86 protein-coding genes and 1 pseudogene are annotated in these 87,740 nt (G+C 39.1%); 61 read left to right on the top strand and 26 right to left on the bottom strand.

Annotation, left to right across the window (positions count from 1 at the left end):
* Positions 1-541: pseudogene (locus JWR23_RS02125) on the bottom strand (hypothetical protein); the annotation flags it as partial.
* A gap of 28 nt (positions 542-569) precedes the next feature.
* Complete coding sequence (locus tag JWR23_RS02120) at positions 570-1,076, bottom strand: hypothetical protein (RefSeq protein ID WP_299512341.1); 507 nt, start codon at positions 1,074-1,076, stop codon at positions 570-572.
* A 165-nt stretch (positions 1,077-1,241) separates the two neighbouring features.
* Here JWR23_RS02120 and JWR23_RS02115 point away from each other — a divergent pair, with 165 nt between their 5' ends.
* Both JWR23_RS02115 and JWR23_RS17735 read left to right on the top strand, forming a co-directional pair.
* Positions 1,242-3,005 (top strand): ABC transporter ATP-binding protein, encoded by a 1,764-nt coding sequence (locus tag JWR23_RS02115; protein WP_299512337.1) that lies wholly within the window; start codon positions 1,242-1,244, stop codon positions 3,003-3,005.
* Positions 3,006-3,016: 11 nt separating this feature from the next.
* Positions 3,017-3,229 carry a PLDc N-terminal domain-containing protein gene (locus JWR23_RS17735; RefSeq protein ID WP_367277506.1) on the top strand — a complete coding sequence of 71 codons (213 nt, stop codon included), beginning with the start codon at positions 3,017-3,019 and terminating at the stop codon, positions 3,227-3,229.
* 205 nt (positions 3,230-3,434) lie between these two features.
* Here the strand turns inward: JWR23_RS17735 and JWR23_RS02110 are convergent, their stop codons facing one another.
* From JWR23_RS02110 to JWR23_RS02090, 5 genes are all read right to left on the bottom strand, one after another.
* A complete protein-coding gene (locus tag JWR23_RS02110) occupies positions 3,435-4,733 on the bottom strand; it encodes an MFS transporter (protein ID WP_299512335.1) in 1,299 nt (432 codons plus the stop codon).
* Positions 4,734-4,807: 74 nt separating this feature from the next.
* Complete coding sequence (gene recG / locus JWR23_RS02105) at positions 4,808-6,916, bottom strand: ATP-dependent DNA helicase RecG (protein WP_299512332.1); 2,109 nt, start codon at positions 6,914-6,916, stop codon at positions 4,808-4,810.
* A gap of 8 nt (positions 6,917-6,924) precedes the next feature.
* Positions 6,925-7,305, bottom strand: coding sequence for a RidA family protein (locus JWR23_RS02100; RefSeq protein WP_299512330.1), 381 nt, complete (start codon positions 7,303-7,305; stop codon positions 6,925-6,927).
* A 46-nt stretch (positions 7,306-7,351) separates the two neighbouring features.
* Positions 7,352-7,495 (bottom strand): DUF6728 family protein, encoded by a 144-nt coding sequence (locus tag JWR23_RS02095; protein WP_299512328.1) that lies wholly within the window; start codon positions 7,493-7,495, stop codon positions 7,352-7,354.
* A gap of 100 nt (positions 7,496-7,595) precedes the next feature.
* Positions 7,596-8,945, bottom strand: coding sequence for an OmpA family protein (locus JWR23_RS02090; protein ID WP_299512326.1), 1,350 nt, complete (start codon positions 8,943-8,945; stop codon positions 7,596-7,598).
* 151 nt (positions 8,946-9,096) lie between these two features.
* Here JWR23_RS02090 and JWR23_RS02085 point away from each other — a divergent pair, with 151 nt between their 5' ends.
* Positions 9,097-10,386 (top strand): aminopeptidase P family protein, encoded by a 1,290-nt coding sequence (locus JWR23_RS02085; RefSeq protein WP_299512323.1) that lies wholly within the window; start codon positions 9,097-9,099, stop codon positions 10,384-10,386.
* Here the strand turns inward: JWR23_RS02085 and meaB are convergent.
* Positions 10,383-11,282, bottom strand: coding sequence for a methylmalonyl Co-A mutase-associated GTPase MeaB (meaB, locus tag JWR23_RS02080; RefSeq protein ID WP_299512320.1), 900 nt, complete (start codon positions 11,280-11,282; stop codon positions 10,383-10,385). The two genes, JWR23_RS02085 and meaB, sit on opposite strands and share 4 nt — an antisense overlap.
* 513 nt (positions 11,283-11,795) lie before the next feature.
* Here meaB and JWR23_RS02075 point away from each other — a divergent pair.
* From JWR23_RS02075 to JWR23_RS02040, 8 genes are all read left to right on the top strand, one after another.
* A complete protein-coding gene (locus tag JWR23_RS02075) occupies positions 11,796-12,683 on the top strand; it encodes a glycosyltransferase family 2 protein (protein WP_299512318.1) in 888 nt (295 codons plus the stop codon).
* Positions 12,684-12,686: 3 nt separating this feature from the next.
* The gene (locus tag JWR23_RS02070; RefSeq protein WP_299512316.1) at positions 12,687-13,682 is read left to right on the top strand and encodes a glycosyltransferase family 2 protein; all 996 of its coding nucleotides are present in this window, start codon (positions 12,687-12,689) and stop codon (positions 13,680-13,682) included.
* The gene (locus JWR23_RS02065; protein WP_299512314.1) at positions 13,683-14,618 is read left to right on the top strand and encodes a glycosyltransferase; all 936 of its coding nucleotides are present in this window, start codon (positions 13,683-13,685) and stop codon (positions 14,616-14,618) included. It abuts the gene before it with no gap.
* Between the two features lie 66 nt (positions 14,619-14,684).
* Positions 14,685-15,260: a hypothetical protein gene (locus JWR23_RS02060; protein ID WP_299512312.1), complete on the top strand. Its 576-nt coding sequence runs from the start codon at positions 14,685-14,687 to the stop codon at positions 15,258-15,260.
* A gap of 39 nt (positions 15,261-15,299) precedes the next feature.
* Positions 15,300-16,244: a hypothetical protein gene (locus JWR23_RS02055; RefSeq protein WP_299512310.1), complete on the top strand. Its 945-nt coding sequence runs from the start codon at positions 15,300-15,302 to the stop codon at positions 16,242-16,244.
* A 10-nt stretch (positions 16,245-16,254) separates the two neighbouring features.
* Entirely contained in the window at positions 16,255-17,199 is a 945-nt protein-coding gene (locus JWR23_RS02050; protein WP_299512304.1) for a hypothetical protein, read from the top strand.
* Between the two features lie 272 nt (positions 17,200-17,471).
* Positions 17,472-19,298, top strand: coding sequence for an ABC transporter ATP-binding protein (locus JWR23_RS02045; RefSeq protein WP_299512300.1), 1,827 nt, complete (start codon positions 17,472-17,474; stop codon positions 19,296-19,298).
* Between the two features lie 3 nt (positions 19,299-19,301).
* Entirely contained in the window at positions 19,302-20,120 is an 819-nt protein-coding gene (locus tag JWR23_RS02040; protein WP_299512298.1) for a DUF5672 family protein, read from the top strand.
* A gap of 70 nt (positions 20,121-20,190) precedes the next feature.
* On the opposite strand, the gene JWR23_RS02035 is transcribed toward JWR23_RS02040, so the two are convergent.
* Both JWR23_RS02035 and JWR23_RS02030 read right to left on the bottom strand, forming a co-directional pair.
* Positions 20,191-21,276: an acyltransferase gene (locus JWR23_RS02035; RefSeq protein WP_299512296.1), complete on the bottom strand. Its 1,086-nt coding sequence runs from the start codon at positions 21,274-21,276 to the stop codon at positions 20,191-20,193.
* Between the two features lie 131 nt (positions 21,277-21,407).
* A complete protein-coding gene (locus tag JWR23_RS02030; protein ID WP_299512294.1) occupies positions 21,408-22,043 on the bottom strand; it encodes an outer membrane beta-barrel protein in 636 nt (211 codons plus the stop codon).
* A 154-nt stretch (positions 22,044-22,197) separates the two neighbouring features.
* On the opposite strand from JWR23_RS02030, the gene JWR23_RS02025 reads away from it, so the two are divergent.
* The gene (locus tag JWR23_RS02025) at positions 22,198-23,916 is read left to right on the top strand and encodes a glycoside hydrolase family 3 N-terminal domain-containing protein (protein ID WP_299512292.1); all 1,719 of its coding nucleotides are present in this window, start codon (positions 22,198-22,200) and stop codon (positions 23,914-23,916) included.
* An 88-nt stretch (positions 23,917-24,004) separates the two neighbouring features.
* Here JWR23_RS02025 and JWR23_RS02020 read toward each other — a convergent pair whose 3' ends face one another.
* Positions 24,005-24,235 carry a hypothetical protein gene (locus tag JWR23_RS02020; RefSeq protein ID WP_299498755.1) on the bottom strand — a complete coding sequence of 77 codons (231 nt, stop codon included), beginning with the start codon at positions 24,233-24,235 and terminating at the stop codon, positions 24,005-24,007.
* Between the two features lie 399 nt (positions 24,236-24,634).
* Complete coding sequence (locus JWR23_RS02015; protein WP_299512290.1) at positions 24,635-24,877, bottom strand: hypothetical protein; 243 nt, start codon at positions 24,875-24,877, stop codon at positions 24,635-24,637.
* A gap of 118 nt (positions 24,878-24,995) precedes the next feature.
* Between JWR23_RS02015 and JWR23_RS02010 the strand changes: the two genes are divergently transcribed.
* Entirely contained in the window at positions 24,996-28,166 is a 3,171-nt protein-coding gene (locus JWR23_RS02010; protein ID WP_299512288.1) for an ATP-dependent DNA helicase, read from the top strand.
* A 170-nt stretch (positions 28,167-28,336) separates the two neighbouring features.
* On the opposite strand, the gene JWR23_RS02005 is transcribed toward JWR23_RS02010, so the two are convergent.
* From JWR23_RS02005 to JWR23_RS01995, 3 genes are read right to left on the bottom strand one after another with little or no spacing between them, the layout of a single operon-like run.
* Positions 28,337-29,137 carry an ABC transporter permease gene (locus JWR23_RS02005; RefSeq protein ID WP_299512286.1) on the bottom strand — a complete coding sequence of 267 codons (801 nt, stop codon included), beginning with the start codon at positions 29,135-29,137 and terminating at the stop codon, positions 28,337-28,339.
* Positions 29,137-30,039: an ABC transporter ATP-binding protein gene (locus JWR23_RS02000; protein ID WP_299512283.1), complete on the bottom strand. Its 903-nt coding sequence runs from the start codon at positions 30,037-30,039 to the stop codon at positions 29,137-29,139. The genes JWR23_RS02005 and JWR23_RS02000 overlap by 1 nt, the downstream gene beginning before the upstream one ends.
* Positions 30,033-30,239 carry a hypothetical protein gene (locus tag JWR23_RS01995; RefSeq protein ID WP_299512280.1) on the bottom strand — a complete coding sequence of 69 codons (207 nt, stop codon included), beginning with the start codon at positions 30,237-30,239 and terminating at the stop codon, positions 30,033-30,035. The genes JWR23_RS02000 and JWR23_RS01995 overlap by 7 nt, the downstream gene beginning before the upstream one ends.
* A gap of 202 nt (positions 30,240-30,441) precedes the next feature.
* Between JWR23_RS01995 and JWR23_RS01990 the strand changes: the two genes are divergently transcribed.
* Together JWR23_RS01990 and JWR23_RS01985 are read left to right on the top strand one after the other, a co-directional pair.
* The gene (locus tag JWR23_RS01990) at positions 30,442-31,449 is read left to right on the top strand and encodes a sensor histidine kinase (RefSeq protein ID WP_299512278.1); all 1,008 of its coding nucleotides are present in this window, start codon (positions 30,442-30,444) and stop codon (positions 31,447-31,449) included.
* Between the two features lies 1 nt (position 31,450).
* Positions 31,451-32,179, top strand: a complete 729-nt coding sequence (locus JWR23_RS01985; protein WP_299512276.1) for a LytTR family DNA-binding domain-containing protein — start codon at positions 31,451-31,453, stop codon at positions 32,177-32,179.
* 49 nt (positions 32,180-32,228) lie between these two features.
* Here the strand turns inward: JWR23_RS01985 and JWR23_RS01980 are convergent, their stop codons facing one another.
* The 3 genes from JWR23_RS01980 to metK all read right to left on the bottom strand — a co-directional run bounded on the left by JWR23_RS01980 (position 32,229) and on the right by metK (position 34,965).
* A complete protein-coding gene (locus JWR23_RS01980; protein ID WP_299512273.1) occupies positions 32,229-32,999 on the bottom strand; it encodes a 1-acyl-sn-glycerol-3-phosphate acyltransferase in 771 nt (256 codons plus the stop codon).
* Between the two features lie 39 nt (positions 33,000-33,038).
* Complete coding sequence (locus JWR23_RS01975; RefSeq protein WP_299512348.1) at positions 33,039-33,605, bottom strand: NUDIX hydrolase; 567 nt, start codon at positions 33,603-33,605, stop codon at positions 33,039-33,041.
* Between the two features lie 109 nt (positions 33,606-33,714).
* Positions 33,715-34,965 (bottom strand): methionine adenosyltransferase, encoded by a 1,251-nt coding sequence (metK, locus tag JWR23_RS01970; protein WP_299512269.1) that lies wholly within the window; start codon positions 34,963-34,965, stop codon positions 33,715-33,717.
* 225 nt (positions 34,966-35,190) lie between these two features.
* Here metK and JWR23_RS01965 point away from each other — a divergent pair, with 225 nt between their 5' ends.
* The 32 genes from JWR23_RS01965 (at position 35,191) to JWR23_RS01810 (ending at position 61,375) form a co-directional block, all read left to right on the top strand.
* A complete protein-coding gene (locus JWR23_RS01965; RefSeq protein WP_299512265.1) occupies positions 35,191-36,066 on the top strand; it encodes a diacylglycerol kinase family protein in 876 nt (291 codons plus the stop codon).
* A 69-nt stretch (positions 36,067-36,135) separates the two neighbouring features.
* A complete protein-coding gene (locus JWR23_RS01960; RefSeq protein ID WP_299512262.1) occupies positions 36,136-36,477 on the top strand; it encodes a translation initiation factor in 342 nt (113 codons plus the stop codon).
* A gap of 641 nt (positions 36,478-37,118) precedes the next feature.
* Complete coding sequence (locus JWR23_RS01955) at positions 37,119-37,949, top strand: MotA/TolQ/ExbB proton channel family protein (RefSeq protein ID WP_299512257.1); 831 nt, start codon at positions 37,119-37,121, stop codon at positions 37,947-37,949.
* Positions 37,950-38,033: 84 nt separating this feature from the next.
* Positions 38,034-38,648 (top strand): biopolymer transporter ExbD, encoded by a 615-nt coding sequence (locus tag JWR23_RS01950; protein WP_299512253.1) that lies wholly within the window; start codon positions 38,034-38,036, stop codon positions 38,646-38,648.
* A 6-nt stretch (positions 38,649-38,654) separates the two neighbouring features.
* Positions 38,655-39,194: a biopolymer transporter ExbD gene (locus JWR23_RS01945; protein WP_299512248.1), complete on the top strand. Its 540-nt coding sequence runs from the start codon at positions 38,655-38,657 to the stop codon at positions 39,192-39,194.
* A 31-nt stretch (positions 39,195-39,225) separates the two neighbouring features.
* Complete coding sequence (locus JWR23_RS01940) at positions 39,226-40,044, top strand: energy transducer TonB (RefSeq protein WP_299512245.1); 819 nt, start codon at positions 39,226-39,228, stop codon at positions 40,042-40,044.
* Positions 40,045-40,046: 2 nt separating this feature from the next.
* On the top strand, positions 40,047-40,283 hold the full coding sequence (locus tag JWR23_RS01935; RefSeq protein WP_299512241.1) for a hypothetical protein: 237 nt from the start codon (positions 40,047-40,049) through the stop codon (positions 40,281-40,283).
* The gene (locus tag JWR23_RS01930; protein WP_299512238.1) at positions 40,273-41,193 is read left to right on the top strand and encodes a PstS family phosphate ABC transporter substrate-binding protein; all 921 of its coding nucleotides are present in this window, start codon (positions 40,273-40,275) and stop codon (positions 41,191-41,193) included. The genes JWR23_RS01935 and JWR23_RS01930 overlap by 11 nt, the downstream gene beginning before the upstream one ends.
* 38 nt (positions 41,194-41,231) lie before the next feature.
* Positions 41,232-42,980 (top strand): tetratricopeptide repeat protein, encoded by a 1,749-nt coding sequence (locus JWR23_RS01925; RefSeq protein WP_299512233.1) that lies wholly within the window; start codon positions 41,232-41,234, stop codon positions 42,978-42,980.
* 71 nt (positions 42,981-43,051) lie between these two features.
* On the top strand, positions 43,052-43,423 hold the full coding sequence (locus JWR23_RS01920) for an NADH-quinone oxidoreductase subunit A (protein WP_299512230.1): 372 nt from the start codon (positions 43,052-43,054) through the stop codon (positions 43,421-43,423).
* 225 nt (positions 43,424-43,648) lie between these two features.
* The gene (locus JWR23_RS01915) at positions 43,649-44,191 is read left to right on the top strand and encodes an NADH-quinone oxidoreductase subunit B (protein ID WP_299512226.1); all 543 of its coding nucleotides are present in this window, start codon (positions 43,649-43,651) and stop codon (positions 44,189-44,191) included.
* Entirely contained in the window at positions 44,191-44,694 is a 504-nt protein-coding gene (locus tag JWR23_RS01910; RefSeq protein WP_299512222.1) for an NADH-quinone oxidoreductase subunit C, read from the top strand. Before JWR23_RS01915 ends, JWR23_RS01910 begins: the two co-directional genes overlap by 1 nt.
* 2 nt (positions 44,695-44,696) lie before the next feature.
* On the top strand, positions 44,697-45,908 hold the full coding sequence (locus JWR23_RS01905; RefSeq protein ID WP_299512218.1) for an NADH-quinone oxidoreductase subunit D: 1,212 nt from the start codon (positions 44,697-44,699) through the stop codon (positions 45,906-45,908).
* Complete coding sequence (gene nuoE, locus JWR23_RS01900; protein ID WP_299512215.1) at positions 45,901-46,425, top strand: NAD(P)H-dependent oxidoreductase subunit E; 525 nt, start codon at positions 45,901-45,903, stop codon at positions 46,423-46,425. Before JWR23_RS01905 ends, nuoE begins: the two co-directional genes overlap by 8 nt.
* Before the next feature lie 11 nt (positions 46,426-46,436).
* Complete coding sequence (locus JWR23_RS01895; protein WP_299497118.1) at positions 46,437-46,616, top strand: hypothetical protein; 180 nt, start codon at positions 46,437-46,439, stop codon at positions 46,614-46,616.
* A 5-nt stretch (positions 46,617-46,621) separates the two neighbouring features.
* Positions 46,622-46,807 carry a hypothetical protein gene (locus tag JWR23_RS01890; RefSeq protein ID WP_299512213.1) on the top strand — a complete coding sequence of 62 codons (186 nt, stop codon included), beginning with the start codon at positions 46,622-46,624 and terminating at the stop codon, positions 46,805-46,807.
* Between the two features lies 1 nt (position 46,808).
* Positions 46,809-48,170 carry an NADH-quinone oxidoreductase subunit NuoF gene (gene nuoF / locus JWR23_RS01885; protein ID WP_299512211.1) on the top strand — a complete coding sequence of 454 codons (1,362 nt, stop codon included), beginning with the start codon at positions 46,809-46,811 and terminating at the stop codon, positions 48,168-48,170.
* Positions 48,171-48,202: 32 nt separating this feature from the next.
* Positions 48,203-48,568 (top strand): four helix bundle protein, encoded by a 366-nt coding sequence (locus tag JWR23_RS01880; protein WP_299512210.1) that lies wholly within the window; start codon positions 48,203-48,205, stop codon positions 48,566-48,568.
* A 50-nt stretch (positions 48,569-48,618) separates the two neighbouring features.
* On the top strand, positions 48,619-49,614 hold the full coding sequence (locus JWR23_RS01875; protein WP_299512208.1) for a 2Fe-2S iron-sulfur cluster-binding protein: 996 nt from the start codon (positions 48,619-48,621) through the stop codon (positions 49,612-49,614).
* Complete coding sequence (gene nuoH / locus JWR23_RS01870; RefSeq protein WP_299512206.1) at positions 49,614-50,648, top strand: NADH-quinone oxidoreductase subunit NuoH; 1,035 nt, start codon at positions 49,614-49,616, stop codon at positions 50,646-50,648. Before JWR23_RS01875 ends, nuoH begins: the two co-directional genes overlap by 1 nt.
* A gap of 1 nt (position 50,649) precedes the next feature.
* The gene (locus JWR23_RS01865) at positions 50,650-51,147 is read left to right on the top strand and encodes an NADH-quinone oxidoreductase subunit I (protein WP_299512203.1); all 498 of its coding nucleotides are present in this window, start codon (positions 50,650-50,652) and stop codon (positions 51,145-51,147) included.
* 61 nt (positions 51,148-51,208) lie between these two features.
* Positions 51,209-51,706, top strand: coding sequence for an NADH-quinone oxidoreductase subunit J (locus tag JWR23_RS01860; protein WP_299512200.1), 498 nt, complete (start codon positions 51,209-51,211; stop codon positions 51,704-51,706).
* Positions 51,706-52,035, top strand: coding sequence for an NADH-quinone oxidoreductase subunit NuoK (nuoK, locus tag JWR23_RS01855; protein ID WP_299512198.1), 330 nt, complete (start codon positions 51,706-51,708; stop codon positions 52,033-52,035). Before JWR23_RS01860 ends, nuoK begins: the two co-directional genes overlap by 1 nt.
* A 113-nt stretch (positions 52,036-52,148) precedes the next feature.
* Positions 52,149-54,059, top strand: coding sequence for an NADH-quinone oxidoreductase subunit L (gene nuoL, locus JWR23_RS01850; protein WP_299512196.1), 1,911 nt, complete (start codon positions 52,149-52,151; stop codon positions 54,057-54,059).
* Between the two features lies 1 nt (position 54,060).
* Positions 54,061-55,509, top strand: coding sequence for a NuoM family protein (locus tag JWR23_RS01845; protein ID WP_299512194.1), 1,449 nt, complete (start codon positions 54,061-54,063; stop codon positions 55,507-55,509).
* A gap of 9 nt (positions 55,510-55,518) precedes the next feature.
* The gene (locus tag JWR23_RS01840; protein WP_299512192.1) at positions 55,519-56,898 is read left to right on the top strand and encodes an NADH-quinone oxidoreductase subunit N; all 1,380 of its coding nucleotides are present in this window, start codon (positions 55,519-55,521) and stop codon (positions 56,896-56,898) included.
* 47 nt (positions 56,899-56,945) lie between these two features.
* On the top strand, positions 56,946-57,596 hold the full coding sequence (locus tag JWR23_RS01835) for a VTT domain-containing protein (protein ID WP_299512191.1): 651 nt from the start codon (positions 56,946-56,948) through the stop codon (positions 57,594-57,596).
* A gap of 5 nt (positions 57,597-57,601) precedes the next feature.
* Positions 57,602-58,147, top strand: coding sequence for an inorganic diphosphatase (locus JWR23_RS01830; protein ID WP_299512189.1), 546 nt, complete (start codon positions 57,602-57,604; stop codon positions 58,145-58,147).
* Positions 58,148-58,154: 7 nt separating this feature from the next.
* Entirely contained in the window at positions 58,155-59,492 is a 1,338-nt protein-coding gene (locus tag JWR23_RS01825; protein ID WP_299512186.1) for a hemolysin family protein, read from the top strand.
* A gap of 12 nt (positions 59,493-59,504) precedes the next feature.
* The gene (locus tag JWR23_RS01820; RefSeq protein WP_299512184.1) at positions 59,505-60,212 is read left to right on the top strand and encodes a 16S rRNA (uracil(1498)-N(3))-methyltransferase; all 708 of its coding nucleotides are present in this window, start codon (positions 59,505-59,507) and stop codon (positions 60,210-60,212) included.
* A complete protein-coding gene (locus JWR23_RS01815; protein WP_299512182.1) occupies positions 60,213-60,872 on the top strand; it encodes a DUF4159 domain-containing protein in 660 nt (219 codons plus the stop codon). It begins immediately after the preceding gene.
* 2 nt (positions 60,873-60,874) lie between these two features.
* Positions 60,875-61,375: an acetyl-CoA carboxylase biotin carboxyl carrier protein subunit gene (locus tag JWR23_RS01810; RefSeq protein WP_299512180.1), complete on the top strand. Its 501-nt coding sequence runs from the start codon at positions 60,875-60,877 to the stop codon at positions 61,373-61,375.
* Between the two features lie 51 nt (positions 61,376-61,426).
* Here JWR23_RS01810 and JWR23_RS01805 read toward each other — a convergent pair whose 3' ends face one another.
* Positions 61,427-62,995 (bottom strand): SUMF1/EgtB/PvdO family nonheme iron enzyme, encoded by a 1,569-nt coding sequence (locus JWR23_RS01805; protein ID WP_299512178.1) that lies wholly within the window; start codon positions 62,993-62,995, stop codon positions 61,427-61,429.
* Between the two features lie 223 nt (positions 62,996-63,218).
* Here JWR23_RS01805 and porV point away from each other — a divergent pair, with 223 nt between their 5' ends.
* The 3 genes from porV to JWR23_RS01790 all read left to right on the top strand — a co-directional run bounded on the left by porV (position 63,219) and on the right by JWR23_RS01790 (position 66,166).
* Positions 63,219-64,391 carry a type IX secretion system outer membrane channel protein PorV gene (gene porV, locus JWR23_RS01800; RefSeq protein ID WP_299512176.1) on the top strand — a complete coding sequence of 391 codons (1,173 nt, stop codon included), beginning with the start codon at positions 63,219-63,221 and terminating at the stop codon, positions 64,389-64,391.
* A 1-nt stretch (position 64,392) separates the two neighbouring features.
* Positions 64,393-64,875, top strand: a complete 483-nt coding sequence (ispF, locus tag JWR23_RS01795; RefSeq protein ID WP_299512173.1) for a 2-C-methyl-D-erythritol 2,4-cyclodiphosphate synthase — start codon at positions 64,393-64,395, stop codon at positions 64,873-64,875.
* 196 nt (positions 64,876-65,071) lie between these two features.
* Complete coding sequence (locus JWR23_RS01790; RefSeq protein WP_299512171.1) at positions 65,072-66,166, top strand: AAA family ATPase; 1,095 nt, start codon at positions 65,072-65,074, stop codon at positions 66,164-66,166.
* A 426-nt stretch (positions 66,167-66,592) separates the two neighbouring features.
* Here JWR23_RS01790 and JWR23_RS01785 read toward each other — a convergent pair whose 3' ends face one another.
* Together JWR23_RS01785 and JWR23_RS01780 are read right to left on the bottom strand one after the other, a co-directional pair.
* A complete protein-coding gene (locus JWR23_RS01785; protein ID WP_299512169.1) occupies positions 66,593-69,967 on the bottom strand; it encodes a glycosyltransferase in 3,375 nt (1,124 codons plus the stop codon).
* A 53-nt stretch (positions 69,968-70,020) separates the two neighbouring features.
* Positions 70,021-70,182: a FeoB-associated Cys-rich membrane protein gene (locus JWR23_RS01780; RefSeq protein WP_299512167.1), complete on the bottom strand. Its 162-nt coding sequence runs from the start codon at positions 70,180-70,182 to the stop codon at positions 70,021-70,023.
* A 166-nt stretch (positions 70,183-70,348) separates the two neighbouring features.
* Here JWR23_RS01780 and typA point away from each other — a divergent pair, with 166 nt between their 5' ends.
* From typA to JWR23_RS01735, 9 genes are all read left to right on the top strand, one after another.
* Entirely contained in the window at positions 70,349-72,157 is a 1,809-nt protein-coding gene (gene typA, locus JWR23_RS01775; protein WP_299512165.1) for a translational GTPase TypA, read from the top strand.
* A 101-nt stretch (positions 72,158-72,258) separates the two neighbouring features.
* The gene (locus tag JWR23_RS01770) at positions 72,259-73,017 is read left to right on the top strand and encodes a hypothetical protein (protein ID WP_299512162.1); all 759 of its coding nucleotides are present in this window, start codon (positions 72,259-72,261) and stop codon (positions 73,015-73,017) included.
* A 70-nt stretch (positions 73,018-73,087) separates the two neighbouring features.
* Positions 73,088-73,771, top strand: coding sequence for a class I SAM-dependent methyltransferase (locus JWR23_RS01765; RefSeq protein WP_299512160.1), 684 nt, complete (start codon positions 73,088-73,090; stop codon positions 73,769-73,771).
* 58 nt (positions 73,772-73,829) lie between these two features.
* Positions 73,830-74,600, top strand: coding sequence for a bifunctional 2-polyprenyl-6-hydroxyphenol methylase/3-demethylubiquinol 3-O-methyltransferase UbiG (locus tag JWR23_RS01760; protein ID WP_299512158.1), 771 nt, complete (start codon positions 73,830-73,832; stop codon positions 74,598-74,600).
* Between the two features lie 2 nt (positions 74,601-74,602).
* Complete coding sequence (locus JWR23_RS01755) at positions 74,603-75,724, top strand: glycosyltransferase (RefSeq protein ID WP_299512156.1); 1,122 nt, start codon at positions 74,603-74,605, stop codon at positions 75,722-75,724.
* Positions 75,721-77,214, top strand: coding sequence for a lipopolysaccharide biosynthesis protein (locus tag JWR23_RS01750; protein ID WP_299512154.1), 1,494 nt, complete (start codon positions 75,721-75,723; stop codon positions 77,212-77,214). The genes JWR23_RS01755 and JWR23_RS01750 overlap by 4 nt, the downstream gene beginning before the upstream one ends.
* Before the next feature lie 179 nt (positions 77,215-77,393).
* Complete coding sequence (locus tag JWR23_RS01745; protein WP_299512151.1) at positions 77,394-80,444, top strand: gliding motility-associated C-terminal domain-containing protein; 3,051 nt, start codon at positions 77,394-77,396, stop codon at positions 80,442-80,444.
* A 69-nt stretch (positions 80,445-80,513) separates the two neighbouring features.
* Entirely contained in the window at positions 80,514-81,287 is a 774-nt protein-coding gene (locus JWR23_RS01740; RefSeq protein WP_299512149.1) for a class I SAM-dependent methyltransferase, read from the top strand.
* Positions 81,288-82,205, top strand: a complete 918-nt coding sequence (locus JWR23_RS01735) for a glycosyltransferase (RefSeq protein WP_299512146.1) — start codon at positions 81,288-81,290, stop codon at positions 82,203-82,205.
* Here the strand turns inward: JWR23_RS01735 and JWR23_RS01730 are convergent, their stop codons facing one another.
* Positions 82,206-82,952: a bifunctional 2-polyprenyl-6-hydroxyphenol methylase/3-demethylubiquinol 3-O-methyltransferase UbiG gene (locus JWR23_RS01730; RefSeq protein ID WP_299512143.1), complete on the bottom strand. Its 747-nt coding sequence runs from the start codon at positions 82,950-82,952 to the stop codon at positions 82,206-82,208.
* A gap of 21 nt (positions 82,953-82,973) precedes the next feature.
* Positions 82,974-83,486, bottom strand: coding sequence for a serine acetyltransferase (locus JWR23_RS01725; RefSeq protein WP_299512140.1), 513 nt, complete (start codon positions 83,484-83,486; stop codon positions 82,974-82,976).
* A gap of 129 nt (positions 83,487-83,615) precedes the next feature.
* On the opposite strand from JWR23_RS01725, the gene JWR23_RS01720 reads away from it, so the two are divergent.
* Together JWR23_RS01720 and JWR23_RS01715 are read left to right on the top strand one after the other, a co-directional pair.
* Positions 83,616-84,881 carry a glycosyltransferase family 4 protein gene (locus JWR23_RS01720; RefSeq protein WP_299512138.1) on the top strand — a complete coding sequence of 422 codons (1,266 nt, stop codon included), beginning with the start codon at positions 83,616-83,618 and terminating at the stop codon, positions 84,879-84,881.
* Positions 84,881-85,639, top strand: coding sequence for a glycosyltransferase family 2 protein (locus JWR23_RS01715; protein ID WP_299512137.1), 759 nt, complete (start codon positions 84,881-84,883; stop codon positions 85,637-85,639). The genes JWR23_RS01720 and JWR23_RS01715 overlap by 1 nt, the downstream gene beginning before the upstream one ends.
* On the opposite strand, the gene JWR23_RS01710 is transcribed toward JWR23_RS01715, so the two are convergent.
* From JWR23_RS01710 to JWR23_RS01700, 3 genes are all read right to left on the bottom strand, one after another.
* Positions 85,636-85,995 (bottom strand): DUF5615 family PIN-like protein, encoded by a 360-nt coding sequence (locus tag JWR23_RS01710; RefSeq protein WP_299512135.1) that lies wholly within the window; start codon positions 85,993-85,995, stop codon positions 85,636-85,638. The genes JWR23_RS01715 and JWR23_RS01710 overlap by 4 nt on opposite strands.
* Positions 85,996-86,226 (bottom strand): DUF433 domain-containing protein, encoded by a 231-nt coding sequence (locus tag JWR23_RS01705; protein ID WP_299512133.1) that lies wholly within the window; start codon positions 86,224-86,226, stop codon positions 85,996-85,998.
* Between the two features lie 188 nt (positions 86,227-86,414).
* Positions 86,415-87,422 (bottom strand): IS110 family transposase, encoded by a 1,008-nt coding sequence (locus JWR23_RS01700; RefSeq protein WP_299512130.1) that lies wholly within the window; start codon positions 87,420-87,422, stop codon positions 86,415-86,417.
* Positions 87,423-87,740 lie beyond the last annotated feature (318 nt).

Here is an 87,740-nt window from a genome sequence, read left to right as displayed (position 1 = left end):
CGGCTGTATAATTAATGACCATGGCGGTGGTAACTACTATTTGCGTACCGCCACAACCACTGCCAGGATCAACCTGCTGGATTGATTGCCGGTTTACACTGTAAGTGTTGCAGGGATTACTGGGGCTATTAGCCCAACCGCCTCCATCAGCATAATAGGCCGACCAATCTCCTGAACCAGGAAAACCATCATAGCCGGGTATAAATGCACTAAAAATAACATCATATGATGCCGGTGGCGTTGAGCCGCTACCTATATCGCCGCCGCTGCCGCCACCGCCGCCACCGCCATCACAACTGCCAAACAAGCCCCACAAAAAACCGCACCAGTCTACAGTTTCAGTAGAAGGGGCGAAAAGATAACCATAAGTACCCGGCACCTGGAATACCCAGCCAATTGCTTCCGTGATCGTTCTGACAACGCTTATGATGCTACCCCAAACAGATTTATTTGTTTTAAGTGTACTGTTGATACTTATCTTGGCAGCGTTGTTGCTTTGGGCGTCAGCGTCCAGGTTTACCAGGTATTTTTTTGTGATCATGCTTTTGGTAAGATGCTGGCAAAAAATGCTATCGCCCCTGCATATCCCATTCACTTAAGGTTCCGGTCCAAATCTTTTTGGCTCCATTTTCCTTTTTTGGATCGTCCGGGGAAAAATTCATTAAAAGGGCTTTTACGCTATCGGGGTTTGCGCGCGTTTTATCCTGGAAAAAGTACAAAGACGGCGGGTGATAAGGATCGAATGTTGTAAGCACAGCGTTACCCGACGAGCCAACATCGTTTACCTTTTTGTCAGAGGATGATAGTGCTGCCAATAAGGAGGGTAACGATATATGCGTAACCGGAACGGTTACTACTGCAACATTGCCTATTGTAATTTGTTTGGCCTTTTTCCAATCGACGCTTAAATACTTTCCCATCGGGTTTTTAACAAACCAGTTCTCTAAGGCTGAATTAGAAATGGAGGGTGATGCATCGATAGATTTAGATGGCTGAGCGTTCGGAATCTTTATATCTTTATGACAAGATGCCATTAAAATTATTGCAAGCGGCAATAGTGCAAGTGCATTTTTCATTGTGATAAGGTTTGGTTTGTTAGACTAAACATATAAAATAATATTTGTATTACTTATTATTATGTCATAATGAACAAAATGAACAAGATGGATAAATCGGTATAATGTCAAATTAAAGGGAATGAGCTACTTAGCCGTTCCCTTTTTTTATTTTTGTTGCATTATATGAAAATACTCTTATCATACTTATCAAAACATCGCTGGACAGTTGTTCTGGCACTGGTACTTGCCGGTTTTAATATTGGCTTTTCGCTGGTTGATCCAATGATCACCGGTACTATTATGGATAGGTACATTGTACCTAAGGACCATATAGCCCGTAGCTTTGATTACCGTTTTTATGGTGCCCTGGGTTTGGTTGGCTTAGCAATTGGCGCGGCCATGGTATCGCGTATAGCAAAGAACTTCCAGGATTATTTTACCAATATCATAGTACAAAAAACAGGGGCAGCAATGTATGCTGATGGTTTAAAGCACTCGCTCGAGCTGCCTTACCAGGTTTTTGAAGATCAGCGCAGCGGCGAAACATTAGGCATATTGCAAAAGGTTAGGATAGATAGCGAAAAGTTTATTACTTCTTTTATCAGTGTGCTGTTTGTGAGTTTGGTGGGGATGATATTTGTAATAGTGTATTCGCTTAAGGTAAATTACCAGGTAACGCTGGTTTATTTTTGCGCTATACCAATTATAACGTTTGTAAGCATGGCGCTAAGCAAGCGTATTAAAATCATACAGAAAAAGATAGTAACAGAAACTACCGCTTTAGCCGGATCGACTACTGAGTCATTACGCAATATTGAACTGGTAAAAAGTTTGGGTCTTGCTAAACAGGAAATTGAAAGGTTAAATAAAACTACCTATAAGATACTGGACCTTGAATTAAGGAAGGTAAAATTTGTACGTAGCATGAGTTTTATACAGGGTACTGTGGTAAACCTGGTGCGCAGCTGTATGGTGTTGGTACTACTTGTGCTGATATTTAAAGATGAGTTAACAGCAGGTGATTATTTAAAATTTCTGTTTTATTCATTCTTCCTGTTTAATCCTTTACAGGAGTTAGGTAATGTAATACAATCATGGCGCGAGGCAGAGGTATCATTAGGTAATTTTAAAAGCATTTTAGATACCCCAATTGATATTAAACCCGAAAAACCGGTACTGGTAGAAAAAATTAAAACACTAACATTTAACGATGTAAGTTTTAAGCATTTAACCGCAAACCGTAATGCGCTAAACCACATCAGCTTTGAAACCAATACCGGCGAAACCATTGCATTTGTAGGTCCATCGGGGTCAGGTAAAACAACATTGGTTAAATTATTGGTTGGCTTATACCAGCCTTTAGAGGGCGATATCTTATATAATAATATTTTAAGCAAAGAAATTGACCTCGATCAGCTGCGCGAAAAAATCGGATTTGTAACACAAGATACCCAGCTTTTCTCTGGCACCATACGCGAAAATTTATTGTTTGTTCGCCCTGAAGCTACAGATGAGGAATGTATGGAAGTACTGCATCGTGCGGCTTGCCAAACGTTACTTGCCCGTGCTACAAATGGCCTGGATACCGTAATTGGTGAAGGTGGTGTAAAAGTATCTGGTGGCGAGAAGCAACGTTTATCAATAGCGCGCGCCCTATTACGCAGACCAGATCTGTTGGTGTTTGATGAAGCAACCTCATCATTAGATTCGTTGACCGAGGAAGAGATAACAGAAACTATCAGGGATGTATCTGTGTTCGGAGATCAAATAACTATTTTGATAGCTCACCGTTTATCAACCATAATGCATGCCGATAGAGTATATGTATTGGAAAAAGGCAGAATCATAGAATCGGGCGGACATGCTGAGCTGTTATTGCAAAAAGGCCTGTATTATGCTATGTGGAGACAACAAATTGGCGAAAAAGATACCGTTGAGGTAGATTAAATAATAAGCCTATGTATATTATAACTTCAGCTATCAGTGGTACTGTGGGATTTATCTTTTTGATAATGTGGGCATTATTGGTGGTTTTTGCTTTGATCAGTATCTTTAGTAACTCCAACGTAAACCGGGATAATAAATTTTTATGGTTTATTATAGTTGTTATAGTGCCGATAGTTGGTCCGCTTACTTATTGGTTCTGGCACAGTGTAAGGCAGCCTGGATAATATATATAGGTGCTATCATGTGTTATACATGACATAAAACTATGTGAGGGCGTCATCCTGAGCCCCGTCGAAGGGTGAGCGCAAAGGCCTCCCGCGTATATTTCGACGAGCTCAGGATGACAACGCTCTTTTTGTCATTTCTCCTTCAGAATTTCACGAAATTTTATAACTCAGGATGACTCCGGCGCATTCATTAGTGAATACACTATATAGCTATTTCCTTCTTTACTTTAGGCGCTGATATCTCATTCAATGATAATGGTATCAGCTTTTTAGTTTTAAAGTAGGTGATACTTACTATTATTAATGTCATACTTCCCCCAAAAAGCACGGATGGGACCGTGCCCATTAGCTTAGCTGCAGTGCCTGATTCAAATGCGCCTATCTCGTTTGATGATCCAATAAACATTTGATTTACTGCCGATACCCGTCCACGCATACTATCAGGAGTAAGTAGCTGCATAATAGTACCACGAATTAATACGCTGATGCTATCGAACCCACCCTCCGTAAACAAAAACAACAACGATAAATAAAAATTGCGCGATAAAGCAAAGCAGATAATAGATAAGCCAAAGCCGGTTACCGCTATTAATAAATTGCGCCACGGCTTACCCATTGGCGATATACGTGCCATAGCTAACATAACCAACACCGCCCCTAATGATGAAGTAGCACGCATAATGCCTAATCCTTGCGGGCCTACATGTAATATCTCATTAGCAAATACGGGTAGCAAAGCAACCGCGCCACCAAAAAATACAGAGAACAGGTCAAGGCTCATAGCGCCAATCATCATCTTGTTATGGAACACAAAATGAATACCTTCTGACAGGCTCTTCCAGATACTTTCTTTAGGTATGTATACCGGTGGATATCTTTTTAAGAAAAACACACATATCAATGCTATTAGCAGGAATATAATAATAATGATAAATGTTACTGTAATACCATAAAATCCATAAGCCAAACCACCAACCAACGGACCTAAAATGGATGCTATTTGCCAGCTGGAGCTGTTCCAACTACTGGAGTTTGGGTAAATTTCTTTTGGTACACTATGTGCCATAATGGTAAAAGCAGCCGGGTTGTAAAACGCGCGTGCCACGCCATTACAAAACACCATCATATATAAAATGGGTATTATCCACCCTGCATGTATGTAGGCTTCCATGCTTTTTAGGGTAATGGTAAACATTACTATTGATGAGAGTAATACTGCAAAAAAGACAAACAGCAGCATTTTCTTTTTTTCGGATTTATCAGCTATGTAGCCACCATATAAAGCAATGCCTATGGATGGAATAGCTTCACTTAACCCTATTAGCCCCAAAGCAAAAGCGCTTTTAGTTAATTGGTAAACGTAAAAGCCTAAAATTACGGCCTGCATTTGGTAAGCGAAAGTGAAGAAAAACTTCATGCCCAGGTATGAGCGAAAATCTTTATAACGTAAAGCTATGAAAGAATCATTTTTTGGTAAGGGTTGATTATCTGCTTCTGGCATCTAAGCAAATTTACAATTCAAAATTTAAGATTGCAGATTATTTGAAATAAATGTAAAATGACGACACACTTTTGTTACGATATTTTATCCCAACTTAACCCCGCGTTCTTTACCTGGAAGGCCAGGTTAAGTATTTGGTTTTCCGGTGCTGCCAGTTGAGGGTCTGCGGCAAAAATATCTTCGACACATTTACGTGCATGTAATAGTAGTTCCTGGTCTGTGGTAAGATCGGCAACTTTTAGGTCGAGCAGGCCGCTTTGCTGGGTGCCTTCAATATTACCCGGGCCACGCAGCTGCAGGTCGGTTTCCGCAATCTCAAAACCATTATTGGTTTTAACCATGGTGTTTAAGCGTATGCGGCCCTCATGACTCAATTTTTCCTTGCTCATTAATATACAATAGGATTGCTCTGCCCCGCGCCCCACACGGCCCCTAAGCTGGTGCAATTGTGATAATCCAAATCGTTCCGCATTCTCAATAATCATTACCGAAGCGTTGGGAATATTAACACCCACTTCAATTACAGTAGTAGCTACCATAATTTGCGTTTCGCCTTTAACAAAGCGTTGCATTTCAAATTCTTTTTCGGCAGCCTTTATTTTGCCGTATACCACGCTTAATCTATAATTGGGTAAAGGAAACTCGCGGGATATTATATCAAAACCTTCCATTAAATTCTTAAGATCAAGCTTTTCACTCTCCTGTATCAGCGGATATACAATATAAATTTGTCTGCCTTTAGCTATTTCATCTTTCATAAAGCCAAACATTCGCAAGCGGCTGTTCTCATAAAAGTGAACAGTCTTTATAGGCTTTCGTCCCGCAGGTAACTCATCTATTACAGAAATATCCAAATCGCCATATAGCGTCATGGCTAATGTGCGCGGAATAGGGGTAGCCGTCATTACCAAAATATGCGGTGGAACAGCATTCTTTCGCCATAATTTAGCGCGTTGCTCAACACCAAAACGATGCTGCTCATCAATTACTACCAAACCCAGGTTTTTGTATTGTACCTTATCTTCAATAAGCGCGTGTGTGCCTATTAATATTTTAAGGTCGCCATTCTCTAATTTTTCGTGCAATATTTTGCGATCTTTTTGTTTGGTAGAGCCGGTTAACAGGGCCACTTCAATAAAATCATCGCCAACCAAACTTTTTATAGTTTGATAATGCTGATTTGCCAATATCTCCGTAGGCGCCATAATGCAGGTTTGGAAACCGTTATCAATAGCTATCAACATACTCATTAAAGCAACAACGGTTTTACCACTGCCAACATCGCCTTGTAACAGACGGTTCATTTGCACACCTCGCTGGGTATCCTGCCTTATTTCTTTTAAAACTTTTTTTTGTGAGTTGGTTAGTTCAAAAGGTAATTTATGATGATAAAATTCATTAAAATAATGGCCCACTTTATCAAATATATTACCCTTAAATTTTTGTATGCGCAGCAGCTTGTTTTTTAAAAGTTTAAGTTGTAAAAAGAAAAGCTCTTCAAATTTTAAACGATGCCGGGCCTCGGCCAGTTTGTTGGCATCTTCAGGGAAATGAATATTGCGGTAAGCATCCGCACGGCCCATCAGCTTAAATTTGTTTAGAATGTAAAGCGGTAAATTTTCATGAATATCTTTCGCGTGCTGTTCCAGCAAGCCCGCTATAAGCTTTTGGATGCCTTTGCTATCTAAGGTAAATTGCTTTAACTTTTCTGTGGAGCTATATACAGGCTGCAAGGTCATATTTCCCTTGCGCTGAATAACTTCGGGCGAGTATAGATCAAATTCGGGATGCGACATTTGGGCCTTGCCGTTAAAAGACCCGGGTTTACCAAACAAGATGTAGGCTTTACCTAAAATAAGATTCTTTTCGGCCCATTTTATTCCCTGGAACCATACCAGCTCCATTGTACCGGTTTCGTCCTGTACCTGGGCAACTAACCGTTTAGTATGTTTTTCGCCAAGAATTTCTCTATGTGTCAATCGCACTATAACCTGCACATAAGGCAAATCCTGCTGGATGTCTTTTATTTTATAAAAACGGGTACGATCAATATGCCTGAATGGAAAATGCTGCAGCAGGTCTTCAAAATTACGGACGGACAGCTCTTTTTTAAGTACCTCGGCACGTGCACTGCCAACGCCTTTTAAATACTCCACAGGAGTTTGAAATGGCTGACCGCTCAATGATTACCTTAGGATTTTACAGCAATTACAGAAATTTCAACACTTACACCTTTTGGCAAAGCAGATACCTGTACAGTTTCCCGGGCCGGATGTTTATCAGTAAAATAAGTTCCATAAACCTCGTTTACTTCGGCAAAATCGGCAAGGTCTGTTAAAAATATGGTTGTTTTCACAATATCATTAAAATGAGCCTTGGCTTCATTCAAAATAGCGCCAATATTTTCCATTACTAAGTTTGTAGCAATGGTAATATCATCTGTAACTAATTCGCCGGTAAACGGGTGCAGGGGTATCTGGCCCGAAACGAATATAAATTTATCGGCAACTATGGCCTGGTTGTATGGCCCGATAGGGGCGGGTGCATCGGCAGTATTAATTACTTTTTTCATTTATTAATTGATAATGGTGTTTTTAAATTGTATTTATCGGGCTTACCTATTTTTTTAATATAAACCAATAGATGAGTTTCCAGATGATGCCGGCCAGGAACATAATTATGGCAATAGCATTAATAATATGCATTACCCTAAGGTTAAAGTTTGTTGGCCTGTTAGGATCTTTTTTGCGAAAGAAATACATGCAACAAATTTACATAAATTTTCGCTGTACGAATGAAGGTAAACAAAAAAAGGCTCCCCGATATGCGGAGAGCCTTTAATTTTATTTAACTGAATTCAAATTATTTTTTCTTGAATTGAACACGACGGTTTAATACACGTCCTTCTTCAGTTGAATTGTCAGCAATTGGATGAGTTTCACCGAAAGCTTTAATTTTTACTTTCTTAGCATCAACACCAGAGTTAACCAGGTAAGTTTTTACAGAAGTAGCACGATCTTTAGATAAAGCCATATTGTGAGCAGCAGTACCTTCAGATGAAGCGTAACCATCTAATTCAACACCAGCACCTGTAGCTCTAAGATCAGCTGAAGATGCATCTAATACAGGGTAAGATGAAGTTCTTAATACTGAGCTATCAAACTCAAACTGGATGTTACTGTATGCAGCAACAGCAGCGCCACCTATTGGTTTTCTTACAAATAAAGAAGTATCAATTTTAGGGAATACAATAGCGCAACCAGAGCCATCAACTACAGTACCTGCAGGAGTGCCCGGGCATTTGTCAAATTGATCGGCAACACCGTCACCATCAGAATCTTTTTTCAGATCATTAACAGCGTTTTCTACGTTAGTTACACGGCCTTTTAAGGCTGCAACTTCCTGACGTAATGCTTCATCATATAATTCATCATACATCATAGCTACCGGGTTAACCCACTCTAAGCTTGGTTTTGATTTTGAACCTAAAGTAAATTCTAAACCTGCATAACCGTATGAGTAACGATCTTTAGTAGGATAGCTTTTACGTACACCATCAAAGTTATCACCATCGATAAAGTTTTCAGTGTAACCTAAGTTTAACGCAATTTGATCAGTTAAACGGAATTTAGCACCAATACCAACCGGAATAACAAATTCCATAACGTGTTTAGGCCATTTTAAAGTTTCGCCATTTGTACCGTTTGTGCCATAACCAACAATAGTTGGCGTATAAGATGCTAAACCAACACCACCTGTAAAGAAGAAGTTGATAGCATTTTTACGACGCAAATAATCAATTGTAGCTACGTTTACAACACCACTTAAGCTTCCTTGAACAAAAGTAGTTGAATAGCTTACGTAGTTGTTGAAAGTTATACCGTCAGTAACAAAAGGTGCACTACCGCTGTTGCCGGCTACTTTGCCACCGCGTACATCCAATTGTAAACCAAATGAGTGTGCCAATTGGTCTTTAATAGAAACGCCATAACCTAAGTTAACAACGTTACCGTTAAAATCGCTTGAACCGCCGCTTGCAAGCATAGGTGATGTTGCACCAACGTTAACGCCAAGGCTCCAGGTATTGTACTGTCCGCTACCGCCAAATACCTTGGCCGTAGGTGTAGTCGCTGTCTGGGCTTTAACGGCACCAACTGCCATCAACGACACCAAGGAAAGAGCGACTGATTTTTTTAATGTAGAATAGTTCATAGTTTTAAGATTAAACAATGTTTTAATTGTGATTTTTTTCAAAAATAGTAATTATGTTTGAAACGATTACCAAATACTGTTCCAAAAATTATAACATTAACACAAAGAAATGAAAAATGTTCTATAGTTAATACAAATTATAATAAATACTATGAAATATTTACCTGTTCAAAATAATTTATTTACAATTAATAGAAAAAATTTCGTTTCGCGCATAAAGTCAGCATCGTTAGCTATATTTCATGCTAACGACGAGTTTCCCAGAAGCGGAGATCAGACGTTTATTTTTAAGCAAAATCCCGATTTCTTTTACCTGACAGGCATTGATCAGGAGCAAAGTATCCTTTTATTGTTTCCTGATTGTCCTAATCCACTATACAAAGAAGTCCTCTTTTTAAGACAAACAAATGAACATATCGCTGTTTGGGAAGGGCATAAGTATACAAAGGAAGAAGCAAAGGAAGCATCGGGCATTGAAACAATATATTGGTTGAGTGAATTTGATAACATATTACATAGTGTAATAAACTATGCAGCCAATATTTATATTAATACCAACGAGAATGACCGCTTTAGTTTTTCTGTCCCATACCGTGATTTGAGGATGCTTGAAGCACTACGCGTAAAATATCCTTTGCATCATTATGAGCGATCGGCAGTAATTATGCGCGACCTGCGCGCGGTGAAATCTCAAACGGAGATTGATCTTACTAAAAAAGCCTGTGCCATTACTAAGGATGCTTTTGAGCGTGTTTTAAAATTTACTAAACCCGGCGTTACCGAGTATGAAATAGAAGCAGAGATAATTCATGAATTTATTAAGCAACGCGCAACCGGACATGCTTATAACCCTATTATCGCATCCGGCAAGAACGCCATTGTACTACATTATATAGATAACAACCAGGTTTGTAAGGATGGCGATGTGATTTTGTTTGATTTTGGTGCTGAATATGCCAATTACAATGCCGATATGAGCCGTTCCATACCGGTTAACGGTCGTTTTACCAAACGCCAGCGCGATATGTATGATGCTGTTTTGCGTGTAATGCGTGCCGCAACCAAAATGTTGTTAGAAGGTACAGTATGGAACGAGTACCATGATGAGGTTGGTAAAATAATGACCGGCGAACTAATAGATTTAGGCTTATTAACCAAGCATGATGTAGAAAAGCAGGATCCCAAAATGCCTGCTTATAAAAAATACTTCATGCATGGCACATCGCACCATTTAGGTTTGGATGTGCATGATTTTGCCAGCCGTTATAAACCATTTGAGGCAGGTAATATATTAACGTGCGAGCCGGGTATTTATATCCCTGCGGAAGGTTTAGGGATAAGGATAGAGAATAATATCCTGATAACTAAAGGCGGTAATATTGATCTGATGGCTGATATTCCGGTTGAGGCTGAGGAGATTGAGGAGATAATGAATAGTTAGATTTCGGAGTTATAGTTCTTGTCTATAAAAGAATATAAATTAAATTCCGAATTGCCTAAAGCTGCTGCAATACCTTGCTGAAGCTTTTTTTTGTCTACACCAGCCATACGTTTTTGCTGGATGATCTTATAGGCTTTTTCTGCCAATAGAAATTCTTTGCGGGTGTTTTTTATATCTTTTGCTGATAAAATAAAATCTGCTATTTCACTTATACCTGTTCCTGTAGTGGCTACGGTTTTAAAAACAGGTATCTCTTCGCCCGGATTTTGATGGATTATCTTTTTAAGATTATTGGCAAACAGGTCGGCATCATCACGGTCGGCTTTGTTGATGATAAATGCATCAGCGATCTCCATCAGGCCCGATTTAATATTTTGTATCTCATCGCCCGATTCCGGAACTAATACCACAAAAGTTATATCCGCCAACCCTGCAATTTCAATTTCTGATTGGCCCACACCAACGGTTTCTATCAGCACATAATCAAAACCCGCGGCACGCAATACATCGGCCATTTCAATGGTTTTTGCGGATAGGCCACCTAATGAGCCACGGGTAGCCAATGATCTTATAAAAACATTGGGGCTATTAAAATGCTTGCTCATGCGTATCCTGTCGCCTAATAAAGAGCCAAAATTAAATGGTGAGGTAGGGTCTATAGCTAACACCGCTATCTTGTTCCCTTTGCTTATCAATTGTTCGATAAGCATATTTACCAATGTGCTTTTACCTGCCCCTGGCGGCCCGGTTATACCTATAATAGGTGTGTTTTTGGTAAAGCGAAGATTTTTTAGAAGTTTATCAGCGCCCGGCAAGTCATTCTCAACAACCGTAAGTGTGCGGGCAACTGATTTAAAATCGGTGTAGTTGGATGATATGTTATTAACGCCCGGCATATTAATATATAAAGGAACAAAAATAATAAGGAAAAGCCACAACGCAGCATTTGTTGGCGGCGCATACAAACGGTATGCCCGTACTCTATTGATGACAACGCTAAAAAAAGGATATAGTGTTTCACAAAATAATGAAACACATGAAACACTCTTTTAGGTTAATTTATTGATAATTAATGATTTGACAAAATGAGTGAAACACTTTGAAACAGTACAAAAGCTTTAAGTAAAATAGTATAAATAGCTTATAATTAATAATTTATGCTATTTTATCGATTTTTGCAAAAATGGGGTGAAACACCTGATGTGAAACACTTTATTTCGCCTTAAAGTCTGCGAGCGACCCCATCAGACAATACTATTGATGTAAGTTTGTATGCTGTTTTCTCATGGGCTACTACGCTCTTGAGAGGGAATTGCACAATCCGCCGCCCAATCTGCCTGTGAGGACACAGACAGCGGAAAAAAGATAACTATATTTGTCACTCAACTTTAAACCAAACTAAAGTTTTAATGAAAGTAGCCGGGTTCACCTTTATCCGTAATGCCGTAAAAAACGATTATCCCATTGTGGAGGCCATAACTTCTATATTGCCTTTATGTGATGAATTTGTGGTGGCCCTGGGTAACTGCGGGGATGATACCGAACAATTAGTAAGAGGTATCAATTCGCCCAAAATAAAAATCATTAATACGGTTTGGGACGATTCCATTCGGGAAGGCGGGGCAGTATTTGCTGCCGAAACAGACAAGGCTTTTGCTGCTATATCGCCCGATGCCGATTGGGCATTTTATATACAAGGAGATGAGTGCGTACACGAAAAATATCATTCATTAATTAAAAAGGAGATGGAGGATAATTTAAACGATGCCAATATTGAGGGCCTGCTGTTTAAATACCTGCATTTTTATGGGTCGTATGATTATTATGGGCACTCGCGCAGGTGGTACCGCAGGGAAATACGTATTGTAAGAAATAATAAAGCTATACACTCGTATCGTGATGCGCAAGGTTTTAGGTGGGATAACCGAAAGATAAATGTAAAATTGATAGATGCTTATATATATCATTATGGTTGGGTAAAGCCGCCATCAGGATTGGCAAATAAGCTGCGTAACTTCAATCAATTTTATCATGATGATGAATGGATGGCCCAAAACCTGCCCGATAGCTTTACGTTTGATTATAGCCATAAAAACCCCGACAGGCTGGTGCATTTTGCGGGCAGCCACCCTGCAGTAATGCAAAACCGGATAGCGGCCACTAACTGGAAACTGGATATCGACCTGAAAAATTTAAATAAAAAAATGACTTTCCGCCGTAAACTTTTGCAAAAGGTAGAAGATATTACCGGCTGGCGCATAAGTGAGTACCGCAATTATAAAATAGTTAAGAAATAGCAGGTGGATAAAAAAAGCATCAGCATAGTTATACCTAATTATAATGGCAGGCAGCTGCTAGCAGAATACCTGCCCTATACTTTTGCCGCTATTGAAAATGCCGGCGTAGCTTATGAGGTTATTGTGGTGGATGATGCCTCGGCAGATACATCTGTTGAATATATTAAACAAGCGTATCCGCAGGTAAAGTTATTGGTCAACGCACAAAATAGTGGTTTCTCCTACTCCTGTAACAAGGGAATTGCTGCCGCGCAATATGAGTTAATATTACTGTTGAACTCGGACGTTAAACTTGCGCCCGATTATTTTGAGCAGCAGTTTAAATATTTTGAGGCTGATGATACCTTTGGCGTGATGGGGCGCATAATTGATATGGAGGGCGATAACATACAAGATGCCGCGCGCTCGCCAAAATTTAACGGACTAAAATTAAAAACCGAGTACTTTTATTATACTAATGATGAAAACGACCGCCTATATACCTTTTATTTATCGGGCGCAAACGCGTTAATAGATGCCGCCAAATTGAAAGAGATAGGCGGATTTTATGAATTATTTTCGCCGTTTTATTGCGAGGATATGGAGTTGAGTATACGCGCCTGGAAGTTGGGGTGGAAATGTTATTATGAGCATCAGTCGGTATGCCGGCACCAAATATCAGCCAGTACTAAAAACTACCAAAAGCCCAAATGGATAAAAAGCACCTATTACCGTAACCGGTTTTATTTACATGTGTTGCACCTGAATGGCTTAGCGCTATTTGGCTGGTACGTGCAAATTACATTGATAGACCTGTTACCCAAATTACTGATGGGCCAAACCTGGATATGGAAAAGCTATAAAGAATTGTTTAAAAACAGCGACTTGATTGATCAATATAAAGAGCGTTTAAATATATTGTTAACTCAACACAGCAGTAAACGCAGTATATTTAATGTGGTTGACACCATAAGGTTATCTGTAAAAAATAAAAAGATAATAAAAGTTAAGTTATCATAAATGAAAAGCGGGCCATTTGTTTCTGTCGCGTTGTGCGCCTATAATGGGGCAGCCTATTTGGCGCAGCAGCTGGATACGCTTGTTGATCAAACTTATAAAAATTTGGAGATTATTGTGATTGACGATTGTTCTACCGATAATACCTATGCTATATTAACAAATTACGCATCCCGTTATCCGCAATTTAAGCTATACCAAAACGAAAGCAATCTCGGCTTTGTAAAGAATTTTGAACGCGCGGCAACTTTATGCACCGGTGAACTGATTGCCCTTTGCGACCAGGATGATATTTGGGACTTGCAGAAAATTGAAAAGCAGGTTAATGCCATAAAGGATAATGTACTGATATATCACGATTCGGAATTTATACATGAGGATGGCAGCTTAATGAATAAAAAGGTATCAGATGTAATGAACCTTTACCGCGGCGATGAGCCGGAAGTGTTTTTGTTTTTCAATTGTGTATCGGGCCATTCCATATTAATGAAGCGGGCGCTGCTGGATGAAGCCCTGCCATTAAAAGAAACCTATTTCCACGATTGGTGGCTGGCCTATGTGGCAACCAATATGGGCACTATAGATTTTATGCCCGAATGCCTGGTTAAATACCGCCAGCACGATAAAAGCGACACCAATATTTTGCGGACAAAACGGGATAAGGAAGTACATAAACATACTTCTATACAAAAACTGGAGCGGATACAAACATGGCTGGGCCATTGCGCGGCTTATCCAAAAAATAAAAATGATATCGCCTTGCAATTTTATAAAGCATTTACCAAACGGATGGGTAGTTATATATCATTTGGGTTAAGCAGGTTATTAATAAAATACCGGAGTACTATTTTCCTTATCCGCAAAAAGAGCAAGCTAAACCGCGCCAATTATATTTATAGCCAAATATGGGGGGCAAAAACAAAGAAATTATTTAGTTAATTTTGAAATAAACCTTAATATCAATTTGAAAAGTAAACTAATATTTTTTTCATTATCATTTCCTAAATGACACCTACAAGCATTGAAAGTATTTTAGAACAGTTAAATTTAATTGAGAAAAAAATAAATACAAGAGATAGTCTTGTTATTCGAGGTCAAATTCTCTTACTTGAACGTATAGTTAGTCGGTTTTTCGAAAAATCATCATACATAGATTATATCGATGATGCCGATGAAAGTAATGAAGAAATAATTGAAGCGGGTGGTGAGATAGAAGGGCATACCTATAAACATATAAGGAACATTCTACATATGGTTATTGAGAATTTGGCTATAGAGCTAACATCATTTGGCTTTGAATCTAAGAATGATCCCAAAATTGATAAATCAATCAATATAAATAATCAGCATACAATTAATCAATCACAATCTATAAGTGTTGAGTTTTTAAAGGAAATATTTAAAGATTCCCTTACAGGAAAACAACTAAAAGAACTGTCTGAAATAGTAAAAGAAGAGAAGGATGTTAATAAGGCAACATCAAAGCTATTCGATAAAATAAAGGGTTTTGGCAGTGATGTAGCAAGTAATATTGTTGCAGGAATATTAACAAACCCACATTTATACACCAGCTTATTCTAAAGCTAATTTGCATGAAATTATTTAATTAATTTTGGAAGGATGACGTTTAAGAAAAAGAATCTCCTGGGTAAGTTGCTGTTAAAATATTCTGACAGGGATAAATATAAAGAGTACAAGTGGGAGATAACCAACTATAATAAAGAGGAATTTCAAAATTACTTTACCGGTAAGCAGCGCTTAAATACTGTAGAGAAAATAAAGGCATTCTGCACATCAAACTCCGAACTTAATGTACACCATAGCGGCAACGCAGGCGATATTATTTATGCCCTTGCAACACTTAAAGAAATACATGGGCTAACCGGCGTAAAAATAAATCTGTATTTAAAGCTAAGCAAACCGCGCAATATGCCTAAGCATATGACACACCCGCTGGGTAGCGTTATGCTTAACCAAAAAATGGTGGATATGTTGGCTCCGTTGGTGTTATCGCAAAATTATATTGATAAATGCGAAGCCTATGATGGTCAGCAAATACACATTGACCTTGATTTTTTCCGGTCGAAATTGATACCTATAGATCATGGAAATATCGCGAGATGGTGCGGCTATTTAACCGGCGTAACCCCGCAATTATGGAAAAGCTGGCTAACAGTTAATGCTGATAAAGCTTACGCAAATACCATAGCTATTGCCCGCAGCGAACGTTACCGTAATACAGCTATTGATTACTCGTTTTTGCAAAAATATAATGAGGTGGTTTTTGTGGGCGTAGCATCAGAGTATGAAGATATGCGCCAATCAATACCCAACCTTAAATGGGTGCAGGTGGACGATTTTTTAAAACTGGCGCAGATAATTGCAGGCTGCAAGGTTTTTATTGGTAACCAATCGTTCCCGTTCGCTATTGCCGAAGGGCTTAAAGTGCCGCGTATATTAGAGCTTTATTACCAGATAGCTAATGTAATTCCCGAAGGTGAGAACGCGCACGACTTTTTCTTTCAGGAACATTTGGAATCGTTAGTAAAACAGTTGGCCGTTTAATAATTATAATATGAAGAAGAAAGGTCTTTTAAATAAGCTTTGGCTAAAACATACCGATAAGAGAGGTTACAAAGAATATAAATGGCAACTGGTAAATTATAAAGATGTTGAGTTTAAACGCTTCATTACCGGCAACCAGCGGTTAAGCAACTTTCCGCAAATTAAAGAACATGCCCTTGCTAACGGAAAACTAAACCTGAACCATAGCGGCAACGCAGGCGATATTATTTATGCGCTGCCAACCATCCGCGAAATACATGAGCTTACAGGGGTGCCTGTAAATTTATATTTCACGCTAAACCGCCCCATGATATTTGCCGAGGGTGTAACGCATTCGCATGCGCTGGGTGGTGTAATGCTTAACCAGAAGATGATAGATATGCTGGTGCCGCTGATAAAAAGCCAGCCGTATATTAATGAGTGCGAGGCAAGCAGCGATAAACCAATTGATATTGATCTGGATTATTTCCGATCAGGCTTTGTACCGCAGGATAAGGGGAACATTGCCCATTGGTGCGCTTATATTACGGGCGTTAATCCGCCGCTTTGGAAAAAATGGCTGACGGTTGAACCCGACCATACTTATAAAGATACCATCATCCTGGCCCGCAGCGAACGCTACCGAAACATTATGATCGATCATAAATTTTTGAATAAGTATGATAACATGATATTCATAGGTGTGGAATCAGAATATAATGACATCATTAAAACCATGCCCAATATTAAATGGGTAAAGGTGGACGACTTTTTACAAATGGCAAAAATGATAGCGGGGTGTAAGTTGTTTATCGGCAATCAATCGTTCCCATTTTCTATAGCCGAGGCATTGAAAGTGCCACGCATTTTAGAGGTTTCGTTCGATGTAATAAACGTGGTGCCCGAAGGCGAAGGCGGTTACGACTTTTTCTTCCAGGATCATTTTGAAACGTTGGTAGAAAAGTTGGCGCGATAGTTAGGCGGCGATTACTCACCCCGACTACGCTACGCTGGTCGACCCTCTCTTCACCTTCGGCGGAAAGAGGGTTTTTCAAATAGTCCAAAGATTTGTCAACTTTTAAAAAGTTGACAAATCTACACCTGGTTACCCTCTTTACGGCTTGCCGAAGAGAGGGTCGCGCACGAAGTGCCGCGGGGTGAGTCAACGGCGTGCGTTCTGCCATCGTTTAAATTCCCATACTAATATTCGCTAAATACCGTTAGCTTTGCACTCTTTAAATATTTTTAATGAAGACTTATTTCCGGCTACTATCCTTTGCCAAGCCAATTGAAAAATTTGCTATTCCTTATATAATCACAACCATATTTTCTGTAATATTTAGTACACTAAATCTGGCACTGCTTGCCCCATTACTGCAAACATTGTTTTCTGATAAACAGACTGGTATTGTGGCATTGGGCCCAAGACCATCCGCGTTTAACATAATGGATACATTTAATTATTATGTACAGTATATGCTTAATAATTACGGCAAGTGGGGTACTTTACAATTTGTTTGTGCAACAATAATAGTATCTGCTTTGCTGGCGAATCTTTTTCGATATCTATCGCAACGTACTATGGAAAATTTACGGGTGCATACGTTATTAAATTTCCGGAGAGCGGTATTTAATAATGTTATGAACCTGCATCTGGGTTTTTTCAGTAATGAGCGTAAGGGAGATATTATTTCAAAGATCGCGTCGGATGTTCAGGTGGTCCAATTTTCGGTAACAAGCACCTTACAAGTTGTATTTAAAGAACCCTTAACATTAATAGCCTACATGGCATGGTTGTTTGCCATATCAACCAATCTTACTCTTTATTCTTTATTGATAATTCCGGTTTCTGCTTTTGTAATATCTAAAATTGTAAAGCGCCTAAAAGCCCAGGCAATTGCATCACAACAAACATATGGTAACATGATCAGCTACCTGGATGAAGCCTTATCCGGTATAAAAATTATTAAAGCCTTTAATGCAACAGAATTTATAAAAAAACGGTTTGATCAAGAAAACGTAACCTATTCAAAAATTACTAAATCAATGGCCAGGCGCCAGCAATTGGCATCGCCTGTTTCTGAGTTTTTTGGTATAGCTATGGTTTCGGGTATTGTTTTATACGGCGGCCATCTCATATTTACAAAAGACAGCTCTTCTTTAAAGCCCGAAGAGTTTATCACATACATAGCTTTGTTCTCACAGGTTATGCGCCCGGCCAAAGCCATATCCGACTCATTCAGCAATATTCACTCGGGCATTGCGGCAGGCGAACGTGTTTTAGCTTTAATAGATGAAAAACCTTTAATAAAAGATACGCCGAATGCAACTGCCATAACCGAATTTAACGAAGGCATATACTTTAAAAATGTATCGTTCGCTTACCAGGAAAAGGTTGTTTTGTCTGATATCAATTTGAATATTCCTAAAGGTAAAACCGTAGCATTGGTTGGTCCGTCGGGTGGTGGTAAGTCTACCTTAATGGACCTAATACCACGATTTACCGACCCGCAAAGCGGTGAAGTGCTGATAGATGACCATAACATCAAATCTATCACTGCCGAATCATTAAGAGCCTTAATGGGGTTTGTAAACCAGGAATCCATCCTGTTTAATGATTCCATTTACAACAACATCGCCTTTGGTAAAGTAGATGCTACACCCGAACAGGTAGAAGCCGCGGCACGTATAGCCAATGCACATAGTTTCATTTTAGAGACCGAAGAAGGCTACAATACCAACATAGGCGACCGCGGTACCAAACTATCCGGCGGGCAGCGCCAGCGGATCTGTATTGCAAGGGCCGTTTTAAGCAACCCGCCTATTATGTTGTTGGATGAGGCTACATCGGCATTGGATACCGAATCAGAAAAATTGGTGCAGGATGCCTTGAATAATTTGATGAAAAACCGTACCTCGCTCATTATAGCGCACCGTTTAAGCACCATACAAAATGCCGATATTATTGTGGTGCTGGAAAGCGGTAAAATTGTAGAGCAGGGCACTCACCATGAACTCATCGGCCACAATGGTTTATACCGTAAGCTGATAGATATGCAAACCTTTATCAATTAAACCATGCCCGGGCAGCAAGCTAAACATAAGGTTGCGGTAGTTATTCCTTTTTATAAGGATACACTTTCGGCTCATGAGGTTATTGCGCTGCAGCAATGTTTTAAGGTACTGGCAAATTACCCGGTGATAGCGGTAAAACCTAATCACCTTACCCTGCCTGTAGAAGTAAGTGCTTATCCATTGGCTGATACTATAAGTTTTGATGACGACTATTTTAAAGACATTAATGGTTACAATGCCTTAATGCTGTCTGATAAATTTTATAAAGAATTTTTAGGATATGAATATATCCTCATTCATCAACTGGATGCATTTGTTTTTAGGGATGAGCTTAACTATTGGTGCGATCAAAACTACGATTATATAGGCGCGCCCTGGTTGCGCGATTGCGATCATCCGGATTGGGTTAAGGCGGTTAAATCAAACATCAGGTACTTTTTCCATACCCGTTATGATATCTATGTAAACGGCGAGCCGAGCCGCTACCAGTTTGAAAATAAGGTTGGCAACGGTGGCTTTTCTTTACGTAGGGTAAAGAAGTTTTACGATATCAGCGTAGCTAAAAAAGAATTTATTGCCGGCTACCTGGCAAAAGGCAGCACCCATTTTAACGAGGATAGGTTTTGGAGCATTGAAGTAAACCGCAAGCGCAAAGCGTTAAGGATACCTTATTATAAAAAAGGAATAAAATTCTCGTTCGAATATGTTTTGGACAGGGCTATGTCGCTCACCAATAATCAGTTGCCATTTGGCTGCCACGCCTGGGATGAACACCTTGCTTTTTGGAGGCCGTTTTTTAAGGAGTGTGGATATGATATATAACTAAATATATTGGCCAGGAGCAGCCTGTTTATTCAGTTGGCAAGGAATCACACAGTCCGCCGTTTTAGTTTTACCGCCCTATTAGCACCTTCGCCTTTGTTTTATTCAACAGCGTAACTATTATAAATGTTAAGCTATATACTATAATCAAACGCGTTAACATATACAACCATACTTCGCCATAGCTTAGTGGGTTAATATCAAACCTTAACGATACAAAGATGATTGGCAATAGCATAGCTACTAATATGTAGTGGATAAGATAAATACCGTAAGTAGTTTCGCGCGATTTTAAATATTTGGCGAACCCGAAATTTTTGATCTTTATCAACAGGAAAAAGAAACAAAGTGAATACAAAATGTTACTTAGCCGCAGCGTGTTATATGGATCCACACTATGCAAGGTTTTAAGGTGTTGAATTTCCCATATACCCGATACCAGCGTTACTGTTGATAATGCTATCCAAAGCCAGATAGATGTTTTATCAACCCACTTTTCCAGTGTGCTTAAATGTCGATTAAACAGTGCGCCCAACCATAAAAAAAACACAAAACCAAATATAGCGGTGGAGTGACGCGGTTCTATCCACTCATTATAAATGTTGAACATATATAATATGGTGAACAAAAACAGAGTGGCACCAAGCCAGTAAGAGTAAAGCCAGCGTTTAAATATTAATAGTATGCCTATACAGATAAGGAAATTGGGGATGAACCAATAGCTGGTGTACAGGTAAATATTTTTAGCATAGTCAAGCACCGTCAAACCAAAATGTGGCTGAAACACGCCCGAATTAAATTTGTATGCTATAACTGCGTCATTCAAAACTTTCATCGCCAAAAAAAATAACGACCAAAACACCCAGGGAGCAATGGTATTATCAACACGTCTTTTTAAATATTGATAAGGGGTGTAAGTGGTAAATTTTTCACCTATTAAAAATCCTGACAGCAAAAAAAACGCTATAGTGCCAAATTTTATAAACTGAATAACAGATACAAACGTAAGGATACTAAGTTTATCAGTTGGGTGATAGGTGCTTTCATCAAACGAAAAACAATGCTCCACCACAATACTTATCATTGCAATGGCACGTATGGAATCTATAAACTTATAATTTTTTTTGGCTGGTGCTTCGTTAACTAAATTCTGCATAATTCGTGGCAAATATACCAATCCTTGTCATTTCGAAATAATAACGCTATGTAAGTAAATGGTTGCAATCATCACCAAGTAAAAAAGCCACCCGTATTACGGATGGCTTTTTTTGTTATAAGGTTCAGTTATTAATTCAATTTAAAGCCAAAGCCCATTTGTAAAGCCTGGTTACGGTAAGCAGGTACAAAGCTGTTACCATTTGTGTTTCTTCCTTGCAGATCAACAGCGTAACGGGCATGCAATTCTATAGTGTGGCTAATATTTATACCCATTCCAACAACACCATCAACTAAAAGATTGCTTCCGCTGATGTCATAATTTTGTTGGGCCGCTGATGAAAAGCCACTGCTGAATTTACTTGATGAGGCGATCATGTAAGACACTTGCGGACCTACGTAAAAATTAATTCTGGAACCGGCGTGAAACTTTGCCAGTAACGGCGCGTCAATAAACTGTGAGCGCAGTGTAAAATTCCCAAATGGGGTGTTTGCGCTATATCCTTTTTGTGAATATAATATTTCTGGTACAATAGCAAGGGTGGTATTAACCGGCAGATCAAAAGAAAACCCCGCGGTAAAACCCGCTAAGCCGCTGGTATTAAAATTAGTGCCGCCTGTTGTGCTTGATAATGCTGCACCTGCTTCAAATGTTACGCTTGGCAGGCCGGCGCCGGATAGATCGGCACGGTCGCTGTTTAAAAATGTTTGAGCACTTACACTTCCTGCAATCAGCAGTATTGTGGCTAAAAGGATAATTTTTTTCATTATATTATAAATTATATACTTTAAATGAAGTGTTCTTAATTTAAACCCGTGTAAAAAAGTTGTAATAATTAACTTTTTAATAACTGTTACTACGTATACGGCGTTTAATAATAAAGAGTTGCAATTTTTTATCATTTTAATTTACTTTTGGTGTATGCGCCGATTGAAAAAAAATTTACTACCTGTTTTACTACTGATCTTTAATCTTTTTACCCTGGATGTTCTTGCCCAACAGGATAACTATATCCAGACATTGAGCCACCAAAATCATTGGGTAGATTCTGTATATAAAAGGCTGAGTCGAAAGCAAAAAGTAGCACAATTGTTTTTTGTAAGAGCACATACCAATAGGGGGGTGGCTTATGAAGACTCTGTAGCTAAAGTTATCAAAAGCCAACAGGTGGGCGGGCTGGTGTTTTTCCAGGGTGGCCCGGTGAGGCAAGCTGATCTGACCAACCGGTATCAAAAAATATCCAACGTGCCATTATTAATAGCTATGGATGGGGAGTGGGGGGTTGGAATGCGGTTAGATTCCACTATATCATACCCTTATCAAATGACTTTAGGAGCCATACAGGATAATAGCCTGATCTATAAAATGGGGCAGCAGGTGGCTTATGATTTTAAACGGTTGGGTATGCAAATGAATTTTGGGCCGGATATGGATGTAAATAATAACCCCAATAATCCGGTTATTAACTACCGGTCGTTTGGTGATAATAAATACAATGTTGCAAAAAAGGGAATAGCCTATTTTAAAGGTATGCAAGATGCCGGGCTACTAACTACCGCAAAACATTTCCCCGGTCATGGTGATACCAATGTTGATTCGCATTTTGATTTGCCGCTGTTGCCTTTTAGTGTTGAGCGGTTAGATTCGTTGGAAGAATACCCTTTCCGCGAAGCGGTAAAGGCGGGCATAGCTGGTGTAATGATAGCTCATATGAGCATACCGGCTTTGGATAGCACCAAAAACCAGCCATCTACGCTATCTAAAAAAATTGTGACCCGCGTATTAAAAAACGAGTTAGGGTTTAAAGGACTGATAGTGTCTGATGCGATGGAAATGAAAGCCGTAACCAAATATTACCCTGACGGTGAAGCAGAGCTGAAAGCCTTTTTAGCAGGTAATGATATTATTGAATTATCAGACGATTCTAAAAAAGCAATACAAAAAATAAGACGTGCCGTGCGTAGGGGCGATATACCCGATGAACAGTTTGAAGCGAAGGTTAAAAAAGTGCTGGCTGCAAAATATTGGTCGGGATTAAATAATCTGCATGAAGTTTCTACAGAACATTTATTTGCTGATTTGAATAGGCCTGCCGCCCGTGAACTGGTACAACAACTAAGCGATGCCGCGGTGACTTTACTAAAGGGTAATGCCCAAACACTGGAGCTTAACCCCATACAAAAAACAGCTATTATAAGTATTGGGGTTGATAAAGCAACGATTTTTCAAACCGAACTGGCTAAATGGTATAGCAACAGTACCCTATTTACCATAAACAAAAGTACCTCGGTTGCCGAGCTGAACAGGATGCTGGAAACCTTAAAAGATTATGGGCAGGTTTATGTAGGTATACATGATACCCGCGCCCGCCCGCAAAGTAAGCTCGATTACAGCAATGGCGTTAAAGAATTTATTACCGCTTTGGCCGAACATAATAATACGGTGATAAGCGTTTTTGCAAACCCATATACCATTGCCGGTTTGCCGGGCATTGAAAAAAGCGGCGCCCTTATTGCCTGCTACCAAATGAGTAATGAACTGCAACGGGCAGCAGTAAAAGTAATTACACAGCAATTAAAGCCAACGGGCAAATTATCCGTGAGCGTAAATGTGTATTTCCCTAATGGGGCAGGTTTATAAATAAAATAATTTTACACTATATGGTGACACAATTTTGCCAGTGTGTAATGCATTCAACCTATATCAATTTATTAATTATAACAGTTTATCACATCCTCAACCGCAAGGATACAGAGCGCCCAAGTGCCTGAACAAGGTTAGGATCAATTGTGTTGCTTTTATCTTTTTGTATCCAGGTTTTATTATCCATAATTAATTCCACCTTTTCCCCGTTAAAAATTATTTCTAACTCGGTAGTGTTTTTATTGATAAGGTTAGTATTAAGTATTTGATAAACATAATCTTTGTCATCAAAAGTAATCCGTAGCGGTAATCCCATAGTCTCAATCCTCCGGCGGTAAAGATAACTGTTGTAAATGCTATTATTATTTATAATTGTTAAATAAATAGGAACCTTACAATCGACGATGTTTAATCATAAGGATTAACTTAGGATTTTATTATCTCAAGTAACTTTTCAGGATTTTGCCTATTATCCCAAAACGCAGTGATTATTATTTGACTCTCTGTAAATTTATACAAGATGCTAAAATGCCCTATTGCTGAAATTCTGTTTCGGGGTATATAGTTGTTTTATATGATTCGGGGTGAGATAAAATAACCTTGATTCTTGCAGAAGTTAGTTTGATAAGTTTTTCTGCATAAGTAGCTGACCTGTTTCTTGATGTCCAATATCTTAAAATTTCCCGCCTTTGTTTTGCAGCAGTTTCAGTCCAGACTATTGTCCTTTTAGCCATTCCAGGTCATTCTTGTCTAATTGATCTTGAGAAATCAATCTGCCTGCTTCAATGTCTTTATCACTTAACTTCAACATTAAAATTTGTTCGTTACTAAGTTTAACTGAATCAATATTTACATCGCTTTTTTCAACCAATTGGTTTAAAGCAAGCAGGTATTCTTTATTTGATATAGCAAGTAGCTTATCTATTAGATTATTTCTTAAAGTGTCAACGGTTGCCATACATCAAATTTAAATAAAAATCAGGTTTCTTATATAAATAATTTTGTTATTCTTTTTTGTTAGCATATTCATATCACTCATCCTTTGCTATCTTTACTAATGCTATCTTTACTAAACAATGATCTCATCCAATCCCAATAAATATAATATCAAATTTCAGGAAGCATTGGCCGGTTTAAACCCCGAGCAATTGGCTGCCGTAAATAAAATGGACGGCCCGGTGTTGGTTATTGCCGGCCCCGGTACAGGTAAAACACAGATACTGGCTGCCCGCATTGGCAAAATATTGACTGATACCGATGCGTTGCCCGGTGAAATACTTTGCCTTACTTACACCGATGCGGGTGCAGTAGCCATGCGCAAACGCTTATTTGAGTTTATTGGGCCCGATGCTTACCGCATACATATTTATACTTTCCATGCTTTTTGTAATGAGGTGATACAGGAAAACCTGGAGTACTTTGGCAAATTGAATTTAGAGCCATTATCTGACCTGGAATCGGCAATGCTTTTCAGGGAATTGGTAGATGATTTTCCGAAAGACCATTTACTAAAGCGTTTTACGGGCGATATTTATTATGATGTACCCCGGTTAAAGAGCCTGTTCTCTACCATGAAGCGGGAAAACTGGGATGAGCAATTTATTGAAAAAGCTATAAACGAATATCTGGATGACCTGCCTAACCGGGAAGAATTTATATATAAGCGGGGAAATTCTGCCAAAGGCATAAACATTGGCGACCCCAAGCAAAAAGATATTGATGCCGCTCATGACCTCATGAAAAAGCTGCTGGCTGCTGTGGTTGAATACCAGCGCTATGATGCCAAAATGAAAGCCAGCGGGCGATATGATTATGATGATATGATCATTTGGGTATTAAAGGCTTTCCGTGAAAATGAAGAGATACTACGCAAGTACCAGGAACGCTATCATTATATTTTGGTGGATGAGTTCCAGGATACCAGCGGATCGCAAAATGAGTTGCTTAAGTTTTTGCTAAATTATTGGGAAACACCAAACGTATTTGTGGTAGGCGATGATGACCAATCCATCTTCAAGTTCCAGGGTGCCAATATGAAGAACATTTTAGATTTTGCTAATGATTATGTAAGTACGCTATCAACCGTTGTGCTTAAACATAATTACCGTTCTAATCAACATATTCTTGATATTTCTAAAGCACTCATTAATAATAATAACGAGCGTTTAACACGGCAGCTGGCTTTGGATAAAAGCTTACAGTCGTCGCATTCACGTTTTGATGAACTGGTGGTAAAGCCGGTTATACGCGAGTATGAAAATCCCGATCAGGAAATGGTTGATGTAGCCATCAGCATAAAACATTTGGTAGAAAAAGGTACGCAGCCGGGAGAGATAGTTGTTATCTATCGTAACCATAACCAGGTAGAAGATCTGATACATTTTTTAGATACCCAAAAGATAGCGGTTAACACCCGCCGGAAAATAGATGTACTAACCATTCCGTTTGGTGAAAAGATCATAAACATACTGCGCTATTTGGCTATGGAGCTTAATTCGCCTTATAGCGGGGATGAGTTGTTGTTCGAGATCATGCATTATGATTTCTTTACCATAGCACCTATAGAAATTGCCAAGGCAAGCATAGCGGTATCAAAAGAGAATTTTGTTACATCTACCAATAATCAGCCCAAAACATCATTGCGCCGGTATATACATGAAATGCGCGCGCCCAAACAACCCAACCTGTTTGATGCCGAGCTGAATACGGAAATGAAATACCTCATTAATAATATTGATGAGTTGATAAGTGACGCGGTAAGCATTACACTACAACAGCTTTTTCAGCAGGTTATTGGTAAAATGGGTATCCTGCGGTATATTATGCACCAGGCAGATAAGGGAACTTACATGCAGGTGCTCACTAATTTCTTTGATTTTTTAAAGGACGAGAGTCGCAAAAATCCCGAAATAAAATTAGCCGACCTGCTGGCTACTATCGATACCATGAAAGAACACCGTATCCGGTTGGATTTGAATCAGGTTATCTATTCTGATAATGGTGTAAATTTCTTCACTGCGCATGGTTCAAAAGGACAGGAGTTTGAGCATGTATTTTTTATTGGATGTGATAAAAAGACGTGGGACAGCAAAGGCCGCAATACAGGTTTCAGTTACCCCGATACGTTGACACAAGCTACAAATGATGATATCGCTCAAAAAGAAGAGTCAAGGCGATTGTTTTATGTAGCACTTACCCGCGCCAAACAATGCCTCATGATATCATATGCGAATAAAGATAAAAAGGGCAAAGAGCAGGAGTCGTCACAATTTATAGGCGAGATACTGGCTGATACAGATATGGTTATCGAGCATCCTAAAGTTACAGAAGCCAATATGCTGGAGTTTTATACCACTCAGTTTAGCGAAGCTGATAAACCAAAGGTTGAGCTGCTGGATACCAATTATATTAACCAATTATTACAAAATTATACCCTGTCGGTAACGCATTTAAATAACTTTTTAGATTGCCCGCTCAGGTTTTATTTCCAGTGTTTAATTAGGGTGCCGTCTGGTAAAAGCCCGTCGGCAACATTTGGGCAGGCTGTGCATTGGGCGCTCAACAAAGCCTTCAGGTGGTTAAAGGATGATGACGATAATTTCCCATCGACCGAACAGTTTATGAAAGAGTTTAAATGGTACATGTACCGTAACCGCGATTCGTTCACCAAAGAAGAGTTTAAGCTGCGTGTTGATTATGGCGAAAAGATATTGCCGCCATATTATGAGCAAAACATTACCAAATGGAACAAGGTAGCAGTAACTGAGCGGAGTATTAAAAATATTGAAATAGAAGGCGTACCTATAAAAGGCAACTTGGATAAAATAGAGTTTGAGGGTAAACAGGCTACCATTGTTGATTATAAAACAGGCAAGCTAAAAAATGCCAAAGACAAGTTAGTTGGTCCAACAAATGACAAACCCGAAGGCGGCGATTATTGGCGCCAGGCTGTGTTTTATAAAATATTAATAGACAACGACCGCAGTAACGATTGGGAAGCAACAACAACCATTTTTGATTTTGTTGAACCCATAAGCGAGGGCGAATATCATAAAGAAAAGATTGTTATCAATCCGGATGATGTTGCATTGGTGACAGACCAGATCACCTCAGTTTACCAAAAAATTATAGCACATGATTTTAATAGCGGCTGCGGTAAAAAAGAATGTGATTGGTGCCATTTTGTACGCAGTAATTTTAAACAAGTTGACGGCATGCTGGCGGTTGTTGGGGATGAGGAAGAGTAAAATTTGCCACAATAAAATGGGTGTCATGCTGAAATAATTAAAACTCGCACTTCTTAATCATAACGCTTGCCGGCGGCGGCCCAAACCACCATTAAACAGGATGCCGATATAAAGCAAATGGTTGATGAGGTATCAGCAAAAAATTGAGGTTAACATTATTTAACAGTTTGTTATTTCACACTCTTTTTCTGCACAATATAATATCCCGCAATAAACACTATTGCAGATATAGCAATACTCACAAAAACATCTTTGGTAAAAATATCAATTACCATTTGGGAGTTGTCTTTGCCTTTTGTATGCGGCATCATAGTTTTTAACGCCATCATGGGAGAGGCGTAGGGGAACCAAAAATCGTATTCCCAATTGGCTGTAGCCATAATTACACCGGCTATTGTACATACAAACCCAATACCCATTGGCTTTAAAAAATCGGCCCAAAGAAGGCTCAGCAAAAACTGAATAGATAAAATACCTAAAGCTGATAAAAATAATTTAAAGTAAACCTGTAGCAGCATTACTTCCATGTGGTATTCAGAAAACTTTAACTCGGGTTTTAAAAGGCCCAATAAGTTGCCAAAGCCAATGGTAAAAAATGCAAAAAGGCCCAGGCTTAAAATAACCAAAAAGAGTGCATATAAATATTTGGCCGAATAAACCGACCATTTGGCTATAGGCAAACTGAATAATGTTTTCCAGGTATCGGCCTTATGTTCAACGCTGTTTACAGAGTAGGCAACAAATATTACAAACATAGGCAGCAGTAATGAACCCATTATGCCTAATATGGCTCCCGAAAAACGCATCCAAAGTAAAACACCCGGCATATTGGTCATTTTTTCACTTTTTACATAAAAGCCAATAAAAACCAATAGGGTTAATATTAATGGTAACAATATAGCTGCCCAAAATCCTAATGTTTTACGGCTCTTATAAAATTCAGACTGTAGGGATAGTATAAAGCCTTTCATTATGCCGGGGTTTGGGTAATGTCTAAGAATAGTTTTTCAAGGTCCTTTTGTACTTTATGTATACTGTAAATTGTATACCCGTTTTTATTAAGCAAGGCATTGATCTGCCCGGTCTTTTCTTTTGATTGGTAAGTTACACATAGATAATTGTCATTAACATCAATAACATTATAACCGCTTTTTGAAAGCAGGTTTGCCGCGTCAACAGTATTGTTAGCTTCAATACGTACCAGGGGTTGACTTATCGACTCCAGGTCTTTTATCTCTCCTTGAAAAAGCAATTCGCCATTATTAATAATGCCTACATGGGTGGCCATACGCTCAATTTCGGCTAATAAATGGCTTGATATAAAAACAGTTTTATTGTGTTTGCTTACCAGCTTTTTTAATAGCTCGCGTATTTCAATAATACCATTAGGGTCAAGGCCGTTAGTGGGCTCGTCAAGTATCAATAATTTGGGATCTGATAATAAAGCCAGTGCAATTCCTAAGCGTTGTTTCATCCCCAGCGAATAATTGCCGGCTTTTTTATGCGCCGCCTGGGTTAGATGCACCAGTTCCAGCATTTCGTCAACACGGTTTTCAGAAATTTGTAACAGGATGGCCCGGTTAAGCAAATTTTCTTTACCGGTAAGGTGCGCGTAGATAGCAGGCTGCTCAATAAGCGATCCTACCTGCGATAATATTTCTTTACGATGGGTTTGAAAGTCCAGATCGAATATGCGGATGCTTCCTTCCTGTGTTTGCAACAGGTTTAACAGTAATTTTATAGTAGTGGTTTTCCCGGCGCCATTAGGGCCAAGAAAACCATATATGCTTCCTTCCGGAACTTGTAGTGATAACGATTTAACAACCGTTTGGCTACCAAAATTAAAGGTTAATCCTTCGGTTTGGATTACCATACATCTTGCTTGCCAATTGAGCAAACAGCTTTTACAAGGGTTATGCCTTTAAAAAACAACGAGGTGTGCACTGAAGTAGTAGCTACATCATTATTTTGTTTCTTTTGTTCAAACTGATAACTAATGCCCATAATTAATGCAAACATTACCGGAGCAAGTAACAGTATAAATGGATTTGTGTTGGTAAACAGCTTTTTCATTGCGAGTGATTTTTGATACAACAAAGGTGTACTAAATAAATTGACCCTTAAAAACATTTAGACCAACCACAGTAATTTGCAGACGAACGCTAATTAACTGTTTATGCCAGTTCATAGATAATAAATGACAGTTCATCGATGAAATAGATAGCTGTATATAAATTATAGGTGGCCCTAAATCAAAATACTAATTTTGGGAGCAATGAAGAAAAACTGGCAAATATTCTGGCACATATTAATTTGGATAAGTATTATCGCGTTCTTTTTGTTTTTAATACATAACGATAAGATGACAATGCATCGCACCCTGGTCATTTTTGTATTGTATGGGAGTATCAACATAAGCCTTTTTTATCTTAATTACCTGCTGTTTATTCCCCGCCTTTTAAACCGGAAACGTTATGGCATGTATGCTGTAGCAATGGTGTTTACTATAATCATATATGGGGTCGGCAAATATGGGGTCGGTCTTATGTTTAAACAAGATGTGCTGGTACATATGAAGGTAATGATGAGTTTCTGGTCATATTTCACCAGCACACTTTTTGTGAGCATTATATTTTTATTCCTGAGCGTTGTACTTAAATTTAGTGTGGATTGGTTCCTGAACGAGCGTATACAACGCGACCTGGAAAACCAACGTCTTAGTGCAGAGCTTGCTTTTTTAAAATCTCAGATAAATCCGCATTTTCTGTTTAACTCATTAAATAGCATATACTCACTGGCTTATCAGCAATCAGAGAATACACCCGGTGCTATACTCAAGCTATCAGAAATAATGCGCTATATGCTGTATGAGTGTAATGACAATAAAGTTGATCTGGCTAAAGAGTTACAATACCTGCAAAACTATATCGACCTGCAAAAAATAAGATTTGGCAATAAAGCTTTTATTGATTTTAAGATAGATGGGCAGGTAACAGACCAACAGATAGTACCATTGCTATTGATAGCTTTTATTGAAAACGCCTTTAAACATGGCATAGCCAATGATTCGCTTTCGCCTATTCGCCTATTGATAAGCGTTGACCAGGAGCATTTGCATTTTTATATACAAAATAAAAAGCATAGTAATAACCGCGATGATATGGGTGGTATTGGGTTAAATAATGTTAAGCGCCGGCTTGATCTGTTATATGCCGGAAAATATAATTTAGATATACGAGACGAAATTGATACCTACACTTGCGAATTATCCTTAGTTTTATAATATGATAAGATGCCTAATAGTTGATGACGAGCCTTTGGCGCTGCATATACTGGAAGACTATATATCCAAAGTGCCGTTTATGGAGTTAGTTAAATCTACAACTAACCCTATTGAGGCTTTAACGCTGGTACAGGATGGTAATATCGATCTTGTATTTCTGGATGTGCAAATGCCCGAGCTTACCGGCATACAGTTTCTGCGCATAGCTAACGGCAAAACTAAAGTAATATTAACCACAGCCTATCCGCAATACGCGTTAGAGGGTTATGAACTCGATGTGGTTGATTACCTGCTTAAACCAATTGCTTTTGATAGGTTCTTTAAGGCAGCGCAAAAAGCACAAGGCATAATTCAGCCATCAAAAGCCGCGATAGCCGAGCCTGTGCAGGTGCAGCAGCAACAGGATTTTATGAGTGATTTTATTTTTGTTAAGAGCGAGCATAAAATACAAAAGGTGTACCTGCATCAAATATTATTTATTGAGGGGTTAAAGGATTATATCTCCATATTCACTACTCTCGAACGTATTATCACCCTGCAAAACATGAAGAAGATGGAGGATACTCTGCCCGAGAAGCATTTTATCCGTGTACATAAATCATACATAGTGGCGCTTAATAAAATTGACAGCATAGAGCGCAGCCGTATCCGGATAGGCGATAAGATTATCCCTGTGGGTGATACTTACCGGGATGAGTTTTTTAAGATCATTGACGGGAAGAATATTTAGCCCCCTGGCCTCCTAAAGGGGAGTTTTTTTGATTAACTAATTTCGCTAATTAATCCACTATTGTTCCCTCCTTTAGGGGGTTAGGGAGCTGCCCTAAAGCTTTCTTTATTCTGTTCTCGGCTTCGGCAACCAACTCATCAACAGAGGATGTTCCGGGTTCAATTGGTTCAAGTACTTCCCAGGTCATGGGGGTGAAGGTGTTAAGGGGATATAAGCCGTAACGTATTACTTTCCATGAATTTTTTATGGCGATAGGTACCAGTAGCGCGTTGGGGCATTTTTTAAGGATGATAGCTATACCGCCCACCTGGAAGGTTTTTACCTGCCCGGTTTTAGAGCGGGTGCCTTCGGGGAATATTACTGCCGACCAATTATTTTCTTTCATACGGATACCCATTTTACTCATTTCCATTAAAGATTGACGCGAATCCTTACGATTGATATTTGCACCACCGCCATATTTTAAATTATAGGATATAGATGGTATGCCTTTTGTCAACTCAATTTTTGAAATGAATTTAGCATGATATTTCCGCAGGTACCAAATAAGCGGCGGAATATCTAACATACTTTGATGATTAGCCAAAAAAATTATTGGCCTGTTTACAGGTAAATGCTGGTTATTAATAAACGTTACCGTATTACCCAGGATGTAAACTGTGCCGGTAAGCAATAAATTTAAAAGATCAACAGTGCTTTTATGTGCTTTATAACCAAAAAAGCGGTAGCTTATCCATTGTATAGGTTGAAATATGCATAGCAGCAATAAAAAAGCCACAATAGCAATTGGTGATAAAATGTAGCCGAGAAACTTTTTCATGAATTAATTAATCGCGCAAAAGTAAAAATATTTTAATAATTACTCAGGCAGGCTGTTTTCCAGCAAGAGTAATTTTACTTTTAAAACTGCCGCTACTGTTACAGAATCGGTAATTTCGCCCGCACATACCATGCGGTAAACTTCCTCAAAAGGTACCTTTTTTACCAGTAATTGCTCCGTTTCCTCGGGTTCTGCTTCAAATTGTTCCAAACATCGCGCTACGTAAATAATGCATAACTCATCACTTACAGAATTACTTAGATGCATGCGCTGTACTTCGGCCCATTTTGCAGCTTTTAAGCCGGTTTCTTCCAGTAATTCGCGTTTTGCCGCAGCTAACGGATCATCATTTAATGGTCCGCCGCCTTCGGGTATTTCCCAACTGTACTCATTAAGTGCAAAACGGTATTGGCCCACTAAATAGGTATTCATATCATCATCCAACGGAACAATACCAATGGCCCGGTTTTTAAAATGTACTTTACCATAAATGCCGGGATTGCCTGATGGATTGATAACCTGGTATTCGGTTAAATTTATCCATGCATTATCATAAACTTGTTTTTCAGCTAAAATTTGCCACGGATTTTCTTCAGGGTGTTGCATAATTGTTTTTTGATCCCTTAGCAATTTCATGGTTTGATATTATTAGGTAATAAAAAAGAGCGATGGGTGATCCATCGCTCTAAATTAGAAAAATCAATTAAAGATATTGTTATAAACCAAAAGCTTTCTTTACGTTATCAACATAATCCAGCTTTTCCCAGGTAAACAGTTCTACTTCTTTTTTAATTACTGTACCATCATGATGGGTAAACGTTTTGGTTACAATCTCGCTTGGTTTACCGAAGTGGCCGTAAGCAGCGGTTTCGCTATAAATAGGGTTACGTAATTTAAAACGGGTTTCGATAGCATACGGGGTCATATTAAATATGGCCTCTACTTTTTTAGCTATCTCACCATCGTTAAGGTTTACTTTCCCTGTTCCGTAGGTATTTATGTAGATGCCCATAGGCTGTGCAACACCAATAGCGTATGATACTTGTACTAATACCTCATCACAAACACCGGCAGCAACCAGGTTTTTAGCAATGTGGCGCGTAGCATACGCTGCAGAACGGTCAACCTTTGACGGGTCTTTGCCAGAGAATGCGCCACCACCATGGGCGCCTTTGCCACCGTAAGTATCTACAATAATTTTACGGCCGGTTAAACCTGTATCGCCATGCGGGCCACCAATAACAAATTTACCGGTAGGGTTAATGTGGTATTTAATGTCGTTGTTAAAGAAGTGAGCATATTTAGGATATTTAGCTTTTACACGAGGTATTAAAACGCCTACAATCTCTTTACTGATCTTGGCCAGCATAGCTTTCTCTTCGTCAAAGTCATCATGTTGGGTAGATATTACAATAGCATCAATGCGGGTTGGCTTGTTGTTATCATCATACTCTAACGTTACCTGTGATTTTGCATCCGGGCGAAGGTATTTAATTTCGGTATTTTCACGGCGGATAGCTGCCAACTCAATTAATAAAGCATGGGCAATATCTAAAGCCAACGGCATATAGTTATCAGTTTCTATAGTAGCATAACCAAACATCATGCCCTGGTCGCCTGCGCCTTGCTCTTCTTTAGCCTGACGGTCTACACCCTGGTTAATATCGGGCGATTGCTCATGTATTGCTGATAATACGCTGCAAGAGCTTCCGTCAAACATATACTCGCCTTTGGTATAACCAATTTTGTTAATTACCTCGCGGGCTATTTTCTGCACATCCAGATATGCTTTTGATTTTACTTCGCCGGCTAAAAAAACCTGGCCGGTGGTAACTAAAGTTTCGCATGCAACTTTTGAATCAGGATCAAGAGCCAAAAAATTATCAATTAAAGCATCCGATATCTGATCGGCAACTTTGTCAGGATGTCCTTCTGATACGGACTCCGATGTAAATAAGTAGGGCATATTTTTTTATATATTATGTTTTTATTATTATTATGTACAATAAAAAAGAAGGATTTAACTGAACTCTTGTAAAGAAGCAGGGTTTTAGCACTTTTTTACGTGGTTGCAATCCGGTTCAATGCTCTTGAACAACTAAATCAGTCCACTATTATGCGCCAAAAATAAAACAATTTTTACAAAGTCGAAAATACATTTACTTTTGGCTACTGAAAATATATTATATAGTTGAAACGGAAAACGTTATTTATTATAAATCCTATATCGGGCGGGAAGAAAAAAGACGGTGTGCCACAACTAATTGGAAAATATTTAGATGTAGAGGCCACTATAGTATTTACAAATCGTGTATCGCATGCAAGCGAAGTAGCTGCATCGGCTATTAATAATTACGACCTTATAGTTGCTGTGGGCGGTGATGGTACGGTAAATGAAGTAGCATCGGCCCTGGTGGGCAGTAACGCTGTATTAGGCATCATTCCATGCGGATCTGGTAATGGTCTGGCCCGTTTCCTGGGTATCCCTATGGATATGCAGCAGGCAATAGAGCATTTAAATACAGGCAGGATAGCAACAATAGATTCTGCGCAAGCTAACGGTAAGCCATTTTTTAATATGGCGGGCATGGGTTTTGATGCACATATAAGCGAGGTATTTGCTCATGGAAAAAAGCGGGGCTTTATTACCTACATCAAATCATCTTTACAAGAAATATTAAAATATAGGCCGCAAACCTATCATTTAGAAATTGATGGGATCAAGCATAGCTATAAAGCTTTTATGCTAAGCTTCGCTAACTCATCACAATATGGAAATAACGCGCATATATCCCCGCAAGCTTCGGTGCAGGATGGGTTGATAGATGTTTGTATAATTAAGCCTTTTCCATTATACCGTTTTCCTGAATTAGGGATACGTATGTTTACCAAAACTACAAGCGGGTCTAAGTTTGTAGAAATTATTAAAGGCAGGCATATAATTATTAAACGAGATACTCCCGGGCCAATGCATTTGGACGGCGAGCCTGAAATGACAGGTAACGAAGTTGAAATTAATGTTTTGCCCGGTTCATTAAAAGTAATTGTAGGTAATAGTTTTAAATAGTGAGTTTATGAGTAAGAGCTCTGGTTTATCTTACAATACTTCAAACCCCATCACTCAAAACTTAAAGTCATGTCAAAAAAGAACAAAAACTCTGCGGGTATCATGTATTCCACTGATCCTGACTTTAAATACCAGGAAAATAATAGTGCAGGCCCGGGCACCTTACCCCCGCAGCAACAAAATTTAAAAATTTACCTTGATAGAAAAGGTGGCGGCAAATTGGTTACTGCAATAGGTGGCTTTGTAGGTGCAACCGCTGAGCTGGAAACAATTGGAAAAAAACTGAAAACAAAATGTGGTGTTGGTGGATCAGTGAAGGATGGCGAGATATTAATACAGGGCGACTTTAGAGATAAAATTATAACACTATTGCAAGCCGATGGATATAAGGCTAAAAAAGCGGGTGGATAGACGCTGTATTTTTGCCAAATTTTAATGTTATAACAACTACCAATCCAAAAAATGGACAAATCAAAAAAAAGTTTTAAAAAATTTGCTATCGACTAATTTTTTAGTTAATATTGTGTATGATATTAAAAGGTTATCCCGTTACTTGTTTTGGCATATATGATTACTGATAACTACGCCATCATTTTGCCTTGCTATAAATAATCTTACTGAATAAAATAACGGGTATTATTTGTTTAATAATACGGATTGACAATATAATTAGGTAAAATAATGACAGATAGTGTCTTTTTTACACGCTTTTTTTTGAAAAGCATGTAAGAATGCTGCTGAAGAAAGTAATAATATCAAAAAGGTTTAATTATAACAGTATAATTACACAACTTTTATAAATATTGCTTGCTATTATAAAAAATAATAAGTTTTATTGTAAAATATTGTTTGAACAAATATAAATTTTGCATTTCCAAACGTTATAGGGGTGCTGCTTATAAAATCAATGCTATTAATGCATTAAATAATTAATAAAGAGTAACAAAAAGTTTTTTTATTTCATTAAAATTCTATTTTTGTTATCCGCTTTAAAAACGCAATTAACTAACTAACTAAAATAACAAAAACTAAAAACTAAAATTTAAAAAGTAATGGCAAACGCACCAACAAAACCAACTACCGTTCAAAAAGAAAGCTCAAGTGCATCTGGCATGTTTGCGACCTTGACAATCCCACTTTGTATTATTGTTTCAATATTGATTTTTATATTGATCCTTGCAGACCCTAGTCACTATAAAGGTGGTGATGTTGCAGCTGGAGAGCCGGAAGATATATTCGGAATTGTACACAGAGGTGGATACCTGGTGCCATTGGTTATGGCATATGTATTAATGGTAATTGTATTCTCTATAGAGCGTTTTATCGTTATCGGTAAAGCATCAGGTACCAGCAGTATTGATGCCTTTGTTAAAAAAGTACAAGGATTCCTTAACACAGGCAATATTGATGCAGCATCAGCCGAATGCGATAAACAAAAAGGATCAGTAGCTAACGTTATAAAATCAGGTTTGAAAAAATACCGCGAAATGGAAACTGACGTAACACTTGACGTAGATCAAAAAACTTTAGCTATCCAAAAAGATATTGAAGAAGCAACAGCTTTAGAAATGCCGATGTTAGAGCAAAACTTAACTATCATTGCTACATTGGTATCAATTGGTACATTAACAGGGCTGTTAGGTACAGTGGTTGGTATGATCAAGGCCTTCCATGAGTTGGCAGGATCAGGCGCTAATACAGCAGCGTTATCATCAGCTATCTCTGAAGCATTGGTTAATACAGCTTTGGGTATCAGTACTTCGGCTATATCTATTGTAATGTACAACGTATTTACATCTAAAATTGATAGCTTGACTTACGCTATTGACGAAACAGGTTTCAGCATTGTACAAACATTTGCTGCAACACATAAAAACAAATAAATTTTAGTGTTAATATTCCGGTCCTGCGGCGTAGGGCCGGAAATTAATTAATTAATAATAACACTATATTTAAATAAAGTAATTATGCCTAGAGTAAAAGTTCCAAGGAAGAGTACAGCGATAGATATGACCGCCATGTGCGACGTAGCTTTCTTGCTGCTTACCTTCTTTATATTATCAGCAAAACCAAAGACCCAGGACCCGGTTCATGCCGACATTCCGGCTTCAACATCCATACAAGCTTTGCCTGAGAATGATTTCTCAACAATTCTTGTGGCGCAGGGTAAAGCTTTTTTTAGTGTTGAAGGTGCCGAGATTCGTATGGAAACATTAAAAGGAATGGGCGATCAATACAAAATTGCATTTACTCCTGAAGAGTTAAAGCAATTTGCAGCTTTAGAAACTGTTGGCGTGCCAATAGCTAATTTAAAGCAGTTTTTGGCTTTGAGCCCTAAAGAGAGAAGCTCTGTACAGCAAAACGGTGTACAGGTTGATACTACAGACAACAATGAATTGTACTGGTGGATTAAAAATGCCCGTAAAGCCGACATTGTTGTACACAATAAAGAATTAAGAATAGCTATAAAAGGTGACAGTAAAGAGGAGTATCCTACAATTGCAAAAATAATAGCTACGCTGCAAAAGCAAAAAGTTAACAAGTTTGGTTTAATCACATCGTTAAAAACGGTAACAAAATAAAAAATTATGGCAGAATTAGATACCTCCGGCGGGGGTAAAAAAGGCGGCGGTAAGGTAAGGAGTAAAAAGTCATCAACACGTGTGGATTTAACAGCCATGGTGGATTTAGCCTTCTTATTGATCACCTTCTTTATCCTTACAACCACGTTACAGAAGCCTAAAGCAATGGATTTGGTTATGCCGGACAAGGATGAAAAAACCAAAAATCAATTACCTGTTCCTGAAACAAGAACGATGACAATATTGTTAGGATCAAAAAATAAAGTAGAATGGTATATGGGTATGCCTAGCAAACCTTTAACCGCTCCAACTGTTGAAGGATTTGGTAAAACCGGTATACGTAAAACCTTACTTGAAAAGGGCCAGGAAGTTTTGGCAAGGTCAGGAAAGGATATGATCGTTCTGATTAAACCTAGCAGCAAATCAACCTATTATGATATGGTTACTATCATGGATGAGTTAAATATAGTTAACAATCAATCACGTGCTATAGTTGACATTTCCCCGGTAGAAATTGACTTATTAAAAAGGGATAATATTTATTAAAAATTAACGTAAAAATTTAAAGCTTCAAATAATGCTAGGATCTAAATTAGACATATTAAAGCAGGAATGGATCGACGTTGTTTTTAGCGGACGAAATAAAGCTTATGGTGCATACGATTTAAGAAAATCGAGCCCACGGAACACCAACCGTGCGCTTGTCTTCGGTGCCCTGTTCTTTATCTTCGTTATATCGTTACCAACAATTATCAATAAAATTGAGGGGTTCATACCTAAGTCAATTCCAAAGGTAAAGATCACAGATGTGGTACTTACCCCGCCGCCGGTTGATAAAAAGCTGCCGCCGCCGCCGCCACCAGAACCACCTAAGCCAAAAACTGACCAGGTGAAGTTCCCTCCTCCGATTGTAAAGCCGGATAATGAGGTAAAAGAAGAACCACCTACAGTTAAAGAATTGAAGGTAGCTGATCCTGGTCAAAAAGACCAGAAAGGTGATCCGAATGCCGATATCCGTATAGATGAGCCGGTAGGTAACTCTGATACCAAAGCGGTTACAGAGGATGAAAATAAAATATTTAGCCAGGTAGAAAAACAACCGGATTTTCCGGGCGGTTTAGAAGCATTTGGCAGATATTTAAGTAAAAATATCCATTACCCTGCTATTGACCGCGAAAACAATGTTACAGGTAAAGTTATTTGCCAGTTTGTTGTTGAAAGAGATGGCAGCTTAACCGATATTAAAGCTTTGCGCGGCCCAAGCCAGTCTACTATGGATGAAGCTATACGCGTATTAAAAGCATCACCTAAATGGAGGCCGGGCATACAAAATAATCGTCCGGTGCGTGTAATGTATACCGTACCAATTAGTTTTACATTAGGAAGCGAAAACTAATAATGCCGTTTAAGTTTCATAATAAGCAGAAATCGCTCAAAAGGCGGTTTTTGCTTATTTTAGGAGCAATAGCATTTATTTGTTTCGTTGCCCTGGGGCTTATGGTAATGTTTTGGGATCAGATATTACCAGATTATGGATACAAAAAAATACTGCTTGGATGTTTAATAATTATCTATGCGGTAGTACGCTTTGCACGTTTGCTAAGAAAGGAAGAAGGAGAGGAGGATGAAAAATAAGGCTATATGGGTTTCAATAAGCTTATTATCACTTGTAGGATTTCAATCCTGTAAAGAGAAAGTAAATACCCAAAATGATACGGTTAACTCTGGTACAATTAAATTTGTTGCAGATGAATCATGTCAGCCTATAGTGGATGAAGAGGCCTATGTTTTTGAAAAGCTAAACCCTAAAGCCAAACCTGATATTTTATACAGGACGGAGAATAGCGCTTTAAGGCTTTTATTAAATGATAGTGTACGACTTGCAATTTTAACACGTGAGTTAAACGCAAGTGAAATAAAGATATTAACTGACAGAACTTTACCACCGGTTAGCCACCGTTTTGCTATTGATGCGATTGCATTAATTGTAAACCAGGCGTCAAAAGATACGTTGATGACTGTAAGTGAAATAAAGAAAATGTTGAATGGGCAGACGAAAACAGATATAAATATCGTTTTTGATAATCCTAACTCAAGTTTAGTAAGATACCTGAAAGAATTTTCGGGCAACAAAGACTTTAAACTTAAAAATATTTACGCTGTCAAAACAAATAAGGAAGTAATAAAATATATAAGCCAGCATCCGCAGGCGATAGGTATAACCGGCTTTAGCTGGTTAAATGATCCGGATGCAGATTATGCAGATGCTGTTAAAAAAGTTAAGATAGTAGCTGTAGCTGTAAAGGATGAAAATAGTAAAGATGCTCCTAATCAATACTTTAAACCATCTCAAACAACATTGGCATTAAAACAGTATCCTTTAATAAGGAGCTTGTACATTATAAATAGTACCGGAAAGATGGGCCTGGGCGCCGGATTTGCTTATTTTGTGCTGGGTGAACGGGGACAAAGAATTATTTTACGATCAGGTATATTACCTGATTCAATACCACAAAGAGAAATTAATATTAAACACAGTTATTAAATTACATAATTAAATTAAAATTATAATAAGCGATGAAAATGATCAGTAAAATAGCTAAGGTAGCATTAGGGCTGGTATTTGTAGGGTCATCAGTTTTTGCGCAAAGCCTTGCGGACGCTAAGAAAGCTATCGATGCCGAGCAATATCAAAAAGCAAAAGGGATGCTTAAAAATCTTACGGTTACACAGCCAACCAATGATGAGAACTTTTTTTACCTGGGATGGGTATATTTAGTGCAAGATTATGCAGATTCTGCCAAAGTTTCTTTCACAAAAGGTATAGCAGCAAATCCTAAATCAGCTTTAAACTATGTAGGTTTAGGTGTGGTGGCGCTTCAAAATAAAAATGACGCCGGTGCTTCAGCGAGTTTTAACCAGGCACTTGGTTTCGCAGCTAAAAAAGATAGTAAACCATATTTATATATAGGTAAAGGATATTTATTAGATGCCAAAGATGGTAAGTTCCCTGTTAATAGAGCAAATGCAGCTATTGATGCGTTAAACAAAGGCAAGGCAGCAAACCCTAAAGATGCAGAAGTGTTGGTGGAGTTAGGTAATGCTTACCGTTCGCAATTAAAAAGTAATGACGCTTATGATGCTTACCAGGCAGCATTGGCACTTGATCCAAAATCGCCTGTAGCAAATACTGCCGAAGGTGTTTTATGGAGATATGCTGACAATTTTGAAGATTCTGAAAAACAATTCCAGGCAGCTATAGCTATCGATCCTAATTATGGCCCGGCTTACCGCGAATTAGCTGAAACTGATTTGACCGAAGCGCAAACCAATTTAAAAGTAGCTTCGGCAAAAATTAAAGAAGGTGTTGAAAATTATAAGAAATATTTAAGCTTAACAGATCAGTCGTTAGAGTCATTAATGCGTTATGCCGACTTCCTGGTTAATGTCGGTGATTATGTGGCCCTGCAGGAAGTAACTACCAAGCTTTCTAAATCGGCCACTACAAATCCACGTGTGTATCGTTATTTGGGTTATGCTGCTTATGAAAATAAGGACTATACCAATGGCTTAAGCGCATTAAACAATTGGTTTTCAAAAGCACAACCTAACCGTATTTTACCAAGGGATTATTACTACTTGGGGCGTTTACAAATTGCCAGCGGGCAGGATACCGTAAAAGGAATTGAAAACCTGAAAAAATATGCTGAGTTGGATACAACCAAAACAGCCGATGTTTACAATGAGATAGCTGTAATGTACCGCAACAAAAGAAAATATGTTGATGCAGCAAAAGTATATGAGGATCTAATAAGCAAAGTGCACGGTAAACTATTGCTTAATGAGCACTTCTATCTTGGATTCTCTGATTATTTCGCATTTAGAGGCCAGGTTACAGCAGCTAAGACAAACCCTGCCATAAAACCTGATTCAACTCTACTTACCAAAGGTGATTCTGCATTAAGTTATGTTCAGCAAAAAGCTACAACTCAACTATATTACTATCCAATGTATCGCGCTTATATTAATGATTATAAGGATGGTGATTATGCTAACTTAAAAGGGTTATCTAAACCCTATTATGAGCAGATAATAGCAATTTTAGCCGCAAAAACGCCATTAGCTGATGCTGATAAAAGAATCTTAGCAGATGCATATGCCTATTTAGGTAACTATTATCAATATCATGATAAGGACGATGCTAAGGCCATGGAAAACTTTACCAAGGCAAAAGAGCTAAACCCTGACAATGGTTACGCTAAATTCTATTTTGATAGTAAATCAGCCCCTGCACCTGCCGCCCCAAAAGCACCGGCTAAAAAATCTAAATAAAAAAGTATATAAAATAAAAAAGGCCTCCATCGGGGCCTTTTTTATTTATACACCATTTGTATATTTGCACCATGGAAGTACAAAGTTTACCGGTTAATTATTTACCCATCATATTTCAAATGCTGGTGGCTGTTGGTTTTGTGGTTACTACAATGTTTGTAACACATAAAATAGGCCCTAAGCGTGTAACCAAAGATAAGCTAACCCCGTTCGAGTCGGGTATTGAGGTTATAGGTAATGCCCGCACACCTATATCAATTAAATATTTTTTGGTTGCCATACTGTTTGTGCTGTTTGATGTGGAGGTAATATTTATGTACCCCTGGGCAGTAAACTTTAGAGAATTGGGTGTAGACGGCATGCTGGAGATGTTTATTTTTATGGGTACACTGTTACTGGGTTTCATCTACGTTATAAAAAAAGGCGCGCTAAACTGGGATTAAGCAGCCTCTCCCAACCCTCCCCAGAAGAGAGGGCTTTGTTAACGGCAAAATATGCTTATCAAGGTATAATTAAAAGTTTCCGCTACCGGGGGAGATTTAGAGGGGGCTGTTTAGAATAATTCTAAATATATTTCGTTCATTAATAGTGTACCTAAAACAACGTTTTTTATCATAAATTTGCGTTTTCCATTAGTATTTGGATGGGTTTTTGTATTTATAGATTTCATGAGTGATATTCAAATAGTTGGTGCTCCTGCAGGTGTAGAGGGTTCAGGATTTTTTGCTACTTCGCTGGATAAGGCAGTAGGTTTGGCCCGTGCAAACTCATTATGGCCCTTGCCTTTTGCTACCTCATGCTGCGGTATTGAGTTTATGGCTACTATGGCTTCACATTATGACTTGTCGAGATTTGGAGCCGAGCGTTTGAGCTTTTCGCCACGCCAGGCAGATCTTTTAATGGTTATGGGTACCATTGCCAAAAAAATGGGCCCGGTATTGCGCCAGGTGTATCTGCAAATGGCCGAGCCGCGTTGGGTTATAGCTGTTGGCGCATGTGCCTCAAGCGGTGGCATATTTGATACCTATTCTGTTTTACAGGGGATAGATGAAATTATACCGGTTGATGTTTATGTCCCGGGATGTCCTCCCCGCCCTGAAGCTATAATTGATGGCTTTATGAATATACAGGAACTGGTAAAAACAGAATCAGTACGCAGACGGAACGAACCACAGTACCAAAAATTATTAGCTTCATACGGAATTCAGTAATGGGTAAGATAACTAACGAAGAGCTTTTAAAAAGTATCAACACAAAATTTGAAGGACAAGTTACAGTAGTTGGCGAGCCTTATGGCTTATTAACTTTAGAAACCAGTACCGATAAAATAATTGATATACTAAGCTATTTAAAAACTGACCCCACCCTTCAGTTTATATATTTAACAGATATTACTGCCGTGCATTATCCTGAACAGGAAAAATCTATCGGCATAATTTATCATATACATAGCCTGGTAAATAATGTACGTATACGTATAAAAGTATTTATTGACGGCAATAATTGCCATATCCCTACAGCAACAACCCTATGGGAAGGAGCCAACTGGATGGAAAGAGAAACTTATGATTTTTTCGGGGTGCTGTTTGACGGTCACCCGGATTTGCGCAGAATATTAAATGTTGATGACATGACGGCCTTTCCGATGAGAAAAGAATTCCCGTTGGAAGATCCTAACCGTGTTGATAAAAAAGATTATTTTTTCGGAAGATAAAGATGCAAAACCATCCGGTATATACAGATAATGATCCGCAGAACGAAAATTCTACACTAAATCTTGGCCCAACACATCCGGCCACGCATGGTGTGTTCCAAAACGTACTGCAGTTAGATGGAGAACGAATTGTAAGCGGCGTATCCACTATAGGTTACATACATCGTGCTTTCGAGAAAATTGCCGAACACAGGCCATTTTACCAGATAACCCCATTAACAGACCGTTTAAATTATTGCTCATCGCCCATAAATAACATGGGCTGGCACATGACGGTTGAAAAGCTATTAGGCATTACCACACCAAAGCGTGTAGATTATCTGCGTGTAATTGTAATGGAACTTGCCCGTATATCAGACCACATCATTTGCAACGGTGTATTGGGTGTTGATACCGGCGCGTTTACAGGTTTCCTGTATATGATGGAGCATCGCGAAGCTATTTATGAAATATATGAAGAGGTTTGTGGCTCGCGCTTAACAACAAACATTGGCCGTATAGGTGGTTTTGAGCGTAATTTTAATGCTATTGCCTTTAATAAGCTGCGCAAGTTTTTAAAAGACTTCCCGCCGGTATTAAAAGAATTTGAATCATTATTTAACCGTAACCGCATATTTGTTGACCGCACCAGGGGTGTGGCGGCTGTTACTGCAGAAGATGCATTAAACTTTAGCTGGAGCGGGCCATTATTGCGTGCTGCCGGTGTAGATTATGATGTTAGGGCGATGGAGCCATACAGCTCATACGAAGATTTTGATTTTGAGGTCCCGGTTGGCGACAATGGCGATGTTTACAGCAGGTTTTTGGTGCGTAACGAAGAAATGAAACAAAGCTTACGCATAATTGAGCAAGCTTTAGTGAAGCTGGAAAAAGAACCAACAGATATTTTCCATGCTGATGTACCCGAATTTTACCTGCCTCCAAAAGAGGAAGTTTATAATAATATGGAAGCCCTGATCTATCACTTTAAAATTGTGATGGGCGAGATACCTACCCCAAATACTGAAGTATACCACGCGGTTGAAGGCGCCAATGGCGAGTTAGGTTTTTACCTGGTAAACGATGGTGGACGCTCGCCATACCGTTTGCATTTCCGCAGGCCAAGTTTTATTAATTACCAGATGTACGCCCCTATGAGTAAGGGTATGTTACTGTCTGACGCGATTATTAACATGAGTAGTTTAAACGTTATAGCCGGAGAATTAGATGCTTAGAGTTGAAGATACCGAACAAGTTCCGGTTGAATTTTCAGCCGCTTTAACAGCTCAGTTTGCTGATATAGTAAGCCGTTATCCCGAAGGAAAACAAAAATCGGGACTGTTGCCTATACTGCATTTAGTACAGGCCGAGTTTGGATGGACAAGCCCCGCTGCAATGGATAAGGTTGCTGAGTATTTGAAGCTGCAGCCCATTGAAGTTTATGAGGTTGCTTCTTTTTACAGCATGTATTTTTTGCGCCCGCAGGGTAAATATGTTTTAGAGGTTTGCCGTACCGGGCCATGCTGCCTGGTAGGTGCCGAAAAAATAATGGATCATATAGAGCAGCAATTAGGCGTAAAAGAAGGTGAAGTTACTGCCGATGGCTTATTTAGCTGGCGTGGAGTTGAATGCCTGGCTGCTTGCGGTTATGCACCTGTTTTGCAGATAGGCCCCGAATATACTTTTTATGAAAAATTAACCAATGAGTCTGTAGATCAATTGATAACGGATTTAAAGGAAAAGGGGAAATAATTAATAATGGAATGGACAATGCAAATTTGATATTAGGAGATTCATTATTTGCATTAGGTTTAATTTTGGTATTTATAACAGGTGGATTAAAAGAGAATGGGATTATATTAATACCGCTGCTTATTGTAGGCTTTGCAAGCTGCGTAGTAAGACATATTAATTATTATAACGAAACCGGAAGATATTTTTAAAGAGAATGATAACTAAAGGAATGCTAATATTTAGGGATGTAATGTATGCGATATTAATCGTAGTTATATTATTGCCTGTTAATCCCCTGGGGTTGGCGCCCTTAGCAAAGATATTGGTAACAGTTTTTGCCATTGGTGTACGTATATGGCAGCACGTTAATTATTATAAGCAAACGGGCAAAATTTATTAAAATGGGACGCAAATTACTTTTAGAACATATTAATGTACCCGGCATCAACACTTTTGATGTTTACCGCTCAAAAGGGGGATATGCATCGGTTGAGAAGGCTTTAAAGACCATGTCGCCCGATGATGTGGTGGAAGAAGTTAAAAAGTCTGGCTTGCGTGGCCGTGGCGGTGCTGGTTTCCCTACCGGGATGAAGTGGAGCTTTCTGGCTAAGCCGGAAGGTGTGGCCCGTTACCTGGTTTGTAATGCTGACGAATCTGAACCGGGAACTTTTAAGGACCGTTACTTAATGACTTATATTCCTCATTTATTAATTGAGGGAATGATAGTTGGAAGCTATGCTTTGGGTGCTAAAACATCATTCATATACGTTCGCGGCGAAATGATGCCGCAAATACGCATACTTGAAAAAGCAATTGCCGAAGCTAAGGCCGCAGGATTTTTAGGAAAAAATATATTAGGCAGTGGTTATGACCTGGAGCTTTATGTACAACCCGGTGGTGGTGCATACATCTGCGGCGAAGAAACCGCGCTATTAGAATCATTGGAAGGCAAGCGTGGTAATCCGCGTATTAAACCGCCATTCCCGGCTATCGCGGGTTTGTATGGCTGCCCTACGGTGGTAAATAATGTTGAATCAATTGCTGCCGTAGTACCTATTGTTAACGAGGGCGGCGAGGAGTATGCAAAAATAGGTGTAGGTCGCAGTACCGGTACAAAACTAATATCGGCAGGAGGCAACGTTGCTAAACCCGGCGTGTACGAAATTGATCTGGGCCTATCGGTTGAAGAGTTTTTATACAGTGACGAATATTGCGGTGGTATAGCCAACGGCAAACGCTTAAAGGCAGTTGTTGCAGGTGGTTCATCTGTGCCGATCTTACCTGCTAATTTATTCATGAAAACCATAAATGGCGAGCCGCGTCTGATGAGCTATGAATCATTATCAGACGGTGGTTTTGTTAGTGGCAGTATGATGGGCTCTGGCGGTTTTATCGCTTTTGATGAAGACCAGTGCATTGTACGTAATACGTGGAACTTCGCCCGTTTTTATTATCATGAAAGCTGCGGACAATGTTCGCCTTGTCGTGAGGGCACCGGCTGGATGGAAAAAGTATTGCACCGTTTAGAGAACGGTCATGGCAGCATGAGCGATATGGACCTGCTGGTTGATGTAGCTAAAAAAATTGAAGGAAATACAATTTGTCCGCTGGGCGACGCGGCAGCCTGGCCGGTGGCCAGTGCCATACGCCACTTTAGGGATGAGTTTGAATGGCATGTAACACACGCAAGTGAAGCTACAACAAGAAATTATGGAATAGCACATTATGCTGATCCGTTGCCGAAACCGGAACCAGCGGCGTAATAAGTAAAAATTAAAAAGTAAAAATTCAAAATTTGAATGATAAGCCATATGATATTAAGCACAGGTGCTACCAATTCTCAAAAGAGATCGTGCTTTTTATCTCATCAAGCAAATACGAAAGAATATACTTTTCAATATTTGACCAGCTTTTAAGAAGTGCAACTTCAATAGGAGCTAATATAGTTGAAGCGAAAGCAGGAAGTTCGCAAAAGGATTTTAGGAATTTTTATACGATAGCTCTAAAATCAGCAAACGAAACCAAGTATTGGCTTTGTTTAGTAAGAGATACAGTACTGATCGAAGAAAAAGATCAGATAAATAAATTAATAAATGAAGCGGATGAACTTTCAAAGATCATCGCGTCAATAATAATTAGTTTAAAAAGTAATTTAAGTTAGTCATTTCAATAATCAGTTTTGACTTTTGAATTTTTAATTTTGACTTAATAATGAAGGTTACAATAGACGGAATATCAGTAGAAGTACCAGATGGAACATCCATTCTAAACGCCGCGAGGATAATAGGTGGTGATATTGTTCCGCCTGCTATGTGCTATTATTCTAAACTGGCCGGCAGCGGTGGCAAATGCCGTACCTGTTTGGTAAAGGTAAGCAAGGGTTCTGAGAAGGATCCGCGCCCTATGCCTAAGCTGGTAGCATCATGCCGTACCAATGTAATGGACGGTATGGAAGTGCAAAACATTACCTCGCCCGAAGTTATTGAAGCACGTAAAGGTGTGGTAGAGATGTTATTGATTAATCATCCGCTTGATTGCCCTATATGCGACCAGGCAGGCGAATGCCAATTGCAGGACCTTGGTTTTGAGCACGGTGCTGTTAAAACCCGTTACGAGTTTGACCGCCGCACATTTAACCGTATAGATATTGGTGATAAGATACAACTGCACATGACGCGTTGCATCCTTTGCTACCGTTGCGTATATGTTGCCGATCAGATTACCGACCACCGCATACATGGTATATTGAACAGGGGAGATCATTCAGAAATATCTACCTATATACAAGCCGCCGTTGATAATGATTTCTCCGGAAATGTTATTGATGTATGCCCGGTAGGCGCGTTAACAGACAGGACCTTCCGCTTTAAAAACCGTGTTTGGTTTACCAAGCCAGTTGAGGCACATCGCGATTGCGATCATGAAAAGTGCAACGGTAAAGTAACCCTATGGTATAAAGGCGAGGATGTTTTACGTGTAACCGCACGCAAAGATGTTTATGGTGAAGTAGAAGATTTTATTTGCAACACCTGCCGCTTTGATAAAAAGAAAACAGCTGATTGGGTAATTGAAGGTCCGCGTAAGGTATCGAATCAATCGGTTATCAGCTCTAATCATTATGATTTTGTGCCATTGCCGGTTTTAAAAACCAACCCGGTATTGAAAGAGGCCAATAAAGAACAATTTGAACGCGAAACACGCTTATAATGGAATTAGCAGACATCATAGTAAAATTTGTATTGGTATTTATCATCTTCGCGATAAGCCTGGTGATAGCTATGTACTCTACCTATGCCGAGCGTAAGGTTGCGGCATTTTTCCAGGACAGGATAGGGCCTAACCGTGCCGGCCCGTGGGGTATACTACAACCCCTTGCCGATGGTGGTAAAATGTTTTTAAAAGAAGAAATTATCCCAACTAATGCCAGCGGCTTCCTGTTTATAGTAGGCCCATCGTTAGCTATCATGACAGCCTGTATAGGTTCGGCAGTTATACCGTGGGGACAAAAATTAACCATCGGCTCGCATGTTATTGATCTGCAGGTTGCAGATATTAATGTGGGTATCCTTTATGTATTCGGTGTAGTATCATTAGGCGTTTACGGCGTGATGATAGGTGGCTGGGCATCAAACAATAAATACTCTTTATTGGGCGCTATACGTGCGGCATCACAAAATATCAGCTATGAAATTTCAATGGGTTTATCCATTATAGCTTTATTATTGATAACCGGTACTTTAAGCTTACGCGAAATTGCCGAACAGCAACATGGCTGGCACTGGAACGTGTTATACCAACCGGTAGGCTTTATACTGTTTTTAGTTTGCGCATTTGCCGAAACTAACCGTACACCGTTTGACCTGCCTGAGTGCGAAACAGAACTGGTTGGTGGCTACCATACAGAATACTCATCCATGAAATTGGGCTTTTACCTGTTTGCCGAATACATTAATATGTTCATATCATCGGCAGTAATGGTTACCTTGTATTGGGGTGGCTATAATTACCCCGGGATGGATTGGATGGCTGCTCACGCCGGCCCTACCTTAGCACCGCTTATTGGTGTAGGGATAATGTTCTTCAAAATATTTTTATTCATATTCTTTTTTATGTGGGTGCGCTGGACAATCCCGCGTTTCCGCTATGACCAGTTAATGGATTTAGGCTGGAAAATTTTAATTCCTATTGCCATAGCCAATATTGTGGTTACAGGTATTGTTATTACTTTAATTAACAGATAAGATGGAACCGCTAAGTAATAAAAGAAAAGTAGTTGACAACAAGCCGTTAAATTTTTTAGAGCGTGCTTATCTGCCTGCAATCTTGCAAGGGCTGGCAATTACTATGAAGCATTTTTTCAGGAAGCCGGTTACTATTAGTTACCCGGAAGAGAAACGTGAGTTTTCTGAAAACTTCCGTGGCATGCACTCGCTAAAGCGTGATGAGGATGGTAGAGAGCGTTGCACCGCCTGTGGCCTGTGCGCGTTATCATGCCCTGCCGAGGCAATAACCATGATAGCAGCCGAGCGTCAGCCCGGAGAAGAGAATTTATATCGTGAAGAAAAATATGCGGCAGTGTATGAAATAAATATGCTGCGCTGTATTTTTTGCGGCCTTTGTGAAGAAGCCTGCCCTAAAGAAGCCATTTATTTAGATGGTGATATTGTACCGTCAGATTATTTAAGAAAAGATTTTATATATGGCAAAGACAAATTAGTTGAGCCGCCGTTAAATCAATAAAGAAGTTTTATACCTTTGCCCATCCCTTTTTAGGGGGCAAATTGTTTTGTAATAAATAACAATGAATACATTTTACTTCATCGCGTTTTTGTCTATATTTTTTTCCATACTGGTAATCTCTGCCAAAAATCCGGTGCACAGTATACTGTACCTTATCCTTACTTTCTTTACGTTCACCATCCACTATATTTTATTGAATGCCCAGTTTTTGGCCATTGTTAATTTTATAGTGTACATGGGAGCCATCTTAGTGTTGTTTTTATACACACTGATGCTGATGAATTTAAATAAAGAATCAGAACCGGTTAAAGCAAACTTTATTAAAATAGCTGCCGTTATTGGGGGCGGGTGTTTTTTAGTAACCGTAGTAGCATCAATTAAAGCATTAGGCGCATCACCGGCGGTGATACTTAAGGACCCTAACCTGGGCCTGGTAAAAAATTTAGGAAAAGTATTGTTTAACGAATATTTATTGCCTTTTGAAGTGTCTTCTATATTGCTGTTATCGGCAATGGTGGGTGCTATTTTATTGGCTACTAAAGATCCAAAAACTGTATAATGGAAAACATAACAAATACTATACAGACCATACCGCTTAATGAGTATATACTTCTAAGCGCTATCATTTTTTCAATAGGTGTTATTGGGGTGTTAATACGCCGCAATGCTATTGTGATTTTTATGTCGGTTGAGTTAATGCTAAACTCGGTAAACCTGTTACTAACGGCTTTCTCTATTTATCATGGCGATGCCAGCGGGCAGGTATTTGTATTTTTCATTATTGCTTTAGCAGCGGCAGAAGTAGCAGTAGGGCTGGCCATAATTGTAATGGTATACCGCAACACCAACTCGATAGATATTAACGTGCTGAACAGGTTGAAGTGGTAAATTAATAAAGTGTCATTGCGAGCGCCAGCGTGGCAATCGCAAGGATGCAATATAAACAAATGCAAGGTTCGCGATTGCTTCGTTCCTCGCAATGACAAAGAGAAATATAAAACATGGATAAATACATCTGGCTTATTCCTTTATTACCGTTAGCCGGTTTCATTATTAACGGCATTGGCCGTAATACCCTATCAAAAGGCATTATAGGCTTTATTGGCAGTTTGTTAGTATTAATTTCTTTCGGATTAAGTGTTGGCGCATTTTTCCAGATCAAGGCTACGGGTCAACCTATTAATGTTGAGCTGTTTAACTGGTTCAGCGTTGGTTCATTGCAAGTTAACTTCTCCTTTTTAGTAGATCAGCTAAGCTCGATAATGCTGCTGATTATCACAGGTGTTGGCTTTTTAATTCATCTGTACTCTGTAGGTTATATGCATGATGATAATGGTTTTGGTAAGTTTTTCGCTTATTTAAACCTGTTTGTTTTCTTTATGCTGTTGCTGGTATTAGGGTCAAACTACCTGGTGATGTTTATAGGCTGGGAAGGCGTGGGACTTTGCTCTTATTTACTCATCGGCTTTTGGTATACCAATCCAAGCTATGCTGATGCTGCTAAGAAAGCATTTATTATGAACCGTATTGGCGACCTTGGCTTTTTAATCGGCATATTTTTAATATTCAATACTTTCGGCAGTATAGCTTACGCTGATGTTTTTGGCAAAGCGGCCACTATGCATGGTGGCGATGCGCCATTTGTATTAATTACCTTATTGTTATTTGTTGGCGCGATTGGTAAATCGGCACAACTACCATTATTCACCTGGTTACCTGATGCGATGGCCGGCCCAACTCCGGTATCGGCATTAATACATGCGGCAACCATGGTTACAGCAGGTGTTTATATGATAGCCCGCTCAAACATTCTATTTACGCTTGCGCCGGATACAATGGAAGTTATTGCCATTGTTGGTTTAGCAACAGCTTTATTCGCGGCCCTTATCGCGCTAACGCAAACCGACATTAAAAAAGTTTTGGCCTATTCAACCGTATCACAATTAGGGTATATGTTTTTAGGTTTAGGTGTGGGTGCCTATACTGGGGCGTTTTTCCATGTGCTAACTCACGCTTTCTTTAAAGCTTTATTATTCCTGGGTGCAGGTTCTGTAATTCACGCCATGGGCGGCGAGCAGGATATGCGCAAAATGGGCGGACTAAGCGGTAAGATCAAAATTACTTTTATTACTATGCTGGTTGGTACCATCGCTATTGCGGGTATCCCTCCATTCTCGGGTTTCTTTTCGAAAGATGAAATATTGGCGGCCGCCTTTGCACATAGCACAACGTTTTATGTAGTGGGTGTTATTACCGCTATGTTAACCTCTTTCTATATGTTCCGGATGATGTACCTTACTTTTTGGGGCAAATTCCGCGGAGCGTATGAGCAGGAACATCACTTACATGAGTCGCCGCCAAGCATGACCATTCCATTGATCGTACTGGCAATACTATCAGCAATTGGCGGTATGATAGGCGTGCCCGCGGTAATGGGCGGCCACCATGAATTGGGCGCTTACCTTGCCCCGGTTTTTGAAGCGTCGAATAAATTACTTGTTGCACATGAGCTAAGCAGCAGTACCGAATGGTTGCTGATGGGCCTGTCTGTTGGCGGTGCTTTAATTGCAATGGCTTATGCCTATATTCAATATGTTAAAAATGCAAGCGTTCCTGTTTCTGATGAAGAAGAGCGCCCGGCATTAACAAGCTTATCTTATAATAAGTTTTATATAGATGAGCTGTATGATACCTTGATACGTAAGCCACTGGATACGTTATCAGTATTCTTTTACAAGGTGGTTGACCGTTTGGGTATTGATGGTTTAGTAAATGGTTTAGGCAAAGGAGCGGTTGAATCAAGCAAGGGTTTGCGTTTATTGCAAACCGGTAATGTAGGGTTCTACATATTTATGATGGTGGCTGGCATTATTGCCATTTTACTATATAGTTTAAAAGCGTTTACAATATAAAATGACGGTTAGTATATTAATTTTTTTGCCGGTAATTGCGGCACTCGCTGTTCTCTTCTTCAAGAATGAAACAGCTAAACACGCGGCGTTATTTTTCTCTGTTATTGAGTTGGCAATAGCCGGTGTATTCCTGTCCAAGTTTGTGCCCGATGCCAGTACACAGTTTATTGTTAATGTGCAATGGATATATAATTTCGGCATTTATTTTAATGCAGGCATAGATGGCATAAGTATGATAATGGTATTGCTAACTACGCTGCTGGTACCTATCATTATTTTAACCACCTATAAACATCAATACAGAAATGCACCCTCTTTTTACGCGTTAATATTATTTATGCAGGCTGGCCTGCTGGTAGTATTTACCGCGTTAGACGGCTTTTTATTCTACGTTGGCTGGGAAGCGGCATTAATACCTATCTATTTTATCTGCTCGCTTTGGGGCGGCGAAAACCGTATACGTATTACCATTAAGTTTTTCATCTACACATTTGCCGGATCATTGTTTATGCTATTAGGCATCATCTATATGTATTTGCTAACTCCCGGCAAAACATACGATCTGCATGCATTCTATAACAACCATTTAACCCCCGAAAATCAAAATATCGTATTCTGGGCGTTTTTCCTGGCATTTGCTATTAAAATGCCGCTATTTCCGTTCCATACCTGGCAACCGGATACGTATACCGAATCTCCAACCGCAGGTACCATGATGTTATCGGGCATTATGCTTAAAATGGGTATTTATGGCGTAATCAGGTGGTTAATTCCTAATGCTCCTGCAGGGTTATTACATTATCAAAACTTAGTTATCATACTGGCCGTAATTGGTATTGTATACGCGTCCATCATTGCATTCACACAAACTGATGGTAAACGTTTGGTAGCCTATTCATCTATAGCACACGTTGGCCTTATTGCCGCAGGCATATTTGCCTGGAACATGCAAGGCTTGCAAGGCGCCATGATACAAATGCTTAGCCACGGTATAAACGTAGTTGGTATGTTCTTTATATGGGATATCATCAGCACCCGTTTAAATACCCGGGATATTAGCCAATTAGGCGGTATTGCCAAGGGCGCCCCGCATTTTGCCATCGCATTTTTAATTATTGTACTGGGTACGGTTGCCTTGCCGCTTACCAACGGCTTTATAGGCGAGTTTTTATTACTGAACAGTGTTTATCAATATAACATTTGGGTAGCTGCTATTGCAGGTTTAACCATCATATTTGGCGCGGTATATATGCTGCGTATGTATAAAAAGGTTATGCAAGGCGAAACCAATGAATTAACTGCTGTATTTGCAGATGTTCATGGTTCAGAAAAAATAGCTTTGGGCATTATTTGCGCATTAATTATTGGTATAGGTATATATCCGCAGCCTATCCTGCATATATCTGCCGCGGCAGTCGAAAATTTGGTACACACTATAAATATCAGATAAGTTTTAATCATGAATACATTAATAGTCATATCTGTTTTACCTATAGTGCTTTTGTATTTAGGTTTATATAAAATGCAAAAGGCATTGCTGCCTGTTACTATAGTTGGCCTGTTGATTGCTTTAGGTTTGGCAGTAGCGCAATGGGGAGAAAACCGCGTGCCCGAGTATCATGGCATGATGTTATTCAATAACTTCTCTATTGCTTTTTCATCAATAGCTATTATATCAACCATATTGATCCTGTTGCTTTCCAAAGGATATTTTGAGCGGATAAGCCAGCATATAGCAGAGTATTACGCTATTATTCTGTTCTCGCTGGCCGGTGTTATAGTAATGGTTTCTTACTATAATTTAACTATGCTTTTTATCGGTATAGAAATTATGTCTGTAAGCTTATATATACTTGCCGGTATTAAAAAGAATGATTTTGCCTCGAATGAAGCTGCTCTGAAATACTTTTTAATGGGTGCTTTTTCAACCGGGTTCTTATTGTTCGGTATTACTTTAGTTTATGGCTCTACCGGTTCATTTAGTTTAGAGGGTATCCAAAGCTTTGTATTGGCCCATTCTTTTGGTGTAGATCCATTACTTTATACCGGGATAATATTAATTATTGTAGGCCTATGCTTTAAGGTAGGTGTGGCCCCATTCCATTTCTGGACACCCGACGTTTATGAAGGTTCGCCAACACTGATAACCGCGTTCATGTCTACCGTATCAAAAACGGCAAGCTTTGCTGCATTTTTGCGCTTGTTCGCAACTTGTTTCCCTGTATTTTATACTTTCTGGTTACCTATATTGGTTATCATAGCCATTATAACTTTGTTTGTTGGTAATATAACCGCTTTATATCAGCAAAGCTTTAAGCGTATGCTGGCTTACTCAAGTATATCACATGCAGGCTATTTGCTGTTTGCTATTTTAGCTTTGGGTGCAAGCTCTGCCAATTCTATATTTATATATGCCAGTGCTTATTCTATCGCGTCTATAATCGCTTTTGGAGCTTTAATACTTATACAGCAGGAAACAGGCAGTGATAGTTTTGAAAGTTTTAACGGCCTCGCCAGAAAAAACCCTTTCCTGGCATTTGTATTAACTATATCTATGTTGTCGTTGGCAGGCATTCCGCTTACTGCCGGCTTTATAGGTAAGTTTTTTATGTTCAATACGGTATTGGCCCAGTACCATACCGGTTTGGCAATAGTAGCTGTAATTAATGCTATCATAAGCATATTCTATTACTTCAGGGTTATTATAGCCATGTATTTCCGCACAACAGAGCGTGCTCAAATAACAGTACCTTCTTATTATATTTTTGTTTTCGGCTTTTCGGCGTTGGCAACTATTATAATCGGGGTGTATCCGCAATTTATTACCAACCTTATTTAATATCTCAAAAGTTTAATTTAATATTTGTAGTTTTACAAATATAGTGAATGGAAAATTTTTGGGAACACCTGCAAAATTTAACGGACGCTCAATCCATTTTAAGCAAAGGAGGGTTTTACTTTTTGCTTATTGTAGTTTTTGCTGAAACAGGTTTGTTTTTCGGGTTTTTTTTACCGGGTGATTACTTATTATTCATGGCCGGCCTGTTATGCTCATCCGGGATGATAGATGTATCATTAGGTACATTATTGATCTCTGTTATGGCAGCAGGCATCTTAGGCAATTATACAGGCTATTGGTTTGGTTACCGAACAGGGCCCATGTTATTTAACAAAAACGATTCTTTGTTCTTTAAAAAGCGATATGTAATTATAGCCGAAGAGTTTTATGCAAAGCACGGAGGCATGGCGTTAGTTTTAGGCAGATTTTTCCCAATAATCAGAACTTTTGCCCCTATCTTTGCAGGTGTTGTTAAAGTAGAGTTTAAAAAGTTTACTATTTATAATTTTGCCGGTAGCATAACATGGGTAGGTACCTTTATTTTATCCGGGTATTTTTTAGGTAGAAAGTACCCGCAATTGAAAGATTATTTACAGTATGTTGTTTTTGGATTAATAATAATTACAACAATTCCGCTGCTTATTGCTTTCTTTAAAAAAAGATTAGTAAAGAGCAGTAAAACAAATAAATTAGAATAATAAAAATGAGTACACAACATCCCTGGCACCAGGTTTCACCGGGTGATAATGTTCCTGAGGTAGTAAATGCAATAATTGAGATCCCTAAAGGATCAAAAGCTAAATATGAAATTGATAAAGATTCCGGTTTATTAAAATTAGACCGTGTTTTATTTTCATCAGTGATGTATCCGGCTAATTACGGTTTTATCCCTCAAACTTATTGCGATGATAAGGATCCGCTGGATATATTGGTTCTTTGCTCAATTGATGTGTTCCCCATGTCAATAATAGAAGCTAAGGTTATAGGTGTAATGCACATGGTTGATAATGGTGAGCAGGACGATAAAATTATAGCAGTTGCTAAAAATGATATGTCTGTTAATTATATTAACGACCTGAATGAATTACCGCCCCACGCTATGAAAGAAATAGTTAGGTTTTTTAAAGACTACAAAGCGCTCGAAGATAAAAAGGTGACCATAGAACATATGTTAGGTAAAAAATACGCCCACAAAGTAATTAATGAAAGTTTAGAACTATACCAGTCTACTTTTCCCGTGTACCAATAAATAATTAATGGGCCCTGATCTTCATATAAACGGTTATTACATTCTTCTTACCATATTTTTGGTTTTTTTAAATGGGTTTTTTGTAGCCGCCGAATTCGCTTTGGTTCGCGTTCGTAGTTCGCAAATTGAGCTGAAGGTGAAAACAGGAAGCCATGTGGCCAGGCTTACACGCAGTATAATGGCCAACTTGGCGGGTTATCTTGCTGCAACACAGTTAGGGATAACTATAGCCTCGTTAGGTTTGGGTGTAATAGGCGAGGGGGTATTTACAAGCGTAATGTTGAATTTATTTCAAGAATTTGGTTTTGAAATAACTTCTGTATTTGTAATAAATATATGTAGGGTGTTTGCGTTTATTATAATTACCGTACTAAGTATTGTTTTTGGCGAATTAGCACCAAAAAGGCTGGCTATACAAAGTTCTGTACGTACAGCTTTGGCTATTTCGGCTCCGTTACGCCTGTTTTTTATAGTGTTTAAACCCATCATCTGGATACTTAATAACTTTGCCAATTTTATTTTAAAGCTTTTGGGTATAACACCCGTACAGGGCGAATCGCACCATAGTTCGGAAGAACTGCAATATTTGTTGGAGCAAGGGAAAGAAACAGGTGCGCTCGATTCAAACGAACATGAACTGATACAAAACGTATTTGAGTTTAATGAACGTGTAGTTAAGAATATTATGGTGCCGCGTACCAAAATATCAGGTATTGAAGTTAGCACAGGTAAGGATGAATTGCTGGATATATTAATAACCGAAGGCTATTCACGCTTACCGGTTTATGATGAGGTAATTGATAAGATAGTTGGTATAGTACATGCCAAAGATATTTTGCCTTTGTTAGTACGGAACGAAGAAATTGTTTTAAGAAACATTATCCGCAAGCCCTATTTTATACCAGAAACCAAGAAGATAAATGACCTGATGGCCGAATTGCAACAGATGCGTATCCAGATAGCTATCGTGTCTGACGAGTTTGGTGGCACAGCGGGCATGGTTACACTGGAGGATATTGTTGAAGAACTGGTAGGCGAGATACAAGACGAGTATGATGAAGAAAAGCCTATTGTTGAGATTTTAAACGACCGGGAATTTATTGTAAACGCGCTTGCGCCCATATATGATGTAAACGGCCACCTGCCGCATGATCTGCCTGAGGATGGCGATTTTGATACCGTATCCGGATGGTTGGGAGATATATTTGGCAAAATACCCGATGTTGGTGAACAAAAGGAATCAAACGGATATAACATCACTGTACTAAAAAAATCCGATCAGAATATTGAATCAGTCAAACTGGAATTATTGTTAAATGAAGAAGATACAGTAGATTTACATTGATCTGCTTTGCCAATGCATCTTTTTTACACACCTGATATTGCCCCCTCACACCCACAATACTTTCTTAATGAAGAAGAGAGTAAACACGCCATACGCGTTTTACGATTAGAAGCCGGTGCCGGGGTGCAATTGATTGATGGCAGGGGAGGTTTATACACTGCAACTATAAAAGATGCGCATCCTAAAAGAACCATACTGCAAATTACCAATGTTATAACCGAATATAATAAACGTAACCATTACCTGCATGTAGCTATTGCCCCCACAAAAAATTTAGACAGGTTAGAGTGGTTCTTAGAAAAAGCTACCGAAATTGGAATAGACGAGATAACATTGATCATCTGTCAGCGTTCTGAACGTAAGGAAGCAAAGACAGAGCGGTTAAATAAAATTATAACGGCAGCTATAAAGCAATCATTAAAAGCATATCACCCGGTTTTGAATGAGCCTGTGGCTTTAAATAGGTTTTTATCACAGCAGTTTGACGGGCAGAAGTTTATTGCACATTGTGACGTTGGAGATATGACCGGTTTAAAGGATGAATTGGAAAAGCAAGGTAAATATTTAATATTGATAGGCCCCGAAGGTGATTTTTCGCCTGTGGAAATTGATGCCGCTTTGCAAAACGGATATAAAGCCATAACTTTAGGTGAAAGCCGGTTAAGAACAGAAACCGCCGCGTTGGAAGCTTGTTTCGAAGTGAATTTTTTAAATCGCTAAATGAAGATACCTATTTATATAGTCACCGCTGGCATACTGCTTTTTTTAAGCAGCTTTAACGCGCCAACCTATAAAATGGCTAAGCTTAAATATAATGGCGGCGGCGATTGGTATGGCGACCGCACAGCGCTACCCAACCTGATAAAATTTTGCAACGAAAATTTAAAAACCAATTTCCAGGCAGAAGATGAGGTAGTAGAGCCGGGAAGCGCGGAGCTATTTAATTATCCTTTCATTTTCATGACCGGGCACGGCAATGTTATATTCTCTGACCAGGAAGCCGCTAACTTAAGGAAGTATTTAACCGGCGGTGGCTTTTTGCATATCGACGATAATTATGGGCTGGATAAGTTTATTCGCCCACAAATGAAAAAGGTTTTCCCGGAGCTTGATTTTGTGGAGTTGCCTGTTAATTATCCCATCTATCGTCAAAAATATCCTTTTCCTAACGGCTTACCTAAAATACATGAGCATGATGGCAAGCGTCCGCAAGGTTTTGGATTGATCTATAAAGGGCGCCTGGTATGTTTTTACACCTATGAGTGCGATCTGGGCAATGGTTGGGAAGATTATGGAACCTACGCCGGCGATACGCAGGAAAATCGATTAAAAGCCTTAAAAATGGGCGCTAACCTTATTCATTACATATTGACCCAGTAGCCATGTATCAGTTAAAAGTAAATGATAAGTACAATTATACAATTGATAAGACCGGCGACGAGTTATTGATTAATAGCAACAAGATAGATGCCGATATAAAACAATTGGGCCCTAATACATGGCATATTATTGATCAGCTACGATCATACAATGCTGAGGTTGTAAACTATGATAAAGCTTTAAAGACTGCCGAAATACGAGTTAACAATAATATATACATCATCACTGCAAAAGACCGGTTTGACGTGTTGCTTGAAAAAATGGGATTAAGCAGTTTAGCCAATGCCAAAATAAGTGAGTTAAAAGCACCTATGCCCGGAATGGTATTAAAAGTGTTTGTTGAAGAAGGCGCTACTATACAAAAGGGCGATAACTTATTTGTACTTGAGGCCATGAAAATGGAAAATATTATTAAATCACCAACTAATACTGTAATTAAATCAGTTAAAATAAAGCCGGGAGATAAGGTAGAAAAAGGGCAGATACTACTGCAATTTGCATAAAAAAAGCGGTCCGAATTATCGGACCGCTTTTTTTATGTGTTAGTTATTAGGTTATTTAACTTTTTTAACTGCAAAATGTGGTTTGCCGCTAGGGTGTATTTCGGGAGCGCCAACCAAATCCATTGCGCAACGGAAACCAACTTCGGCGCTTGCATCATCCTCATTCATAAAACGGCGGGTGGCAGGGTTTAACCAGTAAGCCATATCGTTCCATGAACCACCTTTATAAACTTTAGAATGGTCGCTCACTAAAGTAGTAGTACCATATAAACTGGTATTTACCGTATCTAAAGCACCTCTTTGATCGGCATTGTATGGTTTACCTGCCAGTGGGTCTTTAGCAGTTGGAGCCGCATTTTGTGCATTTTGTGAAGCTATTAACTCTGCATAGGTCATTTTTTTCTGTGCTTTAGCCGGATCTTTTATAGGGTGGCCATATTTATCTTTAGCATACATTCCGGTAGACGGGTTAGACAAACGCTTATCAGTAAATTGATTACCACGAAATGGGTTAAAATCATCAACATCCTCGAATGACATCTGGCGGTAAGTATCCTGTACCCATTCATTAACGTTACCTGCCATTTGATATAAACCAAAATCATTAGGTACGTATGATCTTACCGGAGCAGTTATAATTGCTTTATCATTCAAATAACCGCCTACACCTGCATTATCACCTGCGCCACGTTTAAAGTTAGCTAAAATCAATCCACGTGTAGCTTTTTTAGCCGAACGTACGCCTAAGCCATTCCATGGATATATTTTACCATCATTAATATTTTCAAATTGGGTATTGCCTGCATAAGATAATGCTGCGTACTCCCATTCTGCTTCGGTAGGTAAACGGTAAGCCGGTTTTAAAATACCATCTTCAATTATTGCCGGCCTAACAGCTTTTTTAGATCCGGCTGCAGGTTTTCCGTTCAGATCAGCCTTCATGCCTTTGCCATCAATCCCAGGGCCTCTAAATTGATTATTCAAATACATGTCTGTATTAAAAGGAGTTTTTTGCGCGTTTGCGGCTGTTGCATTTTTCGCAGTTTTTTGGGCCCTTGGATTTACTATAATGTTTTGTTGCTGTAAAATAAATTCATTGGTACGGTCTGTACGCCATTGGCAATAATCTTGCGCCTGGTTCCAGGTAACACCAACTACAGGGTAATCCTGGAATGCAGGGTGACGTAAATAATTATCAACATACGGATCGTTATGCGACAAAGGCCTGCGCCATACTAATGTATCAGGCAAAGCATTGTAATACAATTCATGGTCTGCCGGGAATGTAGCACTTATCCAATGTAAATAATCAAGCCAATCCTGGTTAGAAACCTCGGTTTCGTCCATGTAAAAAGCCGGAATAGTTACTCTTTTACGTACATTATTATACTCAAAATTAACATCCTGATCTGCGCTGCCGCCTAACACAAAGGTACCACCTTCAATTGCAACCAAGCCCGGACCCGGTGACGGGTGCGTTTGTCTGAATTTCTGATAACCATAGCTTTTGTTGTTATATGGTATACCAGTTTTTTGAGATCTTTCTGGTTTACTGCAGCTGCTTAACAATGTTCCGATACTCAATAGCACTAAAGCAGTATTAGTAAAAAGTATTTTCATATTTTTACAATTATATGTAGGTGTAAATTTATACATTTTTAAATAAAATACTAATCTTAAATTAGGGCGTCGTTATAAATATTAGCCTTAATATTTTTCTTTAAACGGAAAAAGTACCCGATGAGTTACATTAACATTGTTTCAATTGAAAAAAACTTTCATGCGGCTATAAGTCAGAACATAATTAGCCTATATTTATCCAATAAATAAAACCGATTGAAGAATGAAGTTTTTTTACAACAGGACTAACTTTTTATATATTATATTTCTGTTACCATCGTTTGCAATTGCTCAAACTGCAACAAGTACTAACGGAAGCAGCTCTAATGCGATACCCACGGCAGTTCCTTTTTTAAATATATCGCCCGATTCACGGTCAGGCGCTATGGGCGACGCGGGTGTTGCTATATCGCCTGATGTAAATGCAAATTACTGGAACCCTTCAAAATTAGCTTTTATTGACAGCACAGGTAATAGTATTTCACTATCCTACAGCCCGTGGTTAAGGCATTTGGTGCCCGATGTTAGCTTATCATATCTTAGCTTTGCTCATAAATTAGATAGCAGAAACACCATTGGTGCTTCATTACGCTATTTTAACCTGGGCTCTATACAACTGGTTGATAGTTACCAGAATAATCAAGGTACTTACAGACCCAATGAGTTATCATTAGACGCGTCATTTGCCCGTAAGTTTGGTGATAATTTTTCACTTGGCTTAACATTGCGTTATATCTATTCAAACTTATCAAGTCAATCATTTGCATCCGGTTCAAGCCAGACTACCAAGGCCGGTAATGCTGTTGCGGCAGATGTTTCTATGTATCATAAAAAATCATTCCAGGAGTTTGGTATGGATGCGCTATTTGCATATGGCGTAAATATTTCAAACATTGGCTCAAAGGTTAGCTATTCTAGTACCGGTCCGGCTTATTTTTTACCAACTAATTTAAAAGTTGGTTTTGCCAATACCTTAAATATCGATACCTTAAACCAGTTTACTTTTACGTTCGATATTAATAAATTATTAGTTCCTACGCCGCCAATAAGAGATGCCAACGGTAATATTATTAGCGGTAAGGATGATAATGTTTCTGTACCGGCAGGTTTTTTTGGTTCGTTTAGCGATGCGCCGGGTGGGTTTAGTGAGGAGTTAAAAGAAATAGCATTTTCGCCGGGAGTTGAATATTGGTATGATCAGCAATTTGCCATAAGGGCGGGCTATTTTTATGAGAACCCTACTAAGGGCGGCCGCCAGTATTTAACAATGGGGGTAGGTTTAAAATACAATATTTACAGGTTTGATTTTTCATACCTCGCCGCCAGTCAGCAAAACAGCCCCCTGGCAAATACACTTAGATTTACTTTATCTTTAAACTTCGGGGGTAAAAAATAAAGTGGGCAAGGTAAGAGTAGGTTTCGGCTTTGATGTACATCAATTAAAAGAGCAACATCCGTTTATTTTAGGGGGCGTTAATTTAGCGCACCACGCAGGGGCCTTTGGCCACTCGGATGCGGATGTGTTATTGCATGCCATTTGCGATGCTTTGTTAGGCGCTGCGAATTTGCGCGATATTGGTTTCCATTTTTCAAACACCGATGAGCGGTGGAAAGGGATAAGCAGCTTAATATTGTTGCAAAACGTAATGCAACTTTTAAGAGAAAAAGGTTGGGAAATAGGGAATATCGACGCTATGGTTTGTTTGGAAGCACCCAAGATCAATCCCCATATACCGGCTATGAAAGCTCATATAGCTGCCGCTGCCTCAATAAGCGAAGATGATATTTCGATCAAAGCTACTACCAACGAGCAACTGGGCTTTATAGGCCGCGAAGAAGGCGTTGTTGCTTATGCCGTTTGTTTGATTGAAAAGGCGTAACCGGCAGTTTTTTAAATACAGCGCATCACTTTAAGGCATATATCGACCCCCGGTATTTAACTGTACTGTACCAGGCACACCTTGGTACACCTGAGTACACCCTGGTACAGTTACCATGTTATTTGTTACTTATTTACAGAAATATTTGTATTTATAAAGAATATTCTTTATAATTGTATAATTAAACTGTACAATTATGAGTTCATTACGTCCGTCTTTTATTGAAGATATACGCCTGGAGGTGCAGGCTACCAGCAATCGACAACGACAGAGAGCAGCCGAAAGATGCGAACTGCGCAAAAATCCTGATAACAATTTATTCCACGTTAAAAGCGCCGACCAGTGGCTAAAAGATGAACAGCAAAAACCCGCGGCCCGCCAACTGATGGGGAGCCTTTGGTATGAAGATGAACTTTGTATATTATTTGCCGATACCAATTTAGGTAAATCTATACTTGCTGTACAAGTTGGCTATGGCCTGGGTAAATTGGATGTTATAGAGCCATTTGATTGTAAATTGGATGAAGCGGTGAAGGTATTGTATATTGATTTTGAACTGAGTGTAAAGCAATTTAAAACCCGTTATACCGATCCATTGCATGGTACTCACCACTTTGGAGATAATTTTTTTCGTGCCGAATTTAACCCTGCCGGGGATAACCCGATGTTGTATGATAAATATGATAGCTATATCCGCAACGAAATAGAAGCCACTATTCGTAGCACAAAGGCCAGGGTGCTTATTATTGATAATATTACGTGCATGGGCAATAGCACCGATTATGCAAGCAGCGCTATACCGCTCATGAAGAGCCTAAAGGCGCTGAAAATTAAGCATAATCTAAGCGTGCTGGTGCTGGCCCATACGCCAAAACGCAACCTGCAAAAACCCATTACGGTGAATGATTTGCAAGGCAGTAAAATGTTGATAAACTTTGCCGATAGCGCGTTTGCCATAGGCCAGAGCCATGCCGACCCCGGCATACGCTATATAAAACAAATAAAACAGCGTAATACAGGTGGCGATTATGATGCCGCGCATGTGTGCCTGTTCCGCATCAGTAAAGAATATAGCTTTTTATGCTTTAAATTTTTAGGTTATGATAATGAACAGGCGCACCTGCAAAAGGTGGGTGTAGCGCTGAGTAATGAGCTAACAGCCCACATTGCAGAGCTTAACACACAGGGGCTTTCCATACGCCAGGTGGCCGCGCATCTTAAAATAAGTGCTTCTACTGTAGCCAGGGTTCTTAAAACAACGAAGGAAAATATGGGTAATCCGACGGCTTAGCGTGTGTATAGATCTCTCACTATCGTTCCGCGAGAGGGTCAAAACTGTAATGTATATCGGCCATGTTGCTAATTTACGACATTGCAATAGCGAGAAAGATTAAAAAGAAGCGGGGGACTGTGTGATTCCCTCCCAACGGGAGGGTGTAGGGAGGGGTAAATGAAGCGATTTATATCGGCGAAACCCCTCCCTGCCACCTCGCAATCAGCCGCACCCCTCCCGTGGGGAGGGAACCTAATGAAAGATTCTTCCTTGTTAGTCCGGGATTATAAATCCGGACTAACATAATAAATGAAGCGATTTATATCGGCGAAACCCCTCCCTGCCACCTCGCAATCAGCCGCACCCCTCCCGTGGGGAGGGAACCTAATGAAAGATTTAAATCTTTCGAACACCCCTAATTATAAATCCTAACAAACAGAAAACTTAATTGCCACTACTCCCCATTACTTCCTTTACGTTGCCGGTGCGCTTTATTACGCCCCAGCCGCTTAGTTCGCCTTTCATGGCTTTACGTATGGCTTTAAATAAGATATAATACATTAGCTGGCGCCATATAAAGCGTTGCGGAATAATGTAAACCAGTTTCTTATAGTCTTCTTTTTCCATCCAGAAGGCAATAATAGCTACTACAAAATCTATCAGTACAAATATGATATAGTAAGTTAATATTTTAAAGGGTTTGTCGCCAAACAGGCCTATTATCATAAACAGATCAGCCAGCGGCGAAAACAAAGGAAGTATGATCTGGAAGATGAGAATATTAGGCATGCCCACCATCCCAAAGAATTTATATTTTTTGTTAAACAACGCGCTGCGGTTTTTCCAGAAACTTTGTATAACGCCAAAGCTCCAGCGGAAACGTTGTTTTAGCAGCGCGTCTAAAGTTTCGGGGGCCTCAGTATAGGCTATTGCTTCTGCACAGTTTTTTACAATGTATCCTTTTTTAAGGATGCGCATGGTAAGGTCGCAATCTTCGGCAAGGGTATCATAGGTAAAGCCGCCTGCCAGGAACACCGCTGATTTTCTGAATGCGCCAATAGCACCCGGAACAACAGTAATGCTGTTGATAACATCAAAGGCGCGCCTGTCCATATTTTGCGCGGTAATATATTCAATAGATTGCCAACGGGTAATTATATTGTTTTCGTTACCCACTTTAACGGTACCTGCTACCGCGCCAATTTCATCATCAGTAAAATAAGTCATTAAATGATGTACGGCATCATTTTTTAACTGGGTATCGGCATCAATACACACTACAAAATCATACCGGGCATGAGATATGCCAAAGTTTAATGCTGATGCTTTACCGCCGTTGGGCTTGGTTAATACGGTAACCTTTGGGTTATCACCATAAGCGGCGTTAACAAATTCATACGTTTTATCTTTTGACCCATCATCAACAAAAATTATTTCGAAGGTTTTATACTCGGTTTTTAATAAACTTTTAATAGTTTTTAATACCGTAACTTCTTCATTGTATGCGGGGACTATAATACTTACAGGCGCCAGGGCGGCCAACTTGGCTGTGATTTTTTTTCCTTTTTTGTTTTCGGCGTATTGGCGTATAGCTAAAACCCCAATCAAAACAACACGGCCAATAGCCAGAAAAATAGCCGATAAGAATAAATACAATAAAAACCAGTTGCCATAAAAAAAGCCAACAATAAACATATTGTATAATGTACCCATAACGCCGCTGTTGGCATCATCTTTTATAGGGGGCATCAAGTCGGCCCGGGTTTTTCCTAAAACATCAGCTATAGTAGTAAACTTATATCCCTGTGATTTAAAATAGTGAATAATTCCGGGTAATGCCTTTACCGTTTCCTCGCGGGTATCGCCACCGGCATCATGCAATAGCAACATAGAGCCCTTATCATGGTCGCGTTTTACACGAAAGAGTATACTATCTGCGGTTACACCCGGCTGCCAGTCCCATGGGTCAATGGATTCACCTATGGTAATATAGCTTTGCTTCCGGCTTTCGGCTACGGGTATAACTTCGGCCAAGGTCTGCGGCTCGGCATCCGCGTTAAATGGCGGCCTGAATAATATAGTACTTCGGCCCGTTACAGACTCTATGAGCTTACGTGTAGCATTTAGTTCTAATATAACCCGTTCGCGGCTTATAGTGGATACATCCGGGTGGAAAAATGTGTGGTTACCAATTTCATAGCCTTCTTCATATTCGCGCCTTAATATCCCAATATTTTTTTCGGCCATAGATCCTACTACGAAGAATGACGCCGGTACATTTTCGCGTTTTAATATATCTAATATACGCGGAGTATAATCCGGGTCGGGCCCGTCATCAAATGTTAAAACTATTTTACCCGGCGCATAGCCATACCGTTTAATTACATACTTGGTAGGCAGCTTTATGTATTGCTGGTTGGTAATAAAAAAGTTTGTGGTATCCAGCTTTATATCAATTTTACCGGTTGTTGGTGTGGTCATTAAATCCAGCACCTCACCATCCTTGCCATCATAATCAATTTTATTGTTCAGGCCCACCTCGGTTAAGCGTTTGGTATCAACGCCTGTTTTTCTTAATGAATCAATAGAAAGATTTTTCTGGAAAAAGCTCCATAACCGCGGGTCTTCAAAGCCCAGGCGCCATAGGGCCACACCGCCTGTTGCCCAATCATCCGCCATGCGGATGATATTAAAATTGGTAGCAGCATCAGTGAAATATATGGTATGCGGCAAACTATTTTCATCGGTATACTTAAAATGAAGGTTGGACGATACCGGGTCGAAAATAATTTTGCTGCTATTTTGCTGTGCCGTACTAATTGCCTGCTGGTAACCTATTGAAATACCTATATTGTTTTCGGGCCAGTCAAATCCACCCGCCGCAATAGTTAGTATTACCTTTTCGCTTGGTATTTTTGAGCAAACATTATCTAATATCTCTTCTACCCATTGCTTATTAGATATATCGCCCGCGTTGCTCCCATCATTATGCTGGTCAATAGCCATTATAAACAGGTAATCATTAAAATGTTGCAGGCGAACGATGTCGAATTGCTCATCCTCCGGAATTACGTTTTGAGTTACCAAAAAACCCAATGGATGCAAGGTTTTATATAATTCTTCCTGGAATGCGATGTAATTAGGCGCATTACGGTTAGCAATATTATCCAGATCAAGATTTATCCCTTGGAACTTATATTTGGTTAACTGGGTAACAATACTATTAATGAAAGTAGCACGTATCTTTTTGTTTTTAATAATGCGCTCAACATCTTTAATATCAGAATACCCGGTAGCGTTATTAACGTTTACATAGTTAGAAATGGATATTAATATAGGTTTTTTGTATTTTTTATTTATACGGATAAGACCGGTATCAATTCTGGCTACTATACTATCAGATTTTGGTTTAATAAAAAAGCCTTCAGACACGATCATATCCAGCCGGGCAATGTGATCAACCAGCGAATTATAAGCTTGTGGTTCCCAGGCACGGTAAAAGCCCGCATTAATACGGTCCTTATTGTTGGGGCGCTTTTTTTGGTGAGCTATCCGGTCGGCGATGATCTGCTTTATTTGTGATTTCTGGGCGATGTAATCTTTAAATTTGGTTGATTTTTTTAATTGCAGCAGCTCCTCTTTTGTTAACTTTTTAGGCGCTGGGTTTAGGTTGGGTAAATTAGGATATTGCTTGGATGTTATAGTAATGACCGATCCGAACACACTGCCCGCTAATACAATCAATAATATACGGCTAAGCCATTTAAAGCGATTCCATCTACCGGGAGTATCAGCCTGAAAAACCTGCTTATAGGCCATTAAATAGTATATATTATTAAGTTATTGGTTTGAATACAATTTTGCCGTAAAACTTACTTAAGGGTTTTATCAGAATCTATGTTTGAAAAATCAACACCGCATTTACAGTTTTCGCCACAGCCTTTTTTTGCAAACAAATTTCTATACATCAACCTGCCAATGTACCATACAGCTGCCGCAAATATTATCAAAATTATTATCGACTGTATATTCATAATCACAAAATTAGTACATTTTATTAAGAAACGTATATATATTAGTTATGTTCTCTGTGCCGGTAATTTTTTACTTTAAGGTGAAATATTACATTCCGAAAACCCTAAAAAGCTTTCAAATGCCATATATTAAGCGTACCTTTGCGCCAAATTTTAAGGGCATTTCATGCAAAAAATAAGAAATATTGCGATCATCGCACACGTTGACCACGGTAAAACCACATTGGTTGACAAAATTCTGCACAGCTGTGCAATTTTCCGCGAAGGCCAGGAAACTGGTGAGCTGATACTGGATAATAACGACCTGGAACGCGAACGTGGTATTACCATTGTTTCAAAAAACGTTTCGGTAATGTATAAAGATGTTAAGATCAACATTATTGATACACCTGGTCACGCCGACTTTGGCGGCGAGGTTGAACGTGTGTTAAAAATGGCCGATGGTGTTTTATTACTTTGCGATGCTTTTGAAGGCGCTATGCCCCAAACCCGTTTTGTAACCCAAAAGGCTTTGGCTTTAGGTTTGAAACCTATTGTGGTAGTAAATAAGGTTGATAAAGAAAACTGTCGTCCTGAAGAGGTTTATGAGCAAATTTTCGAATTGTTTTTTAACCTTGAAGCTACCGAAGATCAGTTAGATTTCCCGGTTATTTACGGTTCATCAAAACAAGGATGGATGAGTACAGATTACAAAAAACCAACTGAAGATATATTTCCTTTAATGGATGCTATATTGGCAAACATCCAACCACCGCCAATTAGCGAGGGTACTTTGCAAATGCAGATCACATCTTTAGACTATTCTTCATTCGTGGGCCGTATTGCTATTGGCCGTGTTGCACGTGGTGTAATTAAAGAAAACATGCCGGTATCATTGGTAAAACGCGATGGTACTATCCAAAAAACACGTATTAAAGAGCTTTATACTTTTGAAGGCTTAGGTAAGGTTAAAGCTACCGAAGTTAGCGCCGGCGATATTTGCGCGGTAGTAGGTATTGATGGTTTTGATATTGGCGACACCATTGCTGATTTTGATAAACCAGAACAATTAGAGGTTATTCATATTGATGAGCCTACTATGAATATGTTGTTCACCATTAATACTTCACCATTTTTTGGTAAAGAAGGTAAATTTGTAACCTCACGTCACTTACGCGATCGTTTGTACAAAGAAATGGAGAAGAACCTGGCGCTTAAAGTTGTTGAAACTGAGTCGCCTGATTCATACCTGGTTTATGGCCGTGGTATCCTTCACTTATCAGTATTGATAGAAACTATGCGTCGCGAAGGTTATGAGTTACAGGTAGGCCAGCCGCAAGTTATTGTTAAAGAAATTGACGGCGTAAAATGCGAGCCGATTGAAACACTTATTGTAGATGTACCGGGCGAAGTAGCCGGTAAAGTAATTGAGCTGGTAACCCAACGTAAAGGCGACCTGTTAGTTATGGAGCCAAAAGGCGATCTGCAACATTTGGAGTTTGAAATTCCGGCACGTGGTATTATCGGGTTGCGTAATAACGTACTTACCGCTACAGGCGGCGAAGCTATTATGGCACACCGCTTTAAATCATACGAGCCGTGGAAGGGTACTATCCCGGGCCGTTCAAATGGTGTATTGGTATCAATGGATACCGGTAAAACTACTGCTTTTGCTATTGACAAATTACAGGATCGTGGTCGTTTCCACATTGATCCGGGAGTTGATATTTATGAAGGCCAGGTTTTAGGTGAGCACATACGCGATAATGATTTGGTAATTAACTTAACAAAAGGCAAGCAATTAACCAACATGCGTGCATCGGGTAGTGATACCAATGTGCGTATAGCGCCTGCTATTAAATTCTCGTTAGAAGAATCGATGGAGTATATACAAGCTGATGAATACATTGAAGTTACCCCTCAAAGTATCCGCATGCGTAAAATATATCTGAACGAAAATGAGCGTAGAATTAACGCTAAAAAGTTCCAGTCATAATACTTTTTTAAGTATGGAGTTATATAGAGAGTCACAAATGTTGTGACTCTTTTTTTGTATGCGCATTTTACTCAGTATATTTGTTTACCGGGGCAGTGATAATGGAAAAAAAAATAATCTTCTGGCTTCTGCTACCGGCAGTTATGTTATTTGCATATTCCTGCAAAAAAACAAAAATAGCGACCCAGATATGCCTGCATAACTCATCTATAGATTATTTAAAAAGATGGGCCGTTGTATACACACAAACTGATAATTATGACGACCAGGGTCACCTGCTTAAAAGCATAATTGTTTACCCAAACGGCTATTTTCAAATTAATATTGATTTTACTTATAACCTGTTTAGTGATGGTGCGCCAATAAATGGAAAGTGGAACATTAATGAAAATTGCCAGTTTGTGCTTAACCCAAAAACCAACATAGAGCGCAGATTCTCAGTTATACAATTATCTGCCGATTCTTTAACAATAGTCCAAGCTATTAATTACACAAAAATTACTGAGCATTATGCCGCGTTTACTTGCCCAAATTATTCCAGTTTAGCGTACCGGTGGGATAATGCATTTACATTGCAGGCATCTTATAGTACAGACACACTTTACCAGGCAAAATATACACATCCCGGCGGGTACTTTAGGTTTAATGCCGATGCAAGTTATGCATTATCAATAGCCGGCATTACGCAAAATGGAACATGGGGCATAGCCCAGCCGGGTTGCCTGCTGGTGCTGGATAGGAACAAACCTAATGAAACATCATACGATGTACAAAAACTAACCGCCGATTCTCTTACCATTTGGCGAAAAGACACTACTGCCAGGATCAATTATTTGCAGCATTATGTAAGGCATAAGTAAGTATAATTGCCTAAGTCTATAAAATTGAAAGTTAGGTAATCAAATCAGAATAAAGCCTTAAATTAGCCCGATGAAAGGTAATGACCGGCTGTATCCCAGTATATTTAATCCCCGTTATGTAGTTCTTACCCAATTAAGAAATGCAACTGTTAAAAAAATTGAAGAGCTCACCACCAATAATAAAGATTTTATACTGATAGATTTTGGCTGTGGAGATATGCCTTATAAACAGGTTATTGAACCGCATGTAGGTAAATACCTGGGCGTAGACTTAGAAATGAACCCTAAAGCAGATCATCATATAGATTTTGACAGTAAAACCACCCTGCCCGATAATTATGCTGATATTATATTGTCGAACCAGGTATTAGAACATGTGGATTCGCCTGAAGGATATTTGCAGGAGGCATGGCGCCTGTTAAAACCCGGCGGTTCAATGATATTAACAACACATGGGTATTGGCTATATCACCCAACGCCAAATGACTACTGGCGCTGGACGGGCGCTGGTTTGAGAAAGGTAGTTGAAAAAGAGAATTTTAAAATAAATTCATTTACCGGTGTGTTAGGGCTTACAGCAAGTGGCTTGCAGTTATTTCAGGATGGCATTTTATTTAAGTTGCCAAAATTTATTGTACCCATCTGGTCTGTTATAATGCAGGCAGTTATTGGGCTGTTTGATAAGATCCATTCGCAAGCTCAACGTGACCGGGATAGCGCGTTATATATTGTGGTTGCCCAAAAACCGCTATAATGAATATTTAAGTACTTTTGTACAAAGACTAAATCGAAATTATTCCTCGTATTTATAAATGGAAGAAAAAATAGACCGCGAAAACGTAGTATCATATTATGATGAGCACGTTAAATATAAGCTGAACGATTATATTATAGTTAATCCGCGTATTGAGTACGGATGGAAAACTATTATGCAGTTTGCCCCTAAAAGCCCTAAACGTATTTTAGAAGTAGGCTGCGGCATGGGCAGTATTTGCGAAAGAATGCACAAGCAATGGCCCAATGCGCATATTACCGGCATAGACATCAGTACTATGTCTATCCAGATAGCGCAAAAGCTTTTTGCGGATGATAAGCTTGATTTTAGAGAAACTATACTAACGCCTGATACTTTTAAGGATGACCGGTTTGACATGATCATCTTTATGGATGTTTATGAGCACATAGCGGTGCATGATAGACCCGAGGTACATGCTGCATTATTAAAACTATTAAAAAATAAAGGGAAAATAATATTAACCGTACCAACACCTCATAATCTTAAATGGTGCCTGATAAACCGGCCCGAAACTATGCAGCCTGTTGATGAACATATAACATTCCAGGTAATAGGAAAATTAGCTACTGATACAGGCACCGAGGTAATTTTATATCATCAAAAAAATGTTTGGCACGTGGCTGATTATACCCACATTGTATTGGAGAAAAATGATGATTTTGAAAGCGCTTTTTTTACACCTAAGCCAGTTACAGCAAGCCAAAGGAGCAGTAGGATACTTGGAAAGGTTAAAGCAAAATTGGGTAGTTTTTTCCGGAAGTCTTTCGTTCGCAGAAAATTAGGATAAACATGGATAGCGGTTATACCTTATGCATTATCAAGCCTAATAAGTCATCCTTTTCTGAAACCTTTATACAGGCACATATTGATAGGCTGGCCGGCAACAAACTGGTCTTATACGGCGGTGCCTTCCCGGTTTATGATAATGAGGGACATCCGTTGATCAAATCAAAATGGGGGCTGTTAAGCTATCTTATCCAAAAAAAAATATTTAAGCGAAAAAGTATTGCTGTACGAACAAATGCTTTAAGAGACTATTTTCTTAGTAAAAAAGTAGATGTGGTTTTTGCCGAATATGGCATGGTTGGCGCAATGGTTACAGATGCCTGTAAGCAGGCAAATATTCCGCTTGTTATTCATTATCATGGGGCCGACGTATATAACAACCAGACCATTGCCGAATATGGGTCTCTTTATCAAAGAGCATTTAATTACGCCAGCGCTTTTATTGCGGTATCGGCCGATATGGTTGAAAAATTAAAAGAATTAGGCGCACCGGCAACAAAAATATTCAACGCTTCATGCGGAGTCGCCCCGGATGATTTTCCGCTCTTAGATATTTCAAACTCCGCCCGAAATTTTTTGGCAATAGGCCGTTTTGTCGAGAAGAAATCACCTTTATCTTTAATAAAAGCTTTTAGTTTAGTAGTGGATGAATTTCCCGATGCCAAATTGTGGATGGTTGGCCATGGGCCACTATTCAATGTGGCAAATAAGCTGGTAACCGAGTTGAAATTAGAATCGAATATTACGTTAACCGGAGTTTTAAAACCAGCAGAAATTAAAGCGTTAATGAAAAATACAAGGTGCTTTGTACAGCACTCGGTAACAGCGGCAGACGGCGATAGTGAAGGCACCCCGGTTTCCATATTAGAAGCATCTTCATCAGGATTGCCCGTTGTAGCCACCCGTCATGCTGGCATAAAAGAAGCAGTTATTGATGGTGTAACAGGGTTTTTATTAGCCGAACATGATATTGAAGGAATGGCTGCAGGAATGATTAAATTAGCTAATTCAACAGATCTTGCCATAAAGCTGGGTAAGGCCGGCCGTGAGCATATGATAGCTAATTATAATATCAATGCGCGTATAGCATTGCTTGATAGTATTATACAAAAGAGTATTAAATGAATCTATTAAAGAAGCAAGGGTTTTATAACAGCATCATACTATATGCAGGTACCGCACTTGGTTTTTTTAATCTGGTAGTTTTATTTCAGCGTGCTTTAACGCTCGAAGAAATAGGCTTTTTCGCTATAATGAATACCATTACCTTATTGTATGCACAAATAGCATCGGTTGGTGTAAATAATATCATCTTTAAATACTTCCCCCATTTCCGTACCGAAGATAAAAAGCATGGCGGCTTTGTAACGTTTGTAATTGTTTGGTGCTTTATAAGCTTTGTAGTATTTACCTTAATTTTTCTATTTTTTCAGCATTCAATTATAAACCGTTATAGTAATAAACCTGGTTCGGAGTTATTGGTACGATATTTTTATTACTTGATTCCGCTTGCTTTTTTAACCATGGTTTTTACGGTGATTGAGAGCCTGGCCATTACTGTTTTTAAAAATGTACTATCATCATTTTTGCGGGAGGTTTTATTGCGGGTGTTTACACTGGTAAGTGTATTATTAATTGGGGCATCACTTATAGATTATCACGATTTTTTATCCATATACCTCGCTGCCAATATAGCTATGATAGCTATCCTGTTATTTTATATATATAAGGGGCGCGATTTTAAACTGACCCGTATATCGTCGCAAATAATCAGCAAAAAAAATGAGTTTATAAAATATGGCTTTTATACACTTCTAAGCAGCACATCAGCTGCATTGATACAATATCTTGATAATATAATGCTACTGAATATAACTAAGGACTTGCCAACACTGGCCATTTATAGTACCTTTTTTGCCATAGCATTAGTTATTAGTTTACCCGCCAAAGCGCTAAACCGTACATCATTACAAATTATTGCCCAGGCTTGGGCCAATAATGATTTGCCAAAAATTGGTAAGATCTATTATAAAACATCGGTAATGCAAATGTTGATTGGGTCGTTATTATTTATTGGACTGGTTGTAAATAGGCATTTTATTATTGTACTTCTGCATAAGACTGAATACGCCACCTATTTTAATGTATTTATAGTAGTGGGCCTTGGGTTTTTAACAGATATAACTGGTGGGGTTAACGGCTATATCATCAACCTATCAAAACATTATAAATTTACTACTTACTTTATTGTTGGGTCGGTATTTTTTTGCGTAGCTGTAAACTGGCTGCTTATCCCCCAAATTGGGATGATGGGCGCCGCAGTAGCTTATTTTCTTACTATGTTTATCCTTAACTTTCTATACTGGATATATGTTAAAGTAAAGTTTAATTTACAGCCCTTTGGCCGGGCCCATTTATTAATTTTGCTGGTTAGCCTGGTATCGTTATTAATTGGTTTATATCTGCCTTTGGTTCATAATATCTATATCGATATGATTTTGCGTTCGGGTATTGTTGCGGTAATATATATTTCGCTGTCTTATTTTCTGAAAATTTCAGATGATATAAATATCCTGTTTGACAAAGTTTTAAAACACAGAATCAGCAGAAAATAGCTGGGCTATCTCATATACACAATATTTCTTTAGGTATTATGTAAAGTTATTTGTTACGGCCTATTAGCTTATTACTTTAAAATATCAACTGATATTAATGACAAGGTTGATGCTACATTAAAAAAGTTATATCGGTTTATTTAATAATCTTTCGTAAATTGTAGGTTCCAATCAAACCAATGCCTAATAGTTTCAAATACATATTTTACTTAACTGCATGGTTAATGGCATTGCCATTAGCCGGAATTTGTCAATTAGCGCCGTCTACACCAAAATGGGTTACTGATATGGGAGGGCCAAATGGTAATTGTATATCAGCTATGATGAAGGTTGATGCTCAAAACAACATCTATATTACCGGTAGTTATAGCGGAACTGTGGACTTCGACCCTTCACTAAACGGCGTAAAAAACTTAACAGCAGTTGGAAGCTTTGATGGTTATATTGCTAAATACAACACAAATGGCCTTTTAATATGGGCTGTTTCAATAGGCGGAACGGGCATAGATCAACCCAGCGCGCTGGACCTGGATGCAAATGGTAATATAATCATAACCGGCCAGTTCGATTCGCCAACATTGACTGCCGGTGCTTTTAGTCTACAATCTGCCGGAGGCAGCGACGCGTTTATAATACGTCTGGATAATAGCGGGAGTTTTGTATGGGGCAAAACCATTGGCGGGACAGGTAACGATGTGGGAAATAAAATTGTTAGCGACGCTTCAGGAAATTTGGTAGAGGTGGTCCAATTTCAATCAACAGTAAACGTTGGCGGTACAAGCGTTACAGCCAAGGGCGCTACTGATGGATTAATAATTAAATACGATCAGACCGGTAATGTATTATGGAACTTTAGCCTGGGTGCAACAGGCGGCGACAACTCTGTTATTGATGTTTTAACTGACAAAAATAAAAACATTGTAGTTTCAGGGTATATAAATGGCACCGTTGATTTTAATCCGTTAGGCAGCGCCAATAACGTGAGCGGTGAGAATTCAATGTACGTGGCTCAGTATTCACCATCCGGAATTTTGATATGGGTAAATGTAATAACAGGCACCTCAACAAATTATAATTATAACATTCACCTTTGTGCAGATGCCCAAAACAACATTTATGTTGATGGCATGTTTGCTGCACCATTAAATTTTGGTACTGCAGCCATGCTCACCCCTACAGGAAATCAGGATATATTTCTTGCTAAATATTCGGACGTCGGCGCATTTCAGTGGTATAAAGATATTGGCGGTGTAAATTCATCAGTTAACAATTATGGCCTGATAATGGGGGGCGATAACAATATTTATATTACAGGGGATTTTGCAGGAACAATAAACTTTAATTCGTTGACGTCTGGTGTAGCGTATGTAGCGGATCATGGTATCCGGGATATGTTTTTGGCAAAATATGATCTTAACGGAAGTTATATATGGGCATTTGGTTTAGGAAATAGCAGCTGTGGTAACAATTTGGGTCGGTCTGCTGCCGCGGTAAACAGCAATAATGATGTCTTACTAACGGGTTCATTTTGCTCAACCGTTAACTTTGACGGATCAAACTGTGTCAGCCCCTATCCTGTAACCGCCCAAAGCAGCACCCGCGATTTATTTATAGCCAAATATACTCCCAATGTTGTACTCCTGTCAAAGAATGTCATATTTACGCCGCAAGTAGTTTATTGTGAGCTGATTGCCCCCACACCCATCGATGGTAACCCACCAATAGGTGGAGGGGCAGCGGTTATTAATTACCAGTGGATAAAATCATCTGATGATAAGAACTATACCGATATCACGGGCGCCACTTCAAAGAATTATAATCCACCGAAGGGTACCAGTACCGGCACCACTTATTATCGGCGTAATGCATTTTCGGCTACTTGTGCAACGCCGGTACAAAGTAATGTTATTGCTATTACATTTACTTTAGATCCGCCTGTTTCAAATAATATTATTTCAAATACTGATCCTGATTTTTGTGGGGGTAACGCTAAACCTTCGGTAATAAACGGTTCGCTGCCAACCGGGGGAACAAAAAGTTATAACTATCAATGGCAAAAATCATCAGACAATATTAGCTTTACTGATATTGCAGGCGCTATTTCAATAAATTACGATCCGCCGGTAATTGCACGAACAACCTATTTTCGCCGTTTAGTAACATCCGGTGTATGCTCAGTTCTTCAAGAAAGTAATGTAATTACCATAACACTTAATTCTATTATTTTAAATAATAGTATTACAGCGCCTGCGGTTGTAAGTTTTTGTGGCATAGGAGACCCTGCAAATTTTGCAGGAAGCACCCCATCCGGTGGTAATGGAGCTTATACCTATCAATGGCAAAGCTCAGCGGATAATGTAACATTTACAGATATTTCGGGAGCAACAGCTAAGGATTATGATCCGCCTATAATAAGTGCTACAACATATTATCGCCGCCTGGCAACTTCGGCAGTATGTAGTACGCCTGTCCCCAGTAATACTTTAACTATTACTATAAACACTATGCCGACTGCCGTTAATACGTCTGCTGCAACCATTTGTGTTGGGAGCAGTGTTGTTTTAACTGCGTCGGGTGGTTCAACTTATCAATGGTCGCCGGCATTGGGTTTGTCTAATATTAATCTGTCAAATCCAACAGCATCGCCACCGGTAACTACCACTTATACGGTTTTAATAGGCGGCGTTTGTACTGCTTCAAAAACAGTAACTGTTACTGTAATACCCAAACCAATTGTTAATGCCGGGGCCGATAAGGCAATTTTAGGTGGTGGCAAAACCCAGTTAAATGGTGCGGTAACCAGTGGTAGCTTCCAATATAGGTGGTCGCCAACCACTTATTTAGATAATCCAAATATTCTTAACCCGGTGTCTACACCGTTAACAGATATTACTTACACCCTAACTGCCACATCAGCACAGGGTTGTTTTATTGTAAGCGATGATGTATCTGTTAAAGTATATAAAGATATTGTAATACCCAATACATTTACACCAAACGGAGATGGAATTAATGATACCTGGGATATTGGCGTGTTAAATACCAATAGCAATATGGTAATAACTGTTTACAACCGGAATGGCACACCTGTTTTTAAAAGCATAGGCTACATCAAGGCCTGGGATGGAAAATATAAAGGCAGCTACCTGCCTTTTGGAACTTATTATTATACTATTGATATTAAAGATGGGTCAAAACCACTTGCTGGATGGGTTTCACTCATAAAGTAATTTAAATGGCTACCCAAGCCAATTTAATATTTATATGCTAATTTTGGCTGATAAATATGGATACTAAAAATGCAAGAAGTTAGCAGCAGCGATAATCTTAAAACCGCATACAACTCGTTTTATGAAAATAATGACGAAACATGGCGTATGCTTGGGGCCAAATATAAAGTTGGACATATCCTGGAAGTTAGTAAAGGATATACCTTTAATAAGGTTCTGGAAGTAGGTGCCGGTGATGGCAGCATTTTAAAGTTATTGGCCGGAAAAAATTTTGCTCCTGAATATCATGCAGTTGAGCTATCAGCAAGCGGAGCAGAGCGTATCCGGGAAAGAAACATACCGGGCCTTAGATCGGTGCAGGAATTTGATGGTTATCATTTACCTTTTGATGATGATAGTTTTGATCTGATCATACTTTCGCACGTGCTGGAACATGTGGAGCATGAAAGAATGCTGTTACGCGAAATAAAGCGTGTAGCTAAGATGTGTATTATTGAAGTCCCGCGCGATTACAGGGCCGGGGTTGATACCCGCATAAAGCACTTTTTAGCTTACGGGCACATTAATGTTTATACGCCAACCTCGTTGCGCTATTTATTATATACCGAAGGCTTTGAAGTGGTAAATGATTTGGCCGACATGATAGCTCCTGAGGTAACCAAATTCTATACCTATATCACCCTTAAAAAATCGAAAACCCTTTGGAGTAATTTAAAGATAGACCTGGAGCATAACGTTAAAAAGCTGGCCTCGGCTGTATTTGGTAAAAAAGTTGAGGAGAAATTTGCTAATTACTATACCGTTTTGTGTAAAAAGGCCGATAAGCAACCCGAATTATTTTAAATGCAAAACCTCGCCCCTATAGCCTTATTTGTATATAACCGGCCCGACCATACCCGTCGCACGCTGGCCTGTTTGCAAAAAAATTTACTGGCCCAGGAATCAAGACTGTTTATATTCTCTGATGGTGCAAAAACTGCTGCAGATAAAGATAAGGTTTACGAGGTGAGGGCATTGGTAAAAGATATTACCGGATTTAAATCGGTAAAAATGATTGCAAGGAAAGAGAACATGGGCCTTGCCAACTCTATAATTGGCGGGGTTACCCAGTTGGTTAATGAATTTGGAAAAGTTATTGTATTTGAGGATGACCTGCTTTCATCACCTTACACCCTGCAATATTTTAATGAGTCGCTTGATAAATATGAGCAGGATAATGCAGTGATGCACATTGGCGCATATATGTTCGGGCTGGATGATAAAACGTTGCCCGAAACTTTTTTTCATCATATAGCTACCAGCTGGGGATGGGCCACATGGGCGCGCGCATGGAAAAACTTCGAGCCGGATATTGATAAGCTGATAGGGCAGTTTGACCGGCAAAAGATCCAAAAGTTTTCTATAGATGGTACCATGAATTTCTGGAAACAAATGCAGCAGTTTAAAGCGGGTAAGAACAACTCCTGGGCTATACGCTGGTACGCGTCTGTATTTTTAAAAGGAGGGCTTACGCTCAATCCCTCGCATTCCCTGGTGCATAACATAGGGCATGATGGTACAGGTGTGCATTCCAATATCGAAAACATGTACGGGGTAAACATAGCCCCAAAACCCGTTAAATATTTCCCGGTAGAAATTAAAGAGAACCAGAAGGCTCATCAAGCTATTAAACGTTTCCTTAAAAACCGCAAGGGCAGCTTATTGCAAAGAGGAATGCGCCTGGTTAAGCAATGGCAAATAAAATACGTGGGTAAAAAGTAATTACCTGGTAGCCTTCAACACAATATAAGGTGATAGCATCTTGCTTTCAAACTTAATAAACTTAGTTATCACCTTACCCGTAAACCATAATGTATTAACAAAAGCCTTTGCAAAAGCAGATTGGGTAGCTTTATTTTCCAACCACATAGAAAACCTGCCGTGATAATAAGATGCTACATCCTTTAAGCCTAATTGCCGGCAATAATCAGCAAGCAGGGCAGGGTTCATACTTTCAATATAGTGTTTGTTGTAATTTTCCAGGTCGAACTTGCGTTGCACCCAGCCGTTTATGCCTTTAAAGTTTGGCAGTGTGATGAACAATGTGCCGCCGGGTTTTAAAAAGGGTAAATGGTTTTCTATAATAGCTTTGGTATCGCTAAAATGCTCTATCAATCCAAAAGAGAGTACCATGTCATACTGCACCTCCGGCTCGTAGGTAAACAGATCGGCTTCAATAATTTTTATGTCGTTTTCCTGCAGACCGTTTTTAGCCAGCAGTTCATTTACTAATCCCGGGTGAATAAAATAATCCAGCAGGGTAGTATCCATGTCCTGGTATTTTTTCAGGTAGATGGCATAATAACCGGGGAAACCGCCCAGCTCAATGGCTGTTTTTGCCCCTTTTTCGGCAATGATCTTAGCCAGTATATCGCCAAAAATATAATCGCGTTTAATATTAAAAATAAGGCCTACTCTTGATTCCCAAAAAGATTTCCAAAAAGAACGATCTGTTAAATTATTATCCATTAATTAATGATAGCCTGATTTTTAAATATTTTCTGCAGTGTCCTTTTTCTCCAGTATTCTTGCAGGATTACCCACTACTACACTATTTGCGGGGACACTTTTAGTTACAACTGTACCCGCGCCAATTATTACATTATCGCCAATTTCAATATCGCCAATTATAACTACGTTGGCCCCGATATCTACATTATTACCAATGCGCGGGCATGGGCTAAAAGTTCCGTCGGCCTGTTTTTTATGGCCAATGGTTGTCGAGTTTCTTAATGTGCAATTTTCGCCAATAATAACCCCCTGGTTAATTACCAAAGCCTGGCCGTGAAACAACATCAGGCCTTTGCCAACCTTTAACTTTCGGGGCAGTTCAATGCACCAGCACCATTCCACCGCGTAGCGGTAAAACAGCAGGTAAAGTATAAATATAACCTTTGCTATCATTGACCGGTTAATCAATGATGCCAGCCTGAACATGAATAAAACAAGTCGCCCTTTAAAATTTCTTCGGTTTGATTGCCAATCCTGAAATAAATAACTCATGTTTATTAAGCGCTTTGGGTTGAATAGTCAAAAGTAAAATTTTTCGGCATAATATAAGCAGAAAGCTAAAAGCAGAAAGTCGAAAGCTTTCTGCTTTAGTCTTTCAGCTTTATTACTATACTTGTGTTAATGAAAGTTACTTTAATCAACACATCTGATGGGGATGGCGGAGCCGCTGCCGCCTGCATGCGCTTGTTAAATGCTTTAGACTCGCAAAATGTTGACGCGCGGTTATTGGTAGAGTATAAACAATCAAATGATGACCGTATTGAAGGGATTGCAAACAACTTTATTACCAACTTAAAAGCAAAGTTTGATTTTTTGTATGAACGGTTGCCATTTATGTTTTTTCATGAAAAAGATAAATCGGTTAGGTTTGCTTTTTCAACTGCTCCAACAGGGGTAAGTATACACAACAGGCAGATAGTAAGGGATGCAGATATTTTGCATCTGCACTGGATAAACTCAGGCTTCCTATCCATTGCCGACCTAAAAGGGTTGGTTGATACCGGCAAGCCAATAGTTTGGACGCTGCATGATATGTGGGAATTTACGGGCGGGTGCCATTATGCCGGTACCTGCGATAATTTTATGCGGGAGTGTGGCAACTGTCCGTTTTTGCGTGACCCGGGCGAGAACGATATTTCACGTAAAGGATGGCATCGCAAAGCAAAAATGTATGCGGATGCTAAAAACATAACTATTGTAACCTGCAGCCAATGGTTGGCCGGGGTAGCCAAACAAAGTTCATTGCTTAAAGATTTCCGTATAGAATCCATTCCAAACCCAATTGACGTCGAGCTTTTTTCGCCGCAAAATAATATTGTGGCCCGCGAAAAGCGCGGCATTAACCCCGCCGCAAAGATCATTTTGTTTGGCGCAGCTAACATAAACGATAGGCGAAAAGGGATAAATTATTTGATTGAAGCATTGAATATTTTAAAAACCGACTATCCGCAAAACGAAAAAACAGAAGTAGTGATATTTGGCAAGAACAACCATTTTGATGTTACCCAACTACCGTTTAAAGTACATGAATTAAGCCTTATCACATCGCAGGAAGAGCTATCCGAAATTTACGGTATGGTTGACGTATTTGTGACCCCCTCATTAGAAGATAACCTGCCTAATACCGTTATGGAAGCCTTAGCGTGCGGTACCCCTGTAGTTGCATTTAATACAGGCGGAATACCTGAAATGGTAGACCATCAGCAAAATGGTTATTTGGCTGAGTTTCGATCTGCTGCCGATTTAGCAAAGGGGTTAGATGAAATCCTTAACACAACCGATGCGGCCACACTATCGGCAAACGCACGGCAAAAAGTGCTGGATAATTATACCAATGAAAAGGTTGCCAGGCAATATATTGACCTATATCAATCTATATTAAAGTAATGAAAGAGGGCAGGCCCATATTATCGGTAATTACGGTGGTTTACAATAATGTAAGCGATATTGAGCGTACCCTGCTGTCGGTAATAAACCAAACTTATACCGGTATTGAATATATAGTTGTTGACGGACGATCCACAGATGGCACATTACTGATTATAGAGCGATATAAGGATCGCATAGCCAAACTAATAAGCGAACCCGATAAAGGTATTTATGATGCCATGAATAAAGGATTAGCCGCTGCTACCGGCGATTATGTGCTGTTCATGAATTCGGCCGATGAGTTTTATTCGGACGAAACGGTTGCTAATGTTTTTGCTACAGCTAAAGGCGCCGATATTTATTATGGCGAAACAGAAATGATAGACGAGGTAGGTAAAAGCCTGGGTCAGCGCCGCCATGCCGCGCCGGCAAATTTTACCTGGAAAAGCTTTAAATATGGCATGAGTGTAAGTCACCAGGCTATTTATATCAAGCGTTCATTAACAGAGCCCTATGATCCAAAGTATAAGCTAAGTGCTGATATAGATTGGATACTTCGCGCGGCAAAAAAGGCAAAAACCATAGTTAATGTAAACCAATATGTTGCCAAATACAAAGTAGGGGGTATGTCAAAACTCAAGCACCGCCAAAGTTTGGCAGAGCGTTTTGATATTATGAAACGGTATTATGGGTTATTGCCAACACTTTTAAATCATGCGGTTATAGCTTTTAATTTGGGGTGGTATTGGGTGAAGAATAGAAGGACGAACGATTAATCAATCACAATAATTTGTTCATTACTTATCTCAATGTATATTTCAGGATTTTGAGATAATGGTAATATAAAAGCTAAATACTTATCAAAAAGGCGAATCAGATCAGTATTGGAAATATTCCCAAGTGTTACGCGAATTACTTTTTTTGGTGTTTTATTTATGAAATGAGAGTTTTTAAAATCCTGATCTTTCGTAACTACAACCATTGAGTTATCATCAGCATATTTACAAATTTCGGCATCTGTTGTATGCCATTTTTGTAATATCTGGTTAACATGCATTGCTTTACAATCTTTTTGGCTGTTTAAAAATTTAGATAAACTAATAGGTAAATGAACATCTATTAAAAAAAACATTTAACTTATTTCTAACAAAGATTTACCTGATAAAGTGATTTTTGCATAAGCGAGGGACGCTAAAATATCATCTTTTTCTAATTCGGGATGATCGATAACAATTTCTTCGAACGACATGCCAGAAGCTATTAGATCAATGATTACTTCTACGGGCCACCGCATATGACGTATGCATGCCTTTCCATGGCATATATTGGGGTCAATAGTAATTCGTTCTAAAAGATGGTCCATATTGTAAATTTACGGATAATTTCTAATAAAAAAATAGCGATAAGTATAAAGCCCATCGCTATTTTTTATTAAGAAAGACTTACCTTTTTTAACCCGTTGTCATTTCGAGCGGTAGCGAGAAATCTATACATTGCAATCCGTTTGTTTAGCGCATATATAGATCTCTCACTATGTTCGATTTCTATGATCTAAACAACTAATTTACAATAATTTTTTTCGTAGGGTCTGTTCTGATTAACGCAGGCAAATATCCGTAAGATGAGTTTGTTTCTGACTGCATTTATCACACTCATTTTATTCTTCTTTTCCTGTAATACTTTACGTTCATAAAAGAGCTTCAGATCCTGGTTGTACTGTATGGCGACAATAGCTGACAGATGCAATAACGTTTTAACTTTTTTATTGGCCATATGCGATACTCGCGCTTTTTTAATGATCTTTCCTGAGTCGTCAGTAAAAGGGGCTACCCCGGAATAACAGGCGAACTTTTTAGGGTTATTAATATCCTTAAATTCATTAGTCGCAACGATAACCTGTACAGCAGTTACCTTACCAACACCACTTACTGAAGTTACCAGGTTGAATATACGGGCCAATTCTTCATCGCCAGCAATAAGTTGCTCAATGGCCTTGTCTGCCCTGGCTATATCTGCGTCAATTGCTTTTAAGGAATGGCTACAGACCTGCAGGTTTCGCCTGCCGGTTCTTTTTGTACTGAAGGCAGCATGTTCTTTAAGCGGTACCTTCAGTTGTTTTTTAACCGAGATCAATCGTGACCGCGTAGCAGCAAGATGGGATAGTTCTTGTACGACCTCACGTTTAGGTTGCCATAAACATAGTTTATGCTGCTTGTCATAGGCATAACCTGCAATACGAATGGCATCGATCTTATCATTCTTACCACGGATGTTTCCCAGCGAACTCCTGATCTGGGTGGCAGCTTCCAGGCAAATATTGGATTTCTTCTTATAAAGCACCTGTAATAAATGATTGTTGTAAATGCCGGTGTGCTCCATACAAAAGACAGCTTTATGCATAACAAATCCCGGTAGCCTGCCAAGCTCTTTGAGGAATGCGCTGATGGCAGCCGACTCATTAACAATCTCCCGGTGAAATAACAATCTTTCACCCTTCTGAATAGCAAAATCCAATTCATTCCTGGATACATCAATGCCAATAAAAAATTCAAATTCCATACCTTTACACTGTTTATGTGAGTAAACAGTTAACATGTTTTAAACACCATCAATTCCTTACTAAGGAGCCTCGTAAACTCTAATTTCTATTTGATGCCTAAGTTTAAAACAAGCGGTAAAGGAGTAAATCGAACGATAGGCCTTTAAGCCTGGAGATGACAATAATGCGCCTTTACCGCTGTTAACTTTATCCACAAAAATCGAGGTTATTAACAAAGAAAAAGAAGCAAAAAGAAAGCTTCAACAATAATAATAACCTGTTTATTTTGCTGAAGCTAATCTAAAGGAGATGACAAATATCTTAACTTAATGACATTG

This window comes from Mucilaginibacter sp. (assembly GCF_028288205.1).
GTDB lineage: Bacteria > Bacteroidota > Bacteroidia > Sphingobacteriales > Sphingobacteriaceae > Mucilaginibacter.
This window is presented reverse-complemented; position numbering and strand designations above follow the sequence as displayed.

Coding starts and splice junctions, on each gene's coding strand:
- JWR23_RS02120 (WP_299512341.1), bottom strand. CDS start 1,076: ATGAAAAATGCACTTGCACTATTGCCGCTTGCAATAATTTTAATGGCA.
- JWR23_RS02115 (WP_299512337.1), top strand. CDS start 1,242: ATGAAAATACTCTTATCATACTTATCAAAACATCGCTGGACAGTTGTT.
- JWR23_RS17735 (WP_367277506.1), top strand. CDS start 3,017: ATGTATATTATAACTTCAGCTATCAGTGGTACTGTGGGATTTATCTTT.
- JWR23_RS02110 (WP_299512335.1), bottom strand. CDS start 4,733: ATGCCAGAAGCAGATAATCAACCCTTACCAAAAAATGATTCTTTCATA.
- JWR23_RS02100 (WP_299512330.1), bottom strand. CDS start 7,305: ATGAAAAAAGTAATTAATACTGCCGATGCACCCGCCCCTATCGGGCCA.
- JWR23_RS02095 (WP_299512328.1), bottom strand. CDS start 7,495: ATGTATTTCTTTCGCAAAAAAGATCCTAACAGGCCAACAAACTTTAAC.
- JWR23_RS02090 (WP_299512326.1), bottom strand. CDS start 8,945: ATGAACTATTCTACATTAAAAAAATCAGTCGCTCTTTCCTTGGTGTCG.
- JWR23_RS02085 (WP_299512323.1), top strand. CDS start 9,097: ATGAAATATTTACCTGTTCAAAATAATTTATTTACAATTAATAGAAAA.
- meaB (WP_299512320.1), bottom strand. CDS start 11,282: ATGCCGGGCGTTAATAACATATCATCCAACTACACCGATTTTAAATCA.
- JWR23_RS02075 (WP_299512318.1), top strand. CDS start 11,796: ATGAAAGTAGCCGGGTTCACCTTTATCCGTAATGCCGTAAAAAACGAT.
- JWR23_RS02065 (WP_299512314.1), top strand. CDS start 13,683: ATGAAAAGCGGGCCATTTGTTTCTGTCGCGTTGTGCGCCTATAATGGG.
- JWR23_RS02060 (WP_299512312.1), top strand. CDS start 14,685: ATGACACCTACAAGCATTGAAAGTATTTTAGAACAGTTAAATTTAATT.
- JWR23_RS02055 (WP_299512310.1), top strand. CDS start 15,300: ATGACGTTTAAGAAAAAGAATCTCCTGGGTAAGTTGCTGTTAAAATAT.
- JWR23_RS02050 (WP_299512304.1), top strand. CDS start 16,255: ATGAAGAAGAAAGGTCTTTTAAATAAGCTTTGGCTAAAACATACCGAT.
- JWR23_RS02045 (WP_299512300.1), top strand. CDS start 17,472: ATGAAGACTTATTTCCGGCTACTATCCTTTGCCAAGCCAATTGAAAAA.
- JWR23_RS02040 (WP_299512298.1), top strand. CDS start 19,302: ATGCCCGGGCAGCAAGCTAAACATAAGGTTGCGGTAGTTATTCCTTTT.
- JWR23_RS02035 (WP_299512296.1), bottom strand. CDS start 21,276: ATGCAGAATTTAGTTAACGAAGCACCAGCCAAAAAAAATTATAAGTTT.
- JWR23_RS02030 (WP_299512294.1), bottom strand. CDS start 22,043: ATGAAAAAAATTATCCTTTTAGCCACAATACTGCTGATTGCAGGAAGT.
- JWR23_RS02025 (WP_299512292.1), top strand. CDS start 22,198: ATGCGCCGATTGAAAAAAAATTTACTACCTGTTTTACTACTGATCTTT.
- JWR23_RS02020 (WP_299498755.1), bottom strand. CDS start 24,235: ATGGGATTACCGCTACGGATTACTTTTGATGACAAAGATTATGTTTAT.
- JWR23_RS02015 (WP_299512290.1), bottom strand. CDS start 24,877: ATGGCAACCGTTGACACTTTAAGAAATAATCTAATAGATAAGCTACTT.
- JWR23_RS02010 (WP_299512288.1), top strand. CDS start 24,996: ATGATCTCATCCAATCCCAATAAATATAATATCAAATTTCAGGAAGCA.
- JWR23_RS02005 (WP_299512286.1), bottom strand. CDS start 29,137: ATGAAAGGCTTTATACTATCCCTACAGTCTGAATTTTATAAGAGCCGT.
- JWR23_RS02000 (WP_299512283.1), bottom strand. CDS start 30,039: ATGGTAATCCAAACCGAAGGATTAACCTTTAATTTTGGTAGCCAAACG.
- JWR23_RS01995 (WP_299512280.1), bottom strand. CDS start 30,239: ATGAAAAAGCTGTTTACCAACACAAATCCATTTATACTGTTACTTGCT.
- JWR23_RS01990 (WP_299512278.1), top strand. CDS start 30,442: ATGAAGAAAAACTGGCAAATATTCTGGCACATATTAATTTGGATAAGT.
- JWR23_RS01985 (WP_299512276.1), top strand. CDS start 31,451: ATGATAAGATGCCTAATAGTTGATGACGAGCCTTTGGCGCTGCATATA.
- JWR23_RS01980 (WP_299512273.1), bottom strand. CDS start 32,999: ATGAAAAAGTTTCTCGGCTACATTTTATCACCAATTGCTATTGTGGCT.
- JWR23_RS01975 (WP_299512348.1), bottom strand. CDS start 33,605: ATGCAACACCCTGAAGAAAATCCGTGGCAAATTTTAGCTGAAAAACAA.
- metK (WP_299512269.1), bottom strand. CDS start 34,965: ATGCCCTACTTATTTACATCGGAGTCCGTATCAGAAGGACATCCTGAC.
- JWR23_RS01960 (WP_299512262.1), top strand. CDS start 36,136: ATGTCAAAAAAGAACAAAAACTCTGCGGGTATCATGTATTCCACTGAT.
- JWR23_RS01955 (WP_299512257.1), top strand. CDS start 37,119: ATGGCAAACGCACCAACAAAACCAACTACCGTTCAAAAAGAAAGCTCA.
- JWR23_RS01950 (WP_299512253.1), top strand. CDS start 38,034: ATGCCTAGAGTAAAAGTTCCAAGGAAGAGTACAGCGATAGATATGACC.
- JWR23_RS01945 (WP_299512248.1), top strand. CDS start 38,655: ATGGCAGAATTAGATACCTCCGGCGGGGGTAAAAAAGGCGGCGGTAAG.
- JWR23_RS01940 (WP_299512245.1), top strand. CDS start 39,226: ATGCTAGGATCTAAATTAGACATATTAAAGCAGGAATGGATCGACGTT.
- JWR23_RS01935 (WP_299512241.1), top strand. CDS start 40,047: ATGCCGTTTAAGTTTCATAATAAGCAGAAATCGCTCAAAAGGCGGTTT.
- JWR23_RS01930 (WP_299512238.1), top strand. CDS start 40,273: ATGAAAAATAAGGCTATATGGGTTTCAATAAGCTTATTATCACTTGTA.
- JWR23_RS01925 (WP_299512233.1), top strand. CDS start 41,232: ATGATCAGTAAAATAGCTAAGGTAGCATTAGGGCTGGTATTTGTAGGG.
- JWR23_RS01920 (WP_299512230.1), top strand. CDS start 43,052: ATGGAAGTACAAAGTTTACCGGTTAATTATTTACCCATCATATTTCAA.
- JWR23_RS01915 (WP_299512226.1), top strand. CDS start 43,649: ATGAGTGATATTCAAATAGTTGGTGCTCCTGCAGGTGTAGAGGGTTCA.
- JWR23_RS01910 (WP_299512222.1), top strand. CDS start 44,191: ATGGGTAAGATAACTAACGAAGAGCTTTTAAAAAGTATCAACACAAAA.
- JWR23_RS01905 (WP_299512218.1), top strand. CDS start 44,697: ATGCAAAACCATCCGGTATATACAGATAATGATCCGCAGAACGAAAAT.
- nuoE (WP_299512215.1), top strand. CDS start 45,901: ATGCTTAGAGTTGAAGATACCGAACAAGTTCCGGTTGAATTTTCAGCC.
- JWR23_RS01895 (WP_299497118.1), top strand. CDS start 46,437: ATGGACAATGCAAATTTGATATTAGGAGATTCATTATTTGCATTAGGT.
- JWR23_RS01890 (WP_299512213.1), top strand. CDS start 46,622: ATGATAACTAAAGGAATGCTAATATTTAGGGATGTAATGTATGCGATA.
- nuoF (WP_299512211.1), top strand. CDS start 46,809: ATGGGACGCAAATTACTTTTAGAACATATTAATGTACCCGGCATCAAC.
- JWR23_RS01875 (WP_299512208.1), top strand. CDS start 48,619: ATGAAGGTTACAATAGACGGAATATCAGTAGAAGTACCAGATGGAACA.
- nuoH (WP_299512206.1), top strand. CDS start 49,614: ATGGAATTAGCAGACATCATAGTAAAATTTGTATTGGTATTTATCATC.
- JWR23_RS01865 (WP_299512203.1), top strand. CDS start 50,650: ATGGAACCGCTAAGTAATAAAAGAAAAGTAGTTGACAACAAGCCGTTA.
- JWR23_RS01860 (WP_299512200.1), top strand. CDS start 51,209: ATGAATACATTTTACTTCATCGCGTTTTTGTCTATATTTTTTTCCATA.
- nuoK (WP_299512198.1), top strand. CDS start 51,706: ATGGAAAACATAACAAATACTATACAGACCATACCGCTTAATGAGTAT.
- nuoL (WP_299512196.1), top strand. CDS start 52,149: ATGGATAAATACATCTGGCTTATTCCTTTATTACCGTTAGCCGGTTTC.
- JWR23_RS01845 (WP_299512194.1), top strand. CDS start 54,061: ATGACGGTTAGTATATTAATTTTTTTGCCGGTAATTGCGGCACTCGCT.
- JWR23_RS01840 (WP_299512192.1), top strand. CDS start 55,519: ATGAATACATTAATAGTCATATCTGTTTTACCTATAGTGCTTTTGTAT.
- JWR23_RS01835 (WP_299512191.1), top strand. CDS start 56,946: ATGGAAAATTTTTGGGAACACCTGCAAAATTTAACGGACGCTCAATCC.
- JWR23_RS01830 (WP_299512189.1), top strand. CDS start 57,602: ATGAGTACACAACATCCCTGGCACCAGGTTTCACCGGGTGATAATGTT.
- JWR23_RS01825 (WP_299512186.1), top strand. CDS start 58,155: ATGGGCCCTGATCTTCATATAAACGGTTATTACATTCTTCTTACCATA.
- JWR23_RS01820 (WP_299512184.1), top strand. CDS start 59,505: ATGCATCTTTTTTACACACCTGATATTGCCCCCTCACACCCACAATAC.
- JWR23_RS01815 (WP_299512182.1), top strand. CDS start 60,213: ATGAAGATACCTATTTATATAGTCACCGCTGGCATACTGCTTTTTTTA.
- JWR23_RS01810 (WP_299512180.1), top strand. CDS start 60,875: ATGTATCAGTTAAAAGTAAATGATAAGTACAATTATACAATTGATAAG.
- JWR23_RS01805 (WP_299512178.1), bottom strand. CDS start 62,995: ATGAAAATACTTTTTACTAATACTGCTTTAGTGCTATTGAGTATCGGA.
- porV (WP_299512176.1), top strand. CDS start 63,219: ATGAAGTTTTTTTACAACAGGACTAACTTTTTATATATTATATTTCTG.
- JWR23_RS01790 (WP_299512171.1), top strand. CDS start 65,072: ATGAGTTCATTACGTCCGTCTTTTATTGAAGATATACGCCTGGAGGTG.
- JWR23_RS01785 (WP_299512169.1), bottom strand. CDS start 69,967: ATGGCCTATAAGCAGGTTTTTCAGGCTGATACTCCCGGTAGATGGAAT.
- JWR23_RS01780 (WP_299512167.1), bottom strand. CDS start 70,182: ATGAATATACAGTCGATAATAATTTTGATAATATTTGCGGCAGCTGTA.
- typA (WP_299512165.1), top strand. CDS start 70,349: ATGCAAAAAATAAGAAATATTGCGATCATCGCACACGTTGACCACGGT.
- JWR23_RS01770 (WP_299512162.1), top strand. CDS start 72,259: ATGGAAAAAAAAATAATCTTCTGGCTTCTGCTACCGGCAGTTATGTTA.
- JWR23_RS01765 (WP_299512160.1), top strand. CDS start 73,088: ATGAAAGGTAATGACCGGCTGTATCCCAGTATATTTAATCCCCGTTAT.
- JWR23_RS01760 (WP_299512158.1), top strand. CDS start 73,830: ATGGAAGAAAAAATAGACCGCGAAAACGTAGTATCATATTATGATGAG.
- JWR23_RS01755 (WP_299512156.1), top strand. CDS start 74,603: ATGGATAGCGGTTATACCTTATGCATTATCAAGCCTAATAAGTCATCC.
- JWR23_RS01750 (WP_299512154.1), top strand. CDS start 75,721: ATGAATCTATTAAAGAAGCAAGGGTTTTATAACAGCATCATACTATAT.
- JWR23_RS01745 (WP_299512151.1), top strand. CDS start 77,394: ATGCCTAATAGTTTCAAATACATATTTTACTTAACTGCATGGTTAATG.
- JWR23_RS01740 (WP_299512149.1), top strand. CDS start 80,514: ATGCAAGAAGTTAGCAGCAGCGATAATCTTAAAACCGCATACAACTCG.
- JWR23_RS01735 (WP_299512146.1), top strand. CDS start 81,288: ATGCAAAACCTCGCCCCTATAGCCTTATTTGTATATAACCGGCCCGAC.
- JWR23_RS01730 (WP_299512143.1), bottom strand. CDS start 82,952: ATGGATAATAATTTAACAGATCGTTCTTTTTGGAAATCTTTTTGGGAA.
- JWR23_RS01725 (WP_299512140.1), bottom strand. CDS start 83,486: ATGAGTTATTTATTTCAGGATTGGCAATCAAACCGAAGAAATTTTAAA.
- JWR23_RS01720 (WP_299512138.1), top strand. CDS start 83,616: ATGAAAGTTACTTTAATCAACACATCTGATGGGGATGGCGGAGCCGCT.
- JWR23_RS01715 (WP_299512137.1), top strand. CDS start 84,881: ATGAAAGAGGGCAGGCCCATATTATCGGTAATTACGGTGGTTTACAAT.
- JWR23_RS01710 (WP_299512135.1), bottom strand. CDS start 85,995: ATGTTTTTTTTAATAGATGTTCATTTACCTATTAGTTTATCTAAATTT.
- JWR23_RS01705 (WP_299512133.1), bottom strand. CDS start 86,226: ATGGACCATCTTTTAGAACGAATTACTATTGACCCCAATATATGCCAT.
- JWR23_RS01700 (WP_299512130.1), bottom strand. CDS start 87,422: ATGGAATTTGAATTTTTTATTGGCATTGATGTATCCAGGAATGAATTG.